Origin of the sequence: Limnothrix sp. PR1529, from assembly GCF_002742025.1 — a bacterium.
Classification (GTDB): Bacteria; Cyanobacteriota; Cyanobacteriia; order CACIAM-69d; family CACIAM-69d; genus CACIAM-69d.
In genome coordinates this window covers 1-115,343 of sequence record NZ_LIRO01000012.1, presented here as the reverse complement: position 1 = coordinate 115,343, position 115,343 = coordinate 1, and the positions used below count along the sequence as shown (strand labels likewise).

Here is a 115,343-nt window from a genome sequence, read left to right as displayed (position 1 = left end):
ATGGATCGACTTGCCAAGCGTCAGGCTCACCCCATTACCCGCGCGATCGCCCTGTTCGATCGCCCCAACTGCGATATTCTGGACTGTGCATTGCTCCTGGCTGTTTTATGCGTCTGTCCCAAGCCCTGTTCGTCACCCTTCGTGAAGACCCCGCCGAAGCCGTTGTCACCAGCCACAAGCTGTTGCTGCGCGCGGGCTACATCCGCCAAATCGGTAGCGGGATTTATGCCTATTTGCCTCTGATGTGGCGCGTGCTGCAAAAGGTGTCGCAGATTGTGCGCGAGGAAATGGACGCGACGGGCGCGCAGGAATGCCTGCTGCCGCAATTGCAACCAGCGGAACTGTGGCAGGAGTCCGGCCGCTGGGATGTGTACAAAGCAGAAGGAATCGCCTTTACCCTGAGCGATCGCCACGATCGGGAGCTGATGCTGGGGCCCACCCACGAGGAAGTGATCACCACCGTGGCCAAGGAACTGATTCGTTCCTATCGCCAACTGCCGGTGAATTTGTATCAAATTCAAACCAAATTCCGCGATGAAATTCGCCCGCGCTTTGGCCTGCTGCGGGGTCGCGAATTCATTATGAAGGATGCCTATTCTTTCCACACCTCGCCCGAAAGCCTGAAAGCAACCTACGACGCGATGGATCAGGCCTATCGGAATATGCTGCGCCGCTGTGGCCTGAAGTTCCGGCCGGTGCAGGCGGATTCCGGGGCGATCGGGGGTAGCGCCTCCCAGGAATTTATGATCCTGGCGGACACGGGCGAAGACGAAATCCTGTTCACGGAAGATGAGCAGTACGCCGCCAACGTGGAAAAGGCTGTGTCGCAGCCGGTGGATGCGGTTCCCTCGTCTTTTACGAGTTTTGAAACCCTGGAAACGCCCGACACCACCACGATCGCCCGGCTGTGCGAGGTGCTGAAGTGCGACCCGACCCAGGTGGTGAAAAACGTACTCTATGAAGCCGTGCTGGATAACGGCAAGCGGGTGCTGGTGCTGGTGAGCATTCGGGGCGATCGGGACGTGAACGAGGTGAAGCTGTTCAACGCGATCACCCAGCGGGCCCCGAACTACGGCGGTACGAAGGTGCTGGCCCTGAAAGTGCCCGATGCGGAGGCCCAAGCCGCCTGGACCGCCAAACCCTTGCCCCTGGGCTACATCGCACCGGACTTGAGCGACGACCACATCGCAGCGGCCAAGGACACGGCTCCCCAATTCCTGCGGCTCGTGGATCCGAACGCCAGCCAGCTTCAGAACTTTGTGACCGGCGCGAATCAACCGGGCTATCACGTGGTGGGGGCGAACTGGGGAACCCAATACCAACTGCCGGAGGTGGTGGAGCTGGACTTGGCGCGGCCGGGCGATCGGGCGCTGCATGACCCCTCGCAAATTCTGCAATCGGCGCGGGGCATCGAAGCCGGTCACATTTTCCAATTGGGGTTGAAATATTCCCAGGCCATGGGCGCGGCCTTCACGACAGAATCCGGCGAGAGCCAGCCCTTTTGGATGGGCTGCTATGGCGTGGGGGTGTCGCGGATTGCCCAGGCGGCGGTGGAACAGTCCCACGACAAAAATGGCGTGATCTGGCCCGTGGCGATCGCCCCGTACCAAGCGATCGTCACCGTGCCAAACATCGCGGACGAAAATCAAATGGCGATCGCCCAGCAGCTTTACAGCGACCTAAACGCCGCCGGGATTGAAACGATCCTGGACGATCGGGAAGAGCGGGCCGGCGTAAAGTTCAAGGATGCTGACTTAATCGGGATTCCGTTCCGAGTGGTGACGGGCCGGGCGATCGCCCAAGGCAAGGTGGAGCTAGTGACCCGCGCCGCGGGCACGGCCGAAGAAGTGGCGATCGCGGAGTTGGTCAGCACGTTGCAAACCAAAATCACCGAAGCCTTGCAGGCATAGCGATCGCTAGGGCAACTCGGTCAATTGCAAGCGGGTCGGTAGATTGGCGGGCGCGATATAAACGGTTGATTTTTCCACCTTCGATCGCGCCTCAATCAATAAATCCTGAGCCACCAATCGATTCAGATAGCTGCGGGCCGTATTTTCACTAATGCCAAATTCCGTAGCCGTTTGCTTGGCGGTAAATTCCCGACCGGGCTGCTTGAAAGCTGCTTTTAAAATTTCCAAATGACCGCGTTTCAGGGTCTTGGCGATCGGGCTGCGATCGATCCAGCCCATAAATTCATAAAACTCTCGTTGCTTGCGTTCCAAATAGTCATGCAAAGCTTGGATTGCTTTGATGATCGTTTCCGTTTGGTTATAAAGAAAATAGGTCAAATCAAAATCATCAGTTTCCGTATAGATAAACGCTTTATCGTAGTCACCGCGCTTGGACTGAATAAATTTGCTAATGGAAATATATTCAAAAACGCCATAGCCTGCCCTCAGCACACTCCAATAAAACAGTGCGCGGGCAGTGCGACCATTCCCATCGCCGAAGGGGTGAATATAAGCCAACATAAAGTGCAGAATAATCGCTTTAGCCACCGGATGAATAAAGCTCCTGGCATTATTGATGCCATAGTCGCCGTTGGCAAACGTACAAAGGGCTGCTAGGCGATCGGGAATAGTTTCCCAGTCGGGCGGCTGGAAAATCGTTTCTTGATAAGCGTCAGCAATAAAAATCTGATTGTCTGTTCTGAATTCTCCAGGAACTGCCTGATTTTCAATCGCCTGATCCGTGGCAATTTGGTGCAGTTCACGGATGAAATGAATCGATAATGGTTCGGACTTTTGCTCAACCACCTTTTTCATTAATTGGTAGTTGTTAAAAATCATCCGTTGCGATTTATCTTTGGGAGCTAATCCTTTTTCAAGCATATCTTTAGCCACAGCCCGAGTCGTTGAAGCGCCTTCCAACTGTGATGAAGTAATCGCTTCTTCTTGGATCAGGCTCTTGACCAAGTAGCTATGTTTTTCGTCAGTGCGGAAACTCGCGGCCGTGTCGCCCACTTTGTCACCCAAGCCGGTCATTCGATCAATGTGGTGCAAGTTGGCCAGCAGGGAATTGGGCATACAAAACCGAAAGGGGCGATCGCCCTCCGCCACCAAGATCGGAATGTCTTGGCAAATCATTCCCCTAGCCCATTTGGTTGCTAGCCAAGCGGCTTGTGCATCGTCACCGGGCTGAACGCGCCACTGAAAGTCATTCCAATGCAGATAGCGGCCTTGCTCATCAATCACGCCATAGCGCGACAGCAGGGGCGACCATTGCTCAAAGGAAATTGCTGCGCTGAGTTGCTCAAAGGTTCGTGGTGTCCTGATTCTGCCCATTGCTCGACTCGTTGACCGCAAAAAATAATTTTTGAGTTTTAAGCATAATCACAGGGTAGTAGGGACTGTCGTCAAATCGCCTGAAACTCCGATGATTTCGTTCTCCCAACCGATCAGTCGCAGGGGCGGGGTCTCCTCACCCAGCCCCCGTGATCCTGGCTTGTTCCCAGGGATGGACAGGGTTGTGGCGATCGCTCAGATTAGGGTTGGGGTTAACGAGGCGATCGCCCCCTGCACCTACGATTAGCCCACCGCTTCCGGGCGGCGATCGTACATTTTTTGGTAATAGGTTTGGTAATCGGCCGAGAGCAGCGGTTCCCACCAACTGCGGTTCGTCAAATACCAAGTGACCGTGCGCCGCAATCCCTCTTCGACGGTGACGGAGGGTTCCCAACCCAGCTCAGTGCGGATTTTTTCGGCATTGATCGCATAGCGGCGATCGTGGCCGGGGCGATCGGTCACGAAGGTAATCAGGCTGCTACTGGGCTGCTGGGGCAGGTGCCAGCCATGCTGCGGGGCCAGCTCATCCATCAGCTCGCACAGCAACTTCACCAAGTCCAGGTTCCGCACCTCGTTGTTGCCGCCAATGTTGTAGGCTTCACCCGGTTGGCCCTTGTGGATTGCCGCATCAATCCCGCCGCAGTGATCTTCCACGTAGAGCCAATCGCGGATGTTTTGCCCATCGCCATAGACCGGCAGCGGCTTGCCCAGCAGGATGTTGATGCACATCAGCGGGATCAGCTTTTCCGGGAAATGGTAGGGGCCGTAATTATTGGAGCAGTTAGTGATGATCGTGGGCATCCCGTAGGTGTGGAAGTAGGCGCGGGCCAGGTGGTCGCTGCCAGCCTTGGAGGCGGAATATGGGCTGTTGGGCGCGTAGGGCGTGGTTTCGCTGAAGGCGGGATCGTCCTCGCCCAGGGAGCCGTAGACCTCATCGGTGGACACATGCAGAAAGCGCCAATCGGCCGGTTTGCCCGCCGCCAGCCAATGTTGGCGGAAGGCTTCCAACAAAGTGAAAGTGCCGACCACATTGGTTTGCACAAATGCGCCGGGGCCGAGGATGGAGCGATCGACGTGGGATTCGGCGGCAAAGTGGGCGATCGTGTCGATTTGCTCTTCGCTCAGGAGCCGATCGATCAAAGCCCGATCAGTGATGTCGCCTTGGACAAACCGCAGTCGATCGGCCCCTTCGAGATCGGCCAAAGTAGCCCGGTTGCCCGCGTAGGTCAGGGCATCGAGTACCACCACCCGATCGCCTGGATAGCGATCGCACCAATGGCGGACAAAGTTGGAACCAATGAAGCCCGCACCACCCGTGATGATGATGCGGCGAGGGGAACGGGCGATCGAGTCAGTCATGGTGGGTGAATTTCGATCAGGGATCGCATGTCGAGATCAACAAACAAAACCTACCAGACAGGAACCAACCATCAACAACCACAAGGCTAGAGCCGTATTGGGCGTTGTAGTCCAGTCGATACCGAAACGTATAGAGCATGTATCCCGCGCTGCTTTGATCAATGCAAGACATCAGATTAACTTATGTTTTGTGATGAATTAACACAGTAAGTTGACAATAAAACATAATTAAGTTGACAATGCTTCCACATAAAGTTGACAAGCAAGGCTTGAAGGGCAATGTCGAAAGTTCGGAAGCGGGGTGAGCAGATTCGCCAATTCATCTTGGAGAATGTTGAAAAATATCCAAGTGATGTAGCTGCTTTGGCATCTCAGGAATTTGGTGTTAGTAGGCAAGCTATCAATAAACATATTCAACATCTGGTTGAGCAGAAAGCACTTGTTGCTACAGGCTCTGCGAGAAAAAAGCATTATCAGCTACATCCACAAATTAAATGGATGGAAACCTATGATCTAAGCAAGAATCTTGCGGAAGATATTGTTTGGGATGCAGATATTAGACCTTTAGTTAAAGACTTACCAGATAACGTCAAGGATATTTGGGCTTATGGCTTTACTGAGATGCTGAACAATGCCATCGATCACTCATCTGGCCAAACAGTCGTTGTTCAACTAGAAAGAACAGCCATTGATACCCAAATCATCATTTATGATGACGGAGAAGGGATTTTCAAAAAAATTCAGAGAGAGCTGTATCTACATGACGAACGCCATGCAGTTCTTGAATTAGCAAAAGGTAAGTTGACGACTGACCCAGAGCGTCACACTGGTCAAGGGATTTTTTTTACATCACGGATGTTTGATGAGTTTGCGATTTTGTCTGGAAGTGTCCATTTTTCACATCAATTCAGTGAAGCAGAAGATTGGATCTCGGGAGAAAGTGATTTTAAATCTGGCACGGCTATCTTTATGAAGCTCAATAACAATACTTCGAGAACTTCTAAGCAGGTATTTGATAGTTTCTCCTCCGGCGATGACTATGCCTTTACAAAAACCGTTGTGCCTGTTCGTCTAGCTCAATATGGAAATGAAAAATTAGTCTCACGGTCTCAAGCGAAAAGATTGTTGGCTGGTGTTGATAAATTTAAAGTAGTGGTCTTTAATTTTGCTGGAGTAGATGCAATCGGGCAAGCATTTGCAGATGAGGTTTTTCGAGTCTTTAAAAGGCAGCATCCAGAAATGCAGCTTGTGTGTCTGAATACCAATCAGGAGGTCGAACAGATGATCCGCAGGGCAGAAAGTACTGATCCCTAAAGGAATTGTTGGCGTGGTGGAGAAGCCATCATTACTGTCACTAGATTCTGGTTTTTTGAGATGAAATAGCGACTAGACAAGGGACTTGAAACTCCCTGTCTGGCCGCTGTCAGTTCAACAATTTAGGCGGATTTTAGGTAAATTCGGGGCTATCGCCGCGATCGAGCATAGCTTTCAAGGCCCGTTTCATCTCATCCCGGCTGGTGGTAGCTGTACCGATGTGACGCACCACCAGGCTGGCGGCCAAGTTGCCTAGCACCGCTGCTTCCCAGGGCGTGGCCCCCAGCACGTAGCCCAAGGTCAAGGCCGCCACCACCGTGTCGCCCGCGCCGGTCACATCGAAGACCTCCGCCCGGTTGAAGGCGGGAATGTGGGACACGTCGCCCGATCGCCCAAACAAGCTCATTCCCGACTCGCCACAGGTGATCAACACGTATTCCGCCTCGGTTTTGGCCAGCAGCGTTGCCCCCGCCTTCAGTAAACTCTCTTGGTCGGTGATGCCAAAGCCCGCTTCCTGTTCCGCTTCCGGCAGGTTGGGCGTAAACCACGTGGCTCCCCGGTAGCGGGTCAGTTCCTTTTGGGCATCAACGATCACCGGCTGGCCGGTCAGGGCCGCTTGGATTACGCCGCTGGAAAACACCCCATCGCCGTAGTCGGAGCAGACCACCGCTTGGGCCTTGGGGGCGCGATCGGCCACAAACTCAGCCAGGCGATCGCAGTCGGCCGCTGTGGGGGGATCGTCAGATTTGCGATCGAACCGGACGATCTGTTGGGTCACGGACTGGCGCGAGTGGGCCGAAATCCGGGTTTTCGTCACCGTGGGTCGCGCCGCTTCCACCAGCGCCCCGGTGGTGTCAATGCCCGCCGCCTCAAAGATTTGACGCATGGCCAGCCCCTGCACATCGTCCCCCAAAAAGCCAGCAACCTGGACGTTTGCCCCGAGCTTAGCTAGGTTATAGACCGCATTGGCCCCGCCGCCGGGCACTTGGCGCGTTCGTTCGTGGCGGATGATCGGCACTGGCGCTTCTCGGGAAATTCGTTCCACATATCCCGTCAGAAACTCATCCAAGGTCAGATCGCCCACCACCAACACCTGCGCTTCCCCGAAGCGATCGATCAGGGTCAAGAGTCGATCGGTCGATCGGCGCAACAACGGCATGAAGTCTGGATCAAAAGTCATAGGGGGCAAGGTTACGATCGCAAGCATAGAATAGGCTATCAGCACATCAGGATCACTGCTGAAACCACATTCCATTCATTCCAAGACTCTGCGAACAGTTAAGCCTGTCCGTATAGGTAATAAAAATAAAAAAGATCGATTCCTTTAACGGCTAGCCATGGTTCTTGAGTGATGAGTTGCTGGTTTTCGTGAACAACCAATTCGTATTCCGCCGGGGATTGCGCAACCTAAGACGGAACTCTGATTAGATCCAAATTCTCCAAAATTCATCAACCTCAGGAAACGATTTCTTGCGATCAAGACTTGACTGAATCGAAATATCAATCATCATTCAATTTCTTGTAGTGATTGATTGTGGACAATCAGCATTGTGCTTGTCAACTGTGTTAATTTCCGAAAATTTTGATAAGCTTTGGGTTCCGTGGCTAGCGCAATTGGCTGATTTTTTAGATCATTCAAAATGACTTCCATTTGAGGAGTGTTTTACCCATGTCTTTCACCCTGATGCATCGCCTTGGTCAATCCCTATCTGCTGGGCGATTAGTGGCCGCTTCTGCGGTGCTGTCCTTAGCTTTGGTGGGTTGTGGCGAAAGCAAAGTCGCCCAATGTAATAAGCTGATTGCCGTTGTGAACAAAGGGCAGCAGATCAGCTCCAGCATTAAGGGGATGGATGCCCCGGCGATGAAGAAACTGTCCACGGATCTGAGTGGCTTATCGACAGAAATTGGGGCTGTGGAAGTGGCCGATGAGACCCTGAAGGGTTTTCAGGGACGGTTTGTCAAAATCTATTCGGACTTGAGCACCGCTTCCAGCAAAGTGGGCGGCGCATTGGAGGAAATGGAAAAGACGAAAAAGCCGAGTCCTGAAAGCTTGAAGCGGCTGAAGCAATTGCAGGAAGATGTGACCGGGGCCAGCAAGATGGGAGAAACGGCGGCGAAGGACGAAAGCGCCTTGGTCAAGGAAGTGAATACCTACTGTGCCGGTAAGTAGTGTATTGGTTAGTGTGCAAGTCGATTGAGTTTGAGATGAAAAACTTGTTGGATGGTGGAGCAACGTTAGGGGATTGCGCTTGATTGCTTTTCTCTGTTGATGGATCGATCGTCCAACAAGATTCCTGTTCTGTGATTGTGCTTGCGATCGCCCGATCGCTGGAAATGGATTGCCTTTGTTAACACTCGGTAAACGCTGGGTAGCTGAATTTTTCTAAGCTCCACGGTCACCTTGTGCAGAATCTAGCCCTTGTTGAGACGTTGGAACTTTATCAGGGCTAAGCACCTGTTTGCCCATCCAACTCACCCGCTTGGGAACCATGATTCCATCCTCCGTGGTGCTCCCCGAGGAATAGGACTGAGCACGCACCTGTACCACAATCCAAACTAGGCGATCGACGGGCGATCGATTGCGCAAACAGCGTTCACCATCGGGACTAACCCGCACAAAGCTGCCTTCTTGGACTGGAAAAACCCAGTTATTGACTGGAAATTCTCCTTCCCCTGCCAAAAAGAGATAAACTTCTTCGTTTTGCTGATGCTTGTGATAGAAAAGCAGCGACTCTCTGGGCGAAAGGCTATTAACAGAAATTTCTGCCCCAGTTAACCCTAGTAAATCCTTCAAGAACAGTTTTCCAGGCGTTGGCAGCGATCGATCGCCCAGGTTGAGGGTGAAGGTGAACTGTTCGAGGTTGGCAAGCGGCCCCGCGTGGGTCACGGCAAAGTCTGGGCCGGTCTGGGCTGTGGGTTGGGTGTTGGATGGGGCGTGGTACATGGCGATTAACTTTTAAATTGCAAGTTGCAAGTCAAAATCAAACTAACAGGGTTACTTGTAAAATGCAAGGGAGACTTGAAAAAGTTGTAAATTCCTGAACGGGAATGAATTTTGGAGCCTTGTGCTATGGCGGTTGACCACCGATCTCACTGCCCGATCGCCTGTACGCTGGATCTCCTGGGCGATCGGTGGACGCTGCTGGTCATTCGGGACATGCTGTTTTTTGGTAAGCAGCGCTTTGAGGAGTTTTTGGAATCGCCCGAGGGAATTTCCACCAATATTTTGGCCAGCCGCCTGAAGTCTCTGGAAGCCCTGGGGCTGATTACCAAACAGCCCTACAGCAATCACACTCGCCGCATGAATTACCAACTTACGGAGGCGGGCGAAAGTTTGCGTCCTGTGCTGCGCTCGATCGCTCGCTGGGGCCTGAAGCAATTTCCTGAAGCTCGCCTCTCGGATGCTTTAGATTCAAGTTCCGCTAATTCAGATTATTGATTGCCCGCTGCAAGAGGTGATTGAGCAATGGATAAGCTACAGAAATACCATCAAGTAATTCAAGATCTACTGATGGAAGAAGCCCATCCCTACTGTCAGTCGGATGACGTGGAGACCGTGATTATCTGTGACCCAGAACGTCATCACTACCAGTTAACTTATATTGGCTGGGAAGAGGATCAGCGAATTTTTAATTTGATTTTGCACCTAGACATTAAAGATGGAAAAATTTGGGTGCAACATAACGGCACTGAAATGGCGATCGGTAAGCGGCTGATGGAGCAGGGCGTGCCTGCTTCGGATATTGTGTTGGGTTTTCAATCCCCCTTTCGCCGCCAATTTAGCGGTTATGCGATCGCCTAATCAGTTTTCGTTAAACAGAATCAGTTCTCCAATCGGCCGTAGCCGCCGCCGCCGGGGGTTTCGATCGCGATCGCCTCGCCTGCCTGTACCTGCACCTGATCGGTCGCCCCGAGGGAGTCGATCGCCCCGTTCAGCCGTTCCACCCAGGCGCGGCCCGGTTGACCCGGTGCGCCACCGGCCAGGCCCGCCGGTTGGGTCGATCGCCGCCCCGAGACGATCGCCGCCGTCATCGGTTCCAAAAAGCGCAGTTTGCGGATCACGCCGTGGCCGCCGCGCTGTCGGCCCGCGCCGCCGCTGTCGGGGCGAATTTGGAAGGACTCCAGCCGCACCGGATAGCGCCACTCCAGCACTTCGGGATCCGTGAGCCGGGAGTTGGTCATGTGCGTTTGCACCGCGTCGGCTCCGGGGAAAGTTGCGCCCGCCCCCGCGCCGCCGCAGATCGTTTCGTAATATTGGTGGCGATCACTCCCAAAGGTGAAGTTGTTCATCGTGCCCTGGGCGTTGGCCAGCACCCCGAGGGCTTGGTAGAGCGCATCGACCACGGCTTGGGAGGTTTCCACGTTGCCGGCCACGACGGCGGCGGGCGATCGGGGATCGAGCAGGCTGGCGGGTGGCACGGTCAAATCGATCGGGCGCAAACAGCCAGCATTCAGGGGAATTTCATCCGCCACGAGGGTGCGGAACACGTAGAGCACGGCGGCTTTGGTGATTGCGATCGGGGCGTTGAAGTTGTTCGGCTGTTGGGACGATGTGCCGCTGAAGTCGATCGCCGCCCGCCGCCGCGCCCGATCGATCCGCACTTGCACCGTAATTTGCGCCCCGCAATCTAGGGCGATCGTCGCTTGCCCGTCCCGCAATTGGGCGATCGCCCGTTCCACCGAGGCGGCGGCGTTGTCCTGCACAAACCCGGCGTAGGCTTGGATCGTAGCGGCTCCGTAGGTGTCCGCCAGGCGCTGCAATTCCTGGCAACCGCGCTCATTGGCGGCAATTTGCGCCTGCAAGTCCGCCAGGTTTTGCACCGGGTTACGGGCGGGATAGGAATTGTCAGCCAGTTGCGCCAGAACGTCAGCCTCTAGGAATTCCCCAGCGCGGACGATCGGCAGGAAGTCAAACAGGATGCCTTCTTCGGCGATCGAGTGGCTGTGGGGCGGCATCGATCCCGGGGTCAGGCCGCCCAAGTCCGCGTGGTGGCCGCGGGAGGCGACGAAGAAATCCGGGCGATCGCTCAGAACTCCGGCGGGCGATCGCAACCAAACCGGCGTAATCACCGTGATATCAGGCAGGTGCGTACCGCCGTTGTAGGGGTTGTTGCTGGCAAACACATCGCCGGGCCGCAACTCCCGCGCCGCCATCAGGGCTGTGACCGTTTCGCCCATGGAGCCGAGGTGGACAGGAATGTGAGGAGCGTTAGCGATCAGTTGCCCAGCGCGATCGAACAGGGCGCAGGAGAAGTCTAGCCGCTCCTTGATATTCACGGAATAGCTGGTGTTTTGCAGGGTTGCGCCCATCTGCTCGGCGATCGCGCTGAACCGGTTGTTGAAAATTTCCAAGCGCACCGGATCCGGCTGCGGCGTTGGCTCGTCGTCGGAGACAAGGGGCTGAAGCCCCTTGCTGTCGAAATTTGGGGCGTTGATGAACTGTGTCCCCTTGTCTTCAGGATTGAGCCGACTTGCGGATGGATCGACTAGATCATCGGAACGGTTGGCAGCAAGGGGCTTCAGCCCCTTGTCCGGGTCAGTTGGGGCGAGGGTTTCCAGTACCAGGCCGCCCCGATCGCCCAAGGTGGCCACCCAGCCCGGTTCAATCACATTTGTGCCCGTCGGTTCGACAATCACCGCTGGCCCGACGATTCGATCGCCCGGTTGCAAGGCCGATCGCCCAAAGACCGGCGCATCCTGCCAGCGATCGGTCGTATAGATCCAAATCGTCGTGATCGGTTCCGGCGGGGTCGATCGACTGGCCACCAGCAACGGTTCCGGCGGCAGATCTTTATGGCGCACCAACTCCAGGGCGATCGCCTCAATCACCACCGGCTTGTCGGGTAGGGCGAACCCGTAGCGCTGGCGGTGGATCGCCTCGAAGCGATCGCGCAACCAGCCCGCCGGGTCGGGTTCCGTGGCCGCCGGCCAGCTCACCACCAGGGGCGAATCCGTGCCGCCGTAGCGCAGCCGCGCCGTGCGGATCGCCTCCTGGAATCCCGGCAATTGCGGCTCCAGGGACTTTTGTAAGTCGCCAAAAATCGGCTCCAGCGCGGCGATTGCCACCGGTTCCAAAACCTGCTCGATCGCCCGTTCGCCAATTTGCCGCACATCCGCCAGCCCAATTCCATAGGCCGACAGCACCCCGGCGTAGGGATGGATAAAAATCCGCGTCATCCCCAGTGCTTCCGCCAACAGACAAGCGTGCTGCCCGCCCGCCCCGCCGAAGCAACAGAGGGTGTAGTGCGCCAAATCGTAGCCGCGCTGGACGGAAATTTGCTTAATCGCCGCCGCCATTTTCTCGATCGCGATCGCCAGGAACCCCGCCGCCACCGCTTCCGGGCTGCGGCCGTCGCCGGTTGCCTGGGCGATCGTCGCCGTGAGGGCTGCGAACCGTTCCGCCACGATCGCCTTGTCCAAGGGGCGATCGCCCTCGGAGCCAAACACCGCCGGGAAAAAGTCCGGGTGCAACTTCCCAAGCTGCACATTGCAATCGGTGACGGTCAGGGGGCCGCCGCGCCCGTAGGCCGCCGGGCCGGGATTCGCCCCCGCCGAGTCCGGCCCCACCCGGTAGCGCTGGCCATCGAAGTGCAAAATCGAGCCGCCGCCCGCCGCCACCGTATGGATCGCCATCATCGGGGCCCGCAGCCGCACCCCCGCCACCTCCGTCTCGAACTGCCGCTCATACTCGCCCGCGTAGTGGGCCACATCGGTGGAGGTGCCGCCCATATCGAAGGTGACGATTTGCTCAAAGCCTGCCGCCACGCAGGTTTGCACCGCCCCGACAATGCCGCCCGCCGGCCCCGACAGCACCGCATCCTTGCCCCGGAACCGATCGGCATCGGTCAGCCCGCCGTTGGACTGCATAAAAAACAGCTTGCCCGCCAAGGCCTCATGGTCTGGCCCCGCCAGGGTCGATCGCACCTGGTTCACATAACGCCGCAGCACAGGCGACAGGTAAGCATCAACCACGGTGGTTTCGGCGCGGCTGACCAGCTTAATCAGCGGACTCACTTGATGAGAAATGGAAATTTGCTCAAAGCCCGCCGCCTCCGCCAAGGCCGCCGCGATGTGCTCATGCTGGGGGTAGCGATAGCCATGGATCAGGGCGATCGCGCAACTGGTGCAACCCTCGGCCCGCGCCGCTTTCAGTTGCGCCAACAAGTCCGCCTGGGCCGCCGCATCAAAGGGCCGCACCACCTCACCCTGGGCGCTCAACCGTTCCCGCACCTCGATCGCCCGTTCATAGAGCGGCGCGGGTTTGCGAATTTCCAGCGCAAAAATATCTGGTCGGTTTTGGTAGCCAATCTTCAGGGCATCGCCAAATCCTTCGGTAATCACCAGCACGGTACGATCGCCTTTGCGTTCCAGCAGGGCGTTGGTGGCGACGGTGGTTCCCATCTCGATCGCCCCAATCTGCGCCAGGTCGATCGGCTCATCGGCGGCCAATCCCATCAGGTCGCGAATCCCCTGGACGGGCGCATCGGCATAGCGATCGGGGTTTTCCGACAGCAGCTTATGCACCACCAGCCGCCCATCGGGCCGCCGCGCCACAATGTCGGTAAACGTGCCCCCGCGATCGATCCAAAACCACCAACGCTGATCCATGCTTTACCCCACCCGAAGCGCCTAACCTCGATTCATCATAGGAGCGGATCGGTTAGTCCGTTGCGCTATGGGGCGATCGCGAGGCGCAAATCGGCCCAAAGGGGAAGTTGCAGGGGGCGATCGGTTTGGAGGCGTTGGGAAAAGCAGAAGATTTCGATCGCTTCAATGTCGTTGGTGTCGGGGTTGAACCGTGCGAGCAAACCATCACCCAGTTCTTCGGTTTCTTGTTCGGGATAGGGCGGACAAATAGCAATCAGGAGGCTGTCACCCGTGCGATCGTAACTAAGGCTCAGGGTTGAGTCCATTCAACGGTTCCTCACGCTGCGATCGATCTGAAACTACCAACGCTGATCTATGCTGTGCCTCAGCACACGCACCTAGTCTAGACTTATCACAGGCTAATCGAGCCAGGTATTATACTAACTGAATAATCATCTCCACAATTATCTCTGTTACTATCCATGGTGATGATTTTAGACAAAAGCCACTCAACATACTATTTAGAGATAATCAAATTTCCAAGTCAGGATAAGACCAAACAATGAGCATTATCAGAATAAATTCAGTAAGATTCTTGAACTTCAAGGCGTTCAAGGATTATTCTATCCGCTTACAAGATATGAATATTCTTGTTGGCCCCAACAACTCTGGAAAATCAACTATTATTAATGCCTTTCGAATTTTAAGCACAGCATTAAGAAGAGCATGCTCTAGAAGTCCAGAAAGAATTTCCACTTCATCTCTATCACATCCGATATTAAAGGGTCATAGAATTCTTCAGGAAAATATTGGTGTTCCTTTAGAAAATATTTCAAATGATTACAATGACCAAGACAGTAGTGTCGAATTTAAGTTGACAAACAAAAACAAACTAATACTCCTATTTCCAAGTGAAGGTGGTTGTATCTTAACATGGGAAACACCAGAGGCAGTTATCTCTAGTCCTAAAAAATTCAAACAAGAATTCCCTATTAACATTCAAGTTGTTCCGGTTCTTGGACCACTTGAAAGCAACGAAATTTTAGTAAATGAAAACACAGTCAAGTCAGCCTTGAACACGCATAGAGCTTCCAGGCATTTTAGAAATTATTGGATATATTTTCCTGAGAATTGGGATAATTTTGCTGATTTAGTCTCCAAGACCTGGACAGGTATGGAAATAAAACGTCCTGAGCTTCTTAACGACAAAGTATCTATGTTTTGTACTGAAGATCGAATCACAAGAGAAATCTACTGGTCAGGATTTGGATTTCAAATCTGGTGTCAGCTCTTGACGCACTTGTCCCGCTCGCGAGAAGCTAGCATTGTCATAATTGACGAACCAGAAATTTACCTGCACCCAGATGTACAAAGGCAGCTTTTAGGAATTCTAAGAAGTTTGGATGCCGACGTGCTTTTGGCAACACACTCGCTTGAAATCATGAGTGAAGCTGATCCCAGTGAAATACTTCTAGTTGATAAGAGGCAGCACAATGCCAATCGCTTAAAAGATATAGAAGGCATTCAAAAGGCTGTTGAAAGCTTAGGATCAGCACAAAATATTACATTGACGCAATTGGCCAGAACAAGAAAGATAATATTTACTGAAGGTAGTAGTGATTATAAGATAATCAAAAGATTTGCTAGCCGTCTTGGGTATAGAGAATTAGCATCTGGAAACAATCTCACTCATTTTGAATCGGGAGGATTTTCGTCTCGTGATGAAATTAGAGCCTTATCAAGAAGGTTGTCAAGCACTCTAGGTGCAAATATACCTATTGCTGCAATATATGATCGAGATTTTTGCTGTGATGAAGAAATCGAAGAGATACTTAAAAATCTAAGAGCTGATCTACAGCTGGCTGTCATACACAAACGCAAAGAAATTGAAAATTACTTGTTAGTACCTTCAGTTCTAGAAATTGCTTTAGATAAAGCAATTAGAAATCGTGAACAACGATCTCTAGAGTCTATCAATAGGCATGAAACAATTGCAGATATCTTAGATAGAATTACTAGCCAAGAGAAAAATACAATTCAAGGACAATATATTACCAAGAGGATTGATTTTTTAAGAAAAACTGGCAAAGATCAATCTACGATCACAACAGAAACCATCAATTGGTTCGACAGAAAATGGCAGGACATGCATAAAAGAATGGAAATCATATCTGGCAAGAAAGTCTTAAAAGCCTTGAGAGATGAGTTACAAGAAAAGTACAGTGTAACCCTTACAGACTTCCAAATCATCCATGAATTCTCGCGCAGCGATATACCAAATGATTTGGTTAGTTTAATTGAGAAACTTGAATGTTTCAGAATTTCATCGTAATGTTGATCTTTAGTGAATATGATGTGTTGAAAGATTTTATTGAGCTGAAAATTGATCGCGCTGGCATTTTCTCCCACGCACCGTCGATCAATCTCGGTTGCAGCGGTGCGTAGGGCAAAAACGAGATCTTGGGAATAAGAAAGCGTTGCCCTACACACCCTACGAAATACCGAATGATGTGACCGTGATATTGATGAGGGATGGCAAATCCAGCGGTGAGCTGGCAAGGGCGATCGGCTATTCCAAAAGCTCGCCCAAGTAGCACTGCACAAAGTCGCGGGCAGCTTCGGGGTTCAATCCTTTCAAAGCTGTGACGATCTCCACAACGGTCTCAGCCGTAGGGTCGCGCTGCTCGTGAAACCACTTAAAAACCACTGACCGATCAACTTGCAACAGCACCGCCAGCCGGTTCTGGCTGATGTTGTGCTGGTCTAATACGGATTTGAGGGCTTTTCCTGCTCTTCCCATGCCCCCAATCCTGTTAAAGAAGCTAATCCGGTAAATATCGTAATCGTACTTCTCCCACGCACCGTCGATCAATTCCGGTTGCAGCGGTGCGTAGGGCAAAAACGAGATCTTGGGCATAAGCAAGCGTTGCCCTACACACCCTACGAAATATTGAATGATGTGACCGTGATATTGATGAGGGTTGGCAAATCCAGCGGGGAGCTAGCAAGGGCGATCAACTATTCCACCACTTCGCCAAGGTAGCGCTGCACAAAGTCCCGCGCTGCTTCGGGCTTGAGTGTTTTCAAGGCCTTCACAATTTCCAAAAGTGTTTCAGCGGTTGGATCGCGAATTTCCTTGCACCAGCGATAAACATTGGTGCGTTCAATTTCCATCTGCATCGCAAGGGAGTATTGGCTTCACCTCGTGATCCTCAAGCACTTGTTTCAAAACGCGGCCGGCTTTTCCCATGCCCTCGATCGTCTCAAAGGTCTGGATTTCCGTAAATGATATCCCTCTAGCCGACGGAATCCTAAAGGTTGATAGTCACCGTTACGCCCTATGACTGGTTCTAGCAAATCATCTCAACCACATTGCTACACTGAAGTTAGGATCGATGTCGCACTGAAAGCAATTGATCAGGAGAAATTAACAAGTCCATGATTGCTCAACAGGATTTATATTTCCTTAGCCCCGATGACTATTTACAACAGGAGGCAAAATCCACCCAAAAGCATGACTATATTGATGGAGAAATTGTAGCGATGGCGGGTGCGAGTAGTGCCCATTGCACGATCGTGGCAACCTTAACGGCGCTGCTCCTGAAATCTGTTCGCCAGCAAGGTTGTCAGCTATTTACCGGTGATATGAAAGTGCGAGTCGATCGCCACAATTGCTTTTACTATCCCGATTTGCTCGTCACCTGCGACCCACGTGACCAAAATACAGATTATTACAAGTGCTTTCCTAAATTAATTATTGAAGTGCTTTCTGACAGTACAGAACTGCGCGATCGCGGCGAAAAATTCTTCAACTATTCTGCTTTAGAAAGCCTGAAAGAATATGTGCTAATTAGTCAGGATAAGATGCGAGTGGAGTGCTTTCGCCGCGATGACAATAATCGGTGGGTTTTGGAGTGGTATGGCCCGGGCGATCGCGTGTTTTTCCACAGCATCGATTGGCAAGGAATGATCAGCGATTTGTACGAAGACGTATCATTGCCCGGTTGAAAGGCCCATTTCGAGCTGATCCCGACCTCGATCGAGATGGTCAAAAACCCAAAAAGAATCGGAAACCTGGGCAAACCGTAGCCGCGATCGCAGACGGGGCAGCGGCGGCCGGCGACGGTTTCCGGTAAAGTTTTTTGCACCTTTAGCGGTTGTGGGGGCAAAGACCAATGGCAACGATCGTTCAGAAATATGGCGGCACATCGGTTGGCTCGATCGAGCGGATTCAGTCCGTGGCGGCTCGGGTGATCGACACGGTGAAAGCGGGAAACTCCGTGGTGGTGGTGGTTTCGGCCATGGGCAAAACCACCGATGGGCTGGTGGCCCTGGCGCGGGAAATTAGCGATCAGCCCAGCCGCCGGGAAATGGATATGCTGCTTTCGACGGGGGAGCAGGTCTCGATCGCCCTGTTGAGCATGGCGCTACAGGCGGCGGGGCAACCGGCCATTTCCCTAACCGGCGCGCAAATTGGGATCGTCACGGAAGCGTCCCACACGCGGGCGCGGATTTTGAGCATTGATCCCGATCGGCTGCGTCGCCACCTCGATGAGGGCAAGGTGGTGGTGGCGGCGGGCTTCCAAGGGATCTCGAATGCCGATGATTTGGAAATTACCACCCTGGGGCGCGGCGGCTCGGACACGTCAGCGGTGGCCCTAGCGGCGGCCTTGCGGGCCGATGCCTGCGAAATTTACACGGATGTGCCGGGGGTGCTGACCACTGATCCCCGCCTCGTGCCGGAAGCGCAAATCATGGCGGAAATTTCCTGCGATGAAATGCTGGAGCTGGCCAGCTTGGGCGCGAAGGTGCTGCATCCTCGGGCGGTGGAAATTGCCCGCAATTATGGTGTGCCGCTGATTGTGAAGTCGAGCTGGACGACTGATCCCGGGACGCGGGTGGTGTCGCAGCCGGTGGGCGATCGCCCCTTGGAAAACCTGGAAATTGCCCGGCCGGTGGACGCAATTCGCTACAACACCAATCAGGCGCAAATTGGTTTGCTGCGCGTGCCCGATCGCCCCGGGATCGCCGCCAAGCTGTTCGGTGAGCTGGCCAAGCAAGCAGTGGATGTGGACTTGATTATTCAGTCGATCCACGAGGGCAACACCAACGATATCGCCTTCACGGTGACAGAGCAGGAAGCCGATCGCGCTGAAGCCATGGCCGGGGCGATCGCGCCGACCCTGCGGACGGAACCGACGCGCCCGATGGAAACGGAGGGAGCCGAAGCGGAATTGGTGGTCGATCGCCACGTGGCCGAAGTCAGCATCTACGGCGCGGGCATGATTGGCCGGCCCGGCGTGGCGGCCCAAATGTTCAAGACCCTGGCGGACGCGGGGATCAACATCGAAACCATCTCCACCTCGGAAGTGCAGGTGGGTTGCATCATCGCTCCTGGCGACAACGCGGCCGATCGGGATTTGGAGGCGCTCTGTCAGCGGGCAGTGGCGGCCCTGCGCCATACCTTTGAGCTAGATACGGATCAGTTCTTGCCGGAGGTGCTGCCGATCGAGCAGCCCGCCAGCCCCGATGAACCGCCCGTGCGGGGTGTGGCGCTCGATCGCAACCAAAGCCAAATCGCCGTCCGCAACGTGCCCGATCGCCCCGGCATGGCCGCCAAAATTTTCGAGCTGCTAGCCGAAAAGAGCATCAGCGTCGATACGATCGTCCAGTCCCAGCGGCGGATCGTCGTCAACGGCTCTCCTACCCGCCACATCGCCTTCACCACCGCCGCCACCGAAGCGGAAGCCGCCCGCGCCGTGCTGCTGGCCGCCGGTCAGGAATTCGGCTGGGGCGAAGTGGTGGTGAATGCCCAGGTGGCCAAGGTCAGCGCCGTGGGGACAGGGATGATCAACCGACCCGGCGTGGCAGCCCAAATGTTCAACGCCTTGGCGGCCAAGGGAATCAACCTGCTGATGATCACCACCTCGGCGATCAAGATCAGTTGCGTGGTGGAGCAGGATCAAGGCGTAGAAGCCCTGAAGGCCGTTCACGAAGCCTTTGATCTTTCGGGCGAATACCAGGCCAGCAACGTCCACGGACTGACCCCGGCAAAATAGGCGAGCAAAATCGTCCAGTTGCGGAGCGTGCAGCGCCAAACGCCCTCACGCTCCCAGCGCCGGGCCGAGGTGAGCACCCGATCGGGCAAAATCCGAATTCGCCATCCCCGCCGCCGAATCGATCGCATCAGGGCCACGTCTTCCATAATCGGAATTTCCGGGTAGCCGCCCAGCGCCCCAAAGGCCGATCGCCGGATAAAAATCGCCTGATCGCCATAGGGCAACCGGGTGAGGCGCGATCGCACCGAAGCAACCCGGGCGATCGTGCGCAAGATCCACCGGGACGAGGCGATCGATAAATCAAATGCTCCTCCAACCACCTCGCCGGAATTGGGCGCACGGCGGTGCGCCCCTACGGTGGGTGTTTGTTTTAGGGTTGTTGTGATTTGGGTAAAGGCCGTTGCGGGTAATTGCGTATCGGCGTGCAGAAATAGCAGGATTTCCCCTCGGGCGATCGCCGCGCCTGCGTTCATTTGCAGGCCCCGACCTCGCGCCGCCGTGAGGCCCCGCACTGGGCGATCGCTTGGCAAATACTGCAAGGTTGACCCCGCTCGATCGCCATCCACCACAATCACTTCGTAGGGAATTTGTCCGGCAATTGCTGCTAAGTGAGCCAGTGTTTTTTGAATCCGTTCCCCTTCGTTGAGTACGGGCATAATCACGGAAAGGGCGATCGGCTGTCGAATTTTTGCCAGCGTTACCATTGATCGTTTCAGAGCCGAATTCTGCTGATTTATTTGCCAGAATCGATCTAAATCGGTTGCGTGATCAATATCGTACCAATGGGGCAGAATCGCAACAGGTTGATGGGCTGATTGGAAGCGGGCGATCGTTTCCGCAAAAACCGTTTCGGTACTCCAAGTCATGTTTTGAAAAATGGCGGGCAAAAAGCGATCGCGCCGAAACCCCACCAAACAATAACCCCCATCTTCCGTAGGGCAAATCGCCGCACCCGTTGCGACCAACGCTTCAGCCACCTGGGTCAAAATTTCATCGGGTAAATCGGGGCTGTCGCTACCCACCAGCAAGACCCGATCGCTCCCCTGCCCAAAACAAGTCGTGAACGCCCGCGCCATCCGATCGCCCAAATCCCCATCACCCTGGGCCACCAGTTGCCGATCGTCACAGCCCAACCAATCTCGCACGGTCGATCGCCCTGAATCAGGCGCATAGAACACGCGGAGATCGGCTTGCTGACGATCAGCAAATCCGGTCAGGCGATCGAACCAGTCCCGCCCCATCGATCGATAAAATTCCGTCGCGAAATCTGCCCCGATCGTTTTGGCCAGCCGCGATTTAACCTGACCTAATTCGGGCGCTTTGACAAATAGGGCGATCGTTAGTTTTAAATAGCTCAATGTAAGTTATCCCCATCCAGGTGTTGGTTACCCAACAACAGGGAACCTACACTGTAAATAGGATAATTTAGGATGTTGATTTTGTCCTGGCTTAATCAAGCATTTAGACAGTTAATTACCGACTGATTGATTTTCTAAATTCAAGCTTCAAAATACTTTAACTTGAGTTTAATGAACAGAACCACCACTCTGTTGCTTCATCGAGACTTAGGCACATCATAGCCAGATGGACAGGTTAACCCACCTGATGTGTCACGCTCAGGAAATTCAATTGATCCATTGGTAAATCTTTGAGATTTGCAAATTTTTGCATTAGCCTGGTAATCACGCATTATGAAAACACCTCCAGAAATCGTAGAATAGTTACCCTTGTAAAGTGGTGCTGCTGAGACATGAACAGTATTCTGATCTACCAACCTCATGTTAAACTCATATCCTGAAATCTTCATGTTTGAGTTCTCAAGTTGTTCTAGCATATTCCCTGATACATAAGCTGATGAAAATCCCCGATATTTATTGGTCAGTTCTAGAAAATTTTGTGGAAACCTGCCTTCTTCCACGTAAAAAGACTGAACGCTTCTGTTGATTACTCCAAAATACGTTTCTGCACCGCTAGTATTTAATTTCTCTTTTTGTTGTTCCATACCCACAGCTAGTAACCCAATATATGTTGCTCCACCTAAAACAATGACTCCGAGTCCCACTCCAGCAACAATGATGTTTGTTTTCTTGATTTGCTCTTCAGATTGCATGACTTGGGATGAAAGATAGTATTATTGGTGATAATAATTTCATACCTAAAATGATATCGCATATCCACTATAACCAATCAGGATCTTTACTATGACAGATCAGTCTGCATCGATTCGGCATCCATCAGAAATTTTTGTGGAAGCGGCTGAAGCCTGGGATCTGAAGCTGCTTTATCGAGATTTGTCTTCAACTAAGGGCAAACCCTTGACACCCACCGAGAAAGTCCACTTGAGAGGGATTTTGTGTGGAAATAGCCCAGGGGAGATTGCAGATCAGTTACAAAAGCAAGCCAATGGCGTAGAAACAGACCTGGCCGCCACTGTGTATCGCTACGTCAAAGAGCTAGTGGGGCTGGGAAATACCAAACTGAGTAGCTGGCGCGAAGTTCCGCAACTGCTTGAATCGGCTGGATATAAGATCCCGCAGCCCGCGCAATTGCGCGATGTCGATCCCAATGCAAGCACAATCAACATCACCAATATCAATATTGAGCACAACAAATTAGTTTTTATGATTAAGCTTGAAATTCCTACCAAATCGCAGCAGGATGACTAGATTTAAGTTAATTGAGAAATTACCATGAGAACTTTAGAGCACAGGGATAATTGGGACGATGATTGCACTTCCCGGCGGATTTAGCGTCTCGGATTACTTGATACTTGAAGAGCAAAGTGATTTTCGCTATGGATATCGTAATGAATTGGCTTTTGTTATAGCTAATGAGAGTGAAAATCATCATGCAATTTGCACGAATTTGCTGAGTGCGATTCATGGGCATTTGCGCCAAACTGATTGCCGATTCTATGGCAGTGATGTGAAGGTCAGCTATGGCGATCGCTTCTTCTACTATCCCGATGCATTCGTGACTTGTGACCCGCGCGATCGCACCGATCGCTATGTCAAGCGCTATCCCAAACTGATTGCGGAAGTGCTATCACCCTCCACAGAATTATTCGATCGCACCACCAAGTTTGAGGATTATCAAGCGATCGAAACCCTCGAAGAATATGTCTTAATCGACCAAGAAAAAGTCGCTGTGGAATGTCGGCGACGGGTGGCGGGCGATCATTGGGAAAGCCAAACCTATCAAGCGGGTGATCGGGTGGAATTAATCAGTATTGGTTTAGCGATCGCGATCAAGGATCTCTACGCTGGACTCGATGAAATGCCCTAACAATCATCACCCCAGACAAGGGGCTGTAGCCCCTTGCCTAACAGGATTCAGCAATCAGAATTAGGTGGTGTATTCGGCGTTGATCTTCACGTAGTCGTAGCTGAGATCGCAGCCCCAAGCCTTTGCGGAGCCGGGCCCATCGCCAATGCTGACCCCGATCGCCACGGTATCGGTTTTCAAATATTCACCCTCAGCGGCGGCCTTCAGGTAGTTGTGGGCCGCCATCCGATCGAACGCCAGCGGTTGCCCGTTTTCCATCAACACAATGTCGCCGAGCTGAATCCGCAGGTTGTTTTGGTCGAACTTCACGCCAGCGCGACCGGCAGCCCCGGCAATCCGGCCCCAGTTGGGATCGCGACCGAAGATGGCGGATTTGGTGAGGGCGGAACCGGCGATCGTCTTGGCCACGGCGCGGGCGGCGGCTTCGTCGGGCGCGCCGCTGACGGCCACTTCAATCAAACAGGTCGCCCCTTCCCCATCGCGGGCGATCGCCTTGGCCAGGTGGGTACAAACTGCTGTCAGCATGGCTTCTAGCTTTTCGGCTTCGGGGCCCCACTGGGTGATTGCCGGGGTGCGCGACTGACCGTTAGCCAGGGCAAACAGGGAATCGTTGGTGCTGGTGTCGCCATCGACGGTGATTTGGTTGAAGCTGCGATCGCCCGCCCGCGATAGCATTTCCTGCCAGAGCTGGGGCGACACAGCCGCATCGCAGGTGACAAAGGCCAGCATCGTCGCCATGTTCGGGTGGATCATCCCCGATCCCTTCGACATGCCGCCAATCCGCACGGGGCGATCGCCAATCATGGTTTCCAGGGCGATCGACTTCGTAACCAAATCCGTCGTCAAAATCGACTTTTCGGCGCTGGCTCCCCCCTCGTCGGACAGGGCCGCCACCACTTGCGGAATCCCGGCGCGCATTGGCTCCATTTTGATGCGCTGACCGATCACGCCCGTGGAAGCCAGCAACACAGTGTTGGGATCAATATCCAGTTCTTTAGCCAGCAGTTGGGCGCATTCTTCCGCGTCGGCCGCACCGGCTGCTCCCGTAGCAGCGTTGGCTTGCCCCGCGTTCACCAAAATCGCGCGGGCGCTGGGCTTGGCTTGTAGGCGATCGCGGCAGTAGTCCACGCAGGCGGCCCGCACTTGGCTGGTGGTAAAAATCCCGGCGGCGATCGCCTCCACTTCAGAATAAATCAGGGCCAAATCTGGTGCGCCTGAGGGTTTCAGCCCCGCCGTAATGCCCGCCGCTTTATAACCCTTAGGAGCCGTTACGCCGCCGGAAATCACTTGCCAATCTGCCATGATTCGATCGCCCTTTCACGATTGCTAAGTTGCCCAGAATCCGGGCAATTGGGTGATTATAGCAAGGTCATTTCGGGCGATCGCGCTGCTTCTGTCACGGGATCACGATGCAAGTCTGGATGAAATTTGCCAGCAAGAGCTAATGAATAGCGCAAATATTAATCAGTTCTTGACTAACGTTTGACCAACGCTTGGGGCTAACAAGGTTGTGCGATCGCGTGCAGGATAAATTATTGTTTGATCGCAATTCATAGATTGTAATTCATACAATTTCGATTCCAGAATTGCTTGATCGAAATAGCCGATAGTTTCAGCAAATTGCGACAATTCCGAATCAATTTATTTTGGATTAATCGGTAAACGAATCAGAAATTGAGTGCCTCGCCCTAGTTCTGACTGCACCTCCAAAGTGCCACTATGCTTTTCAGACACAATCTGATGGGCGATCGCTAGGCCGAGTCCTGTCCCCTTGCCAACGGGCTTGGTTGTAAACAGCGGCTCAAATAGCCGTTGCTTGACTAACTCATTCATGCCGATTCCATTGTCAGCAATGCAAACCGCAATTTGCTGATCGTTGGTGGCCTGAGTTGTAATTTGAATTTGCAGCCCAGAATCGGGGGTTTTGCCTTTCAGTGCGCTCTCCTCTAGGGCATCGATCGCATTGGCGAGCAAATTCATGAATACCTGATTGATTTGTCCTGGATAGCAAGGCAGTAGGGGCAATTCACCATAGGACTTGAGAATCGAAATCTCCGGACGATGATCACTGCTTTTCAATCGATGTTGCAGAATCATCAAGGTGCTGTCTAGGCCTTCATGCAAGTTCGCTGGAATTTTAGTTTCAGTATCAGCACGTGAAAAAGTGCGCAACGATGTGGAAATTCCGCGAATTCGATCGGCTCCCAGCGTCAGGGAATTAATAATCTTGAGGCTATCTTCAAAAATAAAATCCGGTTCCAAATCTTCCAGAGTGGCGGCTAATTCTGGTGAAGGCTGTGGATGTTCTTGCTGATAGAGCCGCAGAATTTCCGCCATGTTGTTAATGTGCTCTCGCAGCGGATCCACGTTGCTGGCAATGAAGTTAATGGGATTATTGATTTCGTGTGCAATGCCCGCAATCATTTCTCCCAAACTTGATAGCTTCTCCTGCTGAACAAGCTGCACTTGCATTTTTTGCAAAGCGGCTGTGCGATCATGAACTTGGTGTTCCAAAGACTCCGTTAGTTTTTTGAGCTTGAGGTGAACCTGTAGTCGAGCTAAAACTTCTGTTTGATCAAATGGCTTGGGAATATAGTCCACTGCTCCTAGGGCAAAGCCTTTGGCTTTATTTTCCGTGTCTGAAAAAGCAGTTGTAAAAATAACTGGAATCGACCTGGTGAGTGGATTGGCCTTGAGGCGGCGGCAGGTTTCAAAGCCGTCAATACCTGGCATTTGGACATCTAGCAAAATGAGATCTGGAAGATTGCGATCGACCTGCGCCAATGCACTTTCACCATCGATCGCCACGCGAAAACGCAACCCGGCACTATTCAGCGCTTCTGATAAAACCGCCAAATTAGTTGGATTATCATCCACAACTAAAATAAATTCATTCGACGCAGATGCTGACATAGGCCATCAGGAGTTGATTTAATCATCCGGTGATTGGGAGAGACTATGCAAGCATTTCCCAAAATTTTCTAGATCTTCTTGAAGTGTTGAGGATCATTAAACCGAGAGAAACAAGCTCAATGACGAAAATGGTTATTGAGCTAAGTAGCGCTCAAGCAATGCTTGTAGTTGTTTAAGTTGAAAGCGAGTCGCCAATTGAGTGACTTGCTCAGAAAAAGGTGCCATGCTCGGGTTAGACGCTGCTAGTTCAGCAACCATGGATAAGATTTCTTGAGTATCACCGTCCATCAGGAGATCGTGCAACCGTTGCACAATTTCTGAAGCGGGAGGAATCACATCTTGGGTCTGAAGAGGTTCCGTTTTTGAGGCAGGATCAGGAATGGTGGCTTGCTCATAAATCCAAGTTAAGTTAAGTTGCTCTTGCAAAATTTGAAGCAGCACTTCAGCTTGGACTGGCTTGGGCAAAAACAAGTTAGCGCCCGCATCGATCGCCTCTTGCTGATTGCTTTCAAAGACACTGGCTGACGACGCGATCGCCACAACATTGCGCAAAGTTTCAGAGGCGCGAATTTGTCTGAGTAGTTGATAGCCATCCATGACATGCATCATCAAGTCCGTAATGATTAGGTCAGGAGCATGATTCAGTGCAGTTTCCCAACCATCTTGACCATTTTGGGCTTCCACCATCTTGAATCCAAGTGGCTCTAGGAGGCTAACAATCACAGAGCGATTCTCCCAACGATCATCTACCACAATGATGGTGCGTTGCTTGCCTTCATAACCCACAATTGTTCCTTGGTCAATTGTTCGAGAGGCGGTTGCCCATTCTTTGGCCTCCGGTAGCTGCACATCAAACCAAAAGGTACTGCCTTGGCCCAGTGTGCTCTCCACTTCAATTTGGCTACCCATTAAGGACACAATTTTGTGGCTGATAGCGAGTCCTAAACCAGTGCCCTCTGACTGCTTTTTGCTATTACCCACTTGCTCAAATGGCAAAAAGATCTTTTCTAATTGTTTTGGTGTCATCCCCACACCCGTATCCTCAACCTGGAATCGCAGACGGTATAGGGACAGATCATCGAGTTTTTGGGCTTGAACGCGAAATGTCACTTGTCCTTTATCAGTAAACTTGATTGCATTGCCGAGAAGGTTAATCAAGACTTGGCGTAGTCGCTTCTCGTCAGCGCGAATCCCGATCGGTAGATCTGAATCAGCTCGATAGATAAAAGCAATGCCTTTTTGTTCAGCGCGAATCCGACAAATTTCGCCAACGCCTTGCAGAAATGAGGGCAAATGAAATTCATTAATTGCCAGGTCAAATTTACGAGCTTCAATTTTAGAAAGATCTAAAATGTCATTAATTAAGGTCAGTAGGTGGGTTCCGCACTGATGAATAATTTGGATGCCATCTTGTTCTTTTTTGCCCCAAGTTTTGGAGCGACTGAGAATTTGGGCATAGCCCAAAATGCCATTTAGGGGCGTGCGTAACTCATGGCTCATGTTTGATAGGAATTCGCTCTTGGCCTGATTGGCGGAATCTGCTGCGGCCTTGGATTGTTTGAGCTGTGCTTGCTCCGTGGATTGAACATAGACCAAAACGCCAATCAGCGTGCCCACGAGGAGCAAAACAACGATCGCAATGCCATCTAGTAGCTGAAGCTGAGATTCAATATTCTGGCGTGGAATCACCAGTGCCACAGACCATTGTGCTTCGGTGAGTGGTCGAAAACCCACATAGCTTTCAAGTCCGTCAATTTTGACCAATTGAATGTCCTGTTGCCGATTGACCATCTGTTGGGCAATGTGGGCCAACCCTGGGTCTTGGGCAAGTACCAAGCTTGGCGCGGGCTTGTCTATGGTGGACATGAATGCTGAGTTGGGATGCACGATCGCCTCGCCCTTGGAATTGAGCACAAAGGCATAGCTGCGATCGCCATATTTCAACTGATTGGTGACTTGCTTGATCCGATCAATCGTGACCACCCCATGGATGACTCCAGCGGGTTTCTCTTTTGAGTTTTGATCTTTAAAAATAGGTGCAGCAATGGCCACGCCAGGTACACGAGTGATCCGAGCAATCATGGGATCATCGACATAAATTTGCCCAGTCATTGCCTTCTGAAACCACCGGCGATCGCGCACATCGGCCGGCTTGGTTTTGGCAACAGTGCTTTGGCGGATTCCTGCTGCTGTGGTGAAGCCAAAAAACGAAAAATCTCCAATTCGTTGATCTTCCGCTTTGAGATAGGGACTGGCAATCGCCCAGTCCATCGATCGCACTACTCCAACGTTGGATAACATTTCCACGCGTGTTTTCAACAATGCCAACCAACTATCAATATCCTGGGACTTGTTGGTCACACGGGATAGTGCATCCTGCTTTAAGTTTTCCAGTGTTGCTTGGCGCACAGTTTGATAGCTAATATATGCGCCCACGCCTACGAGCAGCGCCGTTCCTCCCACAATCAACCGCATCAGCAGGTTGCGAGACAACTTCAGGCTGAGGAAAGAACTAAGGCTTGGCAGCGTGGCTGCAAACTTTCGGTCGGTTGGTTGGGAGTGCAAAATCATAACGATCTGAAGTCGGTGGCAAGTGATTAGGTCATGCGCTCGGGCTGTGAAATTTGCTCTAAGTTATGAACAGCTAGAGTAACTTATTTGTTTCATTTCAAAGCAGATAGTAACTCCCATTTCCCTTGTGTCATGAGGTTGATTGCTGACTGCCAACTCTATTGGAGATTTGTAAAAATTTTGTGAAAGAAATTGATTGAGTGTAAAAAATTACACAGGAAAATATTCACGTGTAAAAAATCGCACAGGAAAATCCGAGATCTTTACCCTATCAAAATAAATCCGCGATCGACTCTGTAAAAGTAGGCTGACTCAAGATAACACCTAATATTAGTTTTAGGCAGCAACATTACTCTAATTTCAGAACGAATGGCGGCTTTAGGCAGTGATTTGTAGCACTGACAGGCAAGACTGATTTAGATTTTTAGAACTAGTTCGTATATTTGCATTCATGGAACAAACTTCGGCGCTGTTTGCAAGATGATGATTTCCAGTGCAAGATTGCTTGCCCAGACAGGCTACCGCCTGTTCCTCATTACTGAGTTGCAGTACTACCGAATTGTTTAATCAATCAATCTTTAAAAGAATGTCTGGAAAGTCCGAATTGCTACGCTGCACAGCCCCGTGATCAACGCAAACAAGGGACTTAGGGCCTATCGTCAAATCACCTGAAACCCTGATGACCTCGTTCTTTAAACCAATCAGTCGTAGGGGCGGGTTTTCCCCGCCCAGTTCCCGTGATCCTTGGGTGTTCCCAGGGATGGACAGGGTTGTGGCGATCGCCCGGGTTAGGGTTGGGAGACCCAACCCCTACGGCGATGGAAATGACGATCGGCCCTAAACCCTTTCTCCCTCAGCCATTGGTGCTTCACCGTTGCCGCAAGTGACCGCTCAACCATCCACCACCGTGAGGATGGTTGACGGACTGGGGTTGATCTAGAGGCTCATTCACGATCGGTCGTGCCATGCAGCAAATCATTGACCGCTTGGCCCACATCCGGCTGACGCATCAGTGATTCCCCCACCAACACAGCCCCGGCTCCGGCATTCAGCACCCGATCGAGATCTGAACGATTGCCCAAGCCCGATTCACTGACCACCAAAATATCGCGCGATCGCAGTTGCTCACCCCGCGTTTCCAAGAGGGCGATCGTGGTTTCCAGCGTCACTTGAAATGTGGCCAAATCACGATTATTGATCCCCACCAACTTCACCCCATCCAGGGCTAAAACCCGGTCTAATTCGGCCAAGGTATGCACCTCAATCAATGCCGTCATTCCCAAGGCATTAATAATCTTCAAGAAATATTGCAGATCCGTATCAGTCAAGATGGCTGCAATTAACAAGATGGCATCGGCCCCGAGCGATCGAGCCAGATAAATTTGGTAAGGATAAAGCACAAATTCTTTACAGAGCAGCGGCAAATTAACCGCCTGCCGAATTTGCGCCAAATAATCGAAACTGCCCTGAAAAAACTCCTGATCCGTCAGCACCGATAAACAGGCTGCACCGCTAGCCTCATAGGTTTGGGCGATCGCCACCGGGTCAAAATCCGCACGAATCACGCCCTTGCTGGGGGAGGCTTTTTTCACTTCCGCAATTAGCGCTGGTTGAGGGGCCGGCGGTTGGCGCAGTGCGGCTAAAAAGTCTTGAGGGGGCTGGGCTTCTCGCACCCGTTGCTGAAGTTTAACTAGGGGTAACGATTCCCGCAGCCGATCGACCTCTGCTTCCTTGTGCCAAACGATTTTTTCCAAAATATGGCGAGGCTCGCTATCGGGCACACGCACTTGATAGCGCAAGGTATCAACGGCAACGGCCGGATTGGGTTGAATGCGGCGAATTTGCATAGAATTTAGAAGCAGTGAATCGCTAAATGAAGAAAGGGATGAATTTTGCCGATTCTGATGTAGGCTAATGGGCATCGGAGCATCGATAGCCGACCAATTAAATGAGCCAATTCGCCAAACAGCAAAGTTGGTGCTTTAATTGGCAATTTGCTAACGGGCAATTTGTCCTGACCAAGGGAGATCAAAAGCGATCTTTGGGTTAGGGTTCAATGGTCGAAATGCTCTTGGTGATCTGTTGACCTTCATGATCGTTTGGACGATTGATCGCTTTAGCAATGCTCTCCCAGTAACGAGCGAGCCATTGCTTCAAGGCCCTGTAGGCCACCGCCACCCTCTCAACTGCTACTTCTCAAGATCCAACACCCAAGTCCAGTAGCGACGAATTTGGGTTCAATTGGTTTGCCCACTCGTCTTGGATTGAGCAGCCCTAATCATACGCGAAATCAGTTGTTGCCGGATCGATCGCCCCAGAACTGGCCTGAAATGCCTTGAAATCGCTCTCAGAGAATTTCTCAAGGAAATCTTGTAAAAAACTGGTGATTGCTCTGGATCGCGCTGGAATCTAGGAAGCTGGAATCTGGGAAATCTAGATCATTCATCCCGTGGCTGATTCCATGAATGCCTAACCTAGGGATGCTTAACCTAGGAGACGAACAGTGGGACACCATGGGGGTGCGATCGCGATCGCTCAGACTGACGACAACGATCGACAAAGCCGCCGAGTACTGTCACGCGCCACGGGCTGAACCATCACTGGCTCGATCGGGCGATCGTGACACAATCAAAGTACAAAGCAATCCACCCAGAAAGCATCTATCCTGCATCCGTTGAGCGATGCAACTCCTACCTCTACCCTTCACCCAAAAGGGAGGTTCATCAATGTCTGTGCTACTCGTAATTGCCGTTTTGTTTGCGCCCGTTCTGCTGTCCTCAATGATGGTGGATGAAAGCTTCGATGAAGCTTTGGGTCATCCCAATCGCCATTAAAGCGATGTTTGTGTGGTTCCTGTTGGAATCCTAGTCACAACTCATGGCAAAATTGGCTGATCAAAATCCGCTAATCACAATTGATTTGTTGCAGGAGTTAATGGTCTGTTGCAGGGGTGAATGAGCTTTCAGCAAATGGGCCAGAAATCATGGGCAGGAAGCGCCCCAACCCGGCTGAGGCCAATTTCAACGATTGCATTCTGCACCACCTGCCAACTCCTAACGCCACAGCTTCGACGTTACTCAGATCCCCCTCAAGATTTCATCTACCGCCGCCCTTCAAACGCAGTTCAGACGAAGTGCAACCCTAAAGAAGTGCAACCATTAAAAAGGAGAGGATGCTGGTTCATTGAGCCATGAACGCATCCTCTCCTTCGTTTAGGGTTCTGGTTGGGGCCGAAGTTTTAGCCGAATCGACCGGTTACATAATCGCGAGTGGCTTCTTCCACGGGATCGTGGAAAATGCGTTCCGTGCGATCGTACTCCACCAAATAGCCAACCTTGTTGCCCGAGTCGGTGGCTTGGGCGTTGAAAAAGGCCGTGCGATCGCTCACCCGCGAGGCCTGTTGCATGTTGTGGGTCACGATCACGATCGTGTAGTCACCACTCAGTTCCTTAATCAGTTCCTCAATCCGGAGGGTGGAAATCGGATCCAAGGCCGAGCAAGGCTCATCCATCAGGATCACTTCCGGTTGAATGGCCACCGCGCGGGCAATGCAAAGGCGCTGTTGTTGTCCACCAGAGAGGGCCAAGCCACTGTCGCGCAGCTTGTCTTTCACCTCATCCCAAAGGGCAGCCCGCCGCAGGGAGCTTTCAACTAGCTCATCCATGTTGCCGCGATAGCCATTGATGCGGGCCCCAAAGGCAATGTTTTCGTAAATGGATTTGGGGAAGGGATTCGGGCGCTGGAACACCATCCCAATGCGGCTACGGATGGAAACGGCATCGACCTTGGGGCCGTAGAGGTCTTCTTCGTTGTAGGTAATTTGTCCCTCAACGCGGGCGCTGGGAACCAGGTCATTCATCCGGTTAAAGCAACGCAAAATCGTGCTCTTGCCACAACCGGAGGGGCCAATGAAGGCCACAATTTCGCCCCGTGGGATGTCTAGTGATGCGTCGCGCACCGCGATGCTGGGACCGTAGTAGACCGAGACCGATCGGGCAGATAACACCGCATTGGACGTGACAGAAGATTGCATACCAGTCAAACCTGAACTGAAAAGTGAAGAAGCAAGGGAGAAGGTCGAAACATCAGCATCCAGCGCGGTCGATCTCAACCCCATCGTCAAGATCCGGTGATTACGGGCCATGAGCAGGCTATGAGTCCTAATCCGATCGATCAACCGCAGAACGTTTGCAGAACTATAAAACGTGCCGGTCACCAGAATTCCCAAAAAACCAGGAATTCTAGGAATCCTAAGAACTAGTTAAGAGTTTTCTGGAACCGGTTGCGCAACAGAATTGCCGTGCCATTCATGGCCAGCAGAACAATCATCAAAACGACAATCCCGGCGGCGGCGTTGATGTGGAAACCTTGCTGAGGTCGGGAGACCCAGTTGTAGATTTGGATCGGCAGCGCCGTGAAGGGGCTTTGGGGATTGTTGGGGATGAAGGGAACGAAGGTTAAGGCTCCAATGGTGATCAGCGCGGCGGTTTCCCCGATCGCCCGGGACAGGGCCAAAATGGTTCCCGTCAAAATCCCCGGCAGGGCCAGCGGCAACACATGGGCCGAAACCACCTCCCAACGGGTTGCCCCCAGCGCAAAGCCTGCCTGACGCAGACCGTCGGGGACGGTGCGCAGGGCTTCGCGGGTGGCCACGATGATCACCGGCAAAATCAGCAATGAGAGGGTTAGGGCCCCGGTCAGAACGCTGCGGCCGCCAGTGATGGGTTGCAGCCAGCGGGCAAACACCTGCAATCCCAGCAAACCATAAATGATCGAGGGTACGCCAGCCAGGTTGGAGATGTTGATCTCAATCAGGCGAGACCACCAAGATTCGAGCGAAAATTCTTCCAGGTACAGGCCCGCGCCCACCCCGATCGGGAAAGCAATCAGCGCCGTCAGCACCAGCAGCCAAATGGAACCGCCCAACGCCGCGCCCACCCCGGCCAATTCCGGCTTGCGCGAGGGCAGGCTCGTGATGAATTGCCAGCTAATGCGGGGCATTCCATCAATGAAGGTATCCACCAGCAGCACCACCAAAACCAGGATGGCGAACCCGGTGGCCACCCAGGTGGCTCCAGCAAAGATATTGTCCTTGACGTAGCGCTGATCCAGACGAGGGTTGAAGAGCAACGCGCGCGATCGCCCTTGGGATTCGTTTGAAATAGCCATTAGTCGTATTTTTCCTGGAAGCGACGCACAAACCAAAAGCTGAACACGTTCAATACCAGGGTCATCACAAACAGGGTGGTACCCACTGCGAACAGGGTTCGGTAGGCGATCGACCCGGCCGGCGTATCCCCAAGGCTGACCTGCACGATGTAGGCCGTCATGGTCATGGCGGAAACAAAAGGATTCAGACCCAAGGTGGCATTCTGACCCGCTGCAATCGCCACAATCATGGTTTCCCCGATCGCCCGCGACACTGCCAAAATCACCGAAGCCACAATCCCCGACAGGGCCGCTGGCAACACGACTGAAATGATGGTTTCGCGCTTCGTGGCCCCCAGTGCATAGGAACCATCTCGCAAACTGCGAGGCACGGCATAGATCGCATCTTCACTCAGGGAGGCAATCAGCGGCGTGATCGCCACACCCAAAACAATCCCCGCACTCAGGGCATTAAACCCTTGCAGTCCGGGGATGATTTTCTGAAGCAGCGGCGTGACGAACAGCAAAGCAAAGTAGCCATAGACCACGGTGGGCACACCTGCCAACACCTCCAGGGCCGGCTTCAGCACCTGTCGCACCTTGGGGCTGGCATATTCACTCAGGCAAACGGCCGACAGCAGACCCAAGGGCAACGCCACCAAAATGGCGATCCCCGTGGTGAGCACCGTGGCGCTGATCAGGACAATGATCCCGAATTGGGCGCTGGCAAAGAGCGGAGTCCAGCGGGTTTCTGTGAAAAATCGCCAAACGGGAATGATTCTGAAGAAGTCGATCGTCTCAAAGATCAGGGTGAAAACAATCCCGATCGTTGTGGCGACCGATACAAATGAAAAAAGACCCAAAATCAGTCGAACGATCAACTCTGTACGGTGACTCGCTTGACGATTGGGCTGCCAAAGTGCGCGATCGCGCAGGGAACTCTCCATAGGGAAGGGGTGCGGGAACCCGCCAAAACCTTTTCGATTTTCTCTAGATTTAACTGCAAACTGGCAATCGGCTGATCAACCACTCAGCACCTGTCGCATCGCCTTGACCACGGAGCAACGTGACCGAAGCGTGACCCCTGCTGGGTGCTCGGCCCCAATTGCTCCTGTTCAAGAATCTGCCACAAGCCAAGGGATGATCAGCCCTGTCATCTAAAGCCCCCGTGAGGATTTTAAAGACCCAGGCGATCGCCCCTCAGCACCAGGCTGAACCCGTTTACTTCTTCTCGGCACCGCCAGCCTTTTCAGCCGCCAGCAGATCCGACAGCTTAGCCCCAGCCGGAGCCTTGCCACCGAACACAGAACCGGTTACTCCCTTCTCCAGGCGCTCCTTCGCCAGCGTCAGCACCTCATCGGGCAGCGGCAGATAGCCCGTATCCGCAATGATTTGCTTGTTGGCCGCATCAATCTGGAATGCCACAAAGGCCTTCACCTCAGGACGGCTGAGGGCATCCTTGCGGACGTAGATGAATTCCGGACGCGACAGGGGTTCGTAGGAACCGTCGGCGATCGAAGCAGCGCTCGGAGCAACGCACTTGCCGCTCTTGCCCTTGATTTCCACCAGCTTCAGCTTATCCTTGTTTGCTTCGTAATAGGCATAGCCGAAGAAGCCCAAGGAGCCTTCATCACCCGACACGCCCTGCACAATCACATTGTCGTCTTCGCTCGGCGTGTAGTCCCCACGGCTCTTACCTTCCTCGCCGGTAATGGCCTTGGTGAAGTAGTCATAGGTTCCCGAATCCGTACCGGGGCCGTAGAGGGTCATCGGCTTGTCGGGGAATTTCGGATCCACATCCTTCCAGCTCTTCACCTTGCCTTCGGCGGCCGGTTCCCACATCTTCTTGAGCTGATCAACGCTCAAGCAGGTGGCGAAGTCGTTTTTGGGGTTCACCACCACCGAGAGACCATCAAAGGAGATGGGCAGCTCCACATATTCCACATTGCCCTTCTTACAGAGTTCAATTTCTTCTGTTTTGATGGGTCGCGAAGCGTTGGAAATATCGGTTTCCCCGGCGCAGAATTTCTTGAAACCGCCACCGGTTCCCGACGATCCCACAATCACCTTGGTGCTGGTGTTGACTTTCATGAACTCTTCAGCCATGGCTTCCGAAATCGGAAACACGGTGCTGGAGCCATCAACCTTAACGGTGGCCGTTGCTTCCGCAGCAGGGCTAGCACCGGCAGCGGGGCTTTCGCCAGCGGCGGGGCTGTTGCCTGCTTGGGGTGCACCACCGCAGGCGGCTAGGGAGAGGGCCAGGGCTGCGATCGAGCCAGCAGCCGCGTGACGGGTCATTCGACGCAGGAGTGAGTAATTCATAGAGCTTCCGTAAGGGGTGAAGTCAATCAACCGATCGAGTCTGAGGTCTGAAATCTGAAACCTGATTTGAAATCGGCGATGAGCTGAAGTCGAGTGGGTTGCTTGACGAGGAAACTGCCTCGCGGCGGCTAAAACTGCCGATTGCGCCGCCCGTTGGTGTGTGGTGAATAATGACAGGGGCAAACGGCGGCTAGCATAAACCGCTTGGGTAAAGAAAAGGTTAATGGGGCTGATCCGCTTGCTGTCGCGATCGCTACAAATTTTTGAGTTTCGGGCCCAGACCCTTACCCACACAAGGCCGGCTGATGATCCCTGGCTCCCTCAGTGGAAATTTCGCTCATCCGCTTGGGTATAGTTAAATTGGGGCTGCATCTTAAGGTTTCTTTTAAAGTTTTCGTAAATCTCACCCCAAAGCCCCGATTTTCCGATTTGCGTCAGACCAAGCCGCGCGATCGTCAAATCCGGTCTTTGGTCGCCGCCTTTGTCGCTCGGTCAATCGATCGCGACGGGGTTAATTGGTTGTCTACGTTCACTTCTTAATTTCTTCGATCGTCACGAGGAAGCATCATGCCTACCACCCTGACCCCCGGCGACATCGCGATCGTCCGCTACGACGCAAGCTCATTTCAGTTTTTTAGCTTTGTTGATCTACTTCCGGATACAGTCATCTTCTTCACTGACAAAGCATGGCTCAGTACTACTGGCGCTTTCAGAACTGGTGAGGGACTTATTAAATTTCAATCGCCTTCAGGGGGAGTAATAAGTGCTGGCAGCTTGATCTCATCAAGCTCCTCGAATTTTTCCACTGTACCAGGCACAACATTCAAGTTGGAAAGTGCAGGAGATCAAATTACTGCATTTCAGAGCAGCAGCATCAACCCTTCGAATCCACTGCAAGCAGGCAGCACTTTAACACCTGTTTTTCAAATCAACACAAAGAATAATTTTGTCAACAATCCAAATAACGAAAACGATAGTGCATTAGCCAGTGGTCTAACTCTGGGAGAAACTGCTGTAGTTTTACCCTCCGCAGAATCAGGAGAAGTCAATCTTAACCCTTCTCCAACAACTCTTAAGCTTCCGTATATTGGTAAAGCCAATGGCTGGAATTCTCCTGCACCTACCCCTAGTTCCGCGCTCGCAGATGGAAACTATCAATATCAGTTACCTGTAAGCCTGGACGTGGGCTTTTCCTCTGTCAATGAAGACGATTCAGATTCAACCCAAATCAAAGTTACTGTTCCGTTCAAAGTTGTTGGTGATCAAACAGTTGAAATTGGCTTAGGTGGATCGGCAATTTCATTTGATTTAGGTGGCGATGACTATGATATCGATCCATTTGAGAATCCACTAACAATCATAATACCCAGTGGATCTAAAGAAGGATTTTTGCGCATTCCCGGAAACCCGCCTGTAGATGTAGTGCCTACTCTCTACATATTGCCAGATAATGATGATGAACCCGACGAAACAGTAACATTAACTCTCTCAAATCAATCTTCTGGTTTGTACCTATCCAATCCTGCTTCTCAAAGCATTACTATTAAAGATGATGATCTGCCAACACCAGGATTATTCGTTGACACCAAGGACACTGGATCCACAACAGAAAGTGGTAGCATTACATCCTTTAAAGTGAGTCTTAAATCTCAGCCCACAGGGAATGTAACCATTAGCTTGACCAGTTCCAATCCTGCTGAAGGAACAGTTTCCGCAACTCCTCTCACTTTCACTAAAGACACCTGGGATACAGCTCTAGAAGTTGAGGTAACTGGTGTTGATGATGATGATGTGGACGACGGAGATAAGCCCTATAAAATCGACCTGAAGTCAAGCTCTTCGGATGGAAAATATAATGCGCTAACTGCATCGGTGAGCTTGACCAATACTAATGATGATTTTGCTAGGATTGTGCGGGGACCAGTAGCATCATTAGAAACTACTGAAGCTGGCGGCGAAGCACCCTTCACGTTAAGGCTAGGCTCGAAGCCAACCAGCCCAGTGACAATTAAGCTGGATAGCTCCAACAAGGCTGAAGGAACTGTCTCGCCTGCTTTAGTTGAGTTCAACGATACCAACTGGGACATATGGCAAACTATTAAGGTTACAGGTGTTGACGACTCCATTGTTGATGGTACGGTTGCTTACAAAATCACCGGCTCAGTGACAAATGGCGACTCTAAGTACACGTCACTGTCACCGTTTGAAATTACAGCAACCAACACCGATAACGACACGGCTAGCGGAGGTGGTTCCTCTGGAGGCGGCACGTCGGGAGGCGGCACTGGCGGCACATCGGGAGGCGGCACACCAACCGGTGGAAGCAGCACACCAACCACCAGTGGCCCGGGAGTTGTGATCGATGCGTCGCGGGGCATTGTGATTAATGGCGGATCGAACTCGGGGTCAGGGGTCACTTTCCCGAATATCTCGACGGTTACCCCGATCGGCAGTTCGCGTGCTCCCGTTTGTAACCTAACAACGCAGCCCGCGCCGCTGCCGCTGCCTGATTTACCCGGAGTGCAGTTTCGGCAGAACTCGATCGCCCAGCCGGCCACGTTGGGCCGCAACTCCAGCGATTTCATTACCGGATCGGATCGCAGCGAAGAAATTCGGGGTGGCGAGGGAGCCGATCGCATCTTTGGGCTAGGTGGCAACGATAACCTCTACGGTGATGCGGGCAACGACCAGCTCAACGGCAACGCGGGGGATGACGTGGTGCAAGGGGGCCCCGGGCGCGATCGCATCTTTGGGGGCAGTGGCCAAGATGCCCTTTGGGGCGGCCGAGATGATGATTTTCTGTGGGGTGATTTGGGCCAAGACCTGTTGGTGGGCGGCGCGGGCAATGACACCCTGTTTGGTGACCTTGATGGGGGAGTGACCCGAGATCTCCTGGGCAGCGAAGCGGATGCCGATCGCCTGTTGGGTGGCGAAGGTAATGATTTGTTGGTTGGTCAGAATGGTGACGATACCTTGGGCGGCGGCAATGGTAACGACACCCTCTTTGGCGGTTGGGGCAAAGATCTGCTGTTAGGCAACGATGGAGACGATTGGCTAGATGGTGGCCAAGGAGACGATACCTTGGGCGGTGGCGCGGGACGGGATACGTTCGTGTTGGGCGATCGCCCCGGAACCATCACGATTCTGGACTTTGAGCGAGGGGTCGATCGCATCACCGGCCTTGATTTTGGTCAGGTCACCTTCGAGTCTGTGGGCTGCGATACGAAGGTGCTGCTGGGTAATCGAGTGGTGGCATACCTGGTGGGCGCTCCCGCTGACGGCATTAGCGGCTTTTAGACCGGCTAGCTGAGGAAATGGGGCCGGTTTTGAAGCGATCGGCTCCCTTTGCGGTATTGGTTTCTCAAAATTTGGGAGCCGGTTTCAGGGCGATCGACCCCTAGAATCCCTATCAGCTACGCCATCAATCGAAAACTATAGAAGTATTTAGGAATTTCAAATGAAATCGATCGTCATCGATCAGAATCAGGCGCAAATGGCCAGTAACTGCCAACAGATGAGCTATATATGAATGAGCGGATCGAATATCCTAAAATTCGTCGTAGCTGACAGCATAATTGCTACCATTGCAAACCCGCACTGGTATTCTGACCGCAAAGGCAAAATCGGTGTTTAGGCCCTCAAAGTCTGAGTCATCGGTTAGGGGATGTCTGAAAAGCCAAAACGGCTATCTTGTGGGTCTCATCGATCGACGACAAAGGGCTTAGGCCCCCTGCCCCGAAGGCAGCTTTTGCGTTGCCAGCGCCCCAAGTTACGTCTCAGACATTCTCCTAGGGGTGCAACAGGATATTCGTAACTGTCTTCAGTTTCAGGTTCAACTGCTAATCATCGCGTGATTCGCACGGTTCTATGACTTCGCAGCCGACTAGTATTGGTGTTTCAACTGTGGCTGGAACCACTGAAACGGTTCTTCATATCCCTGAGCGCCTCTCTGTTCTGGAAGCCGTTGATTTTAAGGACACCTGCAAAATGCTCTGTGAATCGGAATCGCTTCCGGTTCAAATCACTCTGGACTTCAGCCGCACCGCTTTTGTGGATAGCAGCGGTATCGGTGCATTGGTCAGCAGCTATAAGCTGGCCCATGCGACGGGTGTGAGCTTTGTGCTGCGGGATGTGCAGCCGCCAGTGATGGCTGTGCTGTCCATGACGGGTTTGGATGCGATGTTGCCGATCGAACGGGCCACCGCCCCCATGAGTGCCAAGTCTGCATCAGAAGAGGTGTTGCCACCGGCCACTCACCCCTCGGTGCGATCGTGGGTGAAGCGCACCCTCGATATTGCAGGTTCGCTGGTGGGGCTGACCATTTTGGGCGTTTTGTTTGTTCCCCTCGCGATCGCGATTCGTCTTGACAGCCCCGGCCCCATTCTCTTTAGCCAGTCCCGTTGTGGTTGGATGGGTAAGCGGTTTCGGCTTTGGAAATTTCGCTCCATGGTTTCTGATGCAGAAGCCCGGCGCAAGGAAGTTAAAAACCAAGCTGAGGGTGCGTTCTTCAAGAATGACAACGATCCCCGCATTACTCGCATTGGTCGTTTTTTACGCCGCACCAGCCTGGACGAGCTACCCCAATTCTGGAATGTGTTGCGGGGAGATATGAGCCTGGTGGGTACTCGGCCGCCCACGCCTGATGAGGTGGAGCGCTATGAGGTTCCCCAATGGCAGCGGTTAGATGTGCGTCCTGGAATGACCGGTGAGTGGCAGGTTAATGGGCGATCGACGGTGAAAAAATTTGAAGATGTGATTCGCCTAGACCTGAAATATCAGGAAAACTGGAGCTTGAAGCACGACTTAAAACTCATTCTCAAAACCGTCGCACTTCTGTTTTCCCGCAGCAGCGGCGCAATGTAGTTAGGCGAGTCACATGGGCGCGCGTCCTCAAGGTTCGATCAAATCAAACCGCTTTAAATCTCTGCGCGGCCGCCTTGCCTGGTTGCGAGATTGCTTGCGGCCCCGTCGCTGGCAGCAATGGTGGACTCAAGGGTTGGGGCCCCGTCTGCACCATTGGTGGGACTACCAAACGGATAACCGCTGGATGCCCACCAGCCATCAATCGCACCTGCACCTCACAACGGATCTTCAGGAACTGCCTTCGTTGTTGCAGTGGTTTGATGTCATTTTGAAGCAGGCTATTCCTGAATCGCTGCCGCCGCAATTTCTGTGGGAGTGCCAGTTGATTTTGACGGAAGGATTTACGAATGCGGCTCGCCATGCGCACCATCACCGCCCCCCACACACCCCGATCGTGGTTGAGGTGGGCCGTTGCGGACGTTGTTTAAATATTCAAATTTGGGACTACGGCGATCCCTTTGATTGGGATGCAAAGTTGGCTTTACTGAAACAAGAAAAACGCAATCCTTTGGAGAAGGAATCGGGGCGAGGATTGATGTTTATGGAGCAATTGTCGCGGCGAGTGCGTTACCGTCGCTATGGAAAGCGCAATTGCCTGATGGTTCAAAAATCGTTCCCCAGTTAGCTTTCCGGTCTGCTTGTTTGATTCAGGAGTTAAGAACTTTGGGTTAACGGGCGGCCGCGCCAAGTCCATCCCCAACCGGTTTCGACTTTGATGATTGAGGCGATCGCGATCGCGAAAACCAAAACGCCACCCACGCCCATCAGCCACCAGTAGCGCAGAGATTGGTCCGTTTGTTGGGCGATCGCCCAGCGCATCCAGCAGACCGCGATCGTGGTGGCGAGTGCTAGCCCACAGGACGCAAACCCAAGGGGAGAGGGGCCGTCAATTAGTAGCCCGATCGCCCCGACTAACAACCCCAGCCAGGGCATGGCAAACACTTCAAATAGCCCCGCTGCTGAGATCAGGGTTTTGGGGATGTTGTTTTGGTTGGCAATGTGCCAATGCTTAGTCCAACCTTCCCACAGGGCCGCAAAGTTCTGATACATCCGCACACGCATTAACCCCAACCCCAGGGCGAAATGCAGCGATCGCCCACTTTGGCAAATCTGGCGAGCGAGGGCCAGGTCTTCGGTTAATTCATGGCCCACGGCGGCGTGGCCACCGATGGCGGCATAGCTCGATCGCCGGAAGAACATGAAGGGCCCCGCTGCAAAGGCCGTGGGCGATTTGGGATCGTTCAAGGTGCGGAAGTCAAAGGCAATGGCCATGGCGCTGGCCACAATGGGCTGCACCAACCATTCTGAGAGGCAGCCACAAACCAACAGGGGGGCACAACTGAGCAGGTCGATTTGTTGGCGATCGGCCAGGGTCAAGGCGGCCCCGATCGCCCCAGGAGCCAACCGCACATCGGCATCAATAAACAGCAGATAATCTACGGTTTCCCCGATCGCCTCTGTCACTTGGACACAGGCCCAGTTTTTGCCTAACCACAATTGCTCCGTGGGGCGCGGGGGCACTCGCAGCACCCGCAACCGGGCATCGGTGGGCATCAAGGCTGCGGCCAGGGCCAGGGTGCGATCGTTGGATTGGTCATCGGCAACCCACACTTGTAATTCCACATTGTCCGGCAGCTCACTGGCCAAGACCGATCGCACGCAATCAACGATGTTCACTTCTTCGTTGTAGGCGGGGATCACCACCGCGATCGATCGAGCCGGAATCTCCGCGAGCGTCACCGGCTCCAGCCGCGATGCACCGGCCAAGGACTGGCACGATCGCACCCAAAAGATCCCAATTCCTAACCCAGACAGGGCCAAGAGTCCATCCAGAATCAGCCAACCCACCATAGTCTCGTCACCCGTCTTGCCACTGCTGCTGTGCCTGGTATGGATTCGTACCCAATCAATGCACTCATCCTAAATGACAAGCGATCGGGTAGGGATAACCTGCCCGATCGCTCCTGAAATGACTCTGAAACAACCCTAAAACGCAGTGAATTTCAGCGACTGAGCTTCACCCGAGTTTTAGCGCCAGGTTTCACACCCAAGTTTGAGTTACTTCGTTTCCGAGAACTCCGCATCGATGACATCATCGCCATCGCCACCGGTCGAACTATCCCCAGTGGGTGCATCCGGAGCGGCCGCATCCGGGGCCCCTTGCTGATACACCGACGACCCGATCGTATACAGCGCCTGTTGCAGGGCCTCCACCTGGGTCTTGATGGCCGGGTAATCTTCCTTCTGCAACGCATCCTTCAGGCTGGCGATCGCGGCCTCGGCCGTGGCCTTTTGGTCGTCGGAGATCTTATCTTCCAGTTCCTTCAGTTGCTTCTCAGCCTGGTAAACCAGCGAGTCGCCTTGGTTCTTCAGGTCGATTTGTTCGCGGCGCTCCTTGTCGGCGGCGGCGTTGCGTTCCGCATCCTGCACCATCCGATCCACATCGTCCTTCGGCAATGTCGAAGCACCCGTAATGCTGATTGACTGTTCCTTGCCCGTGCCCTTGTCCTTAGCGGTCACGTTCAGGATGCCGTTCGCGTCGATGTCGAAGGTCACCTCAATTTGCGGCACACCCCGGGGCGCAGCCGGAATCCCATCCAAACGGAAGGTTCCCAAGCTCTTGTTATCGTTGGCGAACTCCCGCTCCCCTTGCAGAATGTGAATTTCCACATTGGTTTGGCCGTCGGCCGCCGTCGAGAACACCTCGGACTTCTTGGTGGGGATCGTGGTGTTGCGAGGGATGATCTTGGTCATCACGCCGCCCAGGGTTTCCACACCCAACGACAGCGGAGTCACATCCAACAGCAGGATGTCCTTAACTTCACCGGACAGCACGCCGCCTTGAATCGCAGCGCCCACGGCCACCACTTCATCGGGGTTGACGCTTTGGTTGGGTTCCTTGTCCAGAACGCGACGCACCAGGTCTTTGATGGCCGGGATCCGGGTTGAACCGCCCACCAACACCACTTCGTCAATGTCAGTCTTGGTCAGCTTGGCATCGCGCAGGGAGTTCTCAACGGGGATCCGGCAGCGATCGATCAGGTCAGCGCACAGCTCTTCAAACTTGGCCCGAGTCAGGGTCAAGTCCAAGTGCTTGGGCCCGTCCTGGGTTGCCGTAATGAAGGGCAGGTTAATTTCGGCTTGGGTAACGCTCGACAGCTCAATCTTGGCCTTCTCGGCGGCTTCCGTCAGCCGTTGCAGAGCTTGCTTGTCCTTGCGCAGGTCAATGCCTTCGCTGGCTTGGAACGTGTCGGCCAGGAAATCCACAATCTGCTTGTCGAAGTCATCGCCGCCCAGGTGGGTATCCCCCGAGGTGGCCAACACTTCAAACACGCCATCGCCCACTTCCAGCACCGATACGTCAAACGTACCGCCGCCCAAGTCGAAAACCAAAATCGTTTCGTTTTCTTTTTTATCAAGACCGTAAGCCAACGATGCGGCAGTCGGTTCGTTGATAATCCGCAGCACTTCTACGCCTGCGATTTTGCCTGCGTCTTTGGTGGCTTGGCGTTGGGAGTCGTTAAAGTATGCGGGAACCGTAATGACCGCTTGGGTAACGGGTTCACCGATATATTTGCTGGCATCTTCGATCAGCTTGCGCAGCACTTGGGCGGAAATTTGTTCCGGAGCGTATTTTTCACCCTTGGCCGTGCAGTTGATGCGGACGTTTCCACCAACGTTGTCTACGTTGTAGGCCACTTCGGTGGCTTCGTGGGTGATTTCTTCAAAGCGACGACCAATGAAGCGCTTGACCGAGTAGAAGGTGTTCTCGGGGTTCATCACCGCTTGGCGCTTGGCAATTTGACCAACGAGTTTGTCGCCGTTTTTTGCGTAGGCCACGACTGAAGGGGTTGTTCTGAAACCTTCGGCGTTGGCGATGACGGTGGGTTTGCCGCCTTCCATTACGGCAACGCAAGAGTTGGTGGTTCCGAGGTCAATTCCGACGACTTTGGCCATAGGGGTATTGCTGCTTTTGAGGCGATTGGGAAAATTTGGCTGTATTTCTTGCTTTCTATAGTGGTTCGTGGGGGCGAGATGATGAAGGGGTATTTACCGAACCGGCTTGATGGCGGTTTTAGGCGTTGGGGGCATGGTTGAAGCAAGGTTGGGCCCTGGCGATCGCCCCTTGGGAAACCGCCAGGGATACCTACGAGAGCTGGTGATCTGGTTTTGATTCACAGCAAATTTGGAATGAATTTGGGGTGCATTGGGATCAATTTGGGGATCGATGGGATCGATCTCAATCACTCGTAAATTGATCAAATTGAGCTAGTTAAATTGAGCACCCCAAGCGCGATCGACTGCCTGGGGTGCTCATGGGGATGCTAAGCCTCGGATCCTGTGGAAGCGGATCGAAACAGCTTCCCAATCCCTTGGATTAAGCTGCTGCGGGGCATGAATCGACCGGCGTTCACCAAAATTTGATTGGCCAAGCCGCCCGTAACGCAATTGGGCTTCCCTTGGGTGATCGCCTGGAGTGCCTCTTGAACAACGGCCTCGGGAGTGGCGATATCGTTGGGCATCTTCAGGCTGCCGGGGAACTCGGCCACCGCAGCAAAGTTGGTTGCGGTGGGGCCCGGGCAAAGGGCCATCACCCGCACGCCCCGGCCTTGGCACTCAACCCACAGGCCCTCGCTGAAGCTGAGGACGAAGGCCTTGGTGGCGGCATAGAGCGAGAGGTAGGGAATGGGCTGAAAGGCAGCGGTGGAGGCAACATTGATGATTTGTCCTTGGCCCCGATCGAGCATGGGTTGCAAGACGTGGTGTGTTAGCTCCGTCAGGGCCACCACGTTCAGGTTCAACATGGCCCGCTGCTTGGCCAAGTCCCGAGTGGCGAATTCCCCAAAGTCTCCGAAGCCAGCATTGTTAATTAACCAGTCGATCGGCTGACCAAGGGCTTTGACTTGGGCGGCCAACTGGTCGGCCGCGCCCGGCTCACTGAGGTCAAGCGGCAGGGCGATCGCCTGGATCCCAAATTGGGTAGTTAGGGACTGGGCTAACGGTTGGAGTTTTTCGGTCGATCGAGCCGTCAAAATCACACTCACACCACGGGCGGCCAGGGCTTGGGCAAAGGCTGCACCAATGCCACTAGAAGCGCCGGTAATTAGGGCTGTTGCCATGGAATAGTCTCTCAACTTGGGGCAATCAAGAAGGTTCAATCGTGAAGGAAAGCTTAGGATCGATACTGTGCCAATTGCGCCAATGGCACTGCTGGACAGGTTCCCAGGTAAATGCCGGTTTGGAAACCGTGCCATTCTGGACAACAGACCCCCATGAAGCAGCCGATAGTAATCGGGCATGGGTGGCGGGGCTAATCAGCGGTCAGATGTAGCCTGATACAGATGCCTGAACGAATGCCTGAACATTAGTACCTGACCCTATTTTGGGTTGAATTTTGGGTTGAAACAGGTATCAACCCGATTGAGAAAGGAGAAGGAGTGGATCATGGCTCGATCGATCAAACAACCTCAAGCAGTTCAGCAACCTCCCCTGTTGGGTCAACGTGCCATTCGCTGGATTGGCCGAGTCGGCAGCGTGGCCCTGGGAAGTAGCTTGGCGATTGCCTTGGCCGCCGGTCAGGCCCTGGCCCTAGATAAGTTAGTGTTGCGGTTACCGGGCCTGGGTGATGTGGATATCACCATGGCAGAGCTGAAAACCTTTGCGGAAACGGGGCAAGCCAGCGGCGACTTTGGGCAACTGCTGAGCGATCCCAACGTGGCCAAGCAAGTGAGCCGGGCTGATTTGCAACGGATTTTGAAAAGCCCCTTCCAAGTGGGCAGCGCGGCGGCTCGCACGGCTCCGTCCGTGTTGAAGAGCTGTCCCGGTGAGTTGGTGATCGGCTCCATTAGCCAGGTGCTTTATGCCGACAACGCCCAGGGCAATGCTCAGCCCCTGACCGCCGCGATCGAGAAGGTGTTGTCCCGCGCTTCGGCAGCACCTGTCACGGCCTTGGATGTGTTGATGCAGCTTGAACCGAAAACCATGACGGTGGATGCGGGGGAAGCACTCAAAATCTATACCCGCGTTAAAACCAAGGTGCAACCGATTATCAGCAAGGTGGGTGGCCTGACCGTGCGGGAACTGACCAGCATGGATTCGGCCAAGCTGAACCAACTGCTCTCAGAAGCCGGGGTGACCAGCAGCGACATCAGCAAGATTCAAGGGGCAATTCAGGCCTTTGGCACGATCGACCCGGGTTCTGACCTGGATAAACTGTTGCGCCAAGTGAATGTTGGTTCACTGCTGCAAAAGGCGGCGGCTGGGGACTTTTCGGCGCTGCTGTCGGAATTGGGATCGATCGACGTAAGCCAAATCGATCTGAAACCTTATGAAGGGCGCGTTAGTGGGTTCATGGCAGCCATGATGGAAGTCCTCGGGTTGCCGGTGAATCGGGGTGCAGCCTGTCGGGCGGTGATGTAAGACCCCTGAGGTTCTTGACGATTTCCCCTGACCCGGGCCGCCACACCGAGGCAGCAACCAGTCTGATTGAATTTGATCGCAAACTGACTTGCAAACAAACACCATTGCAAACTTGATTGCCATCAACCATCAATGCAGACTGGTTGCGACTCCCTGAAGTCTCTGATGCTGAAGCGTTGGCCGAAACGGTGCAAAAGTACTGTCACTCGGCCACGAGTCCCCATCCCACGAGTCCCCATCCAAGGACGGTACTGCTGATGGTTATGTCTGTAGGTTCTCTCTTGTCGGATTCCGGGCCGGGGTGTGCGATCGCCCCTGCTAGCCCGCTGGGTGCTGCCCCGGCAAAATCCCTTTCTTGCCTGTTGCGTCGCGGGCGTTGGGCCCTGCTGGGGGCTGGAGCGGCGTTGTTGTCGCTGGCTCCCATGGCCCAGGCGGCGGATCAGGTTCAAATTCGCTATGGACCGATCGGGGTCAGTGCCACCCTGAAGGATCTGCAAGCCTTTGCGGCTGATAAACCGGTTTCCGATAGCTTTAATAGTTTGCTGGGTCAAATCGAATCCTATGGCAAAGTACCGCGCGATCGCCTGCGGGGCTATCTGAACACCTCGATCGACCTGAAAGTTTTGGGCATTGATCCCGCCGACGCAGTGAAACTGTCCTATGGTTTCGTGGGTGAGCGGTTGCTGAAGCGGGTGAGCGAAGTCATTTACCCCCCCTACGATCGGGGTAACTTCTACGCCCTGCGCGGGGCCCTAGTCACGGCGCTCATGGATGATGGCAAAATTTCGGTTTTGGAAGTGCTAGAAGACTACGGCCCCAGCGTCGTGCGCCTGGATGCGGCCGGAGCCATGGGCATGGCCAACGAAATTCGTGACGCGATCGGGCAATTCTTACCCGGTAAGTAATCTTACTCAGTCAGTAATCTTACCCGGTCAGCAAAAGCCAGTGAGCGGGCGGACGGTGGCCGAAGTCTCGGTCAAGATTCTTTCAAAATTCGAGTCTTCCGCAATTTCCGAGTTGCCGCCCCTTGCCAAACTGGGCTGTTCAACAGCTAGTCTAAACAACGCAATCAACGCAATCATTGGGATGCTCAGGACATTGGTTGGGATGGCGACATTGCCCCAAGGCCAAGGCCCACGACAAAACCCCCAGCGGTTGCGTTGTTTTAGCGCGTTTTTTTAGATTGTTCAACCATGCGCTTTGACCTTGTCACCCTGTTTCCAGACTTTTTTGAATCCCCCCTGCGATCGGGCTTGGTGGGCAAAGCGCTGCAAAAACAAATTGCCGAAGTCTTTGTCACCAATCCCCGGGACTTCGCCACGGACAAACATCGGAAAGTGGACGATGAACCCTACGGTGGCGGTGTGGGCATGGTGATGAAGCCGGAGCCGATCGCGGCGGCCCTCGACTCTTTGCCGCAACTGCCTCGTCGGGAAGTGATTTACTTCACGCCCCAAGGGCAACCCATGACCCAATCCCTGTTTAAGGCCCTATCCGCCAATTGCGATCAACTGGTGTTGCTCTGTGGGCATTACGAAGGGGTGGATGAGCGGGTAATGAGCCTGGTCGATCGGGAAGTGTCCTTGGGGGATTTTGTGCTGACCTGCGGCGAAATTCCGGCCCTCACCCTCCTCAATGGGGTGTTGCGTCTTCAGCCGGGTACGGTGGGCAAGGAAGAATCCTTGAAGGCCGAAAGCTTTGAGGAACCGCTGCTGGATTATCCGCACTACACCCGGCCGCCGGAGTTTCGGGGGCTAACCGTGCCAGCGGTTTTGATGTCTGGGAATCACGGGGCGATCGAGCAATGGCGGCGCGAAGAACAAATTTTGCGCACCCGTGAGCGTCGTCCAGATTTGGATCGCCCCCCCATCCCCTTGCCGATCCATCCCCCTTGCATGGGGCCCGATCAGTGGACTCAAGTGCAATGGGTGATTCAGCGCCTAGAAACCCACCAAATTCGCTACCAAGTGACGGGGGGCCTGGCGGGAAATCTCTATGGCTCCGCTTGGCCCCTGCATGATTTGGATATTGATGTGGCGATCGCTGATTTTGATCGGGCCTATGCCTGCTTTCAAGATTGGGCGATCGCCCCGCCCGATCGCTACATTGACGCGGAATTTGACCTCTTATTATTGCGGCTCAATGTGAATGGGTTGTTGGTTGATCTTTGTGCCGACGAAGCCGCCTACGCCATTCGAGGGCAAAAACGCTTGCCCCTGAATACTGATCTCAAAACCGCCCATCGCACCCGCTACTTTGGCCAATCCCTATGGGTGCAGTCGCTCCATCATCTGATTGCCTACAAGGAACGACTGGGGCGATCGGCCGATCTGGCTGAGCTGCGGCAACTGTTGCGCTAGGGCCGCTAATCATCCGGCTCCTGTAAATGCTCCAAGACCTGTTGATAGAGCACCAGGATGTGGCTGTCTTTGAGTCGGTAATAGACATGGCGGCCCTGTTTGCGGTAAGCCACCAAGCGCTGGCTGCGCAAGGCCCGCAACTGATGAGACACGGCCGATTCACTCATGCCAACGGCTTCGGCCAAGTCGCAAACACAGAGTTCTTGATGAACCAGGGCTGACAAAATCCGCAGGCGGTTTGGGTCACCCAACAGGGCAAACACCTCCGCCATCCGCTGGGCCATGTTGGTGGAAAGCACCCGATCGCCCAAGGCATTCTCCACCAAGGGAGCCGGTGTTGTTGATCCATCGGGCGATCGCTTGTCGATCGCCAAACGGGTTGAGGGACTTATCGTGGATAGCTCTATGCAGGAGTGATCGGCAGCCATACCCAGAATCCTTGTCAGTACTACGTTGCATTAACTGCTCGATGCCAAGCCCAGACCCCGTGCGGGAGTTATGGTGCTCTTAATTCTCTAGTACTACTCACTTGCGATCAAAACCAATCACAAGCAGGGGACTGCGTTTCGTTTTTCGGGAACAGAGAACGAAAAATGATTGGCTTGTGTGAGGCGATAGGAGAAAACAATCCCTGAGCGAGGCTTCGAGAAGCGATCCCTATGGTTTCAAGATCCTTCCCACACCATATCGTGTCGCTTTCGGAGATGGATGAGCCTAGCAAGCCGGGATCACACCAGCCCAGCTCAGCTCCGTGGAAAATGAGAAGAGACTGGCCCCGAAGCGCAAAGCGCTGGAATCTTAGGAATTAGGGTCGGTTGACGGTGGTTGATTGCAAATCTTGCGATCCCACCTTGTGGTGCTGTTAGCGCTTTCTGATAACATCTTATAAAAAGTTAACGATTAGTAACGAGTCCCTCATGAGCATTCTTGTCGTTGGCGGAACCGGCACCCTCGGCAGGCAAATCGTGCGTCGCGCCCTGGATGAGGGACACACGGTGCGGTGCCTGGTTCGCAGTTACAGCCGTGCTTCGTTCCTGCGGGAGTGGGGAGCAGAGCTGGTGGGCGGCGACATTTGCGATGCGGAGACGATCGCCCCGTCCTTTGCCGGTGGTGAAATTACCGCTGTGATTGACGCGGCCACGGCTCGGGCAACAGATTCCCTGGGGGTGCGCGATGTGGATTGGCGCGGCAAGGTCAATCTGATTCAAGCGGCTAAGGAATCGGGAGTCGATCGCTACATTTTTCTCTCCATTTTGAATGCGAATCAGTTCCCTAAAGTGCCGCTGATGGAAGTCAAGCGCTGCACGGAGGAGTACCTGAAGCAATTGGAGATGAATTACACAATCCTGCGGCCCTGTGGCTTTCTGCAAGGGCTAATCGGTCAGTATGCGATCCCGATTTTGGAAAATCAATCGGTGTGGGTGCCCGATCGGGGATCGCCCGTGGCCTACATGGACACCCAAGATATTGCGAAGTTTGCGGTGCGGGCCCTGACGGCCACGGAAACGGAGCGCCAAGCCTTCCCGGTGGTGGGGCCCAAGGCCTGGACTCCGGCGGAAATTATCGCCCTCTGCGAAAAACTGTCCGATCGCCAAGCCAAAATCACCAGCCCGCCCACAGGTCTGTTGAATTTGGTGCGCAGTGCGGCCCGCTGGTTCAAGTGGAGCTTGAATGTGGCCGATCGCCTGGCCTTTGCGGATGTGTTTTCTTCGGGCCAACCGCTGACGGCGGAGATGGCGGAAACCTATCGCGCGTTTGGCATTGATCCGGCGGAGATTAGCACCCTGGAAGCCTACCTGGAAGAATATTTTGGGCGAATTCTGAAGAAATTGAAGCAAATTGACTACGAACAGTCGATCGCGGCCAAGGAAAGTAAGCGTAAAAAAACCTTGCGGTTTTAAGGCGATCACAGTGGCATCCGGCTGGGGCGCGATAGGATGAGTTTCGCCTGATTCGGTCACCAGGACGGAATCCTAGCCTGACTGACTCATCCACCTCATTTGCCCCGCCCATCTCACTCCTTCGGTCGTTGCCCGTGTCTGACAGCGCCTGCCCCAACGTTGGAATTATCTATAACGATGCCAAACCCGTCGCGGAAAAGACGGCGGCAGATTTGGTCGAACAACTGTCGGCCCGGGGCTGTCGGGTAATTTCCACCACGGGATCCGGTGGAATTTTAGGTTGCTCGCGGCTGAACCATCCTGTTTGTTCTTCGCCGCTTGAGCAGTTGGTGCCACCGGGGTTTGATCCATCCTTGGATTTCGCGATCGTCTTGGGTGGTGATGGGACGGTGCTGTCGGCCTTTCGGCAGTTGGCCCCGATCGGGGTGCCCCTGTTGACGGTCAACACCGGGCACATGGGATTTTTGACGGAAATTTACCTGAGCCAACTTCCATCCGCGATCGAGCAGCTCTTGGCGGGTAATTTTTCCGTGGAAAGCCGCTCCATGTTGGAGGTGCGGGTTTTTCGGGATGATGACCCCCTTTGGGAGGTGTTGTGCCTGAATGAGATGGTGCTGCACCGGGAACCCATGACCAGCATGTGCCATTTTGAGGTAGCGATCGGGCATCACTCCCCTGTGGATATTGCGGCGGATGGCATTATTTTGTCCACGCCCACCGGCTCCACGGCCTATGCCCTATCGTCGGGAGGGCCGGTGATTGCACCGGAAGTGCCGGTGTTGCAACTTGCGCCCATTTGCCCCCACTCCTTGGCCTCTCGGGCGTTGGTGTTTTCCGAAACGGAGCCGGTCACAATTTTTTCGGCAACCCAAAACCCGATCGTGATGGTGGTGGATGGGAATGCGGGATGTTATGTACAGCCGGACGATCGGGTGCGGGTGAATCGATCGGCCTATTCAGCTCAGTTCATTCGGTTGCAACCGCCGGAGTTTTTCCGAATTTTGCGTGAAAAGTTGGGCTGGGGGCTGCCCCACATTGCCAAGCCCACCTCGGTGGAGTTGCCCTAGGCGGCGCTTGAGGATGGATCCATCACCGATCGAAACACCGGGTCAATTTTCACTAGTAGCATGGCTGCCTTAATTCACTGGGTTAAATGACCTGGCTGTTACCGTCACCGGATCGTTAAGCAGCAAGGGGCTTAAGCCCCTTGTTACCACGACTGGCTCCGCAACTTTGACCCAATATTTTAAGGATGTCGCGCTACTAGGCTCAATCTCCACCTAATCAAAACCCAACCGCTCTCTAGCTTTTGGGTTGCTGTAGCAATTCCGTGACCAACGTGGCGAGTTTTTCGGCGGCTCCCGGCTCGCCCCGCACGGCCCGCAACCGATCGCCCATAGCCTGGAGCTGAGTGGGGTTGGCCAATAGGGCGATCGCTTGGTCAGCCACAACCGTTGGCGTGAGTGGCCCCACCAGTTCCGGCACGATCGCTTCCCCGGCCCACAGGTTTGGCCAAGCCAACATCCCCAGCCGACGCAAGGCAAAGCCATTAATCAACTTGGCAAAGAGGCCGCCCAAACCCGGCAGATTTGCCAACAGCCCCGGAATGCCATTCCAGGCCCGCATGGCATCTAACTGCTGGGTGGGCAACAACACCAACATGGGGCGCGCCAATGCGCCTAGTTCGGCCGTATTTGCGCCGACGGTGGTGAGGCATAGGTCACAGGTGCTGAGTAAGTCCCAGGCGGGCGATCGCTCCCAAAGCCAAATTTTTGTGCCCGCCGGGGTTTCCAGGTAAGGCAAGTTCTGGAGCGATCGGGGATCGGCCGGAGCGATCGATGCGGGTATTACCAAGCGGGCTGTTGTGCCCGAAACCCAATCAATTACAGGATTATGGGCGCGATCGGCATAGCGGGCCAAGGTGGACAGGTCGATCGTGGGAGCCACAGGAATCACAAATTCCGCTTGGGGCCGATCGGCTCGAATTCGATCGGCCGTACCCAGCAATAACGGCACGCCTTGGGCGAGTTTGGCGCTTTTGGAGCCGGGCAGCAGGGCCAGCCGTTCCCGATCGCCCTGTGGCGAATGGGTTAAACGGCCAGCCTCCAGCATCAGATCGCCCACCACGGCGACTTTGGAGGTGGCCCAGGGGGGAACTTGGGTGGCCAACCGGGGCAACCGCACCCCCACGCGATCGACCCAACGGAGCCAGCGTAAATCCCATTCCGCATAGATCACGCTGCCATAGCCCAAACGGCGGGCGATCGCCACGGCAAAGAACTGATCGCCGCCCAAAAACAACACCACACCTCGATCGCGCCAATCCCACCCTTCCGCCGTCCGTCCCCAAAGTAAAAAGGGCCAAAAGGCCGCAGCCCCTTGCACCCGATCGACTTCTGGAAATGATTGCACCACGGCCGCTTCCTGACCCGTTGCATTGGGACAGGGGGCCAAAACCACGGAAATTCGCAGGCGCGATCGATCCGCTCCCCACTGCTGCCGCAAGGCTTGCACCACCGGTCGCACCCAAGTGGTGACCTCTCCGGGGCCGTTGGACAAAATTAAGAGATCCAGCGGCTCGGCAGCAGTTGACATCATCTCAGGGGCGATCGGGCGGGAAGTCGGCATGATTGGTGCGATTGGGGCAGCCCCATGGGGCGCAAATCCAGCAGGGTGATGAACAGGATGGGCCAATGGGCTGGTGAATGGGTTGCATCAGCTAGCCGATTGTCTCAGACGGTCGATCTTCCTTGCGACCCAACTTCCCCGATCGCCGGGATGGAGCTTAAAGGCAATTCAGCACATTCAGTTGATCTGTCGGTCGGTTGAGCGATCGCACAGGAATCCATCCCTGAACCGGCTGATTAATTTGCATCCACACCGCGCCCCCGGCCGTGGTGGACTCCCGATTTAACAACTGCACTTCACTCCCGGCCGCCACACCGCCGCGCCGGGGACTGGTTAGGTCGGGGTTGGCATGAACCGACAGGCCTTCGCCATAGACCACTCGACGGCACAATTCCGGCTTGATCGGATTTTGGGGATTTTGGGCCGTGGTGCAAGGACGCAGGAACGCGGCCGCAGCCCAACCTTCCACCGTGCGCGAGCCATTGCCCGTGATGACTGTGGCCCGCACAGGAACCCAGCCATTGCGGGCGCTGCCTGTGACTTCCAGGGTGCGACCCTTGGCGATCGTACCCAAGATGGGCGCGTCGTCATCGGCCCGGCTGCGAATATTCAAGGGGCGATCGCTCGTGGCCACCATTCGGCAAGTGCGGGGCGGCGTGACCACTGCGCAGGGCCGCAGAAAACTGCTGGCCACCCAACCTTCGACGGTGCGCGAACCGTTGGCGGTGGGTACGGTGGCGCGAACCTGTACCCAACCATTTTGAGGGCCGCCAATCACGTCCAGGGTGCGACCCTTGGCGATCGTGCCCACAATGGAGGCGTTACTGTCAGCACGGCTGCGAATATTCAAGGGTGAGCCGTTGGTGGTGACCACACGGCAGTTGGCTTCAGCGGCCGCGGCCGGTTGGGCCGTTGCCCCCATTGCCAACCCACCGGCCACCAGGGCCACCGTCAACAGCATTGCTTGGCCATAACGCCGAGCCAGGTGGGCCGAGCGAGTCCGAAGACCAAAAAGGGACTGATCCATAGGGAAAATCTGCAACACAGCAAGCATGGTGATTCATCCTGAAGATGCATCCCCGCGCTGTTGATAGAGCGAAGGGGCAGGTTTGCAGGAGTTGCTCCCATTCTGGTCGAGCGATCGAGCGATCGCCCAGGATTTGGATCGATCGCTCAATTGACCATTTTGGGGAGCATCGATCGCCCCTCGATCGAGCAAGATTTTGCCCCCATGCGGTGATGCTGCTGAGCAACCCGCAGGCTACAAGTCCCGATGGGTAAAGGGTTTAGCCTCGGCTCCGGCATAGGTGGCCGCCACATGCCCCTGGCCCGTTAGTCGGTACTTATAGGTCACTAGACCTTCTAGCCCAACGGGGCCACGCGGTGGGAGGCGATTGGTGCTAATCCCCACCTCAGCCCCGAATCCGTAGCGGAAGCCATCGGCAAAGCGCGTGGAGCAGTTGCGATAGACTCCGGCCGCGTCCACTTCGGCCAGGAAGCGATCGGCGGCGGCATCGTCTTCCGTCACAATGGCTTCCGTATGGCCCGATCCATAGGTGGTGATGTGGTCGATCGCCTCGTCCAAGTCCGCCACCAGTTTGATCGACAAAATCAAATCGCTATATTCCGTCGCCCAATCCGTTTCCGTCGCCGGGGTGATCTCGCAAATGCCTTGCAACAGCTCACAGGTGGGCGCATCCCCGCGCAATTCCACCCCCTTGGCCACCAGGGCCCGGGCCAGCTCCGGCAACCCCTGCGGGGCGATCGCCCGGTGAACCAACAGGGTCTCGATCGCATTGCAAGCGGAAGGATATTGGGTTTTGGCATCCACCGCGATCGGCACTGCTTTGGTTAAGTCCGCGGCCTCATCCACGTAGAGATGGCAAATGCCGTCCGCATGGCCCAGCACCGGAATTCGCGTGTTGTTTTGCACAAACTGCACAAAGGCGTTGGATCCTCGGGGAATAATCAAATCCACGTAGCGATCGAGTCGCAACAGTTCTAGGGTTTCCTCCCGCGTGGTTAACAGCCGCACGGCCGCCGGATCCACCGCCGAATTAGCCAAGCCCCCGTGAATCGCCTCAATCAGCGCTTGGCAGGAGCGCACCGCCTCTTTGCCCCCTTTCAGGATCACCCCATTCCCTGAGGCGATCGCCAGGGCCGCAATTTGCACCACCGCATCGGGGCGAGCTTCAAAAATCACCCCCAACACCCCCAGCGGACAGGTCACCCGCTCCAAAACCAGCCCTTGATCCAGTTCCCGGTGAATTTGTCGATCGCCCAAGGGATCCGGCAACTGGGCCAAGTCGCGCACCCCAGCGATCGCCCCCGCCAGCTTCACCCCGTCCAGCTTCAGCCGGCCATAAAGTGCCGAAGAAATTCCCTCCGCTTGGGCCGCCGCGCAATCTGCTTCATTGGCCGCCACAATCGCTGCCGCCCGATCGCTCAAAGATTGGGCCACCGCTTCCAAGGCCGCCCGCCGATCGGCCGTCGGCAGCAGCGCCAAAGCTCGGGCCGCCTGGCGGGTTTGGCGCGCAAGATCAACCAACGTGGGTGCAGATGAAGCAACAGTCATGATTGCAAGAGCACAGGGAGCAAAAGGGGTAGAAGACAGTATAGGCAAGGACGGCCCATCCCATGGGTCATGACTCCGTTTGGGATCGGGCGAGGTTGGTTGGTGGGGTTTGAAGGTTGATGGGGTGACAATACATCCCGATCGGGAGGGTTTATGAAGAGGGTTTATAAAATTTTGTAACAACACCCAAACCGGGTCTCAGGGGGGCAAAAGGTATCTAGGCGGGCGATCGCAACGATTTTTGATCCTTAATGTCTAATCGTTACTCAGACCCACAGAACCGAGAAAGGCTTGTGAAATAAAGGCTTTCGCCATTGTCAACCGCGATTTAACGGACTGCCATCGGGTCACGCGCTGCCCTGGAACTGCCTCAAACCCGCGAAGTTGCTACAAAACTTTCACTTCACATCGAAAATTGTCGGGCTAGAATCGCTGGAAATACCGAACTTGAGGCGTTTCCATGAACAAGGGCGAACTGATTGACCAAATTGCAGCAAAGGTCAATACCACCAAAAAGGAAGCAGATGCCATCTTGACCGCTGCCATTGAAGTGATCATGGATGCCGTGGCAGAGGGCGAAAAGGTGACCCTGGTGGGGTTTGGTACGTTTGAGCGCCGAGAGCGCCAGGCCCGCGAGGGTCGTAACCCGAAGACCGGCACGAAACTGAAAATCCCCGCCACCAAGGTTCCGGCCTTTTCAGCGGGCAAACAGTTCAAGGAGTCGGTTGCTCCTTAATTTTCGGCGCAAACTCTAGGCGCAAATTCCAACTCTCAGGCTCAACCCCCTAACCATTGTTCGATTGTTAAATTGTTCAATTTTTGTTGGCAAAGGAAAGCCCCGAGCTGGTTTCGCCAGGCCCAGGGCTGTTTTTTTACCTAGGGGGTGAGTTCCGATGAACTGGGGGCATTGGGCCGGGACACACCCGGTCGCCACCAAGGCAGCAGGGGCCGCAATGTGCCGTCGGGTTCGGTAGGCTGATCCAGCATGGGGTTGGCTTCGGTGTCCCACCCATCACAGGGCCGCATCTGAGCGAGGGTCAACACCACTCGATCGACCGCTGAAACCAAGGTGTCGCCATCTTGACCCGGTTGATTGACCAACACGCTAAACACCAAGGTGTTGTAAAGCGGGTGTTCCATGTAGCCCGATAGGGCCCGGACTCCTCGGAGCGTGCCGGTTTTGGCAGAAACACGACCTTGAACCGGTGTGTTGCGGAAACGACGGCGCAGCGTGCCGGTTTGACCCGCGATCGGGAGGGAACTGCGGAAAATGTCGCTTCCCTTAGCTTCGGTCATGGATTCCAATAAATGGACAAAGGCACGGGGCTGCACAGCATTGCTGCGAGAGAGGCCAGACCCGTCACTCATGCGATATTCACCACGATTAACGCCCAAGGGAGCCAAGGCCCGTTGCACGGCCCCGGAGCCACCAATCGATCGAAACAGAGAATCGGCGTAGCCATTGTTGCTGTTGACGTTGATGGTGCGCACCAACGTGCCCAAGTTGGAGTTCTTGAGCGGGGTTTGACCGTCATAGAGTTGCAGGGCCGCCGCCGTCACAAACAATTTCATGTTGGAGGCGGGAATCAGGGCTTGGATGCTGTTGCGATCGAACAGGACGTTATTCCCGGCCAGGGTTTCTACCCGAATTCCCCAGCGGGCTGATCGAAAAGCAGGCGCATCAATAATGCGGCTTAAGGCTCCGGCCAGTTGGTTGCTGCAAACCCGAGGCGTTTGGGCCAGCAGGGACTTGCCTTCCACGGTTTCGATCGGTTCCTGCTTGGCGGTTTCCGGTTCGATCGAGTTCGGTTCGATCGAGTCCGGTTCGATCAACTCGGTCTCGATCCCCGGTTTACGGGTGACGGTGGTTCCGGGAACCAACTCCGTTGCAGAAGCCGGATTCAGCGTTTTAGACAGCGGTTTTGGCGCGCGCGCGGGATCCGTTGAGGGGTTAGGCGCGGGGGCTGGTGGCGGCGCGATCGCCTCGGTTTGTGAAACGCTAGCCGGTTCAGCGGTTGTGGTTGCTTGGGAGTTGGCCAGGGCTGGTTCAGTCAGCAAACCACCACCCAACGCCAAACCCAAACCAGCCAAACCAGCGATCCATCGGGGTTGCTCAGACATCTGTTGGATTTCCCTTAAAGGCACGACCGTTCTGCACATCCCTGACAGTCAATCCAATCCTCAGGATTGGGACGGGACACCTGAACCAGTTCCACAAGGATCCAACCGGTGATGGGCGGCCGTGTTCAACGGCTGCACCCTTGGGCGGTGGGAGAGGAACGGCGCGATCGAGCCGGGTCAGTGACCCCAGAAATTGATCGCACTCAGGACAAGCCCATTGACTCGGATGGCAACTCCGAGGACTTAGCGACTAGGGCGATCGCAAAAACGGGTGTGAGTCGCGGCGATCGTCCAACGGCCTTGGCCGCATGGCGCTAACCCTCAGCAAATCTGAGGTCATCAGGCTCGTGATGGCCCATCGGCACAAATTGCCCTCAAGAATATCAGACCTCGGCCAGTGGCCTAGCTGGATCAACTGGCTGGCGATCCCCGCCTAAGCCGGCTCTTCACCATCCGAAAACTCCCATCATCACTAGCTTTTTCCCGATTCTGGTTTGGGGATCGCCGCTTCGGCTGTTCGTCAGCAAATCCTGAACTATTGGAAAAATTTGGGCGATCAATTTGGTCGTAGGGATGGGGTCTCCCCACCCAGCCCCCGTGATCGATGCAACCTAATGCAATTGGCGCGCAATGGTAGGATGGCTTCTGGTTTATTGCAAGCTATTCTCAGGTTTTTGGCATGACCGTCGCCGATCGCCGCTGGCCGCCGCTGAACTTTAATCGCTTCCGTTTGCGCCCCTTCAGCTTCACGGAAGGGTTGTGGATCTGTGCAACGGTGTTGGCGGCGGTGGCGGTGGGCGTGCCGCTCCTGGCCTCAATTGCAGCCGCCCTGAGCGCCAGCGGCCAAACCTGGAACCACCTCACCCGCACTGTGTTGGGGGAATATGTGTCGGCTTCGGTGGGGCTGGCGGTGGGGACGGCGGGCCTGGCGATCGGTCTGGGGGTGGCGACGGCTTGGCTGGTGGTGGCCACTCAGTTTCCCGGGCGGCGATGGTTTGAATGGCTGTTGCTGTTGCCCTTGGCCTTCCCGGCCTATCTGTTGGCCTATGTCTACACGGATTTGCTGGACTTTTATGGGCCCATTCAGTCTTGGGTGCGATCGCTCACGGGCTGGAAATTTGGTGAATATTGGTTTCCCCCCATTCGATCGCTGCCCGGGGCCATTTTGATGATGGGCCTAGTGCTCTATCCCTACGTTTATATGCTGGCACGGGTGGCCTTTCTGGAGGGAGCAGCCAGCCTGCTGGAGGCGGGCCGCACCTTGGGACTGAATCCCTGGCAGGGGTTTTGGCGGGTGGCTTTGCCCATGGCCCGGCCCGCGATCGCCGGAGGGGCCGCTTTGGTGATGATGGAAGCCCTGGGCGATTACGGCACAGTGGAATTTTTTAGCGTCAACACCTTTGCGGTGGGTATTTATCGAACCTGGTTTGCCATGGGTGATCGCCCGGCGGCCTGTCAACTGTCGGCCCTGCTGTTGGGGGCGGTGTTGTTGTTGGTCTGGGTGGAGCAACGATCGCGCGGTGGGGCTGGCTATCGATCGGGCGGGGCCTATGCGGTGCAAGCACCCTACTCCCTCCGTGGGTTGCGGGCGATCGGGGCCTGGGTGGTTTGTGGGTTGCCGCTGCTTTTGGGGTTTGGGTTGCCGGCCCTGCTGCTGGCCAGCATGGCAATTCGCAATCCTAATAGTCTTCTTGATCCCAGCTTCTTGCTCTACGTGCGCAACACCGCCGTAGTCGCTAGCTTGGCGGCGGTCACGGCGGCGATCATTGCCGGAGCTGCCGTGTATGGGGTGCGAGTGGTTTCGGGGCCCCTGATGCGGTTCCTGTTGAAACTCATGGCGCTGGGCTATGCGATTCCCGGATCCGTGGCCGCCGTGGGCGTTTTGATTTCGGTGGGTTGGGTTGATCAACAGTTGGCGACGCAACCCTTGGCGATCGCCTCGGAAGCGGGAGCCGCATCTTCGGGTTTGTTGCTGAGCGGCACGATCGGGGCCTTGATTTTTGCCTATTGGGTCAGGTTTTTAGCCCTGGCCCTGAACCCAATTGAAGCGAGCCTCGATCGGATTGTACCCAACCTGGATGGGGCGGCCAGAATTGCTGGATTGTCGCCGGGGGCCGTGTTGTGGCGCGTCCATGTGCCCATGCTGCGTGGGGGGCTGTTGACGGCCTTGCTGTTGGTGTTTGTGGATACGGTGAAGGAGTTACCGGCCACGCTGATTGTGCGCCCGTTTAATTTCGACACCCTGGCCGTGCGGGCCTATCAGTTGGCCTCCGATGAACGGATTGTGGATGCGGCGGGGCCCGCTTTGGCGATTGTGGCGGTGGGAATTGTGCCGGTGGCGCTGTTGAGTTGGCAAATTTCCCGATCACGCCCCCGTCGCCTACCCAACGAGTTTAGGTAGACTCATTCCACTCGGGCTGTTCGATCGGGATTTCGATCAAGAACTCCGTGCCGCCCCCCTCTGCGGGCCGACAATCAAGGGTTCCGCGATGTTTTTCCACCACAATTTGATAGGAAATGGACAGGCCCAGCCCCGTGCCTTGGCCCACGGGCTTGGTGGTGAAGAACGGATCGAATAGCTTAGAGCGCACTTCATCGCTCATGCCGTTGCCATTGTCGGCAATCAGAATCCGCACCCACTCTCCGGACATCAATTCCGTGGTGATCGTCAGCCTGGGCATCACGATCGAGGTTGCAATGGGGCGATCCTCAAGGTTGTCAGTGATCCAAACCTTGCTGTTGTTGCCGCTGCCGGCCACGAGAGAGGCTTCTTCCACCTGGGCCGATCGCAAGGCTTGGGCCCGCAAATTGCGCGATCGCCCGTAACGGTCTTCCAAGGCATCGATCGCATTGCTAATCACATTCATGAACACCTGGTTCAATTGCCCCGCGTAGCAAACCACCAGGGGCAAATCACCATAGTGTTTTTCCACTTCAATTCCAGGGAAATTGCTATTGGCTTTGAAGCGATGTTGCAAAATCAGCAGCGTATTTTCGATGCCCTCGTGGATGTTCACCGGCTTCATTTCCGCCTGATCCAATCGCGAGAAATTCCGCAAGGAGGCGACAATCTGCCGGATCCGTTCCGCTCCTAACTGCATTGATTGCAGGGTTTTGGGCAAATCATCACAGAGGAAATCCACGTCAATATCCCGCGAGAAATTGGCCACCGCTTCCGTCGGCACAGGATAGCTATCCCGGTAGTGCTGAATGAGCGAGAGCAACTCTTGCGTGTAACGGCGGGCATAGGTCAGGTTGCCATGGATGAAGGTGGTGGGGTTATTGATTTCATGGGCAATCCCGGCCACCATTTGCCCCAGGCTGGACATTTTTTCGTTCTGAATGAGCTGAGTTTGGGCGGTTTTCAGCTCTTGGAGGGCAGTGCTGAGGCGTTTGGCTTGATCTTGGGCCTGCACAGCGGTGACCTGGGCCTTGGCATAGAGTTCCGCTTGGTCGATCGCGGTGGATAGTTGGTCGGTCACAGCCCGTAACAGCTCCACTTCCCGCTCACTCCAGGTGCGCACCTGGGCACTTTGGCCGCATTCAATCACCCCGATCGCCCCGGAACGGGTTTGCACCGGCAAGGCCAGCAGGGAACGATAGCCCCGATCCTCCATCATTTGCCGTAGGGTGGGATTATCTAACCGCGACACGTCATCGGCCCGCACACATTTGCTCCACATCAACTGCTGAAGGAAGTAGCTGGCGTGGATATGGTGATAGGGGCCGAGGGCGCTGGGCACGGCTGGGGTACGGGACTCGTTCACCACATCCCAAGCCGGAATGCCGCCGCCTGCATCGGTGATATACCAAGCGAAAAGACAGCGATCGGTATCCAACAGGTTACGGATGCCTTGGACGGCCGATTCCAGCACCGTATCCAAATCCAGGGAGTTGCGAATTTGGGCCGCCAACTGAAACAACAGGGCCTCGCGGCGGGTGGTCAGTTCCTGGCGGGCTTGGGCGCGGTCAATCCCCACGGCGATCGCGCTGGCCAACCAACCTAGGGCATCCTGCACCGCTTCCGCGAAGGGTTCCACACGATAGAGCGCCAACGCACCCACCAGCCGATCCTCCACCACCAGCGGGAAGCCCGCAAAATGTACTTCTGTGCGGGATCTGCCTTGATGGGGAATCAGGGCGCATTCACTGCGGAATAGGGGATTGCGCGATCGAGCCACGGCCGCCACCGTGGACAGCTCCGGAGTACTCAGGCTGATTTTGTCTCGCAGGGCATCATCGAGCAGGGGGATATCCAGGTGCAGCGCATTGTTGGTGTTGCGGTTGACCTGGGCTTGCAGGGTCAAGTAGGTGGGATCTAAGTCCACCGTCCAAACGCGGGCCAGGTTGCAATCCAGTTGCCCGGCCATCATTTCGGCGCAGGTTTGCAAAATTTCCGAGAGTTCGCCCCGTTGACAAAGGGCCACGCCCACTTCCGCTTCCAAAATCGAAAGGCGCGATCGCTCCATTAGGGTTTCCTGGGCCCGTTTGCGATCGGTGATGTCCTCAACCGTCCCTTCATAACAAACCAGCCGCCCAGCATCATCGAGCAGGGCGGAAGCATTTTCCGAAATCCAAATATGTTGCCCATCCGCTCGGTACACTTCTGATTCAAACCCGGAAACGCTGCCGCTGGCCTCCAGCATGTTCAGCAGTTCCCGTGCCCGATCGATCTGGACGTAGGGCGGCCCACCCATGCGATCGAACGCTTCGATCAGCGCGGTTGGTGACTCATAGCCATAGAGGCGAGCCATGGCCGGGTTTGCGCTCAAGTAGCGTCCATCGGGCAGGGCTTGGTAAATGCCCTCGATCGCGTTTTCAAAAATGCTGCGGAACCGTTCTTCGGCTTCGCGCACGGCCCGTTCTGCTTCCTTGCGTTCGGTGATGTCGATCCCCAGCACAAAGGCCGCTTGGTCATTGTTGTATTTTTGGGCCACCACCAAATAGCTTTCGATGCGATCGCCCACCGGTCGCGACACTTCGCGCGTGGCCTCTTGGATCGGAGAAGCAAAAAATTCCGCCACAAATTCCCGAAATTCTTGGCCATAGCCCAAAAAGCCGATGTCTTGGCCAATAAATTCTTCCGGGGCACGGCCAAAGCTTTCGGCCAAGTGGTGGTTCACTTCCAGGTAACGCAAGTCGCGGCCCACCCGCGACACCGTGCCGGGCACAGCGGCCAAAATCGCTTCCAGTCGATCCTTCAGGGTGCGCAGGCTGGCTTCCGATCGGCGGCGCTCCGTGATGTCTTCAACTGTGCCTTCGTAATAGAGCAATTCACCGTCTTCGTCGTAAACCGCCCGGGCCGATTCGGAAATCCAAATCCGGCGGCCATCGGCCCGGTAAACTTCCGACTCAAAATTGGCAAGGGATCCCTTTTGGCGAATTTGTTCAACAAATTCCTTGCGGCGATTGGGGTTGACGTAGAGATTTTGGGTGGCATTCAGGGCCAGCAGCAGCACATCGGGCCCGCTGTAGCCATAGATGCGGGCCAAGGCTGGGTTTGCGCTCAAGTAGCGACCATCGGGGGTGGTTTGGAAAATGCCCTCGATCGCGTTTTCAAAGATGCTGCGGTATTGGGCTTCGGCGGCGCAAACGGCCGACTGGGACACTTGTAGGCGATCGAGCGTGGCGTTCAAAATAGCCGCCAACTCCGACAACTCATCGGTTCCGGGCATCACCTCCACCCGCTGAGTCGGGTTGCCGCTGGTGCCGATCGCGCTGACCTGTTCACTCAGCCGCATCAACCGCGCCAACACCAAGCGCTCCAGCAGCAGCAGGGTAATGGCCCCAAAAATTAAGCCCCCCAACACCAACAGCACCAGCGTGTAGCGGAGGCTAATTAGCCCTCGGTTATAGATGGCGCGATCGAGTTCAACCCGCACTAACCAAGCTGGCTGTCCATACAAATCGTCCAACAGGGCATAGCTGGCCAGGCGATTATCGGAAAGGGTTTCGATCGCCACCGTTTCCGTACCCAACAGCAGGGCCTTCACCGCTCGGTGGCGCAAAACCTCCGGCCCCTCAGCTCTCGAGTTCGATCGGGAATCATCGATGGCCGGGGGCATTGTCGCGGCGGAAATTCTGGCAACTTTGGGCGACTGAGGTGATTGGGGTTGGGTAGATTCGGGTTGAACGGATTCTGGGGGCGTAGCAATCAGCCCGGCTGATTGCGGTTGAGTTTGTTCAGTGGGCTGAGCCAGCGCTGATGATTTCGATCGCTCAGGCTCTGATCGTTCAGGTTTCGATCTCTCAGGTATTGACGTAGCCGGTTTTGGTGCGGATTGCTGCGGTGTTGATTGTTGTGCTGTGGACTGTTGCGGTGCTGGCGTGATGTCAGGAGCCGATCGCGCAACGAGGGGCAACTTGGCAAGGGCTGAAGGTAGCAAAGACCGGCGGCCAGAACTGGCCGGGAGCTTGGCCCAAGCACTCGATGGTTGCACAATCCCATGCAAACTTTGCAGGCTCAGGTTGAGTTGCGTTAAGCGGCTGACCCGTTCAATTTCCGGCCCAGCCAAAAACCGCCCCAGCAACAAGGTTCCGCGAATCGGCCCCTCTGCCTCGCTGGTGACGATCGGGCGAGCCGCCACCATCATCGGCCCCTCGGGCAATTGCAGCAGGCCATGAACGGCGCTGGTGGTTGATGAGTGGGTGAGCAGTGGGCTGCCCGGTTGCAAGTGTTCCCAAAGGCTGCGGGGAATCGGCACGCGCTGCCGACTTTCCAGGTTGTAGCCCTGTTGCAGGAGGGGCTTCCCCGATCGATCCAGCAAAATTAGAGCATTCAGCCGCAAGTAGTCGAAGGTGCGATCGACAAAGTTCGATCGCTCATAGGCAGGATCATGGGTTTCCACAAAACTGTAGGTGGTGTCCCATTCGGAATAGTCCCGCGCCGTCGCATCCAGATCCGTGGCGTTGTCCATCACGACGCTGATGGCCCGCTGCACATCGCGCTCCACCTCACGCCGCTCAAGCTGGCTATAGCCATCCAGCAGGAGATTGGAGGATGTTGTGAACATCACCAAGTTTAAGCAGAGCAGCGCTAGTCCAACAATGACCAGCGTTTTGAGCCGTAATTTCAAATTTGCTACCTCCTACTCAAACCCCTGGATGCGTCCCTGAATGACCGGCCCGAATTTGGGTTTGGGTCTTGGCCGCGATCGGGCGATGTGTCTCTGTGCCTTGATGGGAACCGCCACAGATTGTTCGTTGCAGACTGTCTATTGCAGATTGTCTGTTGCAGATTGTCCGCTGGAAACCATCCGTTGCTGACTGTCGATCGCACACTATCTATCGCAGGCTACCCATTGAAAACCGTCTATTGCAGACTATCTATCGCAGGCTACCCATCGCAGGCTACCCATCGCAGACCAGCCATCACAGACAAATCATTGACGAGCTGCCTCGCGCTGGCCGACTCGGCTGGGCAGTGTCTGAATGATGGTGACCCATGGGGGCTGCCGTTTCTTGTTTCAGCGATCGCAGCCCAAAGTCGGGACTGAAATCGAGTAGCGCCCTATTCCCTATTCTGGATCGAATTGATCAAATCTTAAGGAGATTGGATCCCAACCGGGGCCACCCTGAGTCTAAATAACCGCCTAATCGCACCCTAACAAATCCCTGACGAAGCGTTTTGGTTAAATGAGGCTCGTCTGCGATTTTGATGCACCGATGGGATGGGCCTTGGGGGGTAGCACCCCAGAGCTGTCGAGCTGCCAACTCCAATGGTTAGCCTAATCCAATCGTCGAACAGCCGTTGGTCATTCTAGCGATTTGTGGATGGGCACGTTGTCATGAAACAAACAGGTTGAGGAGTTCAAGTCGGAAATTCCAGGGTGGGAATTGGGAATGTGGGGCGATCGCTGTTGTGGAGCTTGCAGCCTCCCTCTAGACCTCAAGCTTTTGCTAGGTTTCAAGGACTGCGCTAATTGCCTGGGCGATGGTTTCATTGCCATCCAAGGTAAACCGTTGGCCGGGCTGGGAAGGCGTGGGCGCTGCTTGTAAAAAAGACCAATCTCCCTCAAAAAATTCGGTCGGTTGCAAAATTTGGTGGGAAGTTTGGGCTTGAATTTGGTCTAACAAGATGGGGGCTTCGGCAAATCCATCGCGAGTGATGGTGGCCACGGTTGGGCCTGTGCGGCAGGCTTCGGCAAAGGTTCCGTAGCCGGGTTTGGAAACGATGCGCCCACAAAGGGGCATGAAGTCCACGGGCCGAAAGGGGCGATCGCTCGCGTGGTGTTCGATCGGGTCGAGCACTTGGTATAGGTTGGGCAAGTCCGGGGCCGATCGGTCAAAGGTGATGAAGAGCCAGTCGGGAAATTGCCGCAGCCGCTCGTAGGGAATTTGTTGCAAGCCCAGGCCGCCAAAGGTGAGCAAAACGGTGCGATCGCGCGGGATATCTGGTAAACCCAACTTATCGCGCAATTCCGCCGCACCATAGCGGGGTGCGCCGCCCGTTAAACCCACATCGGTTTGTTGGGGAAAGCTGGCCATGGGTTCGTGAAAAGGCAACCGAAAGAGGCGATCGCACCGATGGAAACGATCAGCAATCCAGTCCGCCTCTTGCTCAAATTCGCCACCCCAATCTCGGTAAATAAAATCCCAGCCGAAGTTACCGACCGCCCAGCAGGGCAGACCCGCCGCTTGGGCAATGTCGATCGCTAGGGGGGGCAAGTCGGCCAACACCAGAGCCACACGCCCATTTTTGACAGACATTTGCCGAATGAAGTCCACCTCTGCCGCCACAATGGCCGCCGCCCGCGATCGCAGAGCCTGGAGTTGCTCCAGAGTCGTTTGCCGGTCAATTTGCAAACTATCTTGCTGCACCACGCCCACATCCAGCGCCCTGGGCCGGTAAAGAAATTCACCGCTGATGTAGGAACCGAGGAGCCAACGGGGGGCGGTGGTGACCAAAATCGGCAACAGGTCAGGCCGCAGCCGTTGCAGGGTATCAACTAGGGCAGCCGCTCGGGTGGCATGGCCAAATCCATGGGCAGTAATGGCAACGTAAAGGATGGGACGGGTCATGCGGCTGGGGGGTGGGCCATGAAATCCGGTCTAGAGGTCTCGAAACAGGGTTTGCACTTTTTCCCAGGCATCGGCGGCGGCCGCTGGATGGTAGCTCGATCGGCGATCGCAGAAGAATCCATGGTCTGCGTCGCGGTAACGGAAGATGCGGAAGTTGCGCCCGTGGGTCACGAGGGCCGCCTCTAGGCGATCGAGCTGGTCAATGGGAATCAGCGGATCGGCCAAGCCTGCGAAAAACCAGAGCTTACCGTGAATTTGGGAAGTGCGGGTGACGGTTGGCTCGCCGCCCCCGGGACAGAAGGTGGTGATCCCTGCGCCATAGAACGCAGCGGTGACGGCGACTTGGGGCAGGGTGGCCGCCAAATAGGCCACATGGCCCCCAAAACAAAAGCCGATGCAGCCCACGGCTCCGGCTTTGGCGTTGGGTTGTTTTTGGGCAAAGGCGATCGCAGCTTGGATATCCGGCAGCAGTTGATCCGCCTTGGTTAAGTCCTTGTGTTGTCGGCCGAGGGCTAGCTCCTCGGTGCTGTAGCCCACGGCAAAGCCCGGAGCGGTGCGCTGAAACAGGGCGGGGGCGATCGCCACATAACCACATCCTGCCAGGCGATCGCAGAGATCTCGAATGTGATCATTCACCCCAAACACTTCTTGAAGAACCACGATCACCGGATAGGAACCGGCGGCCCGAGGGCGTGCTAGGTAGCCCTGGAGGTCAATCCCTAAGCCAGGCTCCTGGGGGGGAATGATGGTGACTTCGCGGCAAATTTCAAGAACCATAGGCGCAACCTGGCAACGGAGTCATTACATCGCCGCGATCGTCTGCAATTGTGACTGCGATCGGGACTGCGATCATCGATGCGATGAACTTCCGCGAACTTTCATGAACTTCCGTTTCAGTCTACCGGGTTCGGCGAATTTCGCCGTAAGCGGCGATTAATTGCTGGGCAATGGCTGACCAACTGTAGCGATCGCCCGCACAGCGTCGGGCGTTTTGGCCGCGCTGTTGTCGTTCGGTGGGTTGGGTTAATGCCTCGCGCACGGCCCCGGCAAAGGAAGATACGTCGCAAGTGCAAACCCAGCCCGATCGGGTGTCGGCCACATCGGGCCAGATATGCACCTGATCGGAAATCACCACCGGCACTCCGGCGGCCATCGCTTCAGCCACCGCAATTCCGAAGTTTTCATAGTATGACGGCAACACAAATAAATCGGCTTGGGCCAGGAGCGATCGCTTCTGTTCCCCGGTCACGAAGCCCACAATTTCCGTGCGATCGCTCAGGTGCGATCGGTTCAAATAGTCTGAAATCGATTGTTCATAGTCTGGATCCTGTACATTGGCCCCCGCCAACACAAACCGAAAGGGCAGCCCCGACACGGCCAGCGTTTCCAGCGCCGGAATCACAATATCCAATCCCTTTTTGCGATCGAGCCGTGACATAAACAGCACCATCGGCCCCGCTTCCTTGGCCGGTTGCGCCATGGGTTGTTCACGGAGCGGCGGCAACGGAACTCCCAAGGGAATCACCCAATCGCGGGAAATGGCCCCAAACCGTTCAGAGATTTTGCACTCCTCCGCACTGGTGAAGTGAACAGCAGCGGCCTTGGCTAAATTGCGCCGCTCCAGCAGCCGCCCATACCACCATTTCAACTTTGCCTTTTTCCGCAAATCCAGCGGATCCAGCGTGCCCAGGGGCCGCAGCACGTAGGGCAACTTGCGCCACCGACAGACGATCGCTGCCATGGTGCTGATGGGCGAAAACAGGGCATGGATGTGGGCCACGTCGTATTCCGGTGCGTGTCGCCAGAGCCACCACAACAGCCCGATCGAGAACTTATAGCGTCGCCAGGGGGCACAGCGAAAGTAATAGATTTTGTAGTCCTTTTCCGGCACAGGCTGGGCGATCGGCACATCCAACGGAGCCTGCCCCGCATCCCCATTGCTATCGGTGGTTAGCAGCGTCACCTGCGCCCCCGCCGCGCCCAGGGCCTGGCTTAGCCCCAACACCATCTGGCTCGGTCCGCCATAGACCAAGGACACGGATGGCACAATTTGCAACAGGCGCAAGGGGCGTGATTCGGTCATGAGAGGCGGACTCCAGCAAGAGGCGATTAGAGCGGGGGGATGAATGCGATCGCCGGGGTCGCACGGCCTGGGTGCGTCGGGCCTGTGGATTAACGATCCCGAATGATCCCGATCGAAGGGGGCATCTGAATCATGATGATCTCAATCATTCATCCAGTTCTTTACCCCTGTTCAGCACCCGTTTTCAGCAAGATTGGCCAAAACCGGGTTTTCCAACCCTAGCCTACCGAAGTCCAACCGGGGGCGGGCAATGGCAATCGGCTGTCCAAACCCATGATTGTGTTGCGGTTCTTAATCAGCCGTTGATGCCGACGTTGATACTGGCATTGATATTGAGATACAGCCCTTATCTCGATTACTAAGCACAGTTGTCTGTAGGGTGGGCAGTGCCCACCGAACCGTTGATTCATGGCATTTGCGATATGACGTGCCAATTATTTTAGGTAAAGGCTGTATTGACATTGATATTGATGCCGAAAATACCCCACAGTCTATTCAATTGCCGCTTGGCGTTCGATGAGTTTGATGGCAATCAGACCTATTTCAACCCCATTCGTAGCCTAGATAACTGATCTAAACTATGTTTAATGACATCTTCGTCAAGATTCTCTAAAAGTCAGCGATTCAAACCAGTTTCCATGACTCAGTTTTCATGACTCAGTTGCTGATGCTAACGGCACAATTCGCCCACAGGATGGGTGTGCGCCAAGGGCAAGGCTGAAACCCCCTGAAGACTGCTGATCTTGGCTTCCTTGACCCGCTTCGATCGCCCCTGGGTCATCCTGGACAGTTGGTGAGCAGGAGTTTTTACTCACCAGTTTCTTAAAAAATGCTGCGTAATAAGACCGAATATGCTGACAAAGTTACCTTCGTTGATGTAACACTTTGAGTCAGCATGATGATACAGGCGAAATAACGAGCGATTCCCCCCATCATTTCGCTGCAATTCAGCAAAAATTACTAAGTAAAAATACACATTGCCCATTCTGAAAGGGGCATTTTGATTCTGATTCTGTTGATCATGCGGGCTAGCTGGCAAGTTATTTTGAGGCGTAAGCCATGTCTCTTGGGTTTTTGGTGCCGACTTTGATCTGTGTGGCTGCGGTTTATCTGGCTCCACGATGGCAGGATGAACCGTCGCTGATTCTGAACGGTGTGGCGATTTTGAGCTTTCTGGTGGCCTTGGTTTTGGCTCCCTGGGAAGTTCAGGTGTTGCTGTTGCTGTCGGTGTGGTGGGTGGCGCGGTACGGTCTGCGGTCTCCGGAGCCGGTGGAGGTGCTGGAGTCGGCGGCCTTGGGCGATCGGGCGGAGTTGGCGGATTCGTCGGTGGCGGCTGATGAGGCGGAATTAACGGCGGTTAATGCGTCGAATGCGGCGGCCCATGCAGCGAATGATTCGATTTTGGGGCATCCCCATTTGGCGGTAACCGATCGGGTATATCGCGGGGTAATTTGGCATCTGCCCGATCGTGGGGGGCTGAAAATGCCGAAAAAGCGGCAGGAAGTCACTTCCGAAACCACCGAAGCCCCAGAGGTTGAAGCAGCTAACCAAACGATCGAGCTGAAATATCGCGGGGCCACGTTCCGCCGTAAGGTCTGACCCAAGGTCTAACTGCTGCTGGACTCAAGCTGGCGGTTCCCCTCAAATTCCGCTGGGGTTTGCCATTTCGATTTTGGCCGAGCGGATGCCATTGCTAATATCAACGGCATGGCGATTATTTCTTCCAAGTCAATCGGCGGCGGCAATCCTGATCCCCAGCCTCCCCGCAAGCCCGCTAGGCGATCGAATTCCCCGCGATCGTCCGTTTCGCCGTCGCTGCTAGATCCGGTAGCCACGCCTGAGGAGGCTCACCAAGATGCGGCCAAGCCCGCTCACCAGTCTCCTCAGGGCGATCGACCCGATGAGCGTGTGCGCCCCCAACGGCTAGCGGACTATGTGGGGCAGCAGGATTTAAAAGACGTGCTGACCATTGCGATTCAAGCGGCCCAGGGTCGTCGGGAGCCGCTGGATCACCTGTTGCTCTATGGGCCGCCAGGCTTGGGCAAAACCACCATGGCTTTAATTCTGGCCGGCGAGATGGGTGTGTCTTGCAAAATTACGACCGCACCGGCTCTGGAGCGCCCTCGGGATATTGCCGGGCTGCTGGTGAATTTGCAGCCGGGAGATTTGTTGTTTGTGGATGAAATCCACCGGTTGCCTCGGGTCACTGAAGAAATTTTGTATCCAGCAATGGAAGATTTTCGGCTGGATGTGACGGTGGGCAAGGGCCAGAGCGCCCGCACCCGATCAATCCCGTTGCCTAAGTTCACCCTGGTGGGTGCAACAACCCAGGTGGGGGCCCTCAGTTCGCCCCTGCGCGATCGCTTTGGCCTGATTCAACGGCTGCGGTTCTATGAACCCGAGGAGCTGGCCTGGATTGTGTTGCGGACGGCGACAATTTTGCAGGTGGCGATCGAGCCAGACGGGGCCGCAGAAATCGCCCGACGATCGCGCGGGACACCCCGGATTGCCAACCGTCTGTTGCGGCGGGTGCGGGACTACGCGCAAGTGAAAGGAGCGGAAACCCAAGGCAAAACAACCATTGACGGGGCGATCGCGGCGGCGGCCTTGGAACTGTTCAACGTGGATCCTCGGGGGCTGGATTGGACCGATCGCCGACTCCTGAGCGCCATTATTGAGCAGTTCAACGGCGGCCCCGTGGGTCTGGAAACCTTGGCAGCCGCCACCGGGGAAGATGCCCAGACGATCGAAGAGGTTTATGAACCTTATCTGATGCAGATTGGCTACCTTCAGCGCACCCCTCGCGGCCGCGTTGCCACCCCCGCCGCTTGGCAACACCTGGGCTACTCTAAATTTCTCCCCGCGTCTCTTGACTCTCTAGTGGACTAGAGAATAGAAAATGGGTTTGCTGCCCAGCCCTAGATCCCAAGATCCTGTCAGTACAATCTTGTGGGCAGCTTTTTTCAGTCTTTTTGATCGTCTCGATCGGCCAGCTCCCAACGCCTCAGGTAAACCCCCTTGGCAGCCCCGGCTGATCGCAGGCGTAATCGCATCCTCAAAACGCCCCACCGCAGTGCTGGTAACCGTTAGGGGTTCAGGAGGCCAAATTCTTGAACCGCTGGCAAAAAGTTGCGGTTTTCGTGGCCGGGCTGGCTGAGTTTAATGAGCGCAAATCGCTGCAATTCACTGAGCGATTGCCACTGTTGATGACTCACTGTGACTCCAACCCGCGCTGCTTGTGCTGCGACTGAATCGGGCAAGTCGGCACTCAGCCAAGGAAACGGGTTTTCCAGGGGCAAATCTTTGGGAATTTCACCCGATCGCGCTGCCACCAACTCGCGCAATTCCTGGCGATAGGTTTCTTGCTCGGGCAAGGTGTCGCAAGGAGCCAAAACTAACCGCAAGCGATCGGCCTCAGACAGTTGGTTCCAGTGGTGCAGTTTGAGTTTAATGCCGACTCGATCGAGCCGGTAGCGAACCACCATGGGGATGCACCGTAACCCAGTGATGAAGTCTTGCTCAAACTGGAAAAAAGGTGAGGCTTCCGAAACGATTGTTGGGCGATCGGCCATTGTGGGTGAATTGGTTGCTGAATGTTTCGTGACTGACTCAAAACCCATAGGAACCCTGAATACTCTGTTCTTGATGTTCTCAAGATAGTTCTGACCCATGGAATCATAAATTGCAGCTTGCTATTTTTGACGATCTTTCTCTGAAATTTCTGACCAGGGACTGCAATTTCAGGCTTGTCTAGATTTAATCAACGATTGGTGATGGCTGCGAAGTTTTGCGCTAGCATTGCCTTAACCAATTATTAACCAATCTCAAGGGATCACCAAAGATGCTCCTGAAAAACCAAGTCCAAGGTGCAATAATTCACCAGGGCTGCCAAGCTGAGACTTGAATTTCTTGGGACTTTCAGCTAGTTCCTAAACATCCTGATCCATTTTGACGATGATTAAGCAACCCGATCGCCCCCGCGATCGAGCCAATTCATCAACTCACCCCTGTCAAATATTTGTCAAAACAGTGGCTTTAGGGAAAACACAGAGAATCCTGTATTAAATCATTCCTGATCCGTAGTCAAAACCACGGACTCAACCGATGAACTCCGCGCTCTGTGTTTATTTTGACCGGGTTGAATTGATGGCTGTTGTATGAATGACCAGGCGATCGTGGCTTGGCTCAGGCCTACTCCGCTGATCGTCGAGAGTCATTCCCTGACGCTGTTCTCAACAATCAAGACAACCTTAAAATTAGCCACCAATCAATCTGGCACTAATAGTTATTGGTACAACTATTGGTGTTGAATCATAACTTTCAAGATAGTGATGCTCAACAGGATTGCGAGGGCCGTTACCTTTGGCAGCAAACTTTTAGAAATGAAATTGAACTGCAAACCAATGGCTTATTCAATTGGCTGATTCAATTTCCTCAATGGCTGGCAAGTTGCCTGAAAGATAGAATTAAATCTGCATCCCAAAGCAATTGATCAAACTGCCTTTTTTTAATAGGTCAGACCTACAATCAAAATTCCAGATCAGGACATCAACATATGGCGATCGATCTTAAGCAAATGGCGCAGGAGTTGCGACGCGCTCCTATTCTTTCTGACTGTTCTGTACAAGAACTGGCGAGAGTTGTGCCCTATGCGGTCGAGCATTTTCTGGAAAGTGGCCAAGCCCTATTCCAGTCAGGCAACCCCGCCTTAACCCTCTATTTTGTGCGCCGGGGCAAAGTGCAGCTTTGGGCTGGAGGGCGTGTCATTGCGGAGGTGGAGCATGGTTTTGTGGGCGAAGAGGCGGCCGTTTCCTCTGACTACTACATGGCCGACGCGATCGCGGTTGATAACACGGAAGTGATCGCCTTGCCCCGCGAGGCTATTACCAAAGTGGCCGGTGCTGGCACTCCAACCATCGATCGATTCTATGCTTCCCTGCTCAGTCATTACAGCGGACAGCCTAACCGAGAACTGGAGAGTCGATCGCCCATCAGTCAGCTCAAGCGCAATGATTGGGTTCAGTCCTGTGGTTGGATTCTGTCAGTGGTGATTCCCGGTATTTTGTACTTGATTTTGAGGGAAACTGCGGAATTTGACTGGAATTCCCAAATGTTTTTGATTGTACTCACATCCACCATTGTGATGTGGGTTTTTGGGATGGTTCCTGAATTTATTCCTGGTCTTTTTTGCATTCTGTCATTGCTAATTTTAGACATTGCTCCCAGTGAAGTTATTCTTTCTGGCTTTGCATCGGGCAGCTTTTTTATGGCGCTCAGCCTCTTTGGGTTGGGAGCTGTTTTGATGGGATCAGGATTAACCTATCGCCTAGTTTTATGGCTCTCTCGATTCATTCCTAAAACAGAAAGCTGGTATGCGACCGCTTTATTTTTAACCGGATTGGCAATGACCCCCATTTTGCCCTCGGCTAATGGTCGAATTGGTCTGCTATCACCGATTTTGACAGATACCATTGATGCCACAGGGGTCAAACCAGGTGGCAAAGCTGCCAGCCATCTTGCCTTTGCTGCTTTTAGCGGTGCTAGCCTGCTTTCCCATGTTTTTCTAAGCAGTAAGTCGGCTAATTTTGTAGTTTATGGCCTCTTGCCTTTACAGGTTCAGCAACAATTTAGTTGGGTTTATTGGTTGCAGGCGAGCTTGGTGGTGGGGATCGTGACCCTAGTGTTGTATTTTATCTCCACAAAATTCCTGTTTAGCAATAATCAAGCCTTTGAAATTTCCCAACAACAGGTGGAAGCTCAGGTGGAAACCCTAGGGCCCTTGAGCAGCCAGGAGTGGATTTCGCTGGTCAGCACGATCGTGTTGTTGCTGGGAATCGTCACCGCATCCATTCACAAAATCCAATTGCCCTGGATTGGTTTGGGGGTTCTATTTCTGGTGCTATCGCTGGGGATTCTGAAAAAAAATGAATTTCGCACCCAAATCGACTGGCCATTTTTAATCCTATTAGGCAGCTTGGTCGGAATTGCAGAAGCCATGTCCTACTTAGGTCTCGACACGCACTTTGGTGGGTATCTGACTTGGCTCAGCGATTCTATGAAGTCCAACTTTCCCCTTTTTATCTTTTTATTGAGCCTGACAATTTTGGCTGTGCGGTTTGTGATCCCCAACACGACGGCCGTGGCAATTTTTGCCACAATATTAATCCCGATGGCAGAAAGCAACGGGGTAAATCCTTGGATTGTGGGAGCGATTATCCTAAATATCAGCGATGCCTGGTTTTTTCCTTACCAATGTTCCTACTACCTACAATTTCAGGAGCTATTGGACAAACAACAACTTTTCAATGAGCGTTTAATTTTACGAGGCAATTTCCTGGCAACGCTGATTCGCTTCTTTTCAATCTATTTATCATTGGGATATTTCCGCACCCTTGGAATTCTCTAAATCGTTGCTGAAGACCATGAAATCAACTTTGAGAGACTCCTAAACGAGCATTCATCTGATCTTTGTGCTCAAATCTTTGCGCTCAAAGCGATGACAGCTTAAGGCCGACCCACTTCTCCACTCATTCTCTAGCCATGTCACGATTTACCTGGAAGCTTTCTAACGTTAACCGCTGGGGCAAACAGCTTCAAAAATTGCCCATTATTTTCTTTTTGATTTGTGCCTTGGTGTTCTTTGCCTTCAGCAATTCCAGTAAGCCGCGTGTATTGGTACTGAGCAGCTATGCCACAGACTTTGCCTGGACGAAGGACATTAATGTGGGGCTAAGCTGGACTCTGGATAAGAAGCCTTACTCGATTCAGTATCACTACATGGATACGAAGCGGAATCCTGGTGCGGCTTACAAGGAGAAGGCAGGGCAATTGGCTCGGCGGCTCATTGAGCGCTGGGAACCAAATGTGATTATTTCGATCGATGATAATGCTCAAGAGTTTGTCGCCAAGTATTTCAATAATCACCCCAAGATTGATATTGTCTACAGCGGGGTGAATGCGGAAGCCAGCGCCTATGGATTTGACAAAGCCAGCAATGTGACGGGCATTTTGGAGCGGATTCCCTTCCTTTCCTTGAAAGAGATTTTTCTGCAAATCTTGCCACCCGATCGCCGTCGCATTGTTCACTATTCCGATGACTCGGAAACATCGGAAGCCATTCACCAAGAAATGGCAGATTTTGACTGGCGACCGATCGATCTGATCGAACACCGAAAAGTGGCCACCTTTGAAGAGTGGAAGCAATTTATCAAAAATTCCGGCAAAATTGCTGACTTTTTGCTGATCACGCACTACCACACGCTGCGCCGCTCCAGTACCGATGATACGGTGGTGTCGCCGAAGGAAGTGATGAAGTGGACGATCGAGAACTCACCAATTCCTGATATCGGATGTTGGGGATTTTATGTGGATGATGGCGGCATGTTGGCGGTTGGGATTTCGCCCTATGAGATGGGAGAAGTGGCCGGCAAAATGACAACGGAAATCTTGGAAAATCATCGTCGTCCCAGCGAAATTCCCAGCACGAAAAGCCAAAATTTTGTGATGTATATGCGGGAGTCGCGGCTCAAGCAATATGGCGTTGATCTCCCCAAGGTGTATAAGGACTTTGCCCACGCCACCAACCACTACTACCAATAGGCTGGCTGAGTCATCGGGGGCTTGAGCAATCAGGAAATTCAGTTGGGGTTTAGGGGATCCGAGTCACGGCCCCTAAACCCCTTTAATTTTGTAATTTCGGGTTGTAATTTTGGGTGTTTTGTCGAATCTTGGGCAGGTATTTAGGCTGGCGATGTGGGCCGACAGAGAACCTGCTCAGGTTCTGACAGCAGGTTCTTGCTCGGTTTGCTGGGTTAGCTCGACTGGCTGAGTTGTGTTCAGTTGCGTTCAGTTGTGCTCAGACCTGCTCACGCTAATGGTGTGACCTATTCAGGGCGGCCCATTCAGGGCGGCCAGCGAGGAATTTATGTTCAATCGCAGGGGGTTCTACGTAGAAGGTTGGTGATTAATTTTACTTTGATTGATCTGCTTGGCTTTGCTCTCCTTGCGTAGCAATGGCTTAGCCAGGATATGTTGAGGGCACTCTTTTGAATATTAATCTTGAAATCTCAAGCTTAATGTCAGTGTAATTTTATGCGCTTGGGTCAAGATCTTTCAGCCTGAGACTAGGTTCGATCATAAAAGCCCATTGAAATTAGGTGGATCTTGTTAGAACCTTAAAGATAATTGTTGACTGCAATTTTGAAATTCTGTGGAAAATTACAGACCATTTTTTGTGAAATCTTGATGATGTTGCTTGATTTTTCTGCGGATTTTGAACCAGGAAGATTGAACAGTCAAGGGAAGGCGATCGCGAATTTGAGAACAGGAGACTGAGGATCTTTTGCTGTCTTGCTGGGTGCAGCTTGGAGCGATTGACCAGCACCCCTGACTCTGTTCCTGGGCAATGGACGCTGGGTAAGATGAAGGTGGGGGTAAACACTCGCATCGCATTTCGCTAGCTGCGGATTCATGGCTGAAGACGAATCAAAGTCATGGTGGCCGCTGCTAAACCTACATTTTGAGTGTGTCTCTCTGAGGTTGTTTGTGAACCGCTGGCGTTGGAGTTGGAATCCGGCTCGCTGGAAAATTGCGCCCAAGCTGTCGGCGGCTTTGTTGGCTGCGTCGCTGCTGCCAATGAGTCTGACGGCGTTTTATAACCTTCGCCAAAGCCTGTATACGGTCAAAATGGCGGAGTACAAAAATCTGGAGCTGTTGGCAAAAAGTGTGGCGGCCCGACTGGATCAGTTGCTGATTGATACGCAACGGGTGGGGATTCAGATGGCCAGTGCGCGGGACATTGTGCAATTTGCAGGGTCGGTAGCAGCCAAGGAACCTCCGGAAAAACAGAATTATTGGCGAATCTTGGCGGCTGAGGCGATCGCGAATGTTCGCAATTCCAATCCTGATTATTTTTCAGTGTTTCTGCTCGATCGCACGGGACGTTGTTTGGTTTCAACGAATCCCAGCAACATTGGCAAGTCCTACGCCTTTCGCAATTACTTCCAAGAAGCGCGCCAAGGCAAACTCTACATTTCGGAATGGACGGTGGGATCCACCACGGGTCAGCCGGGGATTTTCCTTTCGGTGCCGGTGGTGGCCAAGGGCACGCGCAATTTGCTGGGCGTGGTGGTGATTAAGCTGCGATCGGAGGCGGTGGGCCGCTTGCTCACCAGCTTGAACCAAAAGGAAGGCGGCTCTGCTTTCTTGGTCGATCAAAACGGAATTGTGATTGCCCATACGGATCGGCGTTGGGTCTATCGCAGCTTGTTGCCTTTGTCGCCTGTGCAGTTGCGCACGATCGACCCGAAAGTCCAGTTTGGCCTCGATCGAATTGAAAGTTTGAATTTGCCGGTGTTGGCGCGATCGCTGCAATTGCCCTCTGCCCCCACGGCTGCATCATCGGCGGTTCCATTGCCCCCCATTACGCCCACCGCCACCCCAAACCAGTCAACGATGGAGCTGGGCCCGCCATCCTTCGGTAACATTGCCTATCGATCTCCCTTCACGGGCAAAACGGAAATCGTGGGTATGTCGGCTTTGGATATGCGGCCCTGGCGTTTGGCAATCACGGAGCCAGAGTCGGTTTTTGTCACGCCGCTGAATGCGCTGGCCCATCGCACCACGGCCAGTGTGTTTCTGGTGGGGGGAGCGGTGGCCCTGCTGGCCCTGGCCCTAGCCCGGAGTATTGTGCGGCCTTTGCACTTGCTCACCCGTGCGGCTCAGGAATTGCGGATGGGACAGTTTGACCGGGCCCATGTGGACATTCAGGGCACTGATGAGCTGGGTTTGTTGGCGGCCACCTTTAACCAAATGGTTTCCGGTTTGCGGGAGCGGGAACGGGAGCTGAATATTTTTGGGCGAATGGTGTCGCCTGTGGTGCGCGAACAACTATTGCGGGGTGGGGTGGAGCTAGGCGGGCAAACCTGCTGGGTTTCGGTGTTATTTTCCGATATTCGGGGATTTTCGACCCTTTCCGAGCAGTTGGATCCCCAGGGGGTGGTGGAATTTTTAAATGAATATATGACGGCGATGACGGAGGCCGTTGCGCCCTGGGGCGGCTATATCAATAACTTCATTGGCGATGCGATCGTGGTGGTATTTGGCGCGCCCGTGCCCCAGCCGGATGCGGAGTGGTGTGCGGTGTCGGCGGCGTTGGCCATGCGCGATCGCCTGGCGGAGTTGAATGAACATCGGCGCGCCCGCGGCCAGGTACCGATCCAAAGCGGTATCGGCATTGGCACCGGTCAGGCGGTGGCGGGTCAGATTGGCTCGCTCGATCGCCTGATTTACACCGTCATTGGGGACGCGGTGAACATTGCTGCCCGTCTGGAAACCCTGACCAAACAGTTTCCGGACTATCCCATTTTGATTAATGAAACCACCGCCAAGGCCCTGCGTAACTATCCAGAGGTGGTGCTCCATTCTCTCGGCCCACAGCGTTTGAAAGGTCGCCATGAGCCGGTGGAGGTTTATGCACCGATGCGGGCTGAAAGTGTGGTGAGCAGCGGCTCGGCGCGATCAATCGATTTGGCGGGCGATTTGCCCAGCGATCTGGCGGGCGATCTGACGAGCGATCGACCACAGCATCGCCAATCTGCCCCCAGTTAACCCAGGAGCACCATCCAGGCGATCGTCCACACGATTTAGACCAATTTAGACTAATAGCGGTCAGCGTTTCCCTTGCCAGAGTCGCCCCTAGATCGGGTGGCGCAAAACGCGGATCAGCGTGCCCTGGGGCGGCAGATTTTCCGGCCGCAGGGTCATGGTTTCCGTGTTCAAGGTTTGGATGTCGTAGCCGCTCATCAAGTTCAAGAAGGCCTCTAGTCCATCCAGATCGCATTGGCTATCGGCCGCCGCCGTGCGGTATTGGCTGGGGATCACCACCTTGGGTTGCAACGACTCGATCGCCCGTTTTGCTTCCTCAGCGTTATAGGCCTTCGCCCCGCCGCCCACCGGCACAATGGCCACATCGGGCCGCCCCATCAGAATTTTTTCTTCCACTCCCAAAGGAGCCGCAATGCCGCCCAAGTGCAGGATGGAGATGCCCCCCTGCTTCCAGCGCCAAACCACATTGTCGCCAAATCGCCGCCCCCCAAACCGATCGTGGGCGGTGCGAATGCCTTGGAATTGGTTACCGCGAAACTCAAACGTTCCTGGCTCAAACAGCAAACTGGGATTGCCCGGCAGATTGCTGACAAATCCCTCATCAAGCAGTTGGCTGCTGATGGTCACGAGGTCGGCGGTGAAATTGGGCGATCGATAACCAGCAGTGCAACCCAGGGTGTTGAAAGGATTAGTCAGAATCCGCAGCCCACCCCCGGTGAAGGCAAAGCAAGTGTGGCCCAAGGACTGAATCGTTAAGCCATCGGCGGCTTGGGCTGAGGTTGCACGGCTCCCGATCGCACTGGCCAGGGCGGCCCCTGCACCCATCAGGCCATATCGCAGAATTTGCCGCCGATTGATCCACCGATCCATAAAATTCCTCGCACCGTTTGAGATTGATTAGGGATTGAATTGATTAGAGACTGAGTTGATCTGAATTTGAATGGGAACTTCAGGGACGCTTTGGGAAATCGTGTTGAAAAATCCCTTTGGGAAACGCTCTGAAAACTCTTTGGATGAACTCTGTGGATGAACTCTTTGGGTAAATTTTTGGGGTGAACTTCTGGGGTGAACTTTTTGGGAACGCTTTGCATACTCATCAGAGCGATCGAATCGACGTGATCGACCCGATCGACCGCAGAAACCAGGAGCCAGGATGCTCAGGATTCTTAGACCAAAGCGGCGGATTGGTGGAACTGGGCCACCGCCGTCAGCCAATTCGAGAGCAGTTGCTTACCGGCATTGGTCAGAATACTTTCGGGATGAAACTGAACCCCTTCAATGTGGGGATAGTCCCGATGGCGTACGCCCATAATGGTTCCGTCAGCCACCCAAGCGGTAATTTCTAACTGTTCCGGGCAGCTTTCTCGCTCAATGACCAAACTATGATAGCGAGTCGCGGTCATGGGAGATTCAAGGCCCTGAAAGACTCCCACATTGCGATGCTCGATCGGGGAGGTTTTGCCATGCATCAGTTCCGGCGCACGCACCACCTTGCCCCCAAATACTTGGCCAATACTTTGGTGACCCAAACAAACTCCAAACACCGGCAGAGTTGGCCCCAACTCCCGAATGATATCTAGGGAAATTCCCGCTTCGTCCGGTGTGCCGGGGCCGGGCGAAATGGTGATGCCATCGGGCTTTAGTTCCCGAATTTGATCCAGGGTGATCTTATCGTTGCGAAAAACCTGAATATCCCGAGCGATCGGGTGGGTTTGGCCCAACTCGCCAAAGTATTGAACGAGGTTGTAAGTGAAACTGTCGTAGTTGTCGATGACAAGGACGGTCATGGCGGGCGATCGGGAAGGGATGCAGTGCCAGAAGCGATCGGGCGATCGCCATTCTGAACCTAGGGTTTAACTATACCGGCATCGGCTTCGATCGACACGGACTCTTTGGCCAGTGGCTCCGGACACAAGGGCCCATCGCCTCCAGCGCCCAACCCCCCTGAACACCCGAGGCAATTGGTTTTCGGTCAGCGACCCACAGGCAATCCGAGATTGACATCAATGATTGGCATCCATGATTGACATCAATTTCGCGCCCCTCCTATGGCTTTAAATGCCTTGCCCAACAACCTTGGCTATTCTTTTCCCAGCGGTTCTCCTCGCCACCATTGCAACGTTAGCGACGACCTCCTGACGGCCACAATTTCCCGATCAACAAACCAATCACAAATACCGCCAATTCATAGCCACCAACTAGACCCAACAACACCAGAAAAACCGCAAAAACACCCACAGCCGGATAATCAACGGTCATCTTTTTAGATAAAAGTTGGGTGCGATACCGTTCATAGGATTGTGAATAGGCCTCCGGGGTAAGGGATAAACCCTTTTGATAATCCTGTTGGCTGACCTTCAGAAATAACTGGCTGAATCCTCCTGTCACGAGCAACAACACAATCAGCTTGGCCAAGAGCCGATTTCTAGTCGATGTTTGAAAAGTAATGGTGTTGGCGGCTGCAACCGTAACTGGATAATTGGTTGAATTGCCTGATGGATTATTTCCTGGATGATTTGTAGGATTTTCAGGAATGTTTGCGGAAGTGTTTTTGGGAGTGTTTTCGGGAATATTTTCGGGCTGATTATCTGCGTTGGAACGGTCATTCGTCATCGATCGATCCCCCCATCTTGATTCAACTGAGCGGTGAGCGGCTGAGTTGTCATCTCGAGTCATCCTCTACGGTTATCCCCTGGCCGCACAAAATTGGCCAAGCTTTTTAGAATGGGAGATGGTTCCCGCTCATCCTTGCCTCCCTGAAACAGTGCTATGACCCTTGCCCTGCCTAATCCTCAGCCCCGATCGCCCATTCCCGATCGCCCGCCAGTTATTCAACTCTCCGAGATTTACAAAATCTATGGCAGCGACAACACTGAGGTACGCGCCTTGAATGGGGTCAACTTGGTGGTGGAAAGTGGTGAATATTGCTCAATTATGGGCGCATCGGGTTCCGGCAAATCCACCATGATGAACGTGATTGGTTGCCTCGATCGCCCCAGTTCTGGGCGCTATCAGCTCGATGGCATTGACGTGGCCGAATTGAACGAAAAAGACCTAGCCACGGTGCGCAATCGCAAGCTGGGGTTTGTGTTTCAGCAATTTCACCTGCTGCCCCAACTGAGCGCCCTGGAAAATGTCATGTTGCCGATGGTCTATGCGGGTGTGCCCAGCGGGGAGCGACGACAGCGGGCCCTGGATGCTTTGGGCCGCGTGGGTTTGGGGAATCGGGTGAATAATCGACCCAACCAACTGTCTGGGGGGCAGCAACAGCGGGTGGCCATTGCACGCGCGATTGTGAACCGCCCGATCGTGCTGTTGGCCGACGAACCAACCGGCGCACTGGACACCAAAACCACCCAAGAAGTGCTGGATATTTTTGAAGAATTAAACCAGAGCGGCATGACTGTGGTGATGGTGACCCACGAACCGGAGGTGGCCCGTCGGACTCATCGTGTGGTTTGGTTTCGGGATGGGCAGGTTTTGCACGATCGCCTCCATCCCGAAGATTTAGGACAAGTGACCGCCGTTGCTTAAAGGGCTGGATCCATCAGCGATCGTGACGATTCATTCTATCAAGAAAGCCAAAGAAATCGACCTTCCCTAAATCTGGGGCTGAGGTTCCTCAAAAAGCTTTAGCCAAACTGCCAGTTCCGGAGGAATTTCGCGTCGTTTGCGAGTTTCTTGGTCAATGCAAACATGGCGCGTGAATGCCTGCGCCGTGTGAAAATCCCGCTGCGATCCTTCAAAAAAGAATTCATATTCACATCGAAATTCGCTTTCTTGGATGGCATAAACTCGCATCACAATTTCCAGGCGATCGCCACAGGACATGGGCTGAAAAAATTTCGCTCCCGTTTCTACAATTGGCATTACCCAAGGCTGCGATCGACTGAAAAAATGTTTGGCATTAACCCCTGAAGCCATCAGCGAGGTTTCATAGACTTCGTGGGCCCATTCCAATAGCCGCGAAAAATACATTACCCCTGCGGCATCGGTTTCGCCAAAGCGAACGGTACGATGATAGGTAAAAGCCATGAATGATAATTTGAATTGATTAATATGAATAATAAATTGAATTGATTAAATTAAACGTCAGTCTGAATGGCTGCGGGATGGCTAATATTTAAGGGTGCGATCGCTGGGAGACTCGGATGGCTCGATCAATGTGGCGGTTGGCGGTCATGGAATTCACTCCGGCTTTAACTGGCGAGGAAATTGGTTGAGCCAAGGGAATAGCCGCTGGGGAACAACAACTTCGGTTCGATCGCGCCCTTGTCCCTCATCGTATCGGCACTTTAGCGGCTTTAGGGGTTGACATTCCGTGGGTTTAGTATTGCTCAACTCACAGACTGCTACAAACTATCGAAAATCAGATTTTGAAGAAAGCATAAGATACCTGTCATTGCTTGAAACTGCATGATACGGTATTCGGAGTTGGAACTTCAAAAGTGTGTTTAGAAATGCAGGCAAGTAAGCATGAATGAACTGCCAGAGCAAGACGCTGAAGATCTATATTCTCAATATCTACAGCAACAGCCGGTAGAAACGCAACAGGAAGGAGATGATCTAAAAGAATACCTTCTTGAAATAGAAGAACGATTGGATAAATTGGAAAATCAATTTGAAAAACTAGAAAATATAGTCAGGAAGATTGCTAGCAAGTTGAAATAGTTCTTGTGAAGCAATTCATGATTTTGCGGGACAAGTATTGCCTAACTAGTAGGGTGGGCAATGTTATACCTACAGCCCGTACTGAAGCAGTTTGATCATGTTTCGGGAACGGGTGATTATTGTTTTGAGGGTGATTGCTGCCCTGTTTGACCGATACCCTATTGTTACCCTACGATAAAACGCCGACTAGAATTGGCAATAGTGCCTCTAAATCGGCTGGAACTCGATATAAATTTAAATCTTGAATAACCTGGCTATTGGTTCGATCGAACAAACCAAATTGCCAAATCGTTCCCGTTGAAACAGCTCCATAGAGCAGCGGTGCATCCGACTCTAGCCACCGATCGAGCGCAATCATCTCGATCGCCAATTGCAAGAATCCTCGCTCCAAATCTTCATTTTTCGCTTCAATCACCAAAAATCTCGTCTGAGTTTCTAATAAATAATCTAGCGATCCTTTTAGTTGCGGACTCACTGCGATCGGGTATTCCACATTTAATGTCGCTTCGGTATAGTGCAACACCTCCATCAATACCGGCGCAATCAAGAATTCCCGCCGTGCCATTTCGCTATTCAAGCTGATGCGCGGCAGGCTTTCTAGGATGCGTGACTTTAAATCCCCCAGGCGATCGAGTTTTCCTGAATAGCTAGGTAGCGTCAATAGTTGTCGATCGAGCGCCACATTGAAATAGCTCAAGATATCTTGAGGCGCAAAGTTGAGCTTGAAATAATCCGCAAAGCTATAGGCGCGATCAGGCTGAATAATTGGCAGTTTGGGCATAGTTTTGAGCGATTGATTGTGGAACGTTGACTTAAAGATAGCGAATCTCAGGTGATAATTGCTAGATAAATTACATTCTGCTGCCAAGTTATGGATTATATCAAGACTGACTGAAAATGAAAATCATTATTATCAATGAAAATATGTTCATATTTTTTATTATTTGAGCTATGATGCTAAATGAGCTTCATTAGCCACTTCGCTCAACTCAAGTACTTATATCAATGTCTCATCAACATTCCCATAGCCACCATAGCCATTCCCACAACGAGCATGACCACGAAAACACTGACTACCATCGCGCATTCATCGCAGGTCTGGTTCTAAATAGTGGCTTTGTCCTAATCGAGTTTGTTTTCGGATTGTTAGCAAACTCCGTTGCATTGATTGCGGATGCGGGGCATAACTTGAGCGATGTTTTAGGACTACTCCTTGCGTGGATTGCAAGCTTGTTAGCTCATCGGCAACCCTCCGCTCGATATACCTACGGATGGCGAAAATCGTCTATTTTGGCTGCATTCCTAAATGCTGTTTTCTTATTGGTGGCAACCGGAGGCATTGTTTGGGAAGCCATTCAGCGCTGTATCAATCCCGGCGAAGTTCAAGGGGCAACCATTATTGGTGTTGCTACGGCTGGGATTTTAATTAATACCGGTACTGCCCTGATGTTCCTGTCAGGACGTAAGGGTGATATGAATATCCGCGCTGCATTTCAACACATGGCAGCGGATGCACTAGTGTCGGTTGGCGTTGTTTTGGCGGGTATTGGCATTTTGTGGACGCATTGGCTGTGGCTTGATCCAGCTTTCAGTTTGTTGATCAGTGCTTTGATTATTTTTAGTACCTGGGGTTTATTAAAAGATTCTTTTCATCTAGCTATTGATGGAGTTCCCAACAGTATTGATGAGCGAGCTGTGCGTGCATATTTATCTGAGCGCCCTGGTGTGACCCAGATGCATGATTTACATATCTGGAGCATGAGCACACGAGAAACCGCATTGACGGCTCACTTGGTCACGCCTGCGGGACACCCTGGCGATGAATTTCTGACACAAATTTGCCAGGATTTACATAAAAACTTCGGTATTCGGCACACTACACTACAAATTGAAGTGGCTGACTCTAATCAGATCTGTCCTCTTGAAACTATGTGCCAAATTGATCATTCAATTTCGAGCAAAAATCACTTGAAAAGGAGTGAATAAATATCAGTTTCAATCAGGGATGTACTATCCCGTGACATAAGCAACTTGGGCTGTTTCTAGGATTTCCTTTCGGCGAATCCAGCTATGGCTTTGCTCAATTGATTTTTTGGTCAATAGATCAACTTTTCGTCCTAGCAACATCTGTAGTTCACGCTTCATCTGAACTAGCTCTAAAATTCCCCAAGTTGAACTGTCTTCAAAACTGACCATGACATCAATATCACTGTCTGGTCGGAAGTCGTCTCGTAGCACAGACCCCAAAAACGAAAACTCTTGAATCTGCCATTTTTGGCAAAAGGCGATCAGTGCCTGCTGAGGAATCTGAATCTTCAACGGCTGCTTCAACATACCTTTGTCTTGCCGGTGGTTTGAGGGTTCAGCGATATAGTCCGTTATACCAGCTCCTCGATTCAACCATTCGTTGGCATCCGGCTTAACCATTGCAGGCTGAATTAAAAGGTCTGCCCATTCGCGCATCGCGATCGATTTGGACGATCGCCCCGTGGGCCCTTGCTGTCGCTTTGAGCACCGTCCGTTGGACTTCCTAGAATGGAAGATAAGCACCGGAACGCTTTGAGAGGCTCGTACACCGTGGTTGCAACTGTCCCCAATTCTTACGAAGACCGCACCCAATCGATCGCCCGTGAACTGATTCAAGCCACCCAAACGAAAAAAGGCTTCCTGGCCCAAATGCGCGACCAGATGAAGCTCGATGACAAGCTGATGGATTGGACGATGAGCAATCCTGGCTTGAAAGTGCAATTGTTTCGGTTCATCGACTGCCTGCCCGCGTTGCAATCGAACCCCGAAATTGCGGCTCACCTGCGGGAATATCTGACCACGGAAGAGGTCGAGCTACCCGACTTGCTGAAAGGGTTGCTGAATTTTTCCGATCCCGGTTCAATGCCTGGCCAGGTGGCAGCCACGACTGTCAGCACGGCCGTGAAGACCTTGGCCCAGAAGTACATTTCCGGGGAGACGATCGAGCAGGCGATTCGGACGATCGAGCGGTTGCGGAAGGACAAAATGGCCTTCACCGTCGATCTGCTCGGGGAGGCGGTGATCACGGAGGTGGAGGCCCAGCAGTACCTCGATCGCTACCTGGATTTGATGGAACAGTTGGCGACGGCGGCCCAGCGCTGGCCGACGATCGCCCAGATTGACGAGGCGGACGGTCAGCCCCTGCCCAAGGTGCAAGTGTCCGTGAAGTTGACGGCGTTCTATTCCCAGTTTGACCCGCTGGATGTGGCGGGATCCCAGGCGAAAACGGCCGATCGGGCGCGGGTGTTGCTGCGGCGGGCCAAGGAATTGGGCGCGGCGGTGCACTTCGACATGGAGCAATACAAATATAAGGATGCGACGTTGGCGGCGTTGAAAGCGGTGTTGATGGAGCCGGAGTTTCGCGATCGCACCGATATTGGCCTGACGTTGCAAGCCTATTTGCGCGATTCCTACGCCGATTTGCAGGGCGTGGTGGCCTGGGCGAAGGAGCGCGGCACGCCCGTGACCGTGCGGCTGGTGAAGGGAGCCTATTGGGATCAGGAAACGATCCAATCGGTGCAAAAGGATTGGCCCCAGCCGGTGTTCAACGACAAGGCGGCGACCGATGCCAACTACGAAGCGATGACTCAACTGCTGCTGGAGAGCCATGCTCACTTGTATGCGGCGCTGGGAACCCACAACGCCCGATCGGCTGCGAAGGCGATCGCGGTGGCGGAAAAGGTGGGCGCACCCCGGCGGGCCTTTGAGCTGCAAGTGCTCTATGGGATGGCGGACAAACTGGGCAAAACCCTGGCGGATAAAGGCTATCGGGTGCGGGTCTATTGCCCCTACGGCGACTTGATCCCCGGCATGGCTTACCTGATTCGGCGGCTGTTGGAGAACACGGCAAATTCGTCGTTTTTGCGCCAAAGCAGCCTCGGGGAGCGGGAACTAAACGAGCTGGCCGCCGCGCCGCAGCCGAATGATGCGGTCTATGAAACGGCGGTGCCCTTCGCGAATGCGCCGGATACGGACTATTCGCGGCCCCAGTTGCGCGATCCGGCCCTGGCGGCGATCGCCCAGGTTCGCAGTCAATTGGGCCAGCTTTACCGGCCGTTGATTGCCGGTCGGTGGGTAGACACGGCGGCCACCGTCAATTCGGAAAATCCCTCGAAGCCCCAGGAGCTAATCGGCAAGGTGGGGCTGGCCAGCATTGAGCAGGCCGACGAGGCGATCGCGGCGGCCAAGGCGGCCTTCCCGGCCTGGAAAGCCACACCGGCCAAGGAACGGGCGGCAATCCTGCGCAAGGCGGCTGACCTGATGGAAGCGCGGCGGGCGGAGTTGTCCGCTTGGGTGTGCTTGGAAGTGGGCAAAGCCTTGCGCCAAGCGGATCCCGAAGTGTCCGAGGCGATCGACTTTTGCCGCTACTACGCCGACGAAATGGAGCGGCTGGAGGCGGGCGTGGCCTACGACTACCCCGGCGAAACCAATCGCTACCACTACCAACCGAAGGGAATCACGTTGGTGATTTCGCCCTGGAATTTCCCCCTGGCGATCCCCGTGGGGATGACCGTGGCTTCGCTGGTGACGGGCAATTGCACGATCCTGAAACCCGCCGAAACCTCCTCGGTAATCGCCGCCAAATTCATCGAAATTCTGGTGGAAGCGGGCATTCCCGATGGCGTGCTGCAATACGTCCCGGCACGTGGCTCAACGGCGGGGGCGCACATGGTCAAGCACCCGGATGTCCACACGATCGTCTTCACCGGCTCCCAGGAAGTGGGCTGCTGGATCTATGCGAACGCGGCGATTTTGCAACCGGGTCAGAAGCACCTGAAGCGGGTGATCGCGGAGATGGGCGGCAAAAATGCGATCGTCGTGGATGAGAGCGCCGACTTGGATCAGGCGGTGCAGGGCGTGGTGGATTCGGCCTTTGGCTACAGCGGCCAAAAGTGCTCGGCTTGTTCCCGGGCGATCGTGCTTGCGCCGATTTACGAGGCGTTTGTGGAGCGGCTGGTGGAGGCGGTCAAGTCCCTAAACATTGGCCCGGCGGATGATCCGAGCGTCAAGGTGGGGCCGGTGATTGATGGCACATCCCAGGCTCGCATCCGTGACTACATCGCCAAGGGCAAGGCGGAATCGACGCTGGCGATCGAGTTGCCGGCCCCCGAGAGTGGCTATTTTGTGGGGCCGACGGTGTTTCGCGATGTGCCCCCGACGGCAGCGATCGCCCAGGAGGAGATCTTTGGGCCGGTGCTGGCGGTGATCAAAGCGGAGACGTTCGATCAGGCGCTGGCGATCGCCAACGGGACGCAATTTGCTCTCACGGGGGGTCTCTATTCGCGCACGCCATCACACATTGATCGGGCGGCCCGGGAGTTCGAGGTGGGTAACTTATATATCAACCGGAACATTACGGGGGCGATCGTGGCGCGGCAACCGTTCGGCGGGTTCAAGCTCTCGGGGGTTGGCTCGAAGGCGGGCGGCCCAGACTATCTGTTGCAATTCCTGGAGCCGCGTGTGGTGACGGAAAACGTCCAGCGCCAGGGCTTTGCGCCAGTCGAGGGGTTTGAATAGTTCACAAATTCGGGGAGGAGTCGGTGCGATCGACTCCTCCCTATACTCAACTCTGCTTCAGAGATTAAACTAAATTAAACAAATTGCTTATCCGCAGAGTGGTAGTGCTGTAATCTGGCAACAATGCATGAGTCAGTCCGTAGGGCGGGCACTGCCCACCGAATAACTGCTTCATGGTATCTGCGATCTGACGTACCAATCGTTTTAGGGAAAGGCTGTATGCAAAATTTTAAAACCACTGAATCCACAAAACAGTTAGTTGGCAAGTTGAAAGAAGGTCTAAAAATTGCTTTTATTGGAGAAGTAAATACTGGAAAGTCATCCACAATAAATGCAATCACTGGTGAAGAAATAGCGATAGTCTCCATTGTGACAGGCTCGACAGTAACCAATGATGAATATGAAGCTCCTACCCTCTCTAAGGCTATTAGGTTAATTGATACACCAGGATTAAGAGCACCTGGGGTAGATGCTGCTCTTTATAGAGGAGCAGACTTCATTATCTATTTTGTTAATGCTTCTGCTGGCTGGACGGCAAGTGCTAAAACTGACTTTTTCTTGCTAAAAGAGATTTATGGATCTCACATTGCCATTGCTATTTCCAAAGTAGACACCGTTGTCCCAGCAGATGATTGGCTTAAAATAAGAGACCAAATCAAAAGAGACCTGGGATCTCTCTCTCCCAATATTATTGGAATTTGCAGCTTACCAGGAAAGGAGATTGGTATTGAAGAGTTAAAAGAGGAGATTTCTAAGGGTCTAGAAGATTCCCAAAAAGCTTTTCTGTTTAATTTAATTTTGAGAAGCAAGTCAAAAGACTGCGACAGCATCATTCGCGAAACGATGTTCAAAGTAGCTTCTCTTGCTGCTTCAGGTATCCCAATTCATGAAATACCAAAGTTTGATGAAGAAATTATTCAGATGATTCAGAAAATCATCTTGGCTTGTCAAGCCATAACTAATCTTTCACAGGATGACCTTGAAGATTCAGAACTGAGAGCGAAAAATTTTTACAGTGAATTTCATCAAGAGTTAGGGTGGAAGTTTGATTTTGTAAAATGGGGGTCTGGTGTCTTGAAAGCCGCAGGAGGGCTTGCAGGAACAGTGATAGTACCTGGCTTTGGAACAGCAACTGGCTATGGTGTTGGGATTTCCATGCAAGTGGTATGTTATTTGGCTTGCGCTTACATGATCGGACTCAGAGCCAAAAAGCTTTATTCTGACAACTCCAGAGTTCCATTAAACGAGCTAGAAAGCCTTGCAAAGAAGATGGTTAAAGGTCTCATTTCTGAGAAAAATGTAGAGAACTTTATTCGTCGATTTACAACTGAGCTATAGATCTTAGTAAGCGAGTAGGGTAGGCAATGCCCGCCACTCCCTCATGAATAGGAATCAACTTTACAACCCTTATCTAAAATGATGGACATGTCATAATTCTGGGTGAAGTGGAAATAATGAGCTAAATGGAAATTCCGATCGAGCGTATTGCTGAACTGTGCGATCGCTGGCAAATCACCGAATTTGCCCTCTTTGGCTCAGTCTTGCGCGACGACTTTCGCCCCGACAGCGACATCGATGTATTAGTCAGCTTTGCCCCCAACGCTCAACGGGGACTCACGGAAACCCTGCAAATCCGTGATGAGCTAGGAGCACTATTCGGCCGTCCCGTTGACTTGTTGGTAAAAGCCGCGATCGAGCGCAGCGACAACTGGTTACGCCGCCAAAACATCCTCAACACTGCAAAAGTGATTTATCGTTCACCTATTGCCAGTCAGTTTGAATGCAAGTAATACTGGACTAGCTAGAGATATCAATTCTCGCACCCAGAATTGCAAATGAGTACAGCCTTTTCGCGTCTAGAGCTTCAGAGGATTGCCAAGGATCATAGACTGCTTTTATGGTCAATCCTTGCGGGTTTGATTGCCATCCTGGTTCGTTTCCTCATAGGAGATGAACTAACGAGCTGGATCTTATATTTAGCAGCAGGAATATTTCAGGTAGTTGCACTATACAAGCTAGGAAGATCTCTTAAGCTTTCAATCGTGTGGATGACTTTGCTCGTAATTGGTTTGTTCATCCCACTCCTAGGCTTGTTAATCCTTCTGCTTGTACATGACAAAGCAATGAAAGCCATGAAATCCGCTGGTGTCCCAGTAGGATTCATGGGCGCTGACCCAAATTCTATCGAGTAGAACAGAAGCTTTCTGAATTTCTTCAGCCTCAATCAAAATATCTTCCAATCGTTCTGTAAAACTTCCAGGCAGTCCACGCCATCACTCAGCACTGTCCGAAACACCCAATCTGGAGCGTTGACCATGCCAGCCTCCCCGATCGCCCACAACTTAACCGATAAAGACGCGATACTGATGCGATCGCTGGCTGGGCAATCACGCCATCCTCACCTGGCTCAAATCGCGATCGCCCTGCGCGACAACCTGGTCAAGATTTACGGCGATCGCCTAGCCCACCTCATCCTCTTTGGTTCCCAAGCCCGAGGCGATGCCAAACCAGACTCCGATCTCGATTTGCTGATTGTTCTGCGCGACCAGAAAGCCAAAATCGATCGCCTGCAAGAACAAGAACGAACCCAGTTCATCACCGATCTTTGTCTAGACTATGAATTAGTCATCTGCCCCATTTTCTGGCTAGAGCATCAGCTAGATTGGAAACACCATCCACTCCTACAAAATATCAAAGCCGACGGAATTCCACTGATCAATGTCTAGCGAGATTATTGACCGAATCCAAAAAGCCTGTGACAGCCTACGCGCGGCCCAATTATTGCTAGGCGAAGGGCTTCCAGATTTTGCAATGTCAAGAGCCTATTACACAATGTTCTACGTTGCAGAAGCCTTTCTAATTTCTCGGGATTTTCGATTTTCTAGCCACTCAGCGACTATTAGTGCCTTTGGGCGCGAGTTCATTAAACCCAAAGAATTACCCGTTGAATTTCATCAGTTTTTATTGCAAGCATTTCAGTCTCGGGCCATCGGAGATTATGGCGCTTGTGGCTCAATTGAAATCGAAGAAGCACAAATTCATATTGAGCGTGCGCAAAAGTTCATTGATTTAGCAAACAATTATTTTCAGGTTGAACCCGATCCAGATAAGTAACAAGAGTCTTGCACTTCGTCTACAAAACTTCTAGAAGGCACGCACCGCCTCCCGTAGCACAATGTCTTTCAGGTAGGGTCGCAGCGACTGTGACGATGCCAACCTCCCCGATCGCCCAGGAACTCACCGATTAAAATACTAAGTAGATTAGCCGTCAGGAAAAATGACGATTACAGCCAGCACAGCAAGAAATCGATCATGCCCGCCAAAGATATTTTCCATAATTGCGTCAAAAATTCTCTAGTCAAAGCAGGCTGGACAATCACCCATGATCCCTTTCGGATTCGATTAACGCGCAAAAACCTTTTCGTTGACCTCGGTGCCGAGCGCCTAATCGCAGCCGATCGGGGCACAGAAAAAATCGCCGTTGAAATCAAAAGCTTCACCCGCGCCTCCGACATCAAAGATTTAGAAGATGCCCTCGGTCAATTTATTCTCTATGAACGACTCCTCTTGCGCTACGCTCCCGAAAGAACCCTTTATTTAGCTGTCACCCATTCAGTCTACAAGACTGTTTTTGAAGAAGAAGCTGGCCAAATACTACTAGAAGACAAGTTAATTCGCTTGTTGACATTCGACCCTAATCAGGAGGTGATTAAGCAATGGATTTCAACTTAGACACCGACCAATCAATCATTCAGAAAATCTTCAATAGCTACATTGAATTCTTAGGAACCAGTGATGATGTTCAGCTAGAAACAATCATCGACACCCAAAATCACCATTATCTGTTGGTTGAAGTCGGCTGGCACAATGGGCAACGCATCTATGGCACACTCCTACATATTGACATCATTGATCACAAGCTTTGGATTCAACAGGATGGCACAGAAGAAGGAATCGCCGATGAACTAGTCGCCTTAGGAATTCCCAAAAATCGCATTGTCCTAGGATTTAAACCCAGCGATCGCCGTCAAATCACTGAATTTGCTGTTTCCTAAACTGCTTGTCGGAACCATCACTCAGCACTGTCCGAAACACCCAATCTGGAGCGTTGACCATGCCAGCCTCCCCACCCCAATCAACCATTCAGCTAGAATCGATCAACCACTCATCCAGCATCATTCTTGACCATTGGCAGCGCGGAACCTGGGAAGAATTCATCGCGATCGCCCAACAAACCAACCCCGATAATTGTCAGAATTCGCGAGGCTACTACTACAACGGATGGATGCGCCTAGAACCCACTCGATCGGGTGCGGATCAAGCACGTAGCCATGCCATGGTTGCCAGCCTGGTCGGCTTGTACGCAGCCCTTGCACCAATGAAGCTGGCGGGCTACGTGAATCCCATTATTCAACGGTGTCAACACCAGCAAGCACAACCACACCTAGCGTTTTATATCGATCGCGACCTCAAAGACCTGCCAACCGGCAATGCACCGATCGACCTCGATCGCTTTGATCCACCCACCCTCGTAGTAGAAGTTGGCGCAAGTAGCTTTGCCGATGATGTGGGCATGAAACGGTTGCTCTACGAACGGCTGGGCGTGGCGGAATATTGGGTGGTGAACGTCGAAGCGCGATCGATCATTGGATTTGCGATCGCCGATCGGGGCAGCCGAGAAATTCAAGTCTCCCAAGTGTTGCCCGGTTTAGAATTGTCGATCATCACCGAAGCGCTGCAACGGCTCGATCGCGAAGATGACGGACAAATCACTCGCTGGCTAATCGATCAATTCCAGGAGAAATCTTGAGTCAAAATGCCAAAGTTATCGATTTCCTACTTGGTCATCTGCCCCATTTTCTGGCTAGAGCATCAGCTAGATTGGGAACACCATCCACTCCTGCAAAATATTAAACAAAATATCAAAACCGACGGAATTTCACTGATCAATTAAGGTGCATTTTCCCAATCAGGAGAAAGGGCACGGAAATTAAAGAAGTCAGCGCGGGGATGACAACGAATGCAGGTGCTGAGTTGAACGGGGTCTGGTAGCTGAACGCGGGGGTGCAAAGCCTTGAAAGTGGTGGTTCTGCCAACGCGGTAGTTAATTTGTTCGTTGTTTTCGGCGGGGCGTGAATATTCTTTCAAATAGTTCCAAATGATTTGGAGGCTGGGATCTCGGGGTGTCTCGATCGTGGTTCCGTAGTGGTCGCGATCGCGAATCAGATTTCGCCAAACCTGACTGGGCATCAATCCTGGGGGCACGCCGATATGACAGGAGGCACAATTTTCCAGGTACAGTTCTCGCCCCAGCGTGAAAGAGGGCGCAACGCGATCGATGTCGCCGTTGGGGTCGATGAGCACCGATCGCTCGGCTTGGGCGATGACCGATTGGCCAGAATCCGCGATCGGGAGCGAACTCGGCGCGATCGCCCGGGCCAGCCCGACCCCAAACAGCATGGCCAGCAGTGCCAGCAAGAGCGCAACCCCCCAGGATGCACGCCGCGATCGGATGAGATGCCCAAATTTGCTGTCTGCCATGCCCGATGGTTGCCGTGAAGGATTTAGAGGAAAGAAATGGGTGGGAGCTAGTCTACGGAAATCGTTTGCAGGAGCCGATCAACCACCGTGCGGGCGTTTTTGCCCCCAGCGGGAATCAGACGGTGCGCCAAAACCGAGAGCGCCAATTGTTTCACGTCATCGGGCAAAATATAATCCCGATTCTGCAAGAAGGCGAGGGCTTGGGCGGAACGTTGCATGGCAACCGCGCCCCGGGGACTGACTCCAAGGGTGATTTCGTCATCTTGGCGGGTCGATCGCACCAGGCGCAAGATATAGTCCTGGACTGCGGCGGAAACCTGCACTTGGCGACAGGCCTTTTGCAGTTCCCGCACCGACTCCAGCGTAATGCAGGGTTGCAAATCTTGGTCGATCGCCCCCATCTGGTGTCGCTGCAACATCCGCAGTTCATCTTCCGCCGACGGATAGCCTAGGGAAAAGGACAGGGCAAAGCGATCCATTTGGGCTTCCGGCAGCGGAAACGTCCCTTGATACTCGATCGGGTTTTGGGTCGCAATCACAAAAAACGGCTCCGGCACGGGCCGCGACAACCCATCCAAGGTCACCTGCCGCTCTTCCATCACTTCCAACAACGCCGCTTGGGTGCGCGGTGTGGCCCGGTTAATTTCATCGGCCAACAGCACATTGCTGAAAGCGGGCCCCGCCACAAACTCGAATTGCCCCTTTTGGGGATTCCAAATATTAGTACCGGTCACGTCGGCGGGCAACAGGTCGGGGGTGCATTGCAAGCGCTGGAACTTACCATCAATCGATCGCGCTAGGGACTTGGCCAACAGCGTTTTGCCCACCCCGGGCACATCCTCCAGCAGCGCATGGCCACCCCCCAGCAACGCCACCAACACAAGCTGGATCGCCCCATCTTTGCCAACGATCGCCCGTTGGAGATTGTTCTGAAGTGCTTGCAGTGCCTGTTTGTGCGACTCGATCGTCGGCGAACTTTCACCCATAATTCAATCCTAAAATTTGGCCGAATTGGGCCGAACTTGGCAACGCCAGCTCCAGAGCTTCCGCCCTGAGGGTGCAACCCCAAGGACATGGCCCCAAGCCATCGGCAAGCCATCGGCAAGCCATGAAACTGTCGGCCTGAAGGCGGCGGAGGGGCTGGGAAACCAAGCCTTCCGTCAGCTTAACTTAAGGGAACGGCAGTGAGGTGATCGCGGGCCTGTTGACGATCCTGCTCAATTTGAGTTTTCAGGTCTGCCAAAGATGCAAACCGCTGCTCTGGGCGCAGAAAATCAACTAACTCGATCGTCACCCATTGTCCATACAAGTCCCCTGACCAATCCAGCAGATGCACCTCCACGGTCACCGCCGCCTGTTCACCGACCGTGGGCCGCCGACCAATATTCGTGACTCCCGGCCGCACGGAACCATCGGCCAAGGTGACCCGCACCGCATAGACCCCCAATCGGGGCAGTAGTTTTTCCGGGGGAATGGTTAAGTTGGCTGTCGGGAAGCCCAATTGCCGTCCCAGTTGTTGACCCGCTTCCACCCGTCCGGCGATCGCGTAGGGCCGGCCCAGGAGCGCTTGGGTCTTATGCACATCCCCATCCCCAAGGGCGGCCCGAATCCGGGAACTGCTGATGCGCCCTTCTTGGTCAGACATCAGCGACACAATTTTGACCGGCACGCCAAATTCGGCGGCAATTTCTCGCAGGCGATCGGCTGTTCCCGATCGACCCCGGCCAAAATGAAAGTCGGCCCCCACGGCGATCGCCCGGGCCTGCAAGCCCCGAATCAGGATCTCCACCGTAAAATCTTCGGGGGTTAAATCCGCCAGCGATCGACCAAAGGGCAAAATCACAAATTGCTCAATGCCCAGGTGATCGAGCACCTGCGCCTTCTCATCCATCGGCGTGAGCAAAGGGTGCGATCGCCCACTGAAAAACGCCTTGGGGTGGGGCGAAAAGGAAACCACCGTGCTCACCGGCATCGAACCTGGCTCAGCGGCAGAATCACTTGGGTCGATCGCCGGGCCATTCAAAATGGGCGCAATTACCCGTTGGTGACCCCGATGCACACCATCAAAATTACCGAGTGCGATCGTGGTCGGCGACAGTACCGAATCCAGTGCAGACGTGATCCAAACCAATAGGACTCTCTAAGCTCCCCGAACAACAAACTCCTGCGAGCTGCGCCCTCTAGATCGATCGACAACCTAGAGTGATGACCTAGACCGAGATCCAGGTTCATGACTCCGATGCATTACCTAGCTCAGGACTGGCTAGCTCAAGACTTACTAGCTCAAAACCCGATCGCGGCAATCTCAGCTTAGTCCAGGTGTGCAATCTAGGGATGGCTGTCAGTCATCTAGGCGAGCACCGTCACCTCTGGGCGAATGGTCGGTTGTTCCGGTCGTCGGGGGGTCAGTTGAATTGTCATCCCCTCCATTGCAATCAACGCATGGGGGAAAGCCGCCGCCGCCTGCCGACCCATTTCATCCAAGAAGGCATCCGTGTGCAGAGGATCATGATGGAAAATGACCAACTGGTCAACATTGGCCGCCTGCGCCACCTTCACCGCCTCTTGCCAGGTGGAATGGCCCCAGCCCACCTTGCTGGTCTTAGGCGAATTGTATTCATCATCGGTGTAGGTGGCATCGTAAATCAGCACATCCGCATCCTTGGCCAGGTGCAGCACGTTCTCATCCAGGCGATCGGAAAAATGTTCCGTATCGGTGACGTAAGCCACAACTCGCCCTTGCCAGGTGATGCGATAGCCCACCGCTTCGCCAGGGTGATTGAGAGACGCATTTTCCACATGCAGATCATCGATCGCGATCGTGTCTCCCACCTGCATGTCATAAAAGGCCAAATCCGCCCCCATCACTTGCAGGGGAACCGGGAAGTTGGGATGCAACATTTGGTCGTTCATGCGCTGCTTAATCGTCGCCCCATTGGGCGCGGGCGCTCCATAGATGTGGAAGCGATTGCCCTTGATAAAAGCAGGCACAAAGAACGGAAAGCCTTGAATGTGGTCCCAATGACTGTGGGTGAAGAACATGTGGGCTTCAACGGGCATCTCGGCTAGCATGGACTGCCCCAAGACCCTTAACCCCGTACCACCATCAAAAATCAACCGACGATCGCCCACGCGCATTTCGACACAGGGGGTGTTACCGCCGTATTTAACCGTCTCAGGGCCGGGGCAGGGAATACTGCCACGAACACCCCAAAAGCGGATCTGGAACTGGCTGTTCGGACTGGACATGGGTAAGCGGATAAGCCAAATTTCAGTGCAGAGTGACGCTCCCCGATGCCATACAGCCTAGCGCGATCGGTCGCATGACTGGGGAAAACATTGCGGTGGGTCAGCAGATGGAGATTCAGGCGGAATTCATACGGAGCATGACCAACGATGTTTGCCGAAAGCATTGCCGAAAACAACCGACGGTCGCAGCCCGGCCCTAGGCATAGATTGCATTGCTAAGGAATGCATCTCTAGAATTTTCAGCAAGAATTCCCAGTGAGGAATCTTGGCTTGAAGCTCTAGATTGACTTTGCATTAGGCCAATTGATGCACAGGGATTCGCAAGATGCAAGGTGGTTGGACTGTCACCCAGGTAGAGTCTGGTGAAACCAAAACTAGAGTAAAGCCGCATTCGCACAGGCGAGGTGATTTAAATCAAAGCTTGTCCCGATTGCCGTCAGATTTGTAGTCTGGGATAGCATTTGGGCAATTCTAAAATTTTCATCGACCTAGAGCTTTGACCCAGATCCTCGACCCAGATCCTCGCCTCAGATGCCAAAGCTATGTTGGGCCCTGAGCGGCTCCGCAACCTCTGGATCCAGATCCTGAATCCGGATGACGGATTGATCAGACAGATCAATCAGCAAGCGTGAAATTCCAGCAGCGCTGGGTGACTTCGATTGTGACCCGTTGGGCCCCGATCGTGCCAGGTTATGACCCGACAACTATATTGACCTAATCTGACTCAATTGGGCACTAGCCGTTTTGACGAATCGGAACCGATGGCGGGTGGGGGTTGCCCAAGGAAGCGATCGAACCTGAACCTGTTGAACCTCCCAGCATCTTAGCTGACATTCTCCGCCGGCCTGTGAGGGAGAACACAGGCGATCGGGGCAATTTCAGCAAGGATTTAGGGTAGGTTATCCCTCGTTTCGCAGATTGGGGAACAGCGTCCGGAATCCTTAAGGCTTCCAGCGCAATTCCGACCCAGATGATTTGGGCCAAGCGCCATCGCCAAACCTCATGGCCCAGACTTGGCTAGGATCCCTGTGGTCAAGATCTGCCGCTAGACATCGGAGCCGTCTTTGGTTCATTCTGGGTCTGATCTGACCGGGCTTGATTGGATTGGAGGACAAGCGGAGGCTAGCCCCTACCATTGGCTTGGGCTGAGTCCACCGATCGGGGGTCATCCTGGAGTCATGGCCTGAGAGCGATGACTGGGGAGCGATGAACTTGGGGAGAACTGCTGGGGCGTAAGTCTGCCTGGGCTGTGCCTCTGTTTAAGCTTTCCTGGAGATCTCCATTTTTGATCCCTGCGCTGTTGACTGCGGGTGTGGCTGATCGTGATCCAACTGCTACTTAGTCTATTGAATTGCTCTAACCAGTGCCATTAGGAGACCATTTACCATGCGATCGCGCACTGTCCGAGAGGGGGCCGTTGGTCTGCTGGTGCTATTGGGACTGGGGCTGGTTGCGGTGCTGAGTTTGTGGCTCAGTGAAACCTATTTGGGTCGTCGTCCCTATCGTTTAATTGTTGAGTTTGCCAATGCCGATGGGCTGAAGGTTGGCTCGCCGGTTTTGTTCCGTGGTGTACCGGTTGGCAAGGTGACGGACATCCGGGCGGCTTCCAATTCGGTTGATGTGGTGATTGAGGTTGAAAATCCGGAGTTACGAATGCCTCGCCAATCCTCGGCGGAAGTCGATCGCACCGGGTTGATTGGCGAAGCATCGTTGGCCATTCGTCCCCTCAACGACAGTCGGCCAGTGCCCACGGTGGGGCCGGGGCCAGCCCAAGGGGATTGTGATTCCCAGTTGCTGCTTTGTGGGGGCGATCGTCTGGTGGGCAGCCCGCCCATTAACTATGGATCGCTGATTCGGGCGATCGTCAAAATTGCGGATTTGATTACGGATCCGACGTTTCAAGGCAAGGTCGATCGAGCCATGGGCAACCTCAACGCCACCACGGCCGAAATTCGCCAGCTCAGTCGAGATGCGGCCAGTTTGGCGCGGTCTTTGCAGCAGGAGGTGCGCACCTTTGGCAACACCGCCCGTTCGATCGCCCGCACCTCAGACACCATTAACCGCGCCACGGGCAGCACCACCACGGCCATTGTCCGCACCGCCAATTCCCTGGAGCAAACCAGTACGAGCGTTAATGGGTTAATTGTCAGTAATCGAGGAAATTTGAGCCGAACGCTGACCAGCTTGGCGGAAACCAGTGCGAGCCTGCGCAATGCGTTGGGAGAGGTTGCGCCCGCCATGCGTCAATTACGCGGTAGCAACCTGCTGCAAAATCTGGATGCGCTGACGGAAAATGCGGCCCAAACGGCGGCCAATTTGCGGGACATCACGGGGGCGATTAAGAGTCCCCAGAGTCTGTTCATGTTGCAACAAACGGTGAATTCCGCGCGATCGACCCTCCAAAATCTTGAGAAAATCACCAGTGATTTGGATGAGCTGACGGGCGATCCACAATTTCGCAGCAGCTTGCGGGTGATTATTACGGCGCTGGGGCAATTTCTGGCCACTACGCAACAGCTTGAGGAACAGGTGCAAGCTCCGGCCCCGGGGCCGGAACGGGCAACGCCGCCCGCCAATCGATCCACCAACCGGCCCGCTAACCGATCCGAGAGTGAACCGGATGTGGATGTGCGGTTTGAGCGTTAGTGGCTTGAGCGTTAGGGATTTGGGCGAGTGTTCGTGAAGAAAGCCGATCGGCCGCTTAATCTGCTTCGGGAGCCTCGTAGTCCGGGGGAAAATCCGCTGCGGGCCACAACAATCGCAGACCCATAATCGCAAACCCGATCGCGGCGGCGGCCTTCACCAAGCGGGTGGGCAAAAGTTGGGCCGTGCCCTCGCCGATCACAACCCCAATCAGGCTGGCGAACACCAGGGCGGCCGCCGTGCCCGCAAACACGGCTCGGGGCGATCGGGAACCGCCACTGAGGGCGATCGCGGCCAGTTGGCTCTTGTCGCCCAACTCCGCCAAAAACACGGTGATAAAACTCAGTCCCAGTAATTGCCAGTTCATTTCCCTACCCTCCAACCATGGCTTCCCACAACAGGGAGACGGATACCATCAACAGAATTGCGCCCACGATGGTTTCCAAGGTTTTGATCGACACCCAACGAGCCAGGAGCTGACCCAACAGCACACCAACCAAACTGGTGGAAATGAGGGCGATCGTGGCCCCCAAAAACACCACCCAAGGTTGATGGGACTCAGCAGCCATCAGCAGAACAGCCACTTGCGTTTTGTCCCCAAATTCCGCCAAAAAGATGGCGATGAAGGTGGAGGCAAAGGCGCTGAGGAAATTGCTGCGGGCGCTGGTGGCGGGCGATTGGGCCGCTGATGGGCGATCGGGTTGTGCCTCGGACTGGGCCGGGGTGAGGGCAGAAGGATCAGACAAGTTCACGGGATCTCGTAACGGCGGCGGGAAACGGCGAAAACAAGGCGAAAACAAATGAGATCAGCAGAAATCAGCAAGAATTAACGCTAATTTTCACAGTGCTTTCATTTTTGATGACCCTATTCTATCGCTGATGTAGCAGATGGTTTGGGGAATTGCGGTTCAGGAATTCCAGCGGGCTGAGAACTGGATCAATGGGAGCCGGGCCATGGCCAACCGGCCCTTCAGAGGCAATTGATTTGACCAGTTCCGCCACAGCGGTGAGTTTGGTGAGTTTACGGAATGGGTGCGCTATGGTTGGGGCGATCGAGCGTTGCCGGAATTACCGAAACCGGACGGCGGCGATCGATCCAACGGGCCAACGGCCCAACAGTGGTGTGAAGGAGACAATCGAACATGTTAGTGCAGCAACAGCCGTCCCTGACTTGGTTGCAGCGCGAGCGGGCCTGGGTGGAAATTGACCTGGCGGCCCTGCGCCACAATGTGCGCCACCTGAAAACCTGGGTGGGCGATCGGGTGGAATTGTTGGCGGTGGTCAAGGCCGATGCCTATGGCCACGGGGCGGCGACCATTGCCCGATCGGCCCTGGCGGCGGGGGCCCAATGGCTGGCCGTGGCCACGATCGAGGAAGGCGGCCAACTCCGAGAAGCCAACATTGATGCACCCATTTTGGTGTTAGGCGCAGCTCACACCGCTGATCAGATCAAGGCGCTGCTGCATTGGAAACTGCAACCCACCCTCTGCACCTTGCAACAGAGTTTCACCTTTGCGGAGGTGCTGAAATCCTTAGGGCGATCGCTGCCGGTACACCTCAACATCGACACAGGCATGGCCCGGCTGGGAACCCGCTGGATGGAAGCCGCTGATTGGGCCCAATGGGTTGCCCAAGCGCCGCCCCTGCGCCTGGCCAGTTTGTATTCCCACTTCGCCACGGCCGATGAACCGGATCCCACGGTGATGCGGCTGCAATATCAGCGATTTCAGGGATTTTTGCAGGATTTTTCCGAACGGGCCCGATCGAGCGGCCTGACCCTGCCCAAAATTCACATGGCCAATTCCGCCGCCCTACTGGCCGATCAGGCTTACCACTTCGATCGGGTGCGGGCCGGCCTGGCGCTTTATGGCTTGGCCCCCGCACCACACCTGGCTGGTATTTTGCCCCTGCGGCCGGTGATGAGCATCCGGGCCCGCATCACCCAACTGAAGACGATCGAACCCGGTGAGGGGGTGAGCTATGGCCATCGTTACGTGGCCCAGCGGCCCACCCGGGTGGCTGTGGTCGGAATTGGTTATGCCGATGGAGTGCCGCGCAACTTGTCTAACCAAATGCAGGTTTTGATTCGCGGGCGATCGGTTCCGCAGATTGGGTCAATCACCATGGATCAGTTGATGTTGGATGTGACAGACTTTCCCGGCGATCTGATGCCGGGTGAAGTGGTCACCCTGTTGGGAGAGGATGCCGGCCAGCAAATTCGGGCAGAAGATTGGGCTGATCGCCTGGGAACCATTTCTTGGGAAATCCTTTGTGGCTTTAAGCATCGCCTACCCAGGATTACGGTTAATGATTAATAGGAGGTTGAAAGATTAATAGGGAGCTGAAATGAGCTGATGGCGGCAATTGCAGGATTTTGGAGAAGCTTTCGCAGATACTAAAGAAATCCTGCTTAACCTTGCGCCCCATCCCGCCCAATGACCTTTCGGGTAAAACTCTCGCTTCATGGTCGCCTGGCAACGGAGGGACTGTTGGCCCGCTTGGACTTGTGGCGCAGCCCCCATCACCAACAAACTTGCGATACTCGCCTGCCGCCCGCACCGGAATTGGTTCAAGTGGCCACGGAATTTTGGGACTTGTGGGCGAGTTATCCCAACCTGCGAATTAAGGTGAAGGGCGTTCAGCGACAGTTGCCCCTTTCTTTGCATCGTCAACAGTGCCAACTCGCGGCCGATCGCCTGCAAACTCTGTTTAACAACTGGTTGGAGGGGGAAAGCTTTCGGGAAATTACCCATGAAATTCTGCGATTTAGCAATCCCGATGATGATTTGTGGCTGTCGATCGCCACGGACGATCGCCATGTGCCAAGGCTGCCTTGGGACGAATGGAAACCCCTGAAAAGTCACCGGCTTGCCTGGGGCTGTTGTCCAACCAGTGGCAAAACACCACCCATTCAGGCGCGATCGGCCCCTAGGGGCTTGGTTCGGATTTTGGCGGTTTTGGGCGATCGGGAGGATTTAGACCTGGATCCCGATCATCAGGCCCTTCAACAACTGAGCCAAGCGGGGCTGGCGGATGTGCAGTTGCTGGACGCTCCGACTCCTGAGCAGTTTTTTGATGCCCTGCGCGATAACCAACCGCAAGTGCTGGTCTTTGCGGGCCATGGCTATCCCGGAACTAGCAGCCGATCGGGTCAGATTGGCCTTAACCTGCGGAACAACATTTCCGTAGAAAACTTCAGCCATGCCCTGGAAGGCGCAGTTCAGCAGGGTTTGCAACTGGCGATTTTTAACTGTTGCCACAGCGTGGACTTGGCGGAAGCACTGCATCGATCGCACCTACCGGCCGCCATTGTGATGCGGGCTTCGGTTCCCGATCTAGTCGCTCAACATTTCCTTAAAGACTTTCTGACTCACTACGCCCAATCGCGGTCGCTGCCCCTATCTCTGTACGAAGCCCGTCGATCGCTCCAACGCTCCAGCGCCCAATATCCAAGGGCCGATTGGTTGCCGCTGGTCTTTCACCATCCCCTGTTAGATTTGCCCACTTGGCCCGATCGCTCCCACTCGGAAGCTGATTTCCAAAGCTGGATTGAACCCGTTAGCCCCAGTGCAGCTCGGCCCAGCAGCGATCAGCCACTGAGGCAGGATCCAATCCAGAAATTCAGCCAGGAACCCAATCAGGAAATCAGTCAGGAAATCAGTCAGAAATCAAGCCAGGAATTAGATCAGGAAATCAGTCAGAAATCAAGCCAGGAATTAGATCAGGAAATCAGTCAGAAATTTAGTCAGGAATCTAGTCAGGAATCTAGTCAGGAGTCAAATCAGAAATTAAATCAAAAACTAAATCAGGCACTGAGTCCAGAAAACAATCAGCGTCCAGAAAACAATCTGCAAATTAGCCCGAAAGTTAGCCCCAAAATTAGTCCGAAACCGTGGCAACTAGTCGGGCAGTCCCTTTTAGCCACGGGGATCACCATTGGCCTAGGCGGCATAATTCAAACCCCGGAATTTTGGGTTTATGATGCAATGTTGCAGCAGCGGCCGTTGGAATTACAAGATCAACGTATTTTGCTAGTCACGATTGATGAGAATGACGTGGCTTATCAAGATCGTCAAGGTTGGCGACGGATTCCAACGGCAGATGGCGGGTTAAATTCCTTGGCTCCGGAGGCCTTGGTCAAGCTTCAGGAGCGACTGGCCACCCTGAAACCCAGCGTCATTGGAGTGGATATTTATTACCCCTGGCCGCTGACCTCCGCTTGGCAAAAGCGCCTCTGGTCAAATCCTCGGGTGGCGGGTCTGTGCAAATTAGCTGACCCAACGGAAGATACTTCGGAAATTCCGGCCCCAGTGGGCTTGACGCGCGATCGGGTGGCTTTTTCTGACCAAGCCAGTGATTCAAAAAGGGTGGTGCGACGGCAACTTTTGGCCATGGCGGTTCCCCAGTCCAGCCAAGCTTGTCAGGCTACCTATAGTCTGAATGCTCTGTTGGTGGATGATTACCTGAAGCAACAGAGGGTGGCGTTTCAATCCGTGGGCGATCGATGGCGGTATGGTTCCGTTACGATTCCCCAAATTACCGCCGGAGCGGGGGGGTATGGGTGGTTTGATGACCAAGGCAATCAACTGCTGTTGGCTCCTCGGCGGGCGGATTGGGTGCGTTTGCCCCTGCGAGAGGTGTTGCAAAGTACCGATCGAATTCCTTGGACTGGTCAACCCAACCCGATCGTATTAATTGGTAATATCCAAGCCAGCTCTGAGGATCGGTGGAAACTGCCGGGTGGGCAGGAGATTCCGGGCTTGGAGATTCAGGCTCACGGCATCAGCCAACTGATAAGCGCGGTGCTGGACAATCGCCCCTTGCTTCAGGCGATCGCTTGGCCGCACAAGTTGGGGTGGATTTTGCTTTGGGCGGGTCTTGGGGCAGGGCTGTTGGCGGTTGGGCAGGCAAGGAACCCGCAGCCTCGTTGGTGTGATCGATTTTGGATCGGGGCGATCGGCTCGCTGACGGTGGGGGCGATCGGGATGATCAGTTTTTTTTGGGCGGCTTGGTGGTTACCGGTGGTGTCGCCCATGGTGGCCATGGGCTTGGTGTTGTTGCCAGTTCCCGGGAGAAAGGGCTGTTCCCAGTTCTCCCGATGGCTTGGCCTGGTGCAGCGACTCCCTAAGCGATTGCTGAGGTCTTCTTGAGGGGCATGGCTAGGCGATCACCCGGTTTGGGTTCCAGGATTTGGGCTGCCAACCCTGCTCCCTGCAATTGGGTCTGAAGCTCGGCAGCATTGCCCTTCGCCCGCAACAGGGACACCAGCAGACCTTCGTATTGCACATCGCCCGCCGCTGCCGTCGGTAACATCACTTGGGGCCGCAGCATGGTTGCCAGCTTCAAGGCGCTGTTGGTTCCCTGAATAATCGGCAAGAATCCCCCGATCGACAGATCCATCAGCGGGCAAAGGGTCACATCCACCGGCCCCAACTCGCTCAACTCCGCCGGGTGATAGCCGTGGGGTTCATAGTAAAGACTTTCGCCGGTTTCGGGCCCCGCGATCGCCCGCAGAATGTAGCCGTTTTCTAGGGTTTTGGGCCCCGTAGGGGAGCCGGTGGTGGCGCGGATGGCCACCTGTTGATCCAGCGTCCAAGTTTGACCGTGATCAAGGGCGATCGCCGTTTGGAATCCCAACTGTTCGGCGACCTTGGCCGCGCTGGGCGATCCCAACACCGGCACGGTGCGATCGATCTGTTCCAAGGTGGGGCGATGGGCGTGATCCTCCAGCCCTTGGGACAGCAAAACCAAGTCCAAATTGGCGGGAATTGGACGGGGGTTGGGATGGGTGGCCTTAAAAAACCAAGCGGCATTCCCAAACATCAGCGGCCCCACAAACCAGGGATCGAGCAAAATGCGCTTGCCCGCCAGTTCAATTAACCAGCTATTGCTATCAAACCAAGTGAGGTGCATGGGTGCGATCGGGAAGTTTGCGAGTGGATCTGCCTTGTATCGTAGCGCTGGATTTTGACTGTCGATCCTGTTCCTCATCGCTCGTCCACTGGATGGCTAACTGGCGCGATCGGCAAACGTTCGATCGTCCTGCCAACCGCGATCGAGCAAACCACGCAGGGCCCGCCGACAAATATAAGCCGTGGCTCGGGTGGCAGACTCCCGCTGCCAACGCTGGCAACAGTCCCAAACAAACTGCGGCTGCGATTTGGCCGCGTCATTGAGCCAATTGGCGACGCTGTTTTGCACATACCGTGCAGGATCCGCCCGCAGGGGTTCCAGCAGCGGCAACCCTAAAGATGGCTCGCGCTTCAGGGCTTGGATGTGCGCACACCACACGCCCCGCGGCCGGGTTAACTCCGTGGCGAACCGACGCAGATTGGCCGATGGGTGAAGCGTCCAGGGAATTAACTGGGCGATCGCCAGTTCCAATTGATGGGCCGCATGGGGCCGCAACGCCATCCAAGCCCACTCCCGCACATTAGCGTTGGGATCGTCCGCTAAGTTGGCGATTTGGGCCAGGCGATCGGGCAACGACAGCCCCGGAGCCAAGCCCACCATCATTGCAGCCCAACTGCGGGCCGTGTCACTGCGGTGGGTGGCAAATCGCTCCGAACCGGCCAAACCATACCGATCGAGCAGCAGTTGCCCGACAATTTGCATCCGAGCCTTGATTTTCAAGTGGTCATGGGCGGTCACCTGTTCCAAAATCGGCGCTCCCACGTCGGGGGCGATCGCCCGGAGCAGTTGCCCATGGTTGATCGCCAGCACTTCCGTGAGGGTCACCGCCTCCAGCGTCCCGTGGTTCAGTTGCTGCAAAATAGCCGGGGCAATTTCTGCGATCGACTTCGCACCGGTACGCGCCGGAGCCGGGGAAACGGGACAAGTTTTCATGCCAGATATTGTCATGCCAGATACCAGTGGGTGAGGTCAGCCGGGGAGGTCAGGCTTGGATCCAGCAGCCGATGCGACCACCTGCACCAGATCCTAGTGAGGCGATCGCCCAAAAACAAATTTCAGTCAGAAATTCCAATCAGGAATGGGCTGCCCCTCGCGCCAATGGCTGATTAACCCCGAAAACTGCGGCTAGGGAACCTGTCAATCAACTGACCAATTACTGACCCATGAATCATGGGTTCAATGAGCACTGATTCAGGATGAATCATCCGGTGATTTCAAATGCTTTAAACACCTTTTTTTCAAGGAATGTTTTAAAACAACATCAAAGTCAAAAATGATTGCGATCGGGCCAGCATTCCGCTAAAACTAGTGACTGTCGTGGGCAGTGACACCCATCAAAGTTGACGAAACCGGCTGGGTTCATCGAACTCGCGGGGGAACTCAAAAGATTGGGTTGCTGCCAACTCCCGATCGCCCGGGGAGCCTTGGCCCAAGATTTTGTTCTGCATGGTCATCGCGTACCCCATCCCTGGCCCGATCGCCCGATGGTCGAAACTCAAACCGACCATTTCTAGATGCCCGAACACTAATGAACCCTTCAATTTCTCAAGGCTTCAATTGCCCAATATTTCAACAGTGAATGATTGAATCATTGGATGATGGAAAATTTTGAGAGATTCTAGTCAGGCTTCATTAGTCCTGCGCAGTGCCCCTAAATATCTAACCTGACTCAACAATTCATCTAAGATTCCTTGGATTCAGTTGAATGAATTCATTCAATTCGTCCATGCTTGTTCATGAGCTGAGGGTCATTGACCAAAGTTTGTGAACCCGATCGCCAATCATTCTGTTTTTCTGGGCAAAGTCTCTAGCCAGTTTTCGAGGGAGCCAGAGGTGCAATTAACTTCCGGCTCGCTTAGGCTGCTGTGAACTGGAAAAACTGAAAACTCGCGATTACCCATTGCGATGATTGGTGAACATGGGCTGATGATTGATCGAGAATCAATCTTTGAATTGTTGTGAGATATGGCGGCTATCTGTGTTGGGCAAGGGTGATTTTTGCTGTTTTGCTGCCTGGAATAATTACTACGATGGCCAAAGTCGAGTGGAGCGATCATTTCTGTATTGGTGACGATCGAGTGGATCAGGAGCACCAAGACATTTTTGAGTTAGTGAATGAGTTGCAGAGTGCTATCGATCGTCAGGAATCGATGGACCAGCTAGCGATGATGTTGGAAAAATTGGCTGAACACACGATCGCCCATTTTCAGCATGAGGAATCACTCATGCAGGATCATGCTTATCCGGGACTCGATCGCCACAAGCATTGCCACGATCGCCTAATTCAGAAAGTGACCAAACTGATTCAGCAGTTTCAAACGGGTGAAACCAGCGCTATTCAGAATCTGATGAATTTCCTAGCTGATTGGTTGCGCCACCACATCAAGGGCGAAGATCAGAAAATGATTCAGTTTATGCAACAAAAGCACCACCAACTCACGACGGTCGGTAAAGCAGGTGAACTGATTGGGATTTAATGGGAAATTCATTGGGAATTCATTGGCCTTTGATCAGGAATTGGCTTGAAAATTTGCCAAAGATTCCACAATGACCCGAGCAACGGTTTCCGTCGAAAAGTGCTCCATGGTGGTGGCGTATCGATCGAATTGTCGATCGATGCCCATCACCTGTTGAATCGCGGTTGCCAGGGCCGTCGCGTCCCCGATCGGGATTGTTTGCACTGCGGGTAATTCACCAAAATCCACCGTGGAACCCACCGCTTCAGTGGCAATGAAGGGTAAGCCCGCTTGCAGACCTTCGTTAATCACCAATCCCCAGGTTTCTCCTGCCCGATTAGAGGGCAAAATCAGCACATCTGCTGCTAGGTAAAAGGGGGGTAATTCCTGCTGATTCCGAAAACCTAAAAACTTGACTGCCAAGTCCGGCATAGTTTCCGCCTGGGCTTCCAGTTGTGGTTGCAATTCCCCAGCGCCCAAATACAGAACTGCTAATTGGGCTTGTAATGCTGGGGGTAATTGGGCGATCGCCTGAAGAATTAAACCGGGATTTTTTTTGGGAATTAATTTACCGCTAAAGAGCAAAACAGTTCGCTCTGGATTAAGCCAAAGGGCGGCGCGGGTTTTGGCCCGAATCGTTTGTTTTTTTTCAGGAGATAAATCTGCGAACCGATCGGGCACGCAGTAGTAAGCCATGGCAATTCGGCTGGCGGGGATGCCGTGACGAATCAGGTGCTCGCGGTTCAGGGAGCCGATCGCCACGGCCGAATCAAACAGCCCATACAGCAACCGATAAACCAGCGATCGCACGAGGCTTTTCCAGCCCTGGCGCGGCACTGCCTGATCATTGGTTTCCACCCGCAAACTGCAAGGAATTTTCCGAAATTTGGCGGAAATGACAGCGGTAACAGCTCCCTTATAAATCAAGCTGTGAATCAGCAGGTGATCGGGTTTTTCTTGGCGCAAGAGGGCCGGAAAACCGGTGGCTCGCAAACTCCAAAAACCTTTGGGTTGCTTTGTTTGGTTGGGATTCAAAACGACCGATCGATAGCCATTAAGTAGGGGTTCATCCCAAGCAATACTTTGGCCAAACTCCCGATCGCGATAGCCCTGAATTGAAAAATCCGAGAGATAAACCACCAACAATTCATCACCTCTGGCGGCCAATTCTTGGGCCATGCACCGAAATACCGGAGCGTGATATTGCACCGGATGGGAAGCCAAAACCAAAAGCTTCATTGTTAGACCTGTGAGACCTATCTATTGCATTCGATCGACAATGCGATATTGCACCGCTTCAGCCACGTGGCCCGGTTCAATCGTCTCGCTTTGTTCTAAATCCGCGATCGTTCGGGCCACTTTCAGGATCCGATCGGTCGCCCTTGCCGATAATCCTAACCGTCGAATTGCGTTTTCCAATAGCGATCGAGTTTGATCCGTCAGGGCACACCAGCGGCGAATCTGGCGACTTTGCATTTCCGCATTGCACTGCACGGGCGATTGCGATTCCTCTTGGGCAAAGCGAGACTGGGCCACCTGCCGCGCCGCCAACACCCGATCGCGCACGGCCGCCGAGGGTTCTCCACCGCTCGATCGGGTCACCTCTTCCGGTTGCAACCGATTCACCACCACCTGCAAATCAATCCGATCCATCAGCGGCCCCGACAGCTTGGCCCAATAGCGTTGGCGCTGCATGGGCGAGCAGGTACAGGCCTGCACCGAATCGCCGTAATAGCCACAGGGACAAGGGTTGGTGCTGGCCACCAGGGTAAACCGCGCCGGAAATCGCACCGTTTGCCGGGCCCGGGAAATGGTCACGCAGCCTTCTTCGAGGGGTTGGCGCAAAAACTCCAGCACGTCCCGCTTAAATTCCGTTAGCTCATCCAAAAACAACACTCCTCGATGGGACAGGGAAATTTCTCCCGGTCGCGGAAAGCTGCCACCACCCACCAGCGAGGGACCAGAGGCGGAATGGTGCGGACTGCGAAAGGGGCGATCGCGCACCAAGGTTCCCCGCTCCTTCAGCAAGCCAGCCACCGAATGAATTCGCGTCACCTCCAGGGCCTCCGCAAAGGTCAACCGGGGCAAAATACCCGGCAACCGCTGAGCCAGCATGGTTTTGCCACTTCCCGGCGGCCCCACAAAAATCAAGTTATGGCCACCAGCGGCGGCAATTTCCAACGCCCGCCGGGCCTGGGTTTGGCCCTTCACATCAGCCAAGTCCAGCAACGCCAAGGGATCGGGCGATCGCCCTTCTGGGGGCGGTTGATGCGGCGCGATCGTTTGCGGTTGGTTCAAAAACCGCGCCACCTCCGACAAATGCTCAAACCCATAAACCTTTAGCTCCCGCACGATCGCCGCTTCGTCCGCATTGGCCGCCGGTAACACCAAGCCCACAATGCCCAACTGAGCCGCTGCCGCCGCGATCGCCAACACACCCGTCACCGGCCGCAAGGCTCCATCCAGCGCCACTTCTCCCACAAACAAGTGATCCCCCAACAGGGCTGCGCTCACTTGTTCAGAGGCGGCCAAAATTCCCACCCCGATCGCCAGGTCAAAACTCGGCCCCTCTTTCCGCAAATCGGCCGGAGCCAAATTCACAACGATTTTGCGCATGGGATAAGCAAATCCGGCATTTTTCAGGGCCGCTTTCACCCGTTCGCGAGATTCTTGCACCGCCGTATCCGGTAGCCCCACGATCGCAATTCCCGGCATCCCATTGGAGACATCCACCTCCACCCCCACCTTCACCGGGTCGATGCCCACCAAGGCCGCACTCCATACTCGGGCTAACATCGATTCCCGATCGCCTCACATTTTTGTGCAAAATCCAGGCTTTAGTGTATCAGCAGCGCCGGTCTCTCGCGAAACGATCTAATTCACTTGTCGGTTTATGATCAGTAAGTTTCTATCCTTAAAGACTCAAGAGGTGTTTGTTGAATTATTCTTATTTAGTACCTTTTTTGATTTATTTAACTATTAATTTAATGATTAATTTTTACTTTAACTTTTGTTGATTTATTTTACTGAATTAAATTACCAATTAGATAAAAAATAACCTAATGAATCAACCGATCATGACTCAATGATGGTTTGTTGGTTGCAATTATGGTTCAGCAATTCAGTAATCAAGAATTTTTTCGGGTATCAAAACGTACCTAGTATTAATATTTCTTGACACAATCGAATTGAACTGATGGCCACAGGAATTCGCTGGATTGATTCCTTCAGCACGCCCCCCTTGATAGACGGAATCTTTCGCCATTTCCAGGAACTTGGATTACCGTAAAGCGAAGATGCAATCTTTCCTGTGGCAGTTTCGTTCCCGTCCTGGGCCACAGATCCGAATCCCTCACCCTTGAGCTTTGAACACCCGAGCCATCCTGGCGATCGCGAATCAGTTCCTATGGTCAGCTCAGAAATTCCACTGACACAAGTTTCATCTCAGTCCCTACCTGTACCCGTGCGCCGCAAGTTTCGTCTCCGTACCACCCTAGTTTTGCCCTTTTTAGTCGAGTTAGTAACCGCCGTGGGGTTGGTGGGTTGGCTGTCGTTTCAGAGCGGCCAGGAAGCGGTGCGGGATTTGGCCAACCAATTGCGCAATGAGGTGACAGCCAGGGTGAGCGATCGGGTGCGATCGTATGTGGAAACTCCCCAGTTGGTGAATCAGGTGAATCGCGACGCGATCGAGCTGGGAATTATTGATTTACAAAAAATTGCCGAAGCTCGCACCTATTTTTGGCGACAAACGATCACCTACAAAAACATTGGCTATGTGGGGTTTGCCAATCAACAGGGACAATATTTGCGGGTGGGTTGGATCAATCGCCTTTCCACAACCGAAACGCCCCAAATTGCCGAACAGCTCGTTCCCGGTGGCGGAAACTTAAACTATTACGAAATTGACGAAAAAGGGCAACGGGCCAAGTTAGCCAAAAGTGTGCCTAATTATGATGTGCGCAAACGGCCCTTTTACGAAGTGGCGTTCAAGGCCGGGAAACCCACCTGGAGCAAAATTTATCTCAACTTTGGCAATCCCCTGTTGCAGATTAATGCCAGCTTGCCCATTTACGATCGCAACGGGCAGCCTGCGGGCATCTTAACCAGCCAATTTGGTACGGATCAGATTCGCGGCTTTTTGCAGACTTTGAAAATTGGGAAAACGGGTCAGGTTTTTATTGTCGAACCCAGCGGCGAGCTGGTGGCCACTTCCTTAAAAGATCAGCCCCTTTGGGTGGAGCAGTCCCAAAAAGCCAAAAAAGAACTACAACGAGTCCATGCGCTCCAAAGTAACAATCAGCTTTTGCGATCGAGCGCTGAGTTCTTATATGGTCAATTTGATCAACTCTCAAATATTCAGCGCGATCATCAGTTTGAATTTTGGCTAAACAATGAACGTCAATTTCTGCAAATTTCGCCCTTCAAGGATGCCTATGGATTAAATTGGCTGATTGTGGTGGTGGTTCCTGAATCGGATTTCATGGCCAAAATTAATGAAAACACCAGAAACACGATCGCCCTTTGCTTTCTAGCGCTTTTAGTTTCGGTTCCAATTGGAATTTTAACGGCCCGTTGGATTACCCAACCCATTTGTCGAATTGCCCAAGCTTCGGGAGAAATGGCCAAGGGCAATTTAGAGCAAACCGTTGCCAGCAGCCCGATCATTGAAGTCGATCGCCTGGCAGATGCTTTCAACAGCATGGCCACCCAACTTCAGCAGTCCTTTGAAGAATTGGAGCAACGGGTGGAGCGGCGCACCGCTGAACTGCGCAAGGAGAAGGAGCGATCGGAATTATTATTGCTAAATATTTTGCCCAGTCGGGTGGCGGATCAGCTCAAGGATTCCAACGAATCACCAGCGGAACAATTTGAAGAAGCAACGATTCTTGGTCGTACGTCAATCTAAT

The 115,343-nt window shown here is 53.9% G+C and carries 88 protein-coding genes and 1 pseudogene; 42 read left to right on the top strand and 47 right to left on the bottom strand.

Features of this window, described 5'->3' with window-relative positions; translation table 11 throughout:
• Nucleotides 1–107: 107 nt before the first annotated feature.
• On the top strand, nucleotides 108–1,910 hold the full coding sequence (locus AMR42_RS03080; protein WP_099532003.1) for a proline--tRNA ligase: 1,803 nt from the start codon (nucleotides 108–110) through the stop codon (nucleotides 1,908–1,910).
• 6 nt (nucleotides 1,911–1,916) lie between these two features.
• On the opposite strand, the gene AMR42_RS03075 is transcribed toward AMR42_RS03080, so the two are convergent.
• Entirely contained in the window at nucleotides 1,917–3,284 is a 1,368-nt protein-coding gene (locus AMR42_RS03075; RefSeq protein WP_099532002.1) for a Fic family protein, read from the bottom strand.
• Between the two features lie 243 nt (nucleotides 3,285–3,527).
• A complete protein-coding gene (rfbB, locus tag AMR42_RS03070) occupies nucleotides 3,528–4,643 on the bottom strand; it encodes a dTDP-glucose 4,6-dehydratase (RefSeq protein WP_099532001.1) in 1,116 nt (371 codons plus the stop codon).
• Between the two features lie 279 nt (nucleotides 4,644–4,922).
• Here rfbB and AMR42_RS03065 point away from each other — a divergent pair, with 279 nt between their 5' ends.
• Nucleotides 4,923–5,957, top strand: coding sequence for a DUF4325 domain-containing protein (locus AMR42_RS03065; RefSeq protein WP_099532000.1), 1,035 nt, complete (start codon nucleotides 4,923–4,925; stop codon nucleotides 5,955–5,957).
• Between the two features lie 133 nt (nucleotides 5,958–6,090).
• Here AMR42_RS03065 and AMR42_RS03060 read toward each other — a convergent pair whose 3' ends face one another.
• A complete protein-coding gene (locus AMR42_RS03060) occupies nucleotides 6,091–7,137 on the bottom strand; it encodes a bifunctional heptose 7-phosphate kinase/heptose 1-phosphate adenyltransferase (RefSeq protein WP_099531999.1) in 1,047 nt (348 codons plus the stop codon).
• 489 nt (nucleotides 7,138–7,626) lie between these two features.
• Here AMR42_RS03060 and AMR42_RS03055 point away from each other — a divergent pair, with 489 nt between their 5' ends.
• Nucleotides 7,627–8,127, top strand: a complete 501-nt coding sequence (locus AMR42_RS03055) for a hypothetical protein (RefSeq protein ID WP_099531998.1) — start codon at nucleotides 7,627–7,629, stop codon at nucleotides 8,125–8,127.
• Between the two features lie 213 nt (nucleotides 8,128–8,340).
• On the opposite strand, the gene AMR42_RS03050 is transcribed toward AMR42_RS03055, so the two are convergent.
• Nucleotides 8,341–8,901, bottom strand: coding sequence for a cupin domain-containing protein (locus tag AMR42_RS03050; protein ID WP_143472907.1), 561 nt, complete (start codon nucleotides 8,899–8,901; stop codon nucleotides 8,341–8,343).
• 126 nt (nucleotides 8,902–9,027) lie between these two features.
• On the opposite strand from AMR42_RS03050, the gene AMR42_RS03045 reads away from it, so the two are divergent.
• Both AMR42_RS03045 and AMR42_RS03040 read left to right on the top strand, forming a co-directional pair.
• Entirely contained in the window at nucleotides 9,028–9,396 is a 369-nt protein-coding gene (locus tag AMR42_RS03045; RefSeq protein WP_099531997.1) for a helix-turn-helix domain-containing protein, read from the top strand.
• A 27-nt stretch (nucleotides 9,397–9,423) separates the two neighbouring features.
• Complete coding sequence (locus AMR42_RS03040; protein ID WP_099531996.1) at nucleotides 9,424–9,759, top strand: XisI protein; 336 nt, start codon at nucleotides 9,424–9,426, stop codon at nucleotides 9,757–9,759.
• A 20-nt stretch (nucleotides 9,760–9,779) separates the two neighbouring features.
• Here the strand turns inward: AMR42_RS03040 and AMR42_RS03035 are convergent, their stop codons facing one another.
• Both AMR42_RS03035 and AMR42_RS03030 read right to left on the bottom strand, forming a co-directional pair.
• On the bottom strand, nucleotides 9,780–13,565 hold the full coding sequence (locus tag AMR42_RS03035; RefSeq protein WP_099531995.1) for a hydantoinase B/oxoprolinase family protein: 3,786 nt from the start codon (nucleotides 13,563–13,565) through the stop codon (nucleotides 9,780–9,782).
• Between the two features lie 65 nt (nucleotides 13,566–13,630).
• Entirely contained in the window at nucleotides 13,631–13,870 is a 240-nt protein-coding gene (locus tag AMR42_RS03030; protein WP_099531994.1) for a DUF2283 domain-containing protein, read from the bottom strand.
• A 236-nt stretch (nucleotides 13,871–14,106) separates the two neighbouring features.
• Here AMR42_RS03030 and AMR42_RS03025 point away from each other — a divergent pair, with 236 nt between their 5' ends.
• Nucleotides 14,107–15,876, top strand: coding sequence for an ATP-dependent endonuclease (locus AMR42_RS03025; RefSeq protein ID WP_099531993.1), 1,770 nt, complete (start codon nucleotides 14,107–14,109; stop codon nucleotides 15,874–15,876).
• Between the two features lie 237 nt (nucleotides 15,877–16,113).
• Here AMR42_RS03025 and AMR42_RS03020 read toward each other — a convergent pair whose 3' ends face one another.
• Both AMR42_RS03020 and AMR42_RS03015 read right to left on the bottom strand, forming a co-directional pair.
• Nucleotides 16,114–16,461 (bottom strand): helix-turn-helix domain-containing protein, encoded by a 348-nt coding sequence (locus AMR42_RS03020; protein WP_368670714.1) that lies wholly within the window; start codon nucleotides 16,459–16,461, stop codon nucleotides 16,114–16,116.
• 101 nt (nucleotides 16,462–16,562) lie between these two features.
• Entirely contained in the window at nucleotides 16,563–16,724 is a 162-nt protein-coding gene (locus tag AMR42_RS03015; protein WP_368670713.1) for a hypothetical protein, read from the bottom strand.
• 258 nt (nucleotides 16,725–16,982) lie between these two features.
• Between AMR42_RS03015 and AMR42_RS03010 the strand changes: the two genes are divergently transcribed.
• The gene (locus tag AMR42_RS03010; RefSeq protein WP_099531992.1) at nucleotides 16,983–17,552 is read left to right on the top strand and encodes a Uma2 family endonuclease; all 570 of its coding nucleotides are present in this window, start codon (nucleotides 16,983–16,985) and stop codon (nucleotides 17,550–17,552) included.
• A gap of 167 nt (nucleotides 17,553–17,719) precedes the next feature.
• Nucleotides 17,720–19,603, top strand: coding sequence for an aspartate kinase (locus tag AMR42_RS03000; protein WP_099531990.1), 1,884 nt, complete (start codon nucleotides 17,720–17,722; stop codon nucleotides 19,601–19,603).
• Here the strand turns inward: AMR42_RS03000 and AMR42_RS02995 are convergent.
• Together AMR42_RS02995 and AMR42_RS02990 are read right to left on the bottom strand one after the other, a co-directional pair.
• Complete coding sequence (locus AMR42_RS02995; protein ID WP_099531989.1) at nucleotides 19,534–20,961, bottom strand: TIGR04283 family arsenosugar biosynthesis glycosyltransferase; 1,428 nt, start codon at nucleotides 20,959–20,961, stop codon at nucleotides 19,534–19,536. The genes AMR42_RS03000 and AMR42_RS02995 overlap by 70 nt on opposite strands.
• 197 nt (nucleotides 20,962–21,158) lie before the next feature.
• Nucleotides 21,159–21,713, bottom strand: coding sequence for a type IV pilin-like G/H family protein (locus AMR42_RS02990; protein WP_099531988.1), 555 nt, complete (start codon nucleotides 21,711–21,713; stop codon nucleotides 21,159–21,161).
• A 91-nt stretch (nucleotides 21,714–21,804) separates the two neighbouring features.
• Here AMR42_RS02990 and AMR42_RS02985 point away from each other — a divergent pair, with 91 nt between their 5' ends.
• Complete coding sequence (locus AMR42_RS02985; RefSeq protein WP_199858066.1) at nucleotides 21,805–22,269, top strand: hypothetical protein; 465 nt, start codon at nucleotides 21,805–21,807, stop codon at nucleotides 22,267–22,269.
• Nucleotides 22,270–22,327: 58 nt separating this feature from the next.
• Complete coding sequence (locus AMR42_RS02980) at nucleotides 22,328–22,888, top strand: Uma2 family endonuclease (protein ID WP_099531987.1); 561 nt, start codon at nucleotides 22,328–22,330, stop codon at nucleotides 22,886–22,888.
• 60 nt (nucleotides 22,889–22,948) lie between these two features.
• On the opposite strand, the gene argJ is transcribed toward AMR42_RS02980, so the two are convergent.
• The 8 genes from argJ to AMR42_RS02940 form a co-directional block, all read right to left on the bottom strand.
• Nucleotides 22,949–24,190 (bottom strand): bifunctional ornithine acetyltransferase/N-acetylglutamate synthase, encoded by a 1,242-nt coding sequence (gene argJ / locus AMR42_RS02975; RefSeq protein ID WP_099531986.1) that lies wholly within the window; start codon nucleotides 24,188–24,190, stop codon nucleotides 22,949–22,951.
• A 339-nt stretch (nucleotides 24,191–24,529) separates the two neighbouring features.
• Nucleotides 24,530–25,801, bottom strand: coding sequence for a sensor histidine kinase (locus AMR42_RS02970; RefSeq protein WP_099531985.1), 1,272 nt, complete (start codon nucleotides 25,799–25,801; stop codon nucleotides 24,530–24,532).
• Between the two features lie 132 nt (nucleotides 25,802–25,933).
• Nucleotides 25,934–28,294 carry a hybrid sensor histidine kinase/response regulator gene (locus AMR42_RS02965; RefSeq protein ID WP_234406547.1) on the bottom strand — a complete coding sequence of 787 codons (2,361 nt, stop codon included), beginning with the start codon at nucleotides 28,292–28,294 and terminating at the stop codon, nucleotides 25,934–25,936.
• Between the two features lie 1,022 nt (nucleotides 28,295–29,316).
• On the bottom strand, nucleotides 29,317–30,219 hold the full coding sequence (gene trpC, locus AMR42_RS02960; RefSeq protein ID WP_099531984.1) for an indole-3-glycerol phosphate synthase TrpC: 903 nt from the start codon (nucleotides 30,217–30,219) through the stop codon (nucleotides 29,317–29,319).
• Nucleotides 30,220–31,610: 1,391 nt separating this feature from the next.
• Nucleotides 31,611–32,405 (bottom strand): phosphate ABC transporter ATP-binding protein PstB, encoded by a 795-nt coding sequence (gene pstB, locus AMR42_RS02955; RefSeq protein WP_099532015.1) that lies wholly within the window; start codon nucleotides 32,403–32,405, stop codon nucleotides 31,611–31,613.
• A 224-nt stretch (nucleotides 32,406–32,629) separates the two neighbouring features.
• Complete coding sequence (gene pstA / locus AMR42_RS02950) at nucleotides 32,630–33,541, bottom strand: phosphate ABC transporter permease PstA (protein ID WP_099531983.1); 912 nt, start codon at nucleotides 33,539–33,541, stop codon at nucleotides 32,630–32,632.
• Nucleotides 33,541–34,467 (bottom strand): phosphate ABC transporter permease subunit PstC, encoded by a 927-nt coding sequence (gene pstC / locus AMR42_RS02945; RefSeq protein WP_099531982.1) that lies wholly within the window; start codon nucleotides 34,465–34,467, stop codon nucleotides 33,541–33,543. The genes pstA and pstC overlap by 1 nt, the downstream gene beginning before the upstream one ends.
• A gap of 274 nt (nucleotides 34,468–34,741) precedes the next feature.
• Nucleotides 34,742–35,842: a PstS family phosphate ABC transporter substrate-binding protein gene (locus AMR42_RS02940; RefSeq protein WP_234406545.1), complete on the bottom strand. Its 1,101-nt coding sequence runs from the start codon at nucleotides 35,840–35,842 to the stop codon at nucleotides 34,742–34,744.
• Nucleotides 35,843–36,409: 567 nt separating this feature from the next.
• Here AMR42_RS02940 and AMR42_RS19725 point away from each other — a divergent pair.
• The 3 genes from AMR42_RS19725 (at nucleotide 36,410) to AMR42_RS02915 (ending at nucleotide 41,330) form a co-directional block, all read left to right on the top strand.
• Nucleotides 36,410–39,139 carry a calcium-binding protein gene (locus AMR42_RS19725; protein WP_143472906.1) on the top strand — a complete coding sequence of 910 codons (2,730 nt, stop codon included), beginning with the start codon at nucleotides 36,410–36,412 and terminating at the stop codon, nucleotides 39,137–39,139.
• A gap of 570 nt (nucleotides 39,140–39,709) precedes the next feature.
• Nucleotides 39,710–40,705, top strand: a complete 996-nt coding sequence (locus tag AMR42_RS02920; protein ID WP_099531977.1) for a sugar transferase — start codon at nucleotides 39,710–39,712, stop codon at nucleotides 40,703–40,705.
• Between the two features lie 13 nt (nucleotides 40,706–40,718).
• Entirely contained in the window at nucleotides 40,719–41,330 is a 612-nt protein-coding gene (locus AMR42_RS02915) for an ATP-binding protein (RefSeq protein WP_099531976.1), read from the top strand.
• 29 nt (nucleotides 41,331–41,359) lie between these two features.
• On the opposite strand, the gene AMR42_RS02910 is transcribed toward AMR42_RS02915, so the two are convergent.
• The 3 genes from AMR42_RS02910 to AMR42_RS02895 form a co-directional block, all read right to left on the bottom strand.
• Nucleotides 41,360–42,556: a glycosyltransferase family 2 protein gene (locus tag AMR42_RS02910; protein WP_099531975.1), complete on the bottom strand. Its 1,197-nt coding sequence runs from the start codon at nucleotides 42,554–42,556 to the stop codon at nucleotides 41,360–41,362.
• A gap of 207 nt (nucleotides 42,557–42,763) precedes the next feature.
• The gene (gene dnaK, locus AMR42_RS02905; RefSeq protein WP_099531974.1) at nucleotides 42,764–44,662 is read right to left on the bottom strand and encodes a molecular chaperone DnaK; all 1,899 of its coding nucleotides are present in this window, start codon (nucleotides 44,660–44,662) and stop codon (nucleotides 42,764–42,766) included.
• 368 nt (nucleotides 44,663–45,030) lie between these two features.
• Nucleotides 45,031–45,825 carry an SDR family oxidoreductase gene (locus AMR42_RS02895; RefSeq protein ID WP_099531972.1) on the bottom strand — a complete coding sequence of 265 codons (795 nt, stop codon included), beginning with the start codon at nucleotides 45,823–45,825 and terminating at the stop codon, nucleotides 45,031–45,033.
• Nucleotides 45,826–46,150: 325 nt separating this feature from the next.
• On the opposite strand from AMR42_RS02895, the gene AMR42_RS02890 reads away from it, so the two are divergent.
• The 3 genes and pseudogenes from AMR42_RS02890 to trmD form a co-directional block, all read left to right on the top strand.
• Nucleotides 46,151–47,125, top strand: a complete 975-nt coding sequence (locus tag AMR42_RS02890; protein ID WP_099531971.1) for an alpha/beta hydrolase — start codon at nucleotides 46,151–46,153, stop codon at nucleotides 47,123–47,125.
• Nucleotides 47,126–47,382: 257 nt separating this feature from the next.
• Nucleotides 47,383–48,030, top strand: a complete 648-nt coding sequence (locus AMR42_RS02885; protein ID WP_099531970.1) for an alpha/beta hydrolase — start codon at nucleotides 47,383–47,385, stop codon at nucleotides 48,028–48,030.
• 288 nt (nucleotides 48,031–48,318) lie between these two features.
• Nucleotides 48,319–48,981 (top strand): annotated as a pseudogene (gene trmD, locus AMR42_RS21020) (tRNA (guanosine(37)-N1)-methyltransferase TrmD); the annotation flags it as partial.
• Nucleotides 48,982–49,490: 509 nt separating this feature from the next.
• On the opposite strand, the gene AMR42_RS02875 reads toward trmD, so the two are convergent.
• Entirely contained in the window at nucleotides 49,491–49,913 is a 423-nt protein-coding gene (locus tag AMR42_RS02875; RefSeq protein ID WP_099531968.1) for a helix-turn-helix transcriptional regulator, read from the bottom strand.
• Nucleotides 49,914–50,402: 489 nt separating this feature from the next.
• Here AMR42_RS02875 and AMR42_RS02870 point away from each other — a divergent pair, with 489 nt between their 5' ends.
• Nucleotides 50,403–51,386, top strand: coding sequence for an NAD(P)H-binding protein (locus tag AMR42_RS02870; protein ID WP_099531967.1), 984 nt, complete (start codon nucleotides 50,403–50,405; stop codon nucleotides 51,384–51,386).
• A 134-nt stretch (nucleotides 51,387–51,520) separates the two neighbouring features.
• Nucleotides 51,521–52,453, top strand: coding sequence for an NAD(+) kinase (locus AMR42_RS02865; protein ID WP_099532014.1), 933 nt, complete (start codon nucleotides 51,521–51,523; stop codon nucleotides 52,451–52,453).
• Nucleotides 52,454–52,688: 235 nt separating this feature from the next.
• Here the strand turns inward: AMR42_RS02865 and AMR42_RS02860 are convergent, their stop codons facing one another.
• The 3 genes from AMR42_RS02860 to AMR42_RS02850 all read right to left on the bottom strand — a co-directional run bounded on the left by AMR42_RS02860 (nucleotide 52,689) and on the right by AMR42_RS02850 (nucleotide 56,589).
• Nucleotides 52,689–54,014, bottom strand: a complete 1,326-nt coding sequence (locus AMR42_RS02860; RefSeq protein ID WP_234406541.1) for a lipid-A-disaccharide synthase — start codon at nucleotides 54,012–54,014, stop codon at nucleotides 52,689–52,691.
• A gap of 157 nt (nucleotides 54,015–54,171) precedes the next feature.
• Complete coding sequence (locus tag AMR42_RS02855) at nucleotides 54,172–55,068, bottom strand: SH3 domain-containing protein (RefSeq protein WP_099531965.1); 897 nt, start codon at nucleotides 55,066–55,068, stop codon at nucleotides 54,172–54,174.
• A gap of 207 nt (nucleotides 55,069–55,275) precedes the next feature.
• Nucleotides 55,276–56,589: a glutamate-5-semialdehyde dehydrogenase gene (locus AMR42_RS02850; RefSeq protein ID WP_099531964.1), complete on the bottom strand. Its 1,314-nt coding sequence runs from the start codon at nucleotides 56,587–56,589 to the stop codon at nucleotides 55,276–55,278.
• Nucleotides 56,590–57,049: 460 nt separating this feature from the next.
• Between AMR42_RS02850 and AMR42_RS02845 the strand changes: the two genes are divergently transcribed.
• On the top strand, nucleotides 57,050–57,325 hold the full coding sequence (locus tag AMR42_RS02845; protein ID WP_099531963.1) for an HU family DNA-binding protein: 276 nt from the start codon (nucleotides 57,050–57,052) through the stop codon (nucleotides 57,323–57,325).
• Between the two features lie 140 nt (nucleotides 57,326–57,465).
• Here the strand turns inward: AMR42_RS02845 and dacB are convergent, their stop codons facing one another.
• Nucleotides 57,466–58,710 carry a D-alanyl-D-alanine carboxypeptidase/D-alanyl-D-alanine-endopeptidase gene (gene dacB / locus AMR42_RS02840; RefSeq protein WP_158234331.1) on the bottom strand — a complete coding sequence of 415 codons (1,245 nt, stop codon included), beginning with the start codon at nucleotides 58,708–58,710 and terminating at the stop codon, nucleotides 57,466–57,468.
• 111 nt (nucleotides 58,711–58,821) lie between these two features.
• Here dacB and AMR42_RS02835 point away from each other — a divergent pair, with 111 nt between their 5' ends.
• Together AMR42_RS02835 and AMR42_RS02830 are read left to right on the top strand one after the other, a co-directional pair.
• The gene (locus AMR42_RS02835) at nucleotides 58,822–59,028 is read left to right on the top strand and encodes a hypothetical protein (RefSeq protein ID WP_099531961.1); all 207 of its coding nucleotides are present in this window, start codon (nucleotides 58,822–58,824) and stop codon (nucleotides 59,026–59,028) included.
• Nucleotides 59,029–59,389: 361 nt separating this feature from the next.
• The gene (locus AMR42_RS02830) at nucleotides 59,390–61,111 is read left to right on the top strand and encodes an iron ABC transporter permease (RefSeq protein ID WP_099531960.1); all 1,722 of its coding nucleotides are present in this window, start codon (nucleotides 59,390–59,392) and stop codon (nucleotides 61,109–61,111) included.
• Here the strand turns inward: AMR42_RS02830 and AMR42_RS02825 are convergent.
• From AMR42_RS02825 to hpsP, 4 genes are all read right to left on the bottom strand, one after another.
• Entirely contained in the window at nucleotides 61,104–65,723 is a 4,620-nt protein-coding gene (locus tag AMR42_RS02825) for a PAS domain S-box protein (RefSeq protein ID WP_158234330.1), read from the bottom strand. The genes AMR42_RS02830 and AMR42_RS02825 overlap by 8 nt on opposite strands.
• 886 nt (nucleotides 65,724–66,609) lie before the next feature.
• Complete coding sequence (locus tag AMR42_RS02820) at nucleotides 66,610–67,731, bottom strand: glycosyl transferase (RefSeq protein ID WP_099531958.1); 1,122 nt, start codon at nucleotides 67,729–67,731, stop codon at nucleotides 66,610–66,612.
• Nucleotides 67,732–67,761: 30 nt separating this feature from the next.
• Nucleotides 67,762–68,508, bottom strand: coding sequence for a dienelactone hydrolase family protein (locus AMR42_RS02815; RefSeq protein ID WP_099531957.1), 747 nt, complete (start codon nucleotides 68,506–68,508; stop codon nucleotides 67,762–67,764).
• Between the two features lie 121 nt (nucleotides 68,509–68,629).
• A complete protein-coding gene (gene hpsP / locus AMR42_RS02810) occupies nucleotides 68,630–69,796 on the bottom strand; it encodes a hormogonium polysaccharide biosynthesis glycosyltransferase HpsP (RefSeq protein ID WP_099532013.1) in 1,167 nt (388 codons plus the stop codon).
• A 1,077-nt stretch (nucleotides 69,797–70,873) separates the two neighbouring features.
• On the opposite strand from hpsP, the gene AMR42_RS20160 reads away from it, so the two are divergent.
• Entirely contained in the window at nucleotides 70,874–71,413 is a 540-nt protein-coding gene (locus tag AMR42_RS20160) for a hypothetical protein (protein WP_158234329.1), read from the top strand.
• A 108-nt stretch (nucleotides 71,414–71,521) separates the two neighbouring features.
• A complete protein-coding gene (gene ruvB / locus AMR42_RS02795; protein ID WP_234406539.1) occupies nucleotides 71,522–72,703 on the top strand; it encodes a Holliday junction branch migration DNA helicase RuvB in 1,182 nt (393 codons plus the stop codon).
• A gap of 197 nt (nucleotides 72,704–72,900) precedes the next feature.
• On the opposite strand, the gene AMR42_RS02790 is transcribed toward ruvB, so the two are convergent.
• Nucleotides 72,901–73,434, bottom strand: coding sequence for a nitrate reductase associated protein (locus AMR42_RS02790; RefSeq protein ID WP_234406537.1), 534 nt, complete (start codon nucleotides 73,432–73,434; stop codon nucleotides 72,901–72,903).
• 935 nt (nucleotides 73,435–74,369) lie between these two features.
• Between AMR42_RS02790 and AMR42_RS02780 the strand changes: the two genes are divergently transcribed.
• From AMR42_RS02780 to AMR42_RS02770, 3 genes are all read left to right on the top strand, one after another.
• Nucleotides 74,370–76,220 (top strand): SLC13 family permease, encoded by a 1,851-nt coding sequence (locus AMR42_RS02780; protein ID WP_099531953.1) that lies wholly within the window; start codon nucleotides 74,370–74,372, stop codon nucleotides 76,218–76,220.
• Nucleotides 76,221–76,354: 134 nt separating this feature from the next.
• Complete coding sequence (locus AMR42_RS02775; protein ID WP_099531952.1) at nucleotides 76,355–77,413, top strand: ABC transporter substrate-binding protein; 1,059 nt, start codon at nucleotides 76,355–76,357, stop codon at nucleotides 77,411–77,413.
• A gap of 945 nt (nucleotides 77,414–78,358) precedes the next feature.
• Nucleotides 78,359–80,422 carry an adenylate/guanylate cyclase domain-containing protein gene (locus AMR42_RS02770; RefSeq protein ID WP_158234328.1) on the top strand — a complete coding sequence of 688 codons (2,064 nt, stop codon included), beginning with the start codon at nucleotides 78,359–78,361 and terminating at the stop codon, nucleotides 80,420–80,422.
• An 87-nt stretch (nucleotides 80,423–80,509) separates the two neighbouring features.
• Here AMR42_RS02770 and AMR42_RS02765 read toward each other — a convergent pair whose 3' ends face one another.
• The 3 genes from AMR42_RS02765 to AMR42_RS02755 all read right to left on the bottom strand — a co-directional run bounded on the left by AMR42_RS02765 (nucleotide 80,510) and on the right by AMR42_RS02755 (nucleotide 83,032).
• Nucleotides 80,510–81,244, bottom strand: a complete 735-nt coding sequence (locus tag AMR42_RS02765; RefSeq protein ID WP_099532011.1) for an MBL fold metallo-hydrolase — start codon at nucleotides 81,242–81,244, stop codon at nucleotides 80,510–80,512.
• A gap of 341 nt (nucleotides 81,245–81,585) precedes the next feature.
• Nucleotides 81,586–82,206, bottom strand: a complete 621-nt coding sequence (locus AMR42_RS02760) for an aminodeoxychorismate/anthranilate synthase component II (RefSeq protein ID WP_099531950.1) — start codon at nucleotides 82,204–82,206, stop codon at nucleotides 81,586–81,588.
• Nucleotides 82,207–82,540: 334 nt separating this feature from the next.
• Nucleotides 82,541–83,032, bottom strand: coding sequence for a hypothetical protein (locus AMR42_RS02755; RefSeq protein WP_099531949.1), 492 nt, complete (start codon nucleotides 83,030–83,032; stop codon nucleotides 82,541–82,543).
• Between the two features lie 156 nt (nucleotides 83,033–83,188).
• On the opposite strand from AMR42_RS02755, the gene AMR42_RS02750 reads away from it, so the two are divergent.
• Complete coding sequence (locus tag AMR42_RS02750; protein WP_099531948.1) at nucleotides 83,189–83,953, top strand: ABC transporter ATP-binding protein; 765 nt, start codon at nucleotides 83,189–83,191, stop codon at nucleotides 83,951–83,953.
• Between the two features lie 66 nt (nucleotides 83,954–84,019).
• On the opposite strand, the gene AMR42_RS02745 is transcribed toward AMR42_RS02750, so the two are convergent.
• Nucleotides 84,020–84,454, bottom strand: a complete 435-nt coding sequence (locus AMR42_RS02745; protein ID WP_099531947.1) for a thioesterase family protein — start codon at nucleotides 84,452–84,454, stop codon at nucleotides 84,020–84,022.
• Nucleotides 84,455–84,895: 441 nt separating this feature from the next.
• Here AMR42_RS02745 and AMR42_RS02740 point away from each other — a divergent pair, with 441 nt between their 5' ends.
• Nucleotides 84,896–85,090 (top strand): hypothetical protein, encoded by a 195-nt coding sequence (locus AMR42_RS02740; RefSeq protein WP_099531946.1) that lies wholly within the window; start codon nucleotides 84,896–84,898, stop codon nucleotides 85,088–85,090.
• Between the two features lie 169 nt (nucleotides 85,091–85,259).
• On the opposite strand, the gene AMR42_RS02735 is transcribed toward AMR42_RS02740, so the two are convergent.
• Entirely contained in the window at nucleotides 85,260–85,871 is a 612-nt protein-coding gene (locus AMR42_RS02735) for a hypothetical protein (protein ID WP_099531945.1), read from the bottom strand.
• 224 nt (nucleotides 85,872–86,095) lie between these two features.
• Here AMR42_RS02735 and AMR42_RS02730 point away from each other — a divergent pair, with 224 nt between their 5' ends.
• Complete coding sequence (locus tag AMR42_RS02730) at nucleotides 86,096–87,076, top strand: cation diffusion facilitator family transporter (RefSeq protein WP_099531944.1); 981 nt, start codon at nucleotides 86,096–86,098, stop codon at nucleotides 87,074–87,076.
• 24 nt (nucleotides 87,077–87,100) lie between these two features.
• On the opposite strand, the gene AMR42_RS02725 is transcribed toward AMR42_RS02730, so the two are convergent.
• Nucleotides 87,101–87,424 (bottom strand): nucleotidyltransferase family protein, encoded by a 324-nt coding sequence (locus tag AMR42_RS02725; protein WP_099532010.1) that lies wholly within the window; start codon nucleotides 87,422–87,424, stop codon nucleotides 87,101–87,103.
• Nucleotides 87,425–87,667: 243 nt separating this feature from the next.
• On the opposite strand from AMR42_RS02725, the gene pruA reads away from it, so the two are divergent.
• From pruA to AMR42_RS02680, 8 genes are all read left to right on the top strand, one after another.
• Nucleotides 87,668–90,634, top strand: a complete 2,967-nt coding sequence (gene pruA, locus AMR42_RS02720; RefSeq protein WP_234406532.1) for an L-glutamate gamma-semialdehyde dehydrogenase — start codon at nucleotides 87,668–87,670, stop codon at nucleotides 90,632–90,634.
• Between the two features lie 219 nt (nucleotides 90,635–90,853).
• The gene (locus AMR42_RS02715; RefSeq protein WP_158234327.1) at nucleotides 90,854–91,972 is read left to right on the top strand and encodes a GTPase domain-containing protein; all 1,119 of its coding nucleotides are present in this window, start codon (nucleotides 90,854–90,856) and stop codon (nucleotides 91,970–91,972) included.
• 125 nt (nucleotides 91,973–92,097) lie between these two features.
• Nucleotides 92,098–92,424 (top strand): nucleotidyltransferase family protein, encoded by a 327-nt coding sequence (locus tag AMR42_RS02710; protein WP_099531941.1) that lies wholly within the window; start codon nucleotides 92,098–92,100, stop codon nucleotides 92,422–92,424.
• A gap of 525 nt (nucleotides 92,425–92,949) precedes the next feature.
• Nucleotides 92,950–93,360, top strand: a complete 411-nt coding sequence (locus AMR42_RS02700) for a nucleotidyltransferase domain-containing protein (RefSeq protein WP_199858064.1) — start codon at nucleotides 92,950–92,952, stop codon at nucleotides 93,358–93,360.
• A complete protein-coding gene (locus AMR42_RS02695; protein WP_099531938.1) occupies nucleotides 93,353–93,748 on the top strand; it encodes a HEPN domain-containing protein in 396 nt (131 codons plus the stop codon). Before AMR42_RS02700 ends, AMR42_RS02695 begins: the two co-directional genes overlap by 8 nt.
• A gap of 198 nt (nucleotides 93,749–93,946) precedes the next feature.
• Nucleotides 93,947–94,366 (top strand): element excision factor XisH family protein, encoded by a 420-nt coding sequence (locus AMR42_RS02690; protein ID WP_099531937.1) that lies wholly within the window; start codon nucleotides 93,947–93,949, stop codon nucleotides 94,364–94,366.
• Nucleotides 94,351–94,689 carry a XisI protein gene (locus AMR42_RS02685; RefSeq protein ID WP_099531936.1) on the top strand — a complete coding sequence of 113 codons (339 nt, stop codon included), beginning with the start codon at nucleotides 94,351–94,353 and terminating at the stop codon, nucleotides 94,687–94,689. Before AMR42_RS02690 ends, AMR42_RS02685 begins: the two co-directional genes overlap by 16 nt.
• A gap of 59 nt (nucleotides 94,690–94,748) precedes the next feature.
• Nucleotides 94,749–95,444, top strand: a complete 696-nt coding sequence (locus AMR42_RS02680) for a Uma2 family endonuclease (RefSeq protein ID WP_099531935.1) — start codon at nucleotides 94,749–94,751, stop codon at nucleotides 95,442–95,444.
• A 140-nt stretch (nucleotides 95,445–95,584) separates the two neighbouring features.
• Here the strand turns inward: AMR42_RS02680 and AMR42_RS02675 are convergent, their stop codons facing one another.
• The 4 genes from AMR42_RS02675 to AMR42_RS02660 form a co-directional block, all read right to left on the bottom strand.
• Nucleotides 95,585–96,175, bottom strand: coding sequence for a diheme cytochrome C (locus AMR42_RS02675; RefSeq protein WP_099531934.1), 591 nt, complete (start codon nucleotides 96,173–96,175; stop codon nucleotides 95,585–95,587).
• A 47-nt stretch (nucleotides 96,176–96,222) separates the two neighbouring features.
• Complete coding sequence (locus AMR42_RS02670) at nucleotides 96,223–97,161, bottom strand: MoxR family ATPase (RefSeq protein WP_099531933.1); 939 nt, start codon at nucleotides 97,159–97,161, stop codon at nucleotides 96,223–96,225.
• A gap of 179 nt (nucleotides 97,162–97,340) precedes the next feature.
• On the bottom strand, nucleotides 97,341–98,306 hold the full coding sequence (locus AMR42_RS02665) for a bifunctional riboflavin kinase/FAD synthetase (RefSeq protein WP_099531932.1): 966 nt from the start codon (nucleotides 98,304–98,306) through the stop codon (nucleotides 97,341–97,343).
• 218 nt (nucleotides 98,307–98,524) lie between these two features.
• A complete protein-coding gene (locus tag AMR42_RS02660) occupies nucleotides 98,525–99,424 on the bottom strand; it encodes an MBL fold metallo-hydrolase (protein WP_099531931.1) in 900 nt (299 codons plus the stop codon).
• 1,386 nt (nucleotides 99,425–100,810) lie between these two features.
• Between AMR42_RS02660 and AMR42_RS02655 the strand changes: the two genes are divergently transcribed.
• Nucleotides 100,811–102,070 (top strand): MlaD family protein, encoded by a 1,260-nt coding sequence (locus AMR42_RS02655; RefSeq protein WP_099531930.1) that lies wholly within the window; start codon nucleotides 100,811–100,813, stop codon nucleotides 102,068–102,070.
• Nucleotides 102,071–102,125: 55 nt separating this feature from the next.
• Here AMR42_RS02655 and AMR42_RS02650 read toward each other — a convergent pair whose 3' ends face one another.
• Entirely contained in the window at nucleotides 102,126–102,434 is a 309-nt protein-coding gene (locus AMR42_RS02650; protein WP_099531929.1) for a TMEM165/GDT1 family protein, read from the bottom strand.
• 4 nt (nucleotides 102,435–102,438) lie between these two features.
• Nucleotides 102,439–102,819, bottom strand: coding sequence for a TMEM165/GDT1 family protein (locus AMR42_RS02645; protein ID WP_190528402.1), 381 nt, complete (start codon nucleotides 102,817–102,819; stop codon nucleotides 102,439–102,441).
• 390 nt (nucleotides 102,820–103,209) lie between these two features.
• Here AMR42_RS02645 and alr point away from each other — a divergent pair, with 390 nt between their 5' ends.
• Together alr and AMR42_RS02635 are read left to right on the top strand one after the other, a co-directional pair.
• Nucleotides 103,210–104,382, top strand: a complete 1,173-nt coding sequence (alr, locus tag AMR42_RS02640) for an alanine racemase (RefSeq protein WP_099531927.1) — start codon at nucleotides 103,210–103,212, stop codon at nucleotides 104,380–104,382.
• A 120-nt stretch (nucleotides 104,383–104,502) separates the two neighbouring features.
• Nucleotides 104,503–107,217: a CHASE2 domain-containing protein gene (locus tag AMR42_RS02635; protein WP_099531926.1), complete on the top strand. Its 2,715-nt coding sequence runs from the start codon at nucleotides 104,503–104,505 to the stop codon at nucleotides 107,215–107,217.
• On the opposite strand, the gene AMR42_RS02630 is transcribed toward AMR42_RS02635, so the two are convergent.
• Entirely contained in the window at nucleotides 107,192–107,980 is a 789-nt protein-coding gene (locus tag AMR42_RS02630; RefSeq protein ID WP_099531925.1) for an MBL fold metallo-hydrolase, read from the bottom strand. The two genes, AMR42_RS02635 and AMR42_RS02630, sit on opposite strands and share 26 nt — an antisense overlap.
• Nucleotides 107,981–108,076: 96 nt before the next feature.
• Nucleotides 108,077–108,928 carry a hypothetical protein gene (locus AMR42_RS02625; protein ID WP_199858063.1) on the bottom strand — a complete coding sequence of 284 codons (852 nt, stop codon included), beginning with the start codon at nucleotides 108,926–108,928 and terminating at the stop codon, nucleotides 108,077–108,079.
• Nucleotides 108,929–110,010: 1,082 nt separating this feature from the next.
• Between AMR42_RS02625 and AMR42_RS02620 the strand changes: the two genes are divergently transcribed.
• A complete protein-coding gene (locus AMR42_RS02620) occupies nucleotides 110,011–110,457 on the top strand; it encodes a bacteriohemerythrin (RefSeq protein ID WP_099531923.1) in 447 nt (148 codons plus the stop codon).
• 33 nt (nucleotides 110,458–110,490) lie between these two features.
• Here AMR42_RS02620 and AMR42_RS02615 read toward each other — a convergent pair whose 3' ends face one another.
• Both AMR42_RS02615 and AMR42_RS02610 read right to left on the bottom strand, forming a co-directional pair.
• Nucleotides 110,491–111,675 carry a glycosyltransferase family 4 protein gene (locus AMR42_RS02615; RefSeq protein WP_099531922.1) on the bottom strand — a complete coding sequence of 395 codons (1,185 nt, stop codon included), beginning with the start codon at nucleotides 111,673–111,675 and terminating at the stop codon, nucleotides 110,491–110,493.
• 21 nt (nucleotides 111,676–111,696) lie between these two features.
• A complete protein-coding gene (locus tag AMR42_RS02610; protein ID WP_099531921.1) occupies nucleotides 111,697–113,232 on the bottom strand; it encodes a YifB family Mg chelatase-like AAA ATPase in 1,536 nt (511 codons plus the stop codon).
• A gap of 514 nt (nucleotides 113,233–113,746) precedes the next feature.
• On the opposite strand from AMR42_RS02610, the gene AMR42_RS02605 reads away from it, so the two are divergent.
• Nucleotides 113,747–115,342 carry a cache domain-containing protein gene (locus tag AMR42_RS02605; RefSeq protein ID WP_143472904.1) on the top strand — a complete coding sequence of 532 codons (1,596 nt, stop codon included), beginning with the start codon at nucleotides 113,747–113,749 and terminating at the stop codon, nucleotides 115,340–115,342.
• The last annotated feature ends 1 nt before the right edge of the window (nucleotide 115,343 follow it).

Coding starts and splice junctions, on each gene's coding strand:
- AMR42_RS02735 (WP_099531945.1), bottom strand. CDS start 85,871: ATGCCCAAACTGCCAATTATTCAGCCTGATCGCGCCTATAGCTTTGCG.
- AMR42_RS02875 (WP_099531968.1), bottom strand. CDS start 49,913: ATGGCTGCCGATCACTCCTGCATAGAGCTATCCACGATAAGTCCCTCA.
- AMR42_RS02850 (WP_099531964.1), bottom strand. CDS start 56,589: ATGACTGTTGCTTCATCTGCACCCACGTTGGTTGATCTTGCGCGCCAA.
- AMR42_RS02675 (WP_099531934.1), bottom strand. CDS start 96,175: ATGGCAGACAGCAAATTTGGGCATCTCATCCGATCGCGGCGTGCATCC.
- AMR42_RS02630 (WP_099531925.1), bottom strand. CDS start 107,980: ATGCACCTCACTTGGTTTGATAGCAATAGCTGGTTAATTGAACTGGCG.
- AMR42_RS19725 (WP_143472906.1), top strand. CDS start 36,410: ATGCCTACCACCCTGACCCCCGGCGACATCGCGATCGTCCGCTACGAC.
- AMR42_RS02990 (WP_099531988.1), bottom strand. CDS start 21,713: ATGCAATCTGAAGAGCAAATCAAGAAAACAAACATCATTGTTGCTGGA.
- AMR42_RS02915 (WP_099531976.1), top strand. CDS start 40,719: ATGGGCGCGCGTCCTCAAGGTTCGATCAAATCAAACCGCTTTAAATCT.
- AMR42_RS02690 (WP_099531937.1), top strand. CDS start 93,947: ATGCCCGCCAAAGATATTTTCCATAATTGCGTCAAAAATTCTCTAGTC.
- AMR42_RS02710 (WP_099531941.1), top strand. CDS start 92,098: ATGGAAATTCCGATCGAGCGTATTGCTGAACTGTGCGATCGCTGGCAA.
- AMR42_RS02695 (WP_099531938.1), top strand. CDS start 93,353: ATGTCTAGCGAGATTATTGACCGAATCCAAAAAGCCTGTGACAGCCTA.
- AMR42_RS02670 (WP_099531933.1), bottom strand. CDS start 97,161: ATGGGTGAAAGTTCGCCGACGATCGAGTCGCACAAACAGGCACTGCAA.
- AMR42_RS02895 (WP_099531972.1), bottom strand. CDS start 45,825: ATGGCAACAGCCCTAATTACCGGCGCTTCTAGTGGCATTGGTGCAGCC.
- dnaK (WP_099531974.1), bottom strand. CDS start 44,662: ATGGCCAAAGTCGTCGGAATTGACCTCGGAACCACCAACTCTTGCGTT.
- AMR42_RS03035 (WP_099531995.1), bottom strand. CDS start 13,565: ATGGATCAGCGTTGGTGGTTTTGGATCGATCGCGGGGGCACGTTTACC.
- pstC (WP_099531982.1), bottom strand. CDS start 34,467: ATGGAGAGTTCCCTGCGCGATCGCGCACTTTGGCAGCCCAATCGTCAA.
- AMR42_RS02910 (WP_099531975.1), bottom strand. CDS start 42,556: ATGGTGGGTTGGCTGATTCTGGATGGACTCTTGGCCCTGTCTGGGTTA.
- trpC (WP_099531984.1), bottom strand. CDS start 30,219: ATGCAAATTCGCCGCATTCAACCCAATCCGGCCGTTGCCGTTGATACC.
- alr (WP_099531927.1), top strand. CDS start 103,210: ATGTTAGTGCAGCAACAGCCGTCCCTGACTTGGTTGCAGCGCGAGCGG.
- AMR42_RS02765 (WP_099532011.1), bottom strand. CDS start 81,244: ATGGGTGCAGGGGCCGCCCTGGCCAGTGCGATCGGGAGCCGTGCAACC.
- AMR42_RS03050 (WP_143472907.1), bottom strand. CDS start 8,901: ATGTACCACGCCCCATCCAACACCCAACCCACAGCCCAGACCGGCCCA.
- AMR42_RS02750 (WP_099531948.1), top strand. CDS start 83,189: ATGACCCTTGCCCTGCCTAATCCTCAGCCCCGATCGCCCATTCCCGAT.
- AMR42_RS03045 (WP_099531997.1), top strand. CDS start 9,028: ATGGCGGTTGACCACCGATCTCACTGCCCGATCGCCTGTACGCTGGAT.
- AMR42_RS02815 (WP_099531957.1), bottom strand. CDS start 68,508: ATGGTTCTTGAAATTTGCCGCGAAGTCACCATCATTCCCCCCCAGGAG.
- AMR42_RS02820 (WP_099531958.1), bottom strand. CDS start 67,731: ATGACCCGTCCCATCCTTTACGTTGCCATTACTGCCCATGGATTTGGC.
- AMR42_RS02985 (WP_199858066.1), top strand. CDS start 21,805: ATGACAGATCAGTCTGCATCGATTCGGCATCCATCAGAAATTTTTGTG.
- AMR42_RS02970 (WP_099531985.1), bottom strand. CDS start 25,801: ATGTCAGCATCTGCGTCGAATGAATTTATTTTAGTTGTGGATGATAAT.
- AMR42_RS02745 (WP_099531947.1), bottom strand. CDS start 84,454: ATGGCTTTTACCTATCATCGTACCGTTCGCTTTGGCGAAACCGATGCC.
- AMR42_RS02855 (WP_099531965.1), bottom strand. CDS start 55,068: ATGCTTGCTGTGTTGCAGATTTTCCCTATGGATCAGTCCCTTTTTGGT.
- AMR42_RS02680 (WP_099531935.1), top strand. CDS start 94,749: ATGCCAGCCTCCCCACCCCAATCAACCATTCAGCTAGAATCGATCAAC.
- AMR42_RS02610 (WP_099531921.1), bottom strand. CDS start 113,232: ATGTTAGCCCGAGTATGGAGTGCGGCCTTGGTGGGCATCGACCCGGTG.
- AMR42_RS03020 (WP_368670714.1), bottom strand. CDS start 16,461: ATGCCCAAGATCTCGTTTTTGCCCTACGCACCGCTGCAACCGGAATTG.
- AMR42_RS02635 (WP_099531926.1), top strand. CDS start 104,503: ATGACCTTTCGGGTAAAACTCTCGCTTCATGGTCGCCTGGCAACGGAG.
- AMR42_RS02650 (WP_099531929.1), bottom strand. CDS start 102,434: ATGAACTGGCAATTACTGGGACTGAGTTTTATCACCGTGTTTTTGGCG.
- AMR42_RS02725 (WP_099532010.1), bottom strand. CDS start 87,424: ATGTTGAAGCAGCCGTTGAAGATTCAGATTCCTCAGCAGGCACTGATC.
- AMR42_RS03000 (WP_099531990.1), top strand. CDS start 17,720: ATGGCAACGATCGTTCAGAAATATGGCGGCACATCGGTTGGCTCGATC.
- AMR42_RS03065 (WP_099532000.1), top strand. CDS start 4,923: ATGTCGAAAGTTCGGAAGCGGGGTGAGCAGATTCGCCAATTCATCTTG.
- argJ (WP_099531986.1), bottom strand. CDS start 24,190: ATGGCAGATTGGCAAGTGATTTCCGGCGGCGTAACGGCTCCTAAGGGT.
- AMR42_RS02920 (WP_099531977.1), top strand. CDS start 39,710: ATGACTTCGCAGCCGACTAGTATTGGTGTTTCAACTGTGGCTGGAACC.
- AMR42_RS02790 (WP_234406537.1), bottom strand. CDS start 73,434: ATGGGTTTTGAGTCAGTCACGAAACATTCAGCAACCAATTCACCCACA.
- AMR42_RS03060 (WP_099531999.1), bottom strand. CDS start 7,137: ATGACTTTTGATCCAGACTTCATGCCGTTGTTGCGCCGATCGACCGAT.
- AMR42_RS02775 (WP_099531952.1), top strand. CDS start 76,355: ATGTCACGATTTACCTGGAAGCTTTCTAACGTTAACCGCTGGGGCAAA.
- AMR42_RS02830 (WP_099531960.1), top strand. CDS start 59,390: ATGACCGTCGCCGATCGCCGCTGGCCGCCGCTGAACTTTAATCGCTTC.
- AMR42_RS02740 (WP_099531946.1), top strand. CDS start 84,896: ATGAATGAACTGCCAGAGCAAGACGCTGAAGATCTATATTCTCAATAT.
- AMR42_RS02700 (WP_199858064.1), top strand. CDS start 92,950: ATGCCAGCCTCCCCGATCGCCCACAACTTAACCGATAAAGACGCGATA.
- pstA (WP_099531983.1), bottom strand. CDS start 33,541: ATGGCTATTTCAAACGAATCCCAAGGGCGATCGCGCGCGTTGCTCTTC.
- AMR42_RS02825 (WP_158234330.1), bottom strand. CDS start 65,723: ATGTTCACAACATCCTCCAATCTCCTGCTGGATGGCTATAGCCAGCTT.
- dacB (WP_158234331.1), bottom strand. CDS start 58,710: ATGTCTGAGCAACCCCGATGGATCGCTGGTTTGGCTGGTTTGGGTTTG.
- AMR42_RS02980 (WP_099531987.1), top strand. CDS start 22,328: ATGATTGCACTTCCCGGCGGATTTAGCGTCTCGGATTACTTGATACTT.
- AMR42_RS03040 (WP_099531996.1), top strand. CDS start 9,424: ATGGATAAGCTACAGAAATACCATCAAGTAATTCAAGATCTACTGATG.
- AMR42_RS02615 (WP_099531922.1), bottom strand. CDS start 111,675: ATGAAGCTTTTGGTTTTGGCTTCCCATCCGGTGCAATATCACGCTCCG.
- AMR42_RS03030 (WP_099531994.1), bottom strand. CDS start 13,870: ATGGACTCAACCCTGAGCCTTAGTTACGATCGCACGGGTGACAGCCTC.
- AMR42_RS02755 (WP_099531949.1), bottom strand. CDS start 83,032: ATGACGAATGACCGTTCCAACGCAGATAATCAGCCCGAAAATATTCCC.
- AMR42_RS02835 (WP_099531961.1), top strand. CDS start 58,822: ATGGGCGGCCGTGTTCAACGGCTGCACCCTTGGGCGGTGGGAGAGGAA.
- AMR42_RS03075 (WP_099532002.1), bottom strand. CDS start 3,284: ATGGGCAGAATCAGGACACCACGAACCTTTGAGCAACTCAGCGCAGCA.
- AMR42_RS02860 (WP_234406541.1), bottom strand. CDS start 54,014: ATGCCGACTTCCCGCCCGATCGCCCCTGAGATGATGTCAACTGCTGCC.
- AMR42_RS02730 (WP_099531944.1), top strand. CDS start 86,096: ATGTCTCATCAACATTCCCATAGCCACCATAGCCATTCCCACAACGAG.
- AMR42_RS02685 (WP_099531936.1), top strand. CDS start 94,351: ATGGATTTCAACTTAGACACCGACCAATCAATCATTCAGAAAATCTTC.
- AMR42_RS03055 (WP_099531998.1), top strand. CDS start 7,627: ATGTCTTTCACCCTGATGCATCGCCTTGGTCAATCCCTATCTGCTGGG.
- AMR42_RS03010 (WP_099531992.1), top strand. CDS start 16,983: ATGATTGCTCAACAGGATTTATATTTCCTTAGCCCCGATGACTATTTA.
- pstB (WP_099532015.1), bottom strand. CDS start 32,405: ATGCAATCTTCTGTCACGTCCAATGCGGTGTTATCTGCCCGATCGGTC.
- AMR42_RS20160 (WP_158234329.1), top strand. CDS start 70,874: ATGTCTCTTGGGTTTTTGGTGCCGACTTTGATCTGTGTGGCTGCGGTT.
- AMR42_RS02760 (WP_099531950.1), bottom strand. CDS start 82,206: ATGACCGTCCTTGTCATCGACAACTACGACAGTTTCACTTACAACCTC.
- AMR42_RS03015 (WP_368670713.1), bottom strand. CDS start 16,724: ATGCAGATGGAAATTGAACGCACCAATGTTTATCGCTGGTGCAAGGAA.
- AMR42_RS02620 (WP_099531923.1), top strand. CDS start 110,011: ATGGCCAAAGTCGAGTGGAGCGATCATTTCTGTATTGGTGACGATCGA.
- AMR42_RS03025 (WP_099531993.1), top strand. CDS start 14,107: ATGAGCATTATCAGAATAAATTCAGTAAGATTCTTGAACTTCAAGGCG.
- AMR42_RS02870 (WP_099531967.1), top strand. CDS start 50,403: ATGAGCATTCTTGTCGTTGGCGGAACCGGCACCCTCGGCAGGCAAATC.
- AMR42_RS03080 (WP_099532003.1), top strand. CDS start 108: ATGCGTCTGTCCCAAGCCCTGTTCGTCACCCTTCGTGAAGACCCCGCC.
- AMR42_RS02780 (WP_099531953.1), top strand. CDS start 74,370: ATGGCGATCGATCTTAAGCAAATGGCGCAGGAGTTGCGACGCGCTCCT.
- AMR42_RS02715 (WP_158234327.1), top strand. CDS start 90,854: ATGCAAAATTTTAAAACCACTGAATCCACAAAACAGTTAGTTGGCAAG.
- AMR42_RS02625 (WP_199858063.1), bottom strand. CDS start 108,928: ATGACAATATCTGGCATGAAAACTTGTCCCGTTTCCCCGGCTCCGGCG.
- AMR42_RS02845 (WP_099531963.1), top strand. CDS start 57,050: ATGAACAAGGGCGAACTGATTGACCAAATTGCAGCAAAGGTCAATACC.
- AMR42_RS02655 (WP_099531930.1), top strand. CDS start 100,811: ATGCGATCGCGCACTGTCCGAGAGGGGGCCGTTGGTCTGCTGGTGCTA.
- AMR42_RS02660 (WP_099531931.1), bottom strand. CDS start 99,424: ATGTCCAGTCCGAACAGCCAGTTCCAGATCCGCTTTTGGGGTGTTCGT.
- AMR42_RS02890 (WP_099531971.1), top strand. CDS start 46,151: ATGGCTCGATCGATCAAACAACCTCAAGCAGTTCAGCAACCTCCCCTG.
- AMR42_RS02885 (WP_099531970.1), top strand. CDS start 47,383: ATGGTTATGTCTGTAGGTTCTCTCTTGTCGGATTCCGGGCCGGGGTGT.
- AMR42_RS02940 (WP_234406545.1), bottom strand. CDS start 35,842: ATGAATTACTCACTCCTGCGTCGAATGACCCGTCACGCGGCTGCTGGC.
- rfbB (WP_099532001.1), bottom strand. CDS start 4,643: ATGACTGACTCGATCGCCCGTTCCCCTCGCCGCATCATCATCACGGGT.
- ruvB (WP_234406539.1), top strand. CDS start 71,522: ATGGCGATTATTTCTTCCAAGTCAATCGGCGGCGGCAATCCTGATCCC.